This window comes from Enterobacter cancerogenus (assembly GCF_019047785.1).
In the GTDB taxonomy this organism is placed as follows: domain Bacteria; phylum Pseudomonadota; class Gammaproteobacteria; order Enterobacterales; family Enterobacteriaceae; genus Enterobacter; species Enterobacter cancerogenus.
This window is the reverse complement of record NZ_CP077290.1, coordinates 2001701-2117043: the sequence shown is the minus strand read 5'-3', so window position 1 is coordinate 2117043 and position 115343 is coordinate 2001701. Positions and strand designations below refer to the sequence as shown.

General features: G+C 50.9%; 110 protein-coding genes and 1 tRNA gene (2 of these 111 running past the window's edge). 44 read left to right on the top strand and 67 right to left on the bottom strand.

Translation table 11 applies throughout. The annotated features are described in order from the left end of the window. On the bottom strand, positions 1–298 hold the 5' end (the start) of the coding sequence (gene arcC / locus I6L58_RS09930) for a carbamate kinase (protein WP_006174238.1). Its footprint begins 614 nt before the window's first position; 298 of the gene's 912 nt are visible here — the first part of the coding sequence; the start codon lies at positions 296–298; its stop codon lies beyond the left edge, outside the window. Positions 299–308: 10 nt separating this feature from the next. After that, positions 309–1529: an arginine deiminase gene (gene arcA, locus I6L58_RS09925; protein WP_006174237.1), complete on the bottom strand. Its 1221-nt coding sequence runs from the start codon at positions 1527–1529 to the stop codon at positions 309–311. A 676-nt stretch (positions 1530–2205) separates the two neighbouring features. On the opposite strand from arcA, the gene I6L58_RS09920 reads away from it, so the two are divergent. Continuing rightward, positions 2206–2658, top strand: a complete 453-nt coding sequence (locus I6L58_RS09920; RefSeq protein WP_088208908.1) for a YhcH/YjgK/YiaL family protein — start codon at positions 2206–2208, stop codon at positions 2656–2658. A gap of 122 nt (positions 2659–2780) precedes the next feature. Here the strand turns inward: I6L58_RS09920 and argF are convergent, their stop codons facing one another. Together argF and argL are read right to left on the bottom strand one after the other, a co-directional pair. Beyond that, the gene (argF, locus tag I6L58_RS09915) at positions 2781–3785 is read right to left on the bottom strand and encodes an ornithine carbamoyltransferase (protein WP_088208748.1); all 1005 of its coding nucleotides are present in this window, start codon (positions 3783–3785) and stop codon (positions 2781–2783) included. Continuing rightward, complete coding sequence (gene argL, locus I6L58_RS09910; protein ID WP_213826104.1) at positions 3755–3850, bottom strand: putative translational regulatory protein ArgL; 96 nt, start codon at positions 3848–3850, stop codon at positions 3755–3757. The genes argF and argL overlap by 31 nt, the downstream gene beginning before the upstream one ends. Before the next feature lie 99 nt (positions 3851–3949). Here argL and rraB point away from each other — a divergent pair, with 99 nt between their 5' ends. The 6 genes from rraB to I6L58_RS09880 all read left to right on the top strand — a co-directional run bounded on the left by rraB (position 3950) and on the right by I6L58_RS09880 (position 8732). Next, a complete protein-coding gene (rraB, locus tag I6L58_RS09905; protein ID WP_006174224.1) occupies positions 3950–4375 on the top strand; it encodes a ribonuclease E inhibitor RraB in 426 nt (141 codons plus the stop codon). A gap of 47 nt (positions 4376–4422) precedes the next feature. Next, the gene (gene miaE, locus I6L58_RS09900; protein ID WP_088208749.1) at positions 4423–5181 is read left to right on the top strand and encodes a tRNA isopentenyl-2-thiomethyl-A-37 hydroxylase MiaE; all 759 of its coding nucleotides are present in this window, start codon (positions 4423–4425) and stop codon (positions 5179–5181) included. Positions 5182–5211: 30 nt separating this feature from the next. Further along, complete coding sequence (locus I6L58_RS09895) at positions 5212–5934, top strand: topoisomerase II (protein WP_088208750.1); 723 nt, start codon at positions 5212–5214, stop codon at positions 5932–5934. Positions 5935–6040: 106 nt separating this feature from the next. Beyond that, positions 6041–6125: transfer RNA gene (locus I6L58_RS09890), tRNA-Leu, on the top strand. A 186-nt stretch (positions 6126–6311) separates the two neighbouring features. Then, on the top strand, positions 6312–7568 hold the full coding sequence (locus I6L58_RS09885) for a tyrosine-type recombinase/integrase (protein ID WP_088208751.1): 1257 nt from the start codon (positions 6312–6314) through the stop codon (positions 7566–7568). 231 nt (positions 7569–7799) lie between these two features. Continuing rightward, positions 7800–8732, top strand: coding sequence for a COG2958 family protein (locus I6L58_RS09880; RefSeq protein ID WP_088208752.1), 933 nt, complete (start codon positions 7800–7802; stop codon positions 8730–8732). Positions 8733–9604: 872 nt separating this feature from the next. On the opposite strand, the gene I6L58_RS09875 is transcribed toward I6L58_RS09880, so the two are convergent. From I6L58_RS09875 to I6L58_RS09840, 8 genes are all read right to left on the bottom strand, one after another. Continuing rightward, complete coding sequence (locus I6L58_RS09875; RefSeq protein WP_088208753.1) at positions 9605–10507, bottom strand: HNH endonuclease; 903 nt, start codon at positions 10505–10507, stop codon at positions 9605–9607. Between the two features lie 183 nt (positions 10508–10690). Then, positions 10691–13813: an HsdR family type I site-specific deoxyribonuclease gene (locus tag I6L58_RS09870; RefSeq protein ID WP_088208754.1), complete on the bottom strand. Its 3123-nt coding sequence runs from the start codon at positions 13811–13813 to the stop codon at positions 10691–10693. Next, entirely contained in the window at positions 13806–14984 is a 1179-nt protein-coding gene (locus tag I6L58_RS09865) for an ATP-binding protein (RefSeq protein WP_088208755.1), read from the bottom strand. Before I6L58_RS09865 ends, I6L58_RS09870 begins: the two co-directional genes overlap by 8 nt. Before the next feature lies 1 nt (position 14985). Next, a complete protein-coding gene (locus I6L58_RS09860; RefSeq protein ID WP_088208756.1) occupies positions 14986–16155 on the bottom strand; it encodes a restriction endonuclease subunit S in 1170 nt (389 codons plus the stop codon). Then, a complete protein-coding gene (locus I6L58_RS09855; protein ID WP_088208757.1) occupies positions 16152–17708 on the bottom strand; it encodes a type I restriction-modification system subunit M in 1557 nt (518 codons plus the stop codon). The genes I6L58_RS09860 and I6L58_RS09855 overlap by 4 nt, the downstream gene beginning before the upstream one ends. Before the next feature lie 260 nt (positions 17709–17968). Continuing rightward, the gene (locus tag I6L58_RS09850) at positions 17969–18547 is read right to left on the bottom strand and encodes a YagK/YfjJ domain-containing protein (RefSeq protein WP_088208758.1); all 579 of its coding nucleotides are present in this window, start codon (positions 18545–18547) and stop codon (positions 17969–17971) included. A 209-nt stretch (positions 18548–18756) separates the two neighbouring features. Continuing rightward, positions 18757–19353: a hypothetical protein gene (locus I6L58_RS09845; protein ID WP_088208759.1), complete on the bottom strand. Its 597-nt coding sequence runs from the start codon at positions 19351–19353 to the stop codon at positions 18757–18759. 95 nt (positions 19354–19448) lie between these two features. Beyond that, positions 19449–19655: a helix-turn-helix transcriptional regulator gene (locus I6L58_RS09840; protein ID WP_004186771.1), complete on the bottom strand. Its 207-nt coding sequence runs from the start codon at positions 19653–19655 to the stop codon at positions 19449–19451. A 645-nt stretch (positions 19656–20300) separates the two neighbouring features. Between I6L58_RS09840 and I6L58_RS09835 the strand changes: the two genes are divergently transcribed. The 15 genes from I6L58_RS09835 (at position 20301) to dptH (ending at position 40445) form a co-directional block, all read left to right on the top strand. Then, the gene (locus I6L58_RS09835; RefSeq protein ID WP_088208760.1) at positions 20301–21251 is read left to right on the top strand and encodes a hypothetical protein; all 951 of its coding nucleotides are present in this window, start codon (positions 20301–20303) and stop codon (positions 21249–21251) included. 134 nt (positions 21252–21385) lie between these two features. After that, positions 21386–22261 carry a GTPase family protein gene (locus tag I6L58_RS09830; protein ID WP_088208761.1) on the top strand — a complete coding sequence of 292 codons (876 nt, stop codon included), beginning with the start codon at positions 21386–21388 and terminating at the stop codon, positions 22259–22261. A 212-nt stretch (positions 22262–22473) separates the two neighbouring features. Then, positions 22474–23175 carry a WYL domain-containing protein gene (locus I6L58_RS09825; RefSeq protein ID WP_088208762.1) on the top strand — a complete coding sequence of 234 codons (702 nt, stop codon included), beginning with the start codon at positions 22474–22476 and terminating at the stop codon, positions 23173–23175. 5 nt (positions 23176–23180) lie between these two features. Further along, on the top strand, positions 23181–23828 hold the full coding sequence (locus I6L58_RS09820) for a hypothetical protein (protein WP_043018271.1): 648 nt from the start codon (positions 23181–23183) through the stop codon (positions 23826–23828). A 182-nt stretch (positions 23829–24010) separates the two neighbouring features. Then, positions 24011–24421: an IrmA family protein gene (locus I6L58_RS09815; RefSeq protein ID WP_230586359.1), complete on the top strand. Its 411-nt coding sequence runs from the start codon at positions 24011–24013 to the stop codon at positions 24419–24421. 109 nt (positions 24422–24530) lie between these two features. Next, entirely contained in the window at positions 24531–25352 is an 822-nt protein-coding gene (locus tag I6L58_RS09810; RefSeq protein WP_088208763.1) for a DUF932 domain-containing protein, read from the top strand. Positions 25353–25422: 70 nt separating this feature from the next. Beyond that, positions 25423–25893 carry a RadC family protein gene (radC, locus tag I6L58_RS09805; RefSeq protein WP_088208764.1) on the top strand — a complete coding sequence of 157 codons (471 nt, stop codon included), beginning with the start codon at positions 25423–25425 and terminating at the stop codon, positions 25891–25893. 12 nt (positions 25894–25905) lie between these two features. Then, positions 25906–26229 carry a type IV toxin-antitoxin system YeeU family antitoxin gene (locus I6L58_RS09800; RefSeq protein ID WP_088208765.1) on the top strand — a complete coding sequence of 108 codons (324 nt, stop codon included), beginning with the start codon at positions 25906–25908 and terminating at the stop codon, positions 26227–26229. A gap of 36 nt (positions 26230–26265) precedes the next feature. Next, positions 26266–26586 (top strand): TA system toxin CbtA family protein, encoded by a 321-nt coding sequence (locus I6L58_RS09795; protein ID WP_088208766.1) that lies wholly within the window; start codon positions 26266–26268, stop codon positions 26584–26586. Between the two features lie 113 nt (positions 26587–26699). Next, positions 26700–27533, top strand: coding sequence for a DUF4942 domain-containing protein (locus I6L58_RS09790; protein WP_088208767.1), 834 nt, complete (start codon positions 26700–26702; stop codon positions 27531–27533). A gap of 74 nt (positions 27534–27607) precedes the next feature. After that, complete coding sequence (locus tag I6L58_RS09785) at positions 27608–28003, top strand: DUF6088 family protein (RefSeq protein WP_088208768.1); 396 nt, start codon at positions 27608–27610, stop codon at positions 28001–28003. After that, a complete protein-coding gene (locus tag I6L58_RS09780; RefSeq protein WP_088208769.1) occupies positions 27996–28946 on the top strand; it encodes a nucleotidyl transferase AbiEii/AbiGii toxin family protein in 951 nt (316 codons plus the stop codon). The genes I6L58_RS09785 and I6L58_RS09780 overlap by 8 nt, the downstream gene beginning before the upstream one ends. A 1281-nt stretch (positions 28947–30227) precedes the next feature. Further along, positions 30228–31838 (top strand): DNA phosphorothioation-dependent restriction protein DptF, encoded by a 1611-nt coding sequence (gene dptF / locus I6L58_RS09775; protein ID WP_174951949.1) that lies wholly within the window; start codon positions 30228–30230, stop codon positions 31836–31838. Beyond that, entirely contained in the window at positions 31835–33184 is a 1350-nt protein-coding gene (dptG, locus tag I6L58_RS09770; protein ID WP_088208771.1) for a DNA phosphorothioation-dependent restriction protein DptG, read from the top strand. The genes dptF and dptG overlap by 4 nt, the downstream gene beginning before the upstream one ends. Then, complete coding sequence (dptH, locus tag I6L58_RS09765) at positions 33165–40445, top strand: DNA phosphorothioation-dependent restriction protein DptH (RefSeq protein ID WP_088208772.1); 7281 nt, start codon at positions 33165–33167, stop codon at positions 40443–40445. Before dptG ends, dptH begins: the two co-directional genes overlap by 20 nt. 130 nt (positions 40446–40575) lie before the next feature. Here the strand turns inward: dptH and dndE are convergent, their stop codons facing one another. The 5 genes from dndE to I6L58_RS09740 all read right to left on the bottom strand — a co-directional run bounded on the left by dndE (position 40576) and on the right by I6L58_RS09740 (position 46000). Next, positions 40576–40938 carry a DNA sulfur modification protein DndE gene (dndE, locus tag I6L58_RS09760; RefSeq protein WP_088208773.1) on the bottom strand — a complete coding sequence of 121 codons (363 nt, stop codon included), beginning with the start codon at positions 40936–40938 and terminating at the stop codon, positions 40576–40578. Then, on the bottom strand, positions 40938–42938 hold the full coding sequence (gene dndD / locus I6L58_RS09755; RefSeq protein WP_088208774.1) for a DNA sulfur modification protein DndD: 2001 nt from the start codon (positions 42936–42938) through the stop codon (positions 40938–40940). The genes dndE and dndD overlap by 1 nt, the downstream gene beginning before the upstream one ends. Next, complete coding sequence (dndC, locus tag I6L58_RS09750; protein WP_088208775.1) at positions 42928–44562, bottom strand: DNA phosphorothioation system sulfurtransferase DndC; 1635 nt, start codon at positions 44560–44562, stop codon at positions 42928–42930. The genes dndD and dndC overlap by 11 nt, the downstream gene beginning before the upstream one ends. Further along, on the bottom strand, positions 44559–45644 hold the full coding sequence (dndB, locus tag I6L58_RS09745) for a DNA sulfur modification protein DndB (RefSeq protein ID WP_088208776.1): 1086 nt from the start codon (positions 45642–45644) through the stop codon (positions 44559–44561). Before dndB ends, dndC begins: the two co-directional genes overlap by 4 nt. Before the next feature lie 92 nt (positions 45645–45736). Then, positions 45737–46000 carry a helix-turn-helix domain-containing protein gene (locus I6L58_RS09740; protein WP_088208777.1) on the bottom strand — a complete coding sequence of 88 codons (264 nt, stop codon included), beginning with the start codon at positions 45998–46000 and terminating at the stop codon, positions 45737–45739. Positions 46001–46202: 202 nt separating this feature from the next. Between I6L58_RS09740 and I6L58_RS09735 the strand changes: the two genes are divergently transcribed. Further along, positions 46203–46511: a helix-turn-helix domain-containing protein gene (locus I6L58_RS09735; protein WP_088208778.1), complete on the top strand. Its 309-nt coding sequence runs from the start codon at positions 46203–46205 to the stop codon at positions 46509–46511. Between the two features lie 303 nt (positions 46512–46814). After that, positions 46815–47267 (top strand): SymE family type I addiction module toxin, encoded by a 453-nt coding sequence (locus tag I6L58_RS09730; protein WP_088208779.1) that lies wholly within the window; start codon positions 46815–46817, stop codon positions 47265–47267. A 108-nt stretch (positions 47268–47375) separates the two neighbouring features. Here I6L58_RS09730 and I6L58_RS09725 read toward each other — a convergent pair whose 3' ends face one another. The 7 genes from I6L58_RS09725 to I6L58_RS09695 all read right to left on the bottom strand — a co-directional run bounded on the left by I6L58_RS09725 (position 47376) and on the right by I6L58_RS09695 (position 52143). Next, positions 47376–48122 carry an SAM-dependent methyltransferase gene (locus I6L58_RS09725; protein ID WP_088208780.1) on the bottom strand — a complete coding sequence of 249 codons (747 nt, stop codon included), beginning with the start codon at positions 48120–48122 and terminating at the stop codon, positions 47376–47378. Between the two features lie 10 nt (positions 48123–48132). Then, entirely contained in the window at positions 48133–48390 is a 258-nt protein-coding gene (locus tag I6L58_RS09720) for a YjhX family toxin (protein ID WP_006174186.1), read from the bottom strand. A gap of 309 nt (positions 48391–48699) precedes the next feature. Beyond that, a complete protein-coding gene (locus tag I6L58_RS09715; protein ID WP_088208781.1) occupies positions 48700–49179 on the bottom strand; it encodes an Hcp family type VI secretion system effector in 480 nt (159 codons plus the stop codon). A 2-nt stretch (positions 49180–49181) separates the two neighbouring features. Next, on the bottom strand, positions 49182–49529 hold the full coding sequence (locus I6L58_RS09710; RefSeq protein WP_088208782.1) for a hypothetical protein: 348 nt from the start codon (positions 49527–49529) through the stop codon (positions 49182–49184). Then, entirely contained in the window at positions 49522–50205 is a 684-nt protein-coding gene (locus tag I6L58_RS09705; protein WP_088208783.1) for a hypothetical protein, read from the bottom strand. Before I6L58_RS09705 ends, I6L58_RS09710 begins: the two co-directional genes overlap by 8 nt. Positions 50206–50377: 172 nt before the next feature. Continuing rightward, positions 50378–51382, bottom strand: a complete 1005-nt coding sequence (gene trpS, locus I6L58_RS09700) for a tryptophan--tRNA ligase (RefSeq protein WP_088208784.1) — start codon at positions 51380–51382, stop codon at positions 50378–50380. Positions 51383–51591: 209 nt separating this feature from the next. Continuing rightward, positions 51592–52143, bottom strand: coding sequence for a hypothetical protein (locus I6L58_RS09695; RefSeq protein WP_127463533.1), 552 nt, complete (start codon positions 52141–52143; stop codon positions 51592–51594). Positions 52144–52285: 142 nt separating this feature from the next. Here I6L58_RS09695 and fosA point away from each other — a divergent pair, with 142 nt between their 5' ends. Beyond that, positions 52286–52711: a FosA/FosA2 family fosfomycin resistance glutathione transferase gene (gene fosA / locus I6L58_RS09690; protein WP_088208786.1), complete on the top strand. Its 426-nt coding sequence runs from the start codon at positions 52286–52288 to the stop codon at positions 52709–52711. Here fosA and I6L58_RS09685 read toward each other — a convergent pair. Continuing rightward, on the bottom strand, positions 52697–53704 hold the full coding sequence (locus I6L58_RS09685) for a LacI family DNA-binding transcriptional regulator (protein WP_088208787.1): 1008 nt from the start codon (positions 53702–53704) through the stop codon (positions 52697–52699). The genes fosA and I6L58_RS09685 overlap by 15 nt on opposite strands. A gap of 185 nt (positions 53705–53889) precedes the next feature. Between I6L58_RS09685 and I6L58_RS09680 the strand changes: the two genes are divergently transcribed. Further along, positions 53890–54978 carry a cellulase family glycosylhydrolase gene (locus I6L58_RS09680; protein ID WP_088208788.1) on the top strand — a complete coding sequence of 363 codons (1089 nt, stop codon included), beginning with the start codon at positions 53890–53892 and terminating at the stop codon, positions 54976–54978. A gap of 49 nt (positions 54979–55027) precedes the next feature. Continuing rightward, the gene (locus tag I6L58_RS09675) at positions 55028–56428 is read left to right on the top strand and encodes an MFS transporter (RefSeq protein ID WP_088208909.1); all 1401 of its coding nucleotides are present in this window, start codon (positions 55028–55030) and stop codon (positions 56426–56428) included. A gap of 27 nt (positions 56429–56455) precedes the next feature. On the opposite strand, the gene I6L58_RS09670 is transcribed toward I6L58_RS09675, so the two are convergent. Then, positions 56456–56842, bottom strand: coding sequence for a VOC family protein (locus tag I6L58_RS09670; RefSeq protein ID WP_088208789.1), 387 nt, complete (start codon positions 56840–56842; stop codon positions 56456–56458). A gap of 88 nt (positions 56843–56930) precedes the next feature. Between I6L58_RS09670 and I6L58_RS09665 the strand changes: the two genes are divergently transcribed. Next, positions 56931–57533: an ATP-dependent Clp protease proteolytic subunit gene (locus I6L58_RS09665; RefSeq protein WP_024909504.1), complete on the top strand. Its 603-nt coding sequence runs from the start codon at positions 56931–56933 to the stop codon at positions 57531–57533. Positions 57534–57681: 148 nt separating this feature from the next. Then, positions 57682–58803: a ribosomal protein uL16 3-hydroxylase gene (locus tag I6L58_RS09660; RefSeq protein WP_042319342.1), complete on the top strand. Its 1122-nt coding sequence runs from the start codon at positions 57682–57684 to the stop codon at positions 58801–58803. Positions 58804–58841: 38 nt separating this feature from the next. On the opposite strand, the gene I6L58_RS09655 is transcribed toward I6L58_RS09660, so the two are convergent. Then, entirely contained in the window at positions 58842–59027 is a 186-nt protein-coding gene (locus tag I6L58_RS09655; RefSeq protein ID WP_006174165.1) for a hypothetical protein, read from the bottom strand. A 229-nt stretch (positions 59028–59256) separates the two neighbouring features. Here I6L58_RS09655 and I6L58_RS09650 point away from each other — a divergent pair, with 229 nt between their 5' ends. From I6L58_RS09650 to foxA, 3 genes are all read left to right on the top strand, one after another. Then, positions 59257–59490 carry a DUF2171 domain-containing protein gene (locus I6L58_RS09650; RefSeq protein ID WP_006174163.1) on the top strand — a complete coding sequence of 78 codons (234 nt, stop codon included), beginning with the start codon at positions 59257–59259 and terminating at the stop codon, positions 59488–59490. 139 nt (positions 59491–59629) lie between these two features. Beyond that, the gene (locus I6L58_RS09645; RefSeq protein ID WP_088208790.1) at positions 59630–60583 is read left to right on the top strand and encodes a helix-turn-helix transcriptional regulator; all 954 of its coding nucleotides are present in this window, start codon (positions 59630–59632) and stop codon (positions 60581–60583) included. Between the two features lie 121 nt (positions 60584–60704). Next, complete coding sequence (foxA, locus tag I6L58_RS09640) at positions 60705–62813, top strand: ferrioxamine B receptor FoxA (protein WP_140418813.1); 2109 nt, start codon at positions 60705–60707, stop codon at positions 62811–62813. Between the two features lie 93 nt (positions 62814–62906). Here the strand turns inward: foxA and I6L58_RS09635 are convergent, their stop codons facing one another. Further along, complete coding sequence (locus I6L58_RS09635; RefSeq protein ID WP_088208792.1) at positions 62907–64322, bottom strand: aminotransferase-like domain-containing protein; 1416 nt, start codon at positions 64320–64322, stop codon at positions 62907–62909. A gap of 176 nt (positions 64323–64498) precedes the next feature. Here I6L58_RS09635 and I6L58_RS09630 point away from each other — a divergent pair, with 176 nt between their 5' ends. Next, the gene (locus I6L58_RS09630; protein WP_058609595.1) at positions 64499–64660 is read left to right on the top strand and encodes a DUF1127 domain-containing protein; all 162 of its coding nucleotides are present in this window, start codon (positions 64499–64501) and stop codon (positions 64658–64660) included. Between the two features lie 84 nt (positions 64661–64744). Here the strand turns inward: I6L58_RS09630 and pdxR are convergent, their stop codons facing one another. Next, positions 64745–66133, bottom strand: a complete 1389-nt coding sequence (gene pdxR, locus I6L58_RS09625; RefSeq protein ID WP_088208793.1) for a MocR-like pyridoxine biosynthesis transcription factor PdxR — start codon at positions 66131–66133, stop codon at positions 64745–64747. 101 nt (positions 66134–66234) lie between these two features. Between pdxR and I6L58_RS09620 the strand changes: the two genes are divergently transcribed. After that, entirely contained in the window at positions 66235–66714 is a 480-nt protein-coding gene (locus tag I6L58_RS09620; protein ID WP_006174154.1) for a carboxymuconolactone decarboxylase family protein, read from the top strand. Here I6L58_RS09620 and I6L58_RS09615 read toward each other — a convergent pair. Beyond that, positions 66701–67603: a LysR family transcriptional regulator gene (locus I6L58_RS09615; protein ID WP_088208794.1), complete on the bottom strand. Its 903-nt coding sequence runs from the start codon at positions 67601–67603 to the stop codon at positions 66701–66703. The genes I6L58_RS09620 and I6L58_RS09615 overlap by 14 nt on opposite strands. 100 nt (positions 67604–67703) lie before the next feature. Between I6L58_RS09615 and I6L58_RS09610 the strand changes: the two genes are divergently transcribed. Next, on the top strand, positions 67704–69119 hold the full coding sequence (locus I6L58_RS09610) for an aldehyde dehydrogenase family protein (protein WP_088208795.1): 1416 nt from the start codon (positions 67704–67706) through the stop codon (positions 69117–69119). A 52-nt stretch (positions 69120–69171) separates the two neighbouring features. On the opposite strand, the gene I6L58_RS09605 is transcribed toward I6L58_RS09610, so the two are convergent. Further along, entirely contained in the window at positions 69172–69693 is a 522-nt protein-coding gene (locus tag I6L58_RS09605; protein ID WP_006174149.1) for a GNAT family N-acetyltransferase, read from the bottom strand. A 3-nt stretch (positions 69694–69696) separates the two neighbouring features. Continuing rightward, positions 69697–69966: a type II toxin-antitoxin system TacA family antitoxin gene (locus I6L58_RS09600; protein ID WP_006174147.1), complete on the bottom strand. Its 270-nt coding sequence runs from the start codon at positions 69964–69966 to the stop codon at positions 69697–69699. A gap of 341 nt (positions 69967–70307) precedes the next feature. On the opposite strand from I6L58_RS09600, the gene I6L58_RS09595 reads away from it, so the two are divergent. From I6L58_RS09595 to I6L58_RS09585, 3 genes are read left to right on the top strand one after another with little or no spacing between them, the layout of a single operon-like run. Then, complete coding sequence (locus I6L58_RS09595) at positions 70308–70778, top strand: MarR family winged helix-turn-helix transcriptional regulator (protein WP_058609602.1); 471 nt, start codon at positions 70308–70310, stop codon at positions 70776–70778. Then, entirely contained in the window at positions 70775–71842 is a 1068-nt protein-coding gene (locus I6L58_RS09590) for an HlyD family secretion protein (protein WP_088208796.1), read from the top strand. Before I6L58_RS09595 ends, I6L58_RS09590 begins: the two co-directional genes overlap by 4 nt. Continuing rightward, a complete protein-coding gene (locus I6L58_RS09585) occupies positions 71832–72908 on the top strand; it encodes a DUF2955 domain-containing protein (RefSeq protein ID WP_088208797.1) in 1077 nt (358 codons plus the stop codon). The genes I6L58_RS09590 and I6L58_RS09585 overlap by 11 nt, the downstream gene beginning before the upstream one ends. On the opposite strand, the gene I6L58_RS09580 is transcribed toward I6L58_RS09585, so the two are convergent. The 5 genes from I6L58_RS09580 to I6L58_RS09560 form a co-directional block, all read right to left on the bottom strand. Further along, positions 72878–74176, bottom strand: a complete 1299-nt coding sequence (locus I6L58_RS09580) for a DUF445 domain-containing protein (protein WP_088208798.1) — start codon at positions 74174–74176, stop codon at positions 72878–72880. The genes I6L58_RS09585 and I6L58_RS09580 overlap by 31 nt on opposite strands. Positions 74177–74267: 91 nt before the next feature. Continuing rightward, complete coding sequence (locus I6L58_RS09575; protein ID WP_088208799.1) at positions 74268–77522, bottom strand: type I restriction endonuclease subunit R; 3255 nt, start codon at positions 77520–77522, stop codon at positions 74268–74270. A 95-nt stretch (positions 77523–77617) separates the two neighbouring features. After that, positions 77618–79009, bottom strand: a complete 1392-nt coding sequence (locus tag I6L58_RS09570; RefSeq protein WP_088208800.1) for a restriction endonuclease subunit S — start codon at positions 79007–79009, stop codon at positions 77618–77620. Then, entirely contained in the window at positions 78999–80618 is a 1620-nt protein-coding gene (locus I6L58_RS09565) for a type I restriction-modification system subunit M (protein WP_088208801.1), read from the bottom strand. The genes I6L58_RS09570 and I6L58_RS09565 overlap by 11 nt, the downstream gene beginning before the upstream one ends. A 49-nt stretch (positions 80619–80667) precedes the next feature. Then, positions 80668–81849, bottom strand: coding sequence for a restriction endonuclease (locus I6L58_RS09560; RefSeq protein WP_088208802.1), 1182 nt, complete (start codon positions 81847–81849; stop codon positions 80668–80670). Positions 81850–82122: 273 nt separating this feature from the next. Between I6L58_RS09560 and I6L58_RS09555 the strand changes: the two genes are divergently transcribed. Next, complete coding sequence (locus I6L58_RS09555; protein ID WP_088208803.1) at positions 82123–83493, top strand: NAD-dependent succinate-semialdehyde dehydrogenase; 1371 nt, start codon at positions 82123–82125, stop codon at positions 83491–83493. Between the two features lie 48 nt (positions 83494–83541). On the opposite strand, the gene I6L58_RS09550 is transcribed toward I6L58_RS09555, so the two are convergent. The 16 genes from I6L58_RS09550 to hpaG all read right to left on the bottom strand — a co-directional run bounded on the left by I6L58_RS09550 (position 83542) and on the right by hpaG (position 99210). Further along, a complete protein-coding gene (locus tag I6L58_RS09550) occupies positions 83542–83862 on the bottom strand; it encodes a hypothetical protein (RefSeq protein ID WP_006174128.1) in 321 nt (106 codons plus the stop codon). Next, positions 83862–84407: a YfaZ family outer membrane protein gene (locus I6L58_RS09545; RefSeq protein WP_058609606.1), complete on the bottom strand. Its 546-nt coding sequence runs from the start codon at positions 84405–84407 to the stop codon at positions 83862–83864. Before I6L58_RS09545 ends, I6L58_RS09550 begins: the two co-directional genes overlap by 1 nt. A 540-nt stretch (positions 84408–84947) precedes the next feature. Further along, positions 84948–85901, bottom strand: a complete 954-nt coding sequence (yjiA, locus tag I6L58_RS09540; protein WP_088208804.1) for a GTPase — start codon at positions 85899–85901, stop codon at positions 84948–84950. Positions 85902–85911: 10 nt separating this feature from the next. Then, entirely contained in the window at positions 85912–86115 is a 204-nt protein-coding gene (locus I6L58_RS09535) for a YbdD/YjiX family protein (protein ID WP_003856610.1), read from the bottom strand. 96 nt (positions 86116–86211) lie between these two features. Next, positions 86212–88365 (bottom strand): carbon starvation CstA family protein, encoded by a 2154-nt coding sequence (locus I6L58_RS09530; protein WP_006174125.1) that lies wholly within the window; start codon positions 88363–88365, stop codon positions 86212–86214. Positions 88366–88570: 205 nt separating this feature from the next. After that, positions 88571–88801: an HTH domain-containing protein gene (locus I6L58_RS09525; RefSeq protein WP_058609607.1), complete on the bottom strand. Its 231-nt coding sequence runs from the start codon at positions 88799–88801 to the stop codon at positions 88571–88573. A 145-nt stretch (positions 88802–88946) separates the two neighbouring features. Then, positions 88947–89459: a 4-hydroxyphenylacetate 3-monooxygenase reductase subunit gene (locus I6L58_RS09520; protein ID WP_006174120.1), complete on the bottom strand. Its 513-nt coding sequence runs from the start codon at positions 89457–89459 to the stop codon at positions 88947–88949. A gap of 17 nt (positions 89460–89476) precedes the next feature. Continuing rightward, a complete protein-coding gene (gene hpaB, locus I6L58_RS09515) occupies positions 89477–91039 on the bottom strand; it encodes a 4-hydroxyphenylacetate 3-monooxygenase, oxygenase component (RefSeq protein ID WP_088208805.1) in 1563 nt (520 codons plus the stop codon). Between the two features lie 177 nt (positions 91040–91216). Continuing rightward, positions 91217–92149, bottom strand: coding sequence for a 4-hydroxyphenylacetate catabolism regulatory protein HpaA (gene hpaA, locus I6L58_RS09510; protein WP_058609610.1), 933 nt, complete (start codon positions 92147–92149; stop codon positions 91217–91219). Then, on the bottom strand, positions 92121–93467 hold the full coding sequence (hpaX, locus tag I6L58_RS09505; protein ID WP_088208806.1) for a 4-hydroxyphenylacetate permease: 1347 nt from the start codon (positions 93465–93467) through the stop codon (positions 92121–92123). Before hpaX ends, hpaA begins: the two co-directional genes overlap by 29 nt. Positions 93468–93488: 21 nt before the next feature. Next, complete coding sequence (gene hpaI / locus I6L58_RS09500; protein WP_058609612.1) at positions 93489–94286, bottom strand: 4-hydroxy-2-oxoheptanedioate aldolase; 798 nt, start codon at positions 94284–94286, stop codon at positions 93489–93491. 9 nt (positions 94287–94295) lie between these two features. After that, the gene (gene hpaH, locus I6L58_RS09495; RefSeq protein WP_088208807.1) at positions 94296–95099 is read right to left on the bottom strand and encodes a 2-oxo-hept-4-ene-1,7-dioate hydratase; all 804 of its coding nucleotides are present in this window, start codon (positions 95097–95099) and stop codon (positions 94296–94298) included. Between the two features lie 127 nt (positions 95100–95226). Then, complete coding sequence (locus tag I6L58_RS09490) at positions 95227–95607, bottom strand: 5-carboxymethyl-2-hydroxymuconate Delta-isomerase (protein WP_006174110.1); 381 nt, start codon at positions 95605–95607, stop codon at positions 95227–95229. Positions 95608–95616: 9 nt separating this feature from the next. After that, positions 95617–96468: a 3,4-dihydroxyphenylacetate 2,3-dioxygenase gene (gene hpaD / locus I6L58_RS09485; RefSeq protein ID WP_058609614.1), complete on the bottom strand. Its 852-nt coding sequence runs from the start codon at positions 96466–96468 to the stop codon at positions 95617–95619. Position 96469: 1 nt separating this feature from the next. Beyond that, positions 96470–97936, bottom strand: a complete 1467-nt coding sequence (hpaE, locus tag I6L58_RS09480) for a 5-carboxymethyl-2-hydroxymuconate semialdehyde dehydrogenase (RefSeq protein ID WP_088208808.1) — start codon at positions 97934–97936, stop codon at positions 96470–96472. After that, a complete protein-coding gene (hpaG, locus tag I6L58_RS09475; RefSeq protein WP_140418814.1) occupies positions 97933–99210 on the bottom strand; it encodes a 4-hydroxyphenylacetate degradation bifunctional isomerase/decarboxylase in 1278 nt (425 codons plus the stop codon). Before hpaG ends, hpaE begins: the two co-directional genes overlap by 4 nt. Positions 99211–99480: 270 nt before the next feature. Between hpaG and hpaR the strand changes: the two genes are divergently transcribed. Next, positions 99481–99924, top strand: coding sequence for a homoprotocatechuate degradation operon regulator HpaR (hpaR, locus tag I6L58_RS09470; protein WP_088208810.1), 444 nt, complete (start codon positions 99481–99483; stop codon positions 99922–99924). Positions 99925–100006: 82 nt separating this feature from the next. Next, entirely contained in the window at positions 100007–101671 is a 1665-nt protein-coding gene (gene tsr, locus I6L58_RS09465) for a methyl-accepting chemotaxis protein (protein ID WP_088208811.1), read from the top strand. On the opposite strand, the gene I6L58_RS09460 is transcribed toward tsr, so the two are convergent. From I6L58_RS09460 to I6L58_RS09405, 12 genes are all read right to left on the bottom strand, one after another. Beyond that, on the bottom strand, positions 101672–102187 hold the full coding sequence (locus I6L58_RS09460) for a GNAT family N-acetyltransferase (RefSeq protein WP_088208812.1): 516 nt from the start codon (positions 102185–102187) through the stop codon (positions 101672–101674). Further along, a complete protein-coding gene (locus I6L58_RS09455; protein ID WP_058609617.1) occupies positions 102184–102738 on the bottom strand; it encodes a winged helix-turn-helix domain-containing protein in 555 nt (184 codons plus the stop codon). Before I6L58_RS09455 ends, I6L58_RS09460 begins: the two co-directional genes overlap by 4 nt. Before the next feature lie 132 nt (positions 102739–102870). Further along, complete coding sequence (locus tag I6L58_RS09450; protein ID WP_006174097.1) at positions 102871–103413, bottom strand: helix-turn-helix transcriptional regulator; 543 nt, start codon at positions 103411–103413, stop codon at positions 102871–102873. Between the two features lie 210 nt (positions 103414–103623). Beyond that, a complete protein-coding gene (opgB, locus tag I6L58_RS09445; protein ID WP_088208910.1) occupies positions 103624–105915 on the bottom strand; it encodes a phosphatidylglycerol--membrane-oligosaccharide glycerophosphotransferase in 2292 nt (763 codons plus the stop codon). Positions 105916–106185: 270 nt separating this feature from the next. Next, entirely contained in the window at positions 106186–106668 is a 483-nt protein-coding gene (locus I6L58_RS09440; protein WP_006174094.1) for a DUF2501 domain-containing protein, read from the bottom strand. An 82-nt stretch (positions 106669–106750) separates the two neighbouring features. Next, positions 106751–107488: a DNA replication protein DnaC gene (dnaC, locus tag I6L58_RS09435; protein ID WP_006174093.1), complete on the bottom strand. Its 738-nt coding sequence runs from the start codon at positions 107486–107488 to the stop codon at positions 106751–106753. Beyond that, complete coding sequence (gene dnaT / locus I6L58_RS09430) at positions 107485–108030, bottom strand: primosomal protein DnaT (RefSeq protein ID WP_006174092.1); 546 nt, start codon at positions 108028–108030, stop codon at positions 107485–107487. The genes dnaC and dnaT overlap by 4 nt, the downstream gene beginning before the upstream one ends. Positions 108031–108144: 114 nt before the next feature. Beyond that, entirely contained in the window at positions 108145–108573 is a 429-nt protein-coding gene (locus I6L58_RS09425) for an organic hydroperoxide resistance protein (protein ID WP_088208813.1), read from the bottom strand. Between the two features lie 83 nt (positions 108574–108656). Continuing rightward, a complete protein-coding gene (locus I6L58_RS09420) occupies positions 108657–109109 on the bottom strand; it encodes a MarR family winged helix-turn-helix transcriptional regulator (RefSeq protein ID WP_006174090.1) in 453 nt (150 codons plus the stop codon). A 42-nt stretch (positions 109110–109151) separates the two neighbouring features. Next, positions 109152–109793 carry a TetR family transcriptional regulator gene (locus I6L58_RS09415; RefSeq protein WP_006174089.1) on the bottom strand — a complete coding sequence of 214 codons (642 nt, stop codon included), beginning with the start codon at positions 109791–109793 and terminating at the stop codon, positions 109152–109154. A 67-nt stretch (positions 109794–109860) separates the two neighbouring features. Next, complete coding sequence (locus tag I6L58_RS09410; RefSeq protein ID WP_006174088.1) at positions 109861–110334, bottom strand: threonine/serine exporter; 474 nt, start codon at positions 110332–110334, stop codon at positions 109861–109863. Further along, positions 110325–111101, bottom strand: coding sequence for a threonine/serine exporter family protein (locus tag I6L58_RS09405; protein ID WP_088208814.1), 777 nt, complete (start codon positions 111099–111101; stop codon positions 110325–110327). Before I6L58_RS09405 ends, I6L58_RS09410 begins: the two co-directional genes overlap by 10 nt. A 402-nt stretch (positions 111102–111503) precedes the next feature. On the opposite strand from I6L58_RS09405, the gene I6L58_RS09400 reads away from it, so the two are divergent. Continuing rightward, positions 111504–112238 (top strand): helix-turn-helix transcriptional regulator, encoded by a 735-nt coding sequence (locus tag I6L58_RS09400; protein WP_088208815.1) that lies wholly within the window; start codon positions 111504–111506, stop codon positions 112236–112238. After that, entirely contained in the window at positions 112238–112873 is a 636-nt protein-coding gene (bglJ, locus tag I6L58_RS09395) for a DNA-binding transcriptional activator BglJ (protein ID WP_006174082.1), read from the top strand. The genes I6L58_RS09400 and bglJ overlap by 1 nt, the downstream gene beginning before the upstream one ends. A gap of 38 nt (positions 112874–112911) precedes the next feature. Here the strand turns inward: bglJ and I6L58_RS09390 are convergent, their stop codons facing one another. Further along, positions 112912–113370, bottom strand: coding sequence for a YbaK/EbsC family protein (locus tag I6L58_RS09390; RefSeq protein WP_006174080.1), 459 nt, complete (start codon positions 113368–113370; stop codon positions 112912–112914). Positions 113371–113698: 328 nt separating this feature from the next. Here I6L58_RS09390 and I6L58_RS09385 point away from each other — a divergent pair, with 328 nt between their 5' ends. After that, positions 113699–115045 (top strand): PTS cellobiose transporter subunit IIC, encoded by a 1347-nt coding sequence (locus I6L58_RS09385; RefSeq protein WP_006174078.1) that lies wholly within the window; start codon positions 113699–113701, stop codon positions 115043–115045. A gap of 94 nt (positions 115046–115139) precedes the next feature. Here I6L58_RS09385 and fhuF read toward each other — a convergent pair whose 3' ends face one another. Further along, positions 115140–115343: the final stretch of a siderophore-iron reductase FhuF gene (gene fhuF / locus I6L58_RS09380; RefSeq protein WP_006174076.1), read on the bottom strand. The gene runs 585 nt beyond the window's last position; only the last 204 of its 789 coding nucleotides appear in the window; its start codon lies off the right edge, out of view; its stop codon occupies positions 115140–115142.

Sequence of the window (115343 nt, the reverse complement as noted above, 5' to 3'; positions counted from 1 at the left end):
GCAGATTGTTTTTCAGCGCCTGCTGGAGCATGTAGCCGATCATCCCCTGGCTTTCCGCGCCGAGGATGTCGAGCGGGTAGGGGGTAACTTTGTCGTAGGCGCTGTTTTGCAGCGCCAGCAGCCCGACCTGCGGCCCGTTGCCGTGCACCAGCACCACGCGCCACTGTGCCGTCAGCCCGGCGATGGTGCGGGCCGCGAGTTCGATGTTCTGGCGCTGGATCTCCGCTTCCAGCGGCTCGCCGCGCTTGAGCAGCGCGTTGCCGCCGAGGGCCACAACCAGAGTGGGTTTACGTTCCATAGTGGCTCCTTTAAATTCCGTCACGTTCCAGCGGGCAGCTCATGCAGCGTGCGCCGCCGCGTCCGCGTCCCAGTTCGTCGCCCGGGATAGGCAGTACGGTTATCCCGGCTTTGTCGTACTTCTCGTTAGTCCAGATGTTGCGCTCGTAGCCGATCACCACGCCCGGGCGGATGGTCAGGACGTTGTTGGCGTCGTTCCACTGCTCGCGTTCGGCTTCAAAGGCATCGCCGCCTGTGGTGATCAGGCGCACCTGGTTAATGCCGAGGGCTTTTTCGATGGCGTGCAGCAGGTCGGTTTCCTGGGTGCGCAGCAGGCCGCCGCGTCCGTCCGGGGTGAGCGTCCAGCACTGGGCATCTTTGCGCACCACTTCCGGGTAGACGGAGAAGGTGTCCACGTCGATGTGGGTCATGACGGTGTCGAGGTGCATGCATGAGCGGTGTTTCGGCAGTTCAACGGCGATCACCCGCTCGGCCTGACGATGCTGGAATAAACTGTTCGCGAGGAACTCGACCCCCTGCGGCGTGGTGCGTTCAGACAATCCGATTAATACCGCCCCGCGGCCAATCACCAGCACATCACCGCCTTCTAAGGTGGCGTGGTCGTAATTAATATTTTCGTCGCCGAAGTATTTAATAAAATCGCCGTCGGCAAACGCCGGGTGCCAGCGATATATTGCCCGCAGGTTATTGGTTTCACGCTGACGTGCCGGTTTGGCCATTGGGTTAATTGATACGCCGTTATAAATCCAGCAGGAGGTGTCGCGGGTAAATAAATGGTTGGGCAGCGGCTTCATAATAAAATCATTCGCCGTATGGGTATCGACAACCATATTTTTAATCGCGGCAGGAATTTCGCCGTAGGTTAATCCGCCGCTTAAGCGACGCGCCAGCTCGCGGTGCGGCATATCTGCCAGCCAGCCGCGCACGTCGGTGGCAAAGGTGGGCCCAAGGCGATAATCGGAGATTTGCGTCTCCAGCAGCCACGCTTTTGCTTCTGCAATATCAAGCGTTTGAGTAAGAAGGTCGGTCAACAGCAGGACTTCCACACCCTGCTCACGCAGCGTGTTTGCGAAGATGTCATGCTCCTCACCCGCCCGCTCGACCGACAGAACATCGTCGAATAACAGCTCCTGACAGTTCGATGGCGTTAACCGTTTCAGGCTTAAATTTGGGCGGTGCAGCATAACGCTACGCAATTGACCAATTTCAGAACCGACGTAATGCTTTTCCATAATTATTCCTTAAACCGTTTTTTCAGAATAAAAAGGGCATGCGCCATGCGGTGTAATTAACTCCATGGCGGCTAAGCTCAATTGATTTCGAGACTCATACTAGGCGGTTGAATAATCGTTAATGTGATATTGCTCACGCGAAAAGCGATATTACGCGGTTTGTATTCAATTGCATGATTCGAATCAGATAATGATTAATTGGCTATTATTTGCGGATGAATAGCTAAGCATGATCTATTGGCTTTATTCGAGGTTGTTATTAATTTGTAGATGGCAATCTTTTGAAATAATTAGATATCATAATGATTTAAAAGGATTTTAATCAGGAACGAGAATGGCTATGCATTATTCACAATTATCTATTTTTGACTTAAGGAAAATCCATAAATAATTATTGAATTTTTCAGCACATAACCAAAAGAGTAAAGTGTGAGGCGACACGGAGTTTTGTTATTAATCATTTAAATTCAGCCAGTTAAGTTTGTTGTGCGATCGCGCCGGGCAGGGGTTATGCATAACCTCTGCATAATTGCCTGTGGACGACATACAAATATTTAACACAATTCCCGATAAACATGCGTTCGCGCAAATCTCGTTTAAAAAGGGGTGGTATGGCAGTCTGAATTCTCGTATAAAAGATTAAAATGAAACGGTGTTTTATATTGAGGGTTTGAACATGATTATTGGCAACATCCACCATCTACAACCCTGGCTGGCCGAAGAGCTGCGTCAGGCTATCGAACACGTTAAGGCACACGTCACCGACGCAACCCCGACCGGCAAGCACGATATTGACGGCAACAGCCTGTTTTACCTTGTTTCAGAGGACACGACCCAGCCGTACGCCGAACGCCGCGCCGAGTATCACGCGCGCTATCTGGATATTCAGATCGTCCTCAAGGGCCAGGAGGGGATGACCTTTAGCACACTGCCGCACGGTACGCCGGACACCGACTGGCTGGCGGATAAAGACATCGCCTTCCTGCCCGAGGGTGAGCAGGAGAAAACCGTGGTGCTCAGCGAAGGGGATTTTGTGGTGTTCTGGCCGGGCGAAGTGCACAAGCCGCTGTGTGCGGTGGGTGCGCCTGCGCAGGTGCGTAAGGTTGTTGTGAAGATGCTGGTGGAGTGACCTTTACCCCTCACCCTAACCCTCTCCCCACGGGGGAGAGGGGACTGCACCGAGCCGTCTTTACCCCCTCGCCCCTTTGGGGAGAGGGCCGGGATGAGGGCACCAGACCGCAGAAGAGTCCATTACTCCCCAAGCGTCGCCACCATCACCGCCTTAATCGTATGCATCCGGTTTTCCGCCTGGTCAAACACGATGCTCGCCGGTGACTCAAACACCTCGTCCGTCACCTCCATCCCGCCGTGCAGATCGAACTCTTTCGCCATCTGCTTGCCGAGCGTGGTCTGGTCGTCATGGAACGCGGGCAGACAGTGCAGGAACTTCACGTCCGGGTTGCCGGTCAGCGCCATCATCTGTGCATTCACCTGATAGCCGCGCAGCAGCGCAATCCGCTCCGCCCACTTCTCTTTCGGCTCGCCCATCGACACCCACACGTCGGTATAGATAAAGTCCGCGCCCTTCACGCCTGCCGCCACATCTTCCGTCAGGGTGATCTTCCCGCCATGCTTCTCTGCCAGCGCGCTGCACTCCGCCACCAGGCTCGCTTCCGGCCAGCAGGCTTTCGGGGCCACCAGACGCAGATCCAGCCCGGTCAACGCTGCCGCTTCCAGCATCGAGTTGCCCATGTTGTTGCGCGCATCGCCCGCATAGACCAGCGTCATCTCGTTAAATGCCTTGCCCGGCAGGTGCTCCTGCATGGTGAGCAGGTCCGCCAGCAGCTGCGTTGGGTGGAACTCGTTGGTCAGCCCGTTCCACACCGGCACGCCTGCATATTGCGCCAGCGTTTCGACCACGTCCTGGCCGTGACCGCGGTACTGAATGCCGTCGTATATCCGCCCGAGCACGCGTGCGGTATCCTTAATTGACTCTTTATGCCCAATCTGGCTGCCGCTCGGCCCTAAATACGTAACGCGTGCGCCCTGGTCAAATGCGGCAACTTCGAAAGAGCAACGTGTACGGGTCGAGTCTTTTTCGAAGATGAGCGCGATGTTTTTACCGGTAAGCTTTTGTACTTCCTTGCCCTTTTTTTTATCGGCTTTGAGCTGTGCGGCAAGGGTCAGCAGAGAAGTGAACTGTGCAGGGGTAAAATCGAGCAATTTCAGAAAGTGTTTTTTGTACAAATCGGACATTTTATCCTCGCATGGCAAACGCCACTTATTGAATTAAAATTCACTTTATATGTGTAATTATTCATTTGCAACCCTGTTTCACAAATCTTTCTTACAAAGGTGGAGGCAAACACGTCCGTGTGTGAAAATAGAAGTATCTGCCGCACTTTAAAGAGGATTGAGCCATGGCAAACCCGGAACACCTGGAAGAGCAACGCGAAGAGACGCGCCTGATTATTGAAGAACTGCTGGAAGACGGAAGCGATCCGGACGCGCTGTACACCATCGAGCACCATTTCTCTGCTGACGATTTTGACGCGCTGGAAAAAATGGCGGTTGAAGCCTTCAAACTGGGTTACGAAGTGACCGAGCCGGAAGAGCTGGAAGTGGAAGAGGGCGACACCGTCATCTGCTGCGACATCCTGAGCGAAGGCGCGCTGAAGGCAGAGCTGATCGACGCCCAGGTAGAACAGCTAATGAACCTGGCCGAGAAGTTTGACGTGGAATACGACGGCTGGGGAACCTACTTCGAAGATCCGAACGGTGAAGAGGGCGAAGAAGGCGACGACGAAGATTACATCGACGAAGACGACGACGGCGTGCGTCACTAAGCGTTTCAGGCGGTGGCGCGTGCCACCGCTTTTTTCAAGGCAGAACCATGGATTACCCGCAGATACTCGCCCCCGTACTCAACTTCCTCCAGTGCCCGACTCCGCAAGCATGGATTGATAAAGCCCGCGACCCGGCAAACCTGCCGCTGCTCCTCACCGATCACATGGTGTGCGAGCTGAAGGCCGCCCAGACTGCACTGTTGCTGGTGCGCAAATACGTCGCCGACGAAAGCGGTGCCGACGCGTTGCTCGACTGGCTCAAACCCTACGAACTGTTCACCTTCCGCGACGGCCCGGAACCCGATTTCATCGCCCTGCACAAGCAGATTGGCAAAAGCGTGATGCCCAAAACCGACGATCCGTGGGGACAGGCGCTCATCGACAGCATGGTGCTGCTGATTAAAGAGGAGCTGCACCACTTCTGGCAGGTGCGCGAGGCGATGCTGGCCCGCAACATTCCTTACGTCAAAATCACCGCCAGCCGCTACGCCAAAGGGATGCTGAAAGAAGTACGCACCCACGAACCGCTGACGCTGATCGACAAGCTTATCTGCGGGGCGTACATTGAAGCCCGCTCCTGCGAACGCTTCGCCGCGCTGGCCCCGTTCCTCGACGACGATCTGCAGAAGTTCTATCTCTCACTGCTGCGCTCCGAAGCGCGGCATTATCAGGACTATCTGGCACTTGCCCAACAGGTGAGTGATAACGATATCTCACCGCGCATACAGCATTTTGGTGAAATTGAAGCCACACTTATCACGACACCGGACCACGAGTTTCGCTTCCACAGCGGCGTGCCGGTGTAAACCGGCATAACGCAAGTATAAGGATGCGAGATGAATAAAACGTGGACCCGTAGCATAATTGTTGTGGTGGTGGCCGCCGCCGTGGCGTTCTGGGTGTTCTTCGACAGGCAGCGCGCGCCGGAACAGCAGATGGATGCTGCCCTTAACGCGATGCCCGCTTGGCAGGTGATTAAGGAGCAGGAGCCCGCGCTGCATCAGCGCATCCTCGACCAGATGGCCGCCCTGCAAAAAGCGGGCGAGCCGGAGCAGCAGATTATCGACACCATCCAGCCGCAGATCCTGCATCTGCAGATGTCGCGCCTGCAAAACGCCCCGGACGCCAACGTGGTGAACTACATGACCATCAACATGGAGCAGACCGCCGCCATCCAGAAGGTGAGCGACGACGCCTGCTTCCGCTTCCTCTACCCGGCGGTGAAGGGCGGCGTGAACCCGATGCGCATGCTGGATAAAGACCTGATGGCGCGGCGCATGCAGGCCGACGCCGACATGATGCGCGCGGCCTACGGCAAAAACCGCCACACCGTGACACCGGCCGAACGCGAGGCGGCCGTCGAGGATGTGCGACCGATTATGAAGCAACTTGCCGATAAGTACGGCGAGGACATCCAGCTGTTGCAGATGCCGGAGAAGGCGGCGGGCAAAGAGAAGCTCTCCTGCGATATGGTGCAGGAGATGTGGGCGAAGGTGCTGGCGCTGCCGGAGCAGAAGGCGGCAGGCGTGATTCGGCTGGCAGTGTCTGAGCTGGAGTGACGAAGGGCGCTGGTTTTTTGGGCACTTAGCGCGGGTTTAGCGCGTCGCCGCTTGCATGGCGGCGCGCGACAGGTATAATCCACAACGTTTCCGCATCCCCTTCAGTGCCGAAGTGGCGAAATCGGTAGACGCAGTTGATTCAAAATCAACCGTAGAAATACGTGCCGGTTCGAGTCCGGCCTTCGGCACCATCGGAACATCAATAGACGTCAACGGACGTCTTTTTTTGTGCCTGAAATCCAGTATTTACCTATCTTTCCCGCTATAGTAACTCTCTCAAGGTCAACCGACTTCAACGTACATCTACCAACAGATGTTGGTACAGATGATGGTATTTCTGGTTCGATAATGCTTGTACCAACAGGGAGGGGATAAGCATGGCTCTAACAGATATCAAAGTCAGAACAGCCAAGCCAATGGAGAAGCAATACAAGCTTACTGATGGCAACGGTATGCACCTTCTTGTTCATCCAAATGGCTCTAAGTACTGGCGTTTGCAGTACCGATTTGGCGGAAAGCAAAAGATGCTGGCTCTGGGGGTTTACCCTGACGTGTCACTCGCTGATGCAAGGGCTCGCCGTGAAGAAGCTCGTAAGCTTTTGGCAAACAGCATTGATCCGGGAGACAAAAAGAAAAATGATAAGGTTGAGTTGGAAGAGGCGCGTACTTTCGAACAGCTAGCTGTTGAATGGCATGCCACAAATAAAAAGTGGTCGGAAGAACATAGCCGACGAGTGCTGAAAAGCCTGGAGGACAATCTCTTTCCAGCTATTGGCAAACGTAATATAGCCGAACTTAAAACACGGGATTTGTTAGCCCCGATAAAAGCCGTAGAGATGTCTGGACGTCTTGAGGTCGCGTCACGACTGCAACAGCGAACTACGGCAATTATGCGTTATGCCGTACAGAGTGGTTTGCTTGATTATAACCCGGCACAGGAGATGGTCGGTGCTGTTGCTTCAAGTAACCGGCAGCATAGGCCTGCGCTAGAGTTGAGACGTATTCCCGAACTGCTTCAGCGCATTGATAACTATACCGGCAGGCCTTTGACTCGTCTTGCCGTTGAGTTAACCCTCCTTGTCTTCATCCGCTCCAGCGAATTGCGTTTTGCTCGTTGGTCTGAGATCGATTTTGAAACATCAATGTGGACGATACCCGCAGAGCGCGAGGCTATCGAAGGGATAAAGCACTCCCAACGCGGCTCAAAAATGCGTACACCTCATTTGGTGCCGTTATCTCGTCAGGCGTTAGCAATCCTTAAACAGGTGCACAAACTTAGTGGCGATCGCGATTTTGTTTTCATTGGCGATCACGACCATCGTAAACCGATGAGTGAAAATACGGTAAACAAGGCTCTGCGCGTTATGGGTTATGACACTAAGATAGAGGTTTGTGGGCATGGTTTCAGGACGATGGCATGTAGCTCGTTGATAGAATCGGGATTGTGGTCAAGGGATGCGGTTGAACGGCAGATGAGCCATATGGAGCGTAACTCTGTGCGTGCGGCTTATATTCATAAGGCCGAGCATCTGGATGAGCGCAGACTGATGCTGCAGTGGTGGGCTGATTTTCTTGATGCGAATCGTGAGAAGGCGGTGAGTCCGTTTGATTTTGCCAAATTAAGCATGGAATGATTAGATGTATTTAAGGTATGTGTCTGACATACCTTATTTTTTCTTTAACATGGCTTCTGATGCGGTGCTCGTTTTTGTAATGAAATCTGTTGTTCAATGCCAAAAAATCATATTGTAAGCTTGGTTCAAGTGATAGGTAGTTTTACACTGTTTCATCAGAAAAGCAGCATCTGAGATTTAGCCATTCATTCAGATAGAAGCGTTCTTACTGTTACATCAAAGGCAGGAGCCATGACTAGTCGCCCACAGATGATTATTAATGTTCTTCAGGCTAATCCTGATGAGCAATTTACAGCCCGTCAGCTTGCCCAAAAAATCATTGATTACTATGGCGCAGAGCTTGCTGTAAAGCGTCAAAATCCTAGATTCGCCAGTGATGAAGATTTCTTGAGTCAAATAGCTGCTGAAGTCGGTGGGAGCAGAACAGTTCAGGCAAAAGCGATGTGTCCTCAGGTTATGACGCGTGACAAACCTCGGCCCAGACTTTATTACTGGGGTAAGGAAATCGACAATGGCGTGCAACAAGAGTCATCTTTTGATATTGCTCCGACTCCGTCTGCTGAGACGGTAGCTTTTTCTGAGCATGCTCTTTACCCGCTTTTGATTGAGTACCTTTCTGAGGAAGAAGAATTACTTTGCCGTCGTATCGATGAAAAGCGTTCAAGCAATAACAAAGGTCTTGGGGCAAACCATTGGCTTTATCCTGATATTGTTGCATTGCAGCCTCTCGATAAAGGTTGGGATAGCGTCGTGCAAAACTGTGTACGGTATAGCGAAGGGCGTTTAACCCGTCTGTGGTCTTTTGAAGTAAAACGTCAGCTTAACCGTAGCAATGTTCGAGAATGTTTCTTCCAAGCTGTGAGCAATTCAAGCTGGGCCCATTTTGGTTATCTCGTCGCGACCGAAATAAATGAAGATAAGCAGCGTGGCGTAGAAAGAGAACTGCAGATGTTGTGTGCATTGCATGGTATTGGCGTGATCCTTCTTAATCCGCAAGATCCCGGTAATAGCCAAACTCTGATTCCTGCACGAGAGCGAACCAGTATTGATTGGCAATCCGTCAACCGCTTGGTGGTAGAGAACAAGGATTTTAAAGAGTTTATCGATCTGGTTTCCGATTATCACCAGACAGGAAAAATACACAAAGCGCTCTGGAATAGATAATTCGCTCTAATGTTTCAATAAGAAATATAATTGCGAAATAGGCTTAATGTGAATGGATGAACAGCGAGATATTTAGAATTAGTAAGATTTAAAAGTTCTTTCCGCGAATTGATGGGATAGTAAATATGATAAAGGTGAGCGTGTGCGTGCTCACCAAATGCAATAGAATAAATTTATACAAATGGGGGTAGTTTACCAAAACTGTTCTTTTAATGCGTATTCCGACGCAAACCGATCACCCATTCCGATTTGTGGCGATCACTGATTCCGAACTCAGGATCGCCGATTCCGATTTGTTCCGATCATGGATTCCGACGCCAAGATCACCGATTCCAGTCACCAAGATCACATCAGTAAAGTGCCTCAAAATGGGATAAAACAAGCTCCCTGATATCCACTGCCAGCCCTTATCCGCTCTGGTAAAGGGTTGAGAAGAGATTCCATATTTTGGCGCTGTGGAACCCCCTTAACAGATGGGTAAAAATAAGCATCATCCCTTCTCAAAAGCTGGCGCTCGTAGAGGCACAAAAACTTAATTCTCATAACGTCAAAAGCAGTGATCCTGAGCGTCGGAATCAGTGGTCGGATTCATCGGAATCTGCATTTAAAAAACATCACTTATTTTTGCGATTGCTAGTTAATAAATTACACATCTGCAATGTGGCAAAAAAATATTACTAACTGAGATTTATATCGGGTAGTGGGGTGTTCAGAACAACCAGAGGAAAATACCCGTGCAGTGAAAGGTAACGATGGTGATATAAAGCTCAATTGGGCTCTGCGCTCTGTGGACTATGGCTAAGAATATGCTTTATCTACTCCGATATAACGAAAATTAGGCCTTACCCAAAAGATAAGACCTAATTTAAGAATTATATTGGGCCATACAACGTTTCAATAAAGGGGTTAGAAGGTAATCCAACCACCAATGGTGTAATGCTGATACGAGACTGATCAATATGATTAACAATACCTAATCCAGCAAAATTCCCACGCCCACCTGAAGGTCGGAATTGGACAAAAGCAGTTGTAGTAGTAACCCAGCGAGGATCAATAATAAGCGTTGCCTTTATCCCTGAAAAAGAGGTGTAGATTTGCGGATCTTTCGAAGCATCCCCACGAATAGCCTGTGCATATGCGCCTAAAGAACTGGGCATCTCTATATTCTTTGTGCGGAATTGCTGATCGAAGGCAACAATTGCCCCCCTGGCCTGATTTCCAAGCTCTACTAGCTTTTCAGCAGTAATGGCTTTTACCTCTATCTTTTTAAAGAGATTTTCAAATGCCATCATCAGGTAATTTAAATTCCATCCTAACTCGTGTAATGCAATAATTTTACTGTATTCAGACAGATCAACTTTAATGCCTGCGTGAGCGGCTAGGGTCAACAGCCTTGGAATATTTAGATAGTAAAAATTATGTAATCTGGTCTTCCAGGGATTTTCAACTTTAAATTTTTCTTCTAACCAAAGGAGATGCTCTCGTTGGAGTTTATGAAGACGCTCTATAGGGAAATTGTCTACCCCAGAGTCAATTTCTGTGTGATGATTACAACAAAGAAGTAACAAGTTTGATTCATGATTCCTTTGCTTAAGATTCAGTGGTGAATCTCCTCTTGGGCCTTCTGGCTGCTCTGCAACAATATGAGCCACCTCTCCAATAAACTGAGATGATAGTCCATTTTCGTCTTCTACTAGGAGCCTTTCCCTGCAAATTGCGCAGCAGCCACCATCTCTGACCCAAACAATCCGTTTTACTCTTTGGCTAATGGGCATAACACGTTTACCTAACTAATCGAATGGATTACCTTCCATTTTAATCTTGCTAATTAGTTTAGGTCCACTGTAAGTACACCCAATTTAGTTCCCCGCACTTGTGTTCAAGAATCTTTGGTATTTAGGTGAGTTAGATGAAATAACTCCGTAAGGGAGGCCTCGCGATCCCCCTTGCGGCTAAATCTAAAACTGTCCGCCTACACCTTTAAACTTCTCAATAAAGGCACTTATCTTTTGAAAGACTGTTTGTTTTTTTGTTTTGTATTGAGGGTTTAACGGACTGAGTTTAGGCAGCGTATCATTCAGTGCCGTGCCGTTTTCCGTTGCATACTCTCGCTTCAGCGAGTTTCTGATATAACGTCTGGCAGCCTCATCATTCAGGTTTTCCTCCTTGATCAAGGCTTCAGCTTCAAGTTGTTGAGCCTGCTGGGCAAAGGTATAGAAAGCTTCAATAATGCTCTCTTTGCTCGGCATATCATTGAGATTCGTCTGTTCGATAAAATTAACTATCAACCCTTCTTTTGCCCGGTTGCCTACACTTGCGCGGATTAACCGTTTCACTTCATCTTTCATTGTTGCTTTATCGGTATTCTTTTGGTGGTAGTCGTAAATTAGTCCAAGAATATAATCGAGGTTAATCTCCTGCGACTTTAGCAAATCCACCTCAAAGACCACATCATCCCAGTCAACCGTGCTGTTGTCTTTTTCATTAGCCTCACGTTCACGGCGCTGCCACTCGCGGATATCGTTGTAACTTGAACGATAGTCCTGAATTTTACGCTCAGTCGGTAAGCGAATTATCTGTAGCTCAGCGAATTGCTCATCGTCCAGATAATGTTCCGCTTTAAACGCTTCTGTAGCGACTGGATCGCTGAGGTCAACGGTTTGCAAGGCTTTCAGCGTGGTAAATTCATCATAGTTTTGCAGTACGTTCTCTGCTCGCAGGTATTCTCCGAACAATTTGACGAAAGCCTTTTTCTCTTTTTCGGATTCGATACCTGCAGGGTTTGGAAAGCGAGTCTCCAGTTCGGTTACGATATCCATAAAACCGCGTCTCGCCTCGCCGGTTAAACTGTCCGTAAAGCCGTCCATATATTCGGCGTAACTTTTTTCCATCACCACGCTTCGGGTATTGCTTTTTCCGAACAGAGTGATGGCATCGATGGTCGCCTGTTCTAAGTCACGGAAGGTAACAATGTTCCCAAAGGTCTTGGTTGCATTGTAAATCCGGTTAGTGCGGGAAAATGCCTGCATCAGCCCGTGGTAGCGCAGGTTCTTGTCCACAAATAACGTATTGAGCGCTGGGGCATCAAAGCCAGTCAAGAACATACCGACTACTATCAGCAGATCAACTTCTTGCCCCTTAACCCGTTTCGCAAGATCACGGTAGTAGTTTTGAAAACTGATTCCATCGGTACTGAAGTTGGTTTTAAAAGTGGAGTTATAATCTCTAATAGCCGATTCCAGAAACTCCCGAGCACTGCTGTTCATGGCGGTAACATCAAAGCTTTCATCGCTAATATCCCCGACTGCATCCTGCTCTTCATTGGCGGCATAAGAAAAGATAGTGGCAACAGTCAATGGTTTGTAGTGGTTATCCTGCTCGAGGGCTGCCTGCTGGATGTTTTTGAAGGCTTCGTAGTAAGCTTTTGCTGCATCTACACTGCTGACGGCAAACATAGCATTAAAACCTGTTGCACCGGAAAACGCTCGGTGCGTTTTTTGGCGGAAGTTTTTCAGGATATAGTGCGTAACTTCGCGAATTCGCATTGGGTGAAGCAGGGCCTGTCTATTTTCAGCTGCATTGAGTTTTCTCTCATCAGTTTCGGTTTCTAATGCTTTAAACTGCGGTCGGACATCATTGTAATCGACTTTAAATTTCAGTACTTTTTCATCACGAATGGCATCGGTGATGATGTAAGAATGTAGCTCCACGCCGAAGACGCTTTTTGTATCTTCTGCGCCTAAAGCATTTTTACCGGCAAAAATCGGGGTACCGGTAAAACCGAACTGGTAAAAACGTTTGAATTTCTTTTTTAGGTTCTTCTGTGCTTCACCGAACTGGCTGCGGTGGCACTCATCGAAGATGAAGACGACCTGTTGTTGAAAGACCGGTAAGTCGGCTTCCGCTTTCATCAGGTTATTCAGCTTCTGAATCGTTGTGACGATTATTTTATTATCATTTTTATCCAGATTTCGTTTAAGGCCTGCAGTATTGTCAGAACCATTAACGCTGTCCGGCGAGAAGCGTTGATACTCTTTCATTGTCTGGTAATCGAGGTCTTTTCTGTCCACGACAAAGAAGACTTTATCAATAAAGTCCAGTTCGGTTGCCAGACGAGCGGCCTTAAAGCTGGTCAGGGTTTTACCTGATCCGGTGGTGTGCCAGATAAACCCCCCGCTTTCCGGTTTTGACCAGTTCTTTGCTTTAAAGGAACTGTTAATTTTCCATATAATTCGCTCAGTGGCAGCAATCTGATAGGGGCGCATCACCAGCAGCGTCTGGCTACTGTCAAACACACTGTAGTTAAACAGCACCTTGAGCAGGGTATGCTTCTGGAAAAAAGTGGCAGTAAAGTCCTTCAGGTCTTTAATCAGCGCGTTATCAGACTTCGCCCAGTTCATGGTAAAATCGAAACTGTTCTTGTCTCGTTTAGTGGTATTGGCAAAGTAACGGGTATCGGTACCGTTGGAAATGACAAACAGTTGCAGGTATTTAAACAGCGAATTGTCACTGTTAAAGCTTTCCTTGCTGTAACGGTGTATCTGGTTAAAAGCTTCACGAATCGCTACACCGCGTTTTTTCAACTCAATTTGTACCAGCGGCAGGCCATTGACCAGAATGGTGACATCGTAGCGATTGGCGTGCGTGCCTGCTTGTTCAAACTGCTTGATGACCTGCACTTTATTGCGAAGGATGTTTTTTTTATCCAGCAGATAGATATTCTGAATACGGCCATCGTCGAAGACGAAATCATGAACATAATCATCATGAATCTTGCGGGCCTTTTCGACAACGCCATCGCTGGGCTTGTCCATCCAGGTTTCCACAAAGCGACGCCATTCAGCCTCTAGGAACTCTACATTATTAAGGGTTTGCAACTGTTCCCTGACATTAGCGAGCATAGCTTTGGTATTGTTCAGGGTTGGCAGGTATTGATAGCCCTGGTTAACTAAATCCTGAATCAGCTCACGCTCCAGATCACCTTCGCTCTGGTAGCTCTCAGTAATCTTCCAGTCCGGGTTGTATTTGTCCAAAATGATAAAATTATTGGACTCAGCAATTGGCTTGGTGCAATCAACCATTTTTTTGTTCCTGCTGCCAGAAGCCACAGTTGTTCTTCAAGTGATCGAGCAACAGTTTGACAGTCGCTTTCTCAGCTGGCGTTGGCTCTGCAACGGCTTCATTCGATAGCGTGCTGTGGCTAGTGAAATTGATGATTCTGCTCAGATAAAGCTGCTTGTCGTCAGGCAAGAGTTCAGACCATTTAGGGTAGCCCAGAAAGCTGGCCGTTTTCTCATAAAGATTGCGCAGTAACGTGAAGTGATATCTTTCAACTTTGTTGACAGCAATTGCCTGTTCGATTGTTTGCTTTAGGTGGAGATGGTAGGAAAAACTCTTGTTAGAGTCGCCATATTTTTCTGCGAGGGAAAATGTACCATCCTCAAAACTCTCCAACATGTAGCAAGCTTTACCGTTCAACTCATTGAAAAGTACATTATAAAAGATTGGGCTATGTGTCGTGATAATGAACTTCAAATCGGATTCACTGGATTTGATCAGCCCCGCAAGATTAACCGCCAGTTCAATCAAATGGTTATCATCAAGAGAGCTGACGGGATCATCAATGAATATATATTCAATTTGATCAAATTCGTGGGTCTCGCGCGCATCCGGATCGGCGACATTGAGAATTGTGACGACTTGATCCAGTAGAGTGTAAAATACACTCCAGATGAAGTTGCTTTCTTCACCTTTTGATAACTTGATGTGGGCGGAACGTTCATCGTTGCCGCGCTCCATGGAAAAAGTAACTTCAGTAAAATCTGGATTGAAGTGTGGCGATAGCTTGTCGTTTGCATAGCGCTGGAAATAACGGACGATATTGCCATCCTGTCCCAAATCTTTGAGCAATTTCAGCAACCAGTTTGTATAGGAATTCGGCTGCACCTTCAGCTTCGGTTCTGCGTCTTCTTGCAGATCGTTATCCCAATAGAACAAGTCCTCGGTGAAGGCATTGTAATAGAGGATCTTTTTATGCGACAACTCGGACTCTTCACCTTCTCCGTTAATGACTTTGGGCGCAATCAGTTGCTTGAAATCACAGGAAAGACGTGTCTTCCCCGTGCCATTGAAAGCATAGATTAACTGCACCTTTGGCACGGCCCTGGTCGCTTCAACTTCTTTGTGAACAGTCTTCTTGACTTTCTGAGGCGTACTAAGCTGTTGAGCTATTTCCGAGAGTGTTTTGCCCATGTCACGCCTCTGCCACTTCCTGTTTCGGGAAGCTAAATAACATGTCCCGATAATATTCGTACTGCTTCTGGCGTAGCTCGATTTCGCGAGGAAGGCCTTCAGTGATGGAGTTTGTTAATGCATCAAACTTATCGAGGATTGAAACGATCCTCTCTTTTTCTTCTGGCGACGGATTTGGGATACGGATGCTCTCTAAGTTTTTCTTATTCAGCTTAGGTTGTGCAGCACCTGAAATATAGGTTGTTAAGTCAATACTATTCAGATAGTACTCAACGTATCTTCTTTCTGCATAGGTATCGAATTTAAGCACATGAGCATGATTGTTCACCCAAGTCTTACCACTGATACTGAACGCTATCGGAGTATTGCGAGCCAACAGGTTTGCGCCATCTTCAGATACTAATAGAAAGTCGCCTTCGAAAATATAATCTTTTACATAATCGACAATCCCTGATGCACCGTAATAAGGTATGTTCCCTGCTTCCCTCAAACCACTAGTGATTGGCTTTCTTTTGGAGTCAAGATTCTCTGCCAACTCTCCTAATGTTTTCCACTCAGCTCCACCATCATCAAAACTCAGCAACTGGTCACGATAGTAGTTGTACTGCTTTTTACGCATGCTAAGCTCAGCGGTAAGCTCAGCGGTAAGGGCAGTAAATTTATCCAGAATCCTGACAATTGCAGACTGGATGGCGAGGGACTTTTCCGGGTTGGCTGGGCAGGGGATTGGTACTCTAAATTTATCAGTATCTGGAGTTGAAATTTGTGGCATCTGCATCTTGCCCCCAATTTTTTGAAAGTACGCTTCATTCATTTTCAAAAAATAATAGATATATTTGATGTTAATGGTTTCATTTTTGGAGTGGTATGACCACATCTCATTTTTATGTGAGAATGGCTTGTCGTAAAACTCAAATTCAATCACACCACGAGATTTAACAATGATAGATGGCTTTCTATTTATATCTTTTTCCGGTATGTCTTTATAATCAACAAACGCAACAGTTTTGCCTCCTGCGAAAATTTTGAGCGGAGCGTTGTCTTTGTGAAGCACCTTCATCTGTCCAGCTGTTATTTTAGTCCCTTTCGTTCGTACAAGTATTTTCCCTAGCGACAGCCACTCAACATCAGCCCCATCCAACAGCTTTTCCAGATAACTTATCTCGCTCATTCATGCACCTCACACCCTTTAATCTCTGCCACAATCGTATCAATATCTTTGCGTAACTGGTCGATTTTGCTGACGGTAGTTTTCAACTCAGCATTCAGTTCCGTAATATCGACGATTTCACGGGTGTCTTTCGCTTCCACGTAGCTGCTGACAGAAAGGTTGTATTCATTCCCGGCCACGCTTTCAAAGGGCACTGATTTTGCCAGATGGTCAACATCTGATTTGCTGCTGAACACCTGCATGATCTGAGCTATATGGGCATCGGTGAGAATGTTGTTATTGGTTTCTTTCTTAAATAGCCCACTGGCATCAATAAATTGCACGCTGGTATCGGTTTTGTGCTTTGACAGAACAAGAATATTGACGGCAATGGTGGTGCCGAAGAACAAGTTCGGTGCGAGAGAAATCACCGTCTCAACATAGTTGTTATCAACCAGATACTGGCGGATTTTCTGCTCTGCGCCGCCACGGTAGAAGATCCCCGGGAAGCAGACAATCGCCGCCCGGCCTTTGGCGGAAAGATAGTTCAGCGCATGAAGCACAAACGCAAAGTCAGCTTTTGATTTTGGAGCCAGTACACCTGCCGGAGCAAAACGCTCATCGTTAATCAAAGTCGGATCGTCACTGCCAATCCATTTCACCGAATAAGGCGGGTTAGAAACAATCGCATCAAACGGCTTTTCGTCGCCAAAGTGTGGTTCAGTCAGGGTATTGCCCAACCTGATATCAAATTTGTCGTAGTTGATATTGTGCAGAAACATGTTCATACGCGCCAGGTTGAACGTCGTATGGTTGATTTCCTGACCAAAAAAGCCTTCTTCGATGATGTGGTTATCAAAATGTTTCTTCGCCTGCAGCAGCAGTGAGCCCGAGCCTGCTGCCGGGTCGTAGATTTTGTTGACGTGTGTCTGACCGTGCATTGCCAGTTGAGCAATCAGCTTAGAGACATGCTGTGGCGTGAAGAATTCCCCGCCTGACTTACCGGCATTCGCAGCATAGTTAGAAATCAGAAACTCGTACGCATCACCGAACAAGTCAATCTGGTGGTCATTAAAGTTACCCAGTTTTAAACCTTCAACACCTTTCAGAACGGCAGCCAGACGGCCATTTTTGTCTTTTACAGTGTTACCTAGACGGTTACTGGTGGTGTCAAAATCAGCAAACAGGCCTTTGATATCGGCTTCAGATGGATAGCCATAAGCTGAACTTTCAATGGCGACAAAAATGCTGTTTAAATCAGCATTCAGCCTGTCGTTGGTATTGGCTTTAGCTGCAACGTTGCAGAATAGCTGGCTCGGGTAAATGAAATAGCCTTTGGTTTTGATGGCATCATCTTTGATGTCATCGGTAATGATACTGTCATCCAGCGCAGCATAGTGGATGCTGTCATCACCGGCTTCGATGTAACTGGAGAAGTTTTCACTGATAAAGCGGTAGAAAAGTGCACCAAGGACATACTGCTTAAAGTCCCATCCATCTACCGAGCCTCTGACATCGTTGGCGATAGCCCAGATTTGGCGATGTAGTTCTGCACGCTGTTGAAAGCTTGTCATTTTTTTATCCTGTGTTCGATTCTTAGCAACTGCTGTTGACGAGATTTTACCGCAATTTGTTCACAACGACTGCATCTATATCAGATCCAATTATGGCTCTTCCGATAAGTGGTTTCACGATGGCAGAAAGGCTATGCCAGTTACCTCTATCTGTGTGCATTAGTAAAATTTGATTATTTGCTGTGCTGCAGCAATCGTTTTCTGGTCTGCCTCATTGGGCATTAGAGCGTATCCTGCAGCAGATAAACCTACATACCTGTTCAGTTAAGTTGCAGGGGAAGTCGTGGACGACCTGTCAGTGGACGCTCAGGTACTTCATTGCAGCCGTGGAGTAGCAACCCCTCCTTCTGCTGGATTTTTGTCATATAGGCGAGTACCTGCCGTATGTTGGTAATACTTCCAGGATCGTTGTAGTGAACAGGGACATTGATATTTGCTCGATAGTGTTCCTTGTATTCGCAACGGTGATGCCAGCCTTCCCTATCTGTAATGTTGCTCCATAGCTCGCCCGCTTTCGCAGCCCATGGATAGGTTATCTGGGTCCTATTACCATCTAACCAGAAAACTGCGTGGGCGTGGTAGCGGTGATCCTCAGTCCACTCTATGACCCAGAAATAACCTACTACGGCTCGCAGACTCATCATGTTTTTCATTAATAATTGAATATCCAGTTCCAGTTGGTGATGTCCCGGTTGTGCATATCTAGGCGTTCCATTTTTGTAGAACAGGTCTATTCGAATAGCCCGCAGGCAAGCATACCGGTTGATCATACTATCCGTATGCCAGTTCAAGACAGACTCCAGAAACCAGTCTGATGTCCAGGATCGTTCAATATTCATAGGGTTATTTCCTGACCGCTGCTTGGAGCAGCCATGTAGAGGAGGGTAATCCCCCGGCAATAAGCTGAGGGATGGATTATTAATGGGCAGACCTGTAGACAGGCTTAAGAGGAATATAAAAAGGGAGTGCCTATTAATTATATTAATTAACCGATATTAATTTTAACTCTCTGAACATTTCTTAGCCCTTACAGAACAAGGCTTGAGGCTCAAATCAGCGTATCGAGTACAGTGCGGTAGGCAAAGCAGACGTACTCATCCATCCTGCTGGTAAGCATATGGTTCTCAGCCTGCCGGTCATTAATCCAGTTATTTACTTCCTCGCTTGTTTTGAATTTTAAACTTTCAACCCAATCAGCAAGACAATTCCCCAACATCAAATCGTACCAGCATAGCCATACAAGCTTGAGACGGAGCTCAGTCCCTCTAAACTGCTGAAACAGACTGGTGAGCTTATTTGCCAGTGAACGCTGTTTTAAACGGACACATTCGGAAAGCAGAACGCCTTCAAGCATGGGATGGTGGGCCAACAGGTGTTCCTGCGTTAATAAGCTTACGCACAGGTCATCATCTATCGATAATGATGCCGCCGCTGCTTTTCCGTAAATAATCCGGTGTAACCAGTGAGGCACAATAGCAATAACAGCTTCTTCTCCAGGGAATTTAAGACAGCCAACCGTCAGGCTATGGTAGTGATATATATTCTGATGGCACATTCCCTGCCTGACTGTCAGCTTCGTAAAATCTGTCAACCAAGTCTGGTAGCATTTTTGAAGTTCTTCGTAACGCGGTTTATAGTCTTTCATCGTTCATATTCCTTCTGGCTTAAATTACAGGCAGCAGAAAATCTCCGGGGAGCCGGATAATTATCTTCGTACTGCAGCTTTAGTTCGGATTGAGGTTATTTACGGGATTGGTTAATACGTTCTTGGAGCCAGGCTTCAACTTCGCTTTTTAGCCAGCGGGAGCTACGACCCATTTTTATTGGTTTTGGGAAAACATCATCTTTAATTAGCTTATAGAACCACTTGTCTGTTAAACCAGTCAGACTGGTGATATATGCCATATTGACAAACTGGTCTTCTAAAAGAGAAAGATGGGTGTTCATTATTCGATTCTCCGGTTAAGAAAGGTAAGCCGGACTCGTGATGTTTGATAACGACCACGTGCTTCGGCATACCAACCCGGTAATCTGTAAAAAAGTTGAAGGCCATTGACCTCTATGTCACTACCGGCCTAGAGGAAAACTGAGTCCCTAAGTGCTGTATCATAACGAACCGCCAGTTATCAGCTACTGAGTTCTCTGAATGCTACTCCATACCAATTTCTTGGCTGCCATTGAGCACTGCACTAAGGGAAATTTTTTCATTGCATGTCAAAGGTCGTTTACTGCGGGAGTGAATAAAGCATCCACTTCTTTCCTTGGCAGTTTCTGAGCAGTCAATCGAGTTAATGGTAGAAGGACGTGCCTGCTGAATTTGGCTACGATTTTTGTGCAGAACACCATGGGGTAGGTTTCTTCGTGGGTTGTAAGTAGAATACTGTATTCTTGATGCGGAAAAGGCTAGGTGTCATGCCTAACTTATTGATATTTTTATCTCAACCGAAATTGAGCACTACACTTTTACTACGTTATTGCACGGTTTTTATATCATTCTTCCCTTCAGAAAAAGTATGGTTTACATCTGAATTGTCTTCTTTTACTCTTGAGTGAAATGATGGAAAACAACCATTCTAGGGTAGGAGAGGTATCGTGGAGGGGTATGAATTCGATGAACGGGAAATGCGAAAAAAGAGACTGCGACAGGCAAGTCGCCTAAAGTGGTTGAGGAAAAACCCAAGGGCGATGCATTTCTTTCTCTTTCGTTTACTAGCGAACAAAACCGTAGCACTCGCCAGTATGAACATCCGAACAAAGCTCGATATGCCACAGTTTCATGTCCATGCCCCCGATGTGGTCATATCCCCTCAAAATACGGGAAAAATAAATAATAAAGGCGAGATAAACTTCCAGGATTTAGACATAAATCTGCAGGACTTGGATCTGAATTTTCCCCCACCAAAATGTGAACAAGCTAATGGATTAGACTTCTCTAGGGTAACGAATACGGATGTTATCCCAGATGTAATGGAAAAAATAATCGATGTCATTTTGAGTATGCACCAATCGACGAGGGAAGCAGACCAGGCTATCACGGAAGTCATGAGGGCTTGGGCTAATGCCAGCAATCAGTTCCCTAGAGCATTTTCATGGCTGGATAAGAATAATGAAGAGCAATGTTTATGGGTTTGGGAGCAAATGAGAAAGAAATATATTTCTATTGATACCAAACCTATTTCCTGTGAGCAACGCTACCATTTTATTATTGCTATCTTTGATAACTGGAAAGGGTGGAGTGACGAGCAACTAGGTTATCTGAAAGAAAATAAAAGAAGAAAGGATGGGAAATTCATTTCTTATGGATTGGGTGGTGCAAGTACTTTAAGCCACAAAGAAATATTGCTCGAAGAACTGAGTAAAGCTTGGGAACAAAAATCCCGTAGGAAAAAGATAAAAGATACGCATCCCTCTTTGAAATTGAACAAATTATACCAAAAAAGGCTGGGCCAGATTGCTGAAAGTAAAAGCATGACGCTAGATGAGACACTCAAATTTCTTATCGACAATGAGTTATCACGCTTGAGCATGTTGAAACCTGTATAGTGTAAAATCAGATGTGATGTAGGACACTTGTTTGCACATCATTCCAAATAATTTCAGACAGATATTATCGCAGTGAATCACCTCCGACGCCTTCCTGGCTCGGGGGTTTTGTTTTTTCTGTCTGAGGTAGTTTAATGAAAAAATCAGAAGTGCTAATGGCCATTGAAAAGCCACTAGCGTCACTCCCCCATGCCATTGGCAGACATATTCTTGACCATGTTCAAAAACTCACTCACTACGAACCAGTCATCGGGATCATGGGCAAAACAGGCGCGGGAAAATCATCTCTCTGTAATGCGCTTTTCCAGGGTGAGGTTACGCCCATCAGTGATGTCCACGCCTGCACCCGTGACGTACTGCGATTGCGTCTGAGCAGTGGTGACCATAGCCTGATACTAATAGACCTACCCGGAGTAGGCGAGAGCGAGCAACGGGATAAAGAATATGAATCTCTATATCGCAATATTCTCCCTGAGTTGGATCTCATCCTGTGGGTTATCAAAGCCGATGATCGAGCCTTCTCTGTGGATGAACGCTTCTACCGGCGAGTGATGACTGGCTACCAGCAACTGTTTCTGTTTGTCGTTAACCAGGCTGACAAAATCGAGCCATGCAATGAATGGTTTGTCACCAGCAATGCACCATCCCCGCATCAGTTGGTGAATATCGAGGCCAGACTGGCGTCTATTCGCCAGTTATTCTCACCACACCATCCGGTGTGCGCTGTCTCAGCGAGAACAGAATGGAATCTCCCATCAATGATAGAAACGATGATGTGCTGCCTGCCAGACCGAGCCACCAGCCCATTGGCGACACAACTGCATGGGAGGTTATGCAGTGAGCCGGTAAAAAAGCAGGCTCGTGAGGGCTTTGGTAATGCGGTCGGGGAGGTATTTGATTCTGCGGAAGCGGCATCATTTATTCCCGCGCCACTGAAAGCAGTTATTCGCACTGTCCGCGATGCCGTAGTATCCGCTGCTCGCGCCGTTTGGGACTGGATTTTCTTCTGACTTGGCTTACCTGCCATTATCTTCGGGACATACCCTGTCCGTTCTGATGTTTTATAATCTGCTGAATTTCGACAGTTTTCCCTTTACGCCCCGTCACGGTTGATTTTGGCAACTGTAAAAAATACGTCTTCTGGTGTCCATTCCCTGTCCCTCCCCCTCGTTAGAATAATCGTTTTATTTTCAGCTAATTATATCACTGGAGAACCTGCCTCATGGTTCAGGTTGAACGTCGTCATGACCGGCTTGCCGTCCGACTATCGTTAATTATCAGCCGCCTGGTAGCTGGAGAAACACTGGATTTACGAGCGCTGGCAACTGAATTTGGTGTGTCGGTTCGAACTCTACGCCGGGACTTTCGGGAACGTCTGATGTACCTGGATCTGGAGTATCGCAAAGGCCGATGCCGCTTGCTATCCGGTAGCCGCCAGAGAGAGTTAGCGGTGATGAAATTTGCCCGTCAGTCAGGCGTTGAAGCTCTGTTTCCTGATATGGATAACCATCTGGTCAGTTCACTGTTGAGCGGATCAGGAGAGTCTCCTTGCCTTATCTGGCAGGGAACAGCCCAGGTTTCATCCCCAGAATCAGGCGTATTCACTCGGTTGGTGAGCGCGGTATCAGAACATCGAAAGGTGACGCTGCTCGGTAACGGTTACCGCTGTGCAGGCCTCGCTCCCTATCGGCTGGTTCTGCGTGACGGCGAGTGGTATCTGACAGGCGAGCATCAGACCCGGATAGCAGTATTTCCCTTGACGGATATTCGTGCAGTCACGCTCCACAACGGCAGCTTCGCTCCTGATATAGCGATGCGCGATATCCTCTCTCACCCGGATCTTCTTCAGGCTTTACCCCACTTTCGCTTTTTCCATTCATTGCTTGTCGCAACTGACGGCGGGCTTATACCTCAGAAGGAATAACCACGATGAAATTACTTACCACTACATTGCTGGCTACCAGCATTTGTCTAAGTGCAGTTTTTCCGGCTGACGCTGGCAATATCGTCGGTTCTGTCAAAGCCTGGGAGTACATGCAGGCTGACGGCTGGAAATCAGCTGATGGCATGGATGACAATACGCTGCACAATATGCTCTACCAGGCCAATGTTATTGATAACTACCCGTGGACGAAGCAGTTTTTGCTACGTACCCGTGGTGGTGGTGCAATTTTCCTGGCCGATAAGAAAACCCACACTATTCGTCAACTAAAACTGAATCCTGTCGGTGAAACCTACAACGATATTGAAACGGTTTATCAGGGAGATGATAAAGGAGAAGGCTGCTACTTTGCCGTTATTGATAACCAAGCTTCGGTACGTGATAAGGCTATCGATGCTCTTATATACCCCGATTGGTCTGCACCCCAAGATACGGATGCTGTTCTTAAGGCTAAGATTGCAAAAGTCAGACAACAGATAGCCCCAAAAGTCATTATGGTGATGCCAGATAATTGTGTTAATAAACAACAGCAAGCCACATTGGCGGCTAAGCGCTCGGACGAGGATCGGAAACTACAGCAATGGGTCGCACAGCAAAGCTTAGCGGAATTGTGTCGTCGCACAGGCAACTGCTGAACACTTCCCAAAAGCCACGTCCCAAATGCCACTAAAGGAAAAGAACGATGGAAAAGGATTGTCAGAAAGATATAGATATACCTTCTTTCACGATAGTAAGGGTATGGGCAAAACCTACTTACAGCAAAATCATGCCACTCGTCAGCCGATTTGCTAAAACCTTACCTGCCATTGTCGTTTTAATGCTGTGCCATCCGTCATCCGCTTACGCAGATGAACAACGCTATATCAGTATCCGCAACACCGATACCGTGTGGACTCCCGGTAATATCTGTGTGTATCAGTTCCGTCTGGATAATGGTGGAAGCGGTGTGGGGTTTGGCCAGCTGTCTGTTTCGCTGGGGCTGAAAGACAAGGCGGGCAACACGCTGGCGACGGGAACAATGGACGTTGCCCCCTTTGGCGACAGTGATGCTACTCGTTCTCAGGAAGCTTTTCTTGAACATGAATGTGTCGAAAACGTCAGCGCTGTTGAAATCATGAAGGCGACCGAAGAGCGCAACGGCCATCAGGCTAGGCTGCCACTGTCCGTTTTCGATCCACAGTATTATCAGCCACTGTCAGTATCGGTTGCTATGAATAAGGCATCATAACTGGCTTAGACTTAAATCTGCCAGACCTCAGACTCACAACAACATCAGGCCATGCCTCCTTCGGGAAGCATGGCCTTTTCGTTTTTCATCTCCCAAAAAGGAATTAATCATGATCCGATTAGCCAGCCGCTTTGGTGCGGTTAATGTTGTACGCCGCGACCGCCCATTAACTCACGACGAACTGGCACATTACGTGCCCAGCGTCTTTGGTGAAGAAAAGCATGAGTCCCGCAGCGACCGATACACTTATATCCCGACAATAACCCTGCTCGATAATCTGCAACGTGAAGGTTTCCAGCCTTTCTTTGCCTGCCAGACCCGAGTGCGCGACCAAAGCAAGCGCGAACACACCAAACACATGCTGCGTCTTCGTCGTGAGGGCCAAATCACTGGCAAGCAAGTTCCGGAAATTATTCTGCTCAACAGCCACGATGGTTCGAGCAGTTATCAGATGCTGCCGGGATTATTTCGTTCAGTCTGCCAGAATGGACTAATTTGCGGTGAGAGTTTTGGTGAGGTTCGTGTACCTCATAAAGGCAACGTGGTGGAGAAAGTCATTGAAGGGGCTTACGAAGTGCTGGGAATATTTGACCGTGTAGAAGAGAAACGCGATGCCATGCAGTCGCTAATGTTAACTCCGCCAGCACAGCAGGCGATGGCGAAAGCGGCATTAACCTATCGCTTTGGTGAAGAGCATCAGCCGGTGACGGATTCGCAAATCCTATCCCCGCGCCGCTGGCAGGATGAAAGTAACGACCTGTGGACCACTTATCAGCGCATTCAGGAAAATCTGATTAAAGGCGGTCTGTCTGGACGAACCACCAAAGGCAAACGTGCCCATACTCGTGCTGTAAAAGGCATCGACGGCGATGTGAAGCTTAACCGCGCCCTTTGGGTTATGGCCGAGAATATGCTGCAGCTTGCCTCATGAGCCTTTTTATTATCCCTTCCTTCAGGCCTTGCCAATAAACCGGCGAGGTTTTTTGTTCTAAGGAGCAATTATGCCTGTATTCAATTTGTCCCCTGTATTTCCTGCAAACGAGCAACGCGTCATTCGTCGGGCATTACGCCTGCTGGAGAAATATCAGCGTCAACCGAGTGAGTCATTTACCTCCACCAGCTTCACTAAGACCTGGCTGCAATTACAGATGGCTCATCAGGAGCGTGAAGTTTTTATCGTGATGTATCTCGACAATCAGCACAGCCTGCTGGGATGCGAAACACTGTTTACCGGCACACTTAGCCATACCGAAGTGCATCCCCGCGAAGTGGTTAAATTGGCTCTGAAACACAATGCCGCTGCGGTAATTCTGGCGCATAACCATCCGTCAGGTACGACAGAAGTCAGTCAGCAGGACAAACACATCACTCAGCGGATAGTGAAAGCGTTAGCACTGGTAGAAGTGCGAGTGCTGGATCATTTGGTTGTTGGGAATGAAGTCGTTTCTTTTGCTGAGCAGGGTTTGCTTTAAACGGAGGTTTTCATGTCAATCACACCACCTCATGAATGGGGTCTACAAAGCGATATCACCCCACGATTTGGCGCGAGATTAGTTCAGGAAGGCAACCGGCTGTATTACCTGGCTGACAGGGCTGGATTGACGGGGAGTTTTAGCCCCATGCACCTGCAGAAATTAGATCTGGCTTTCCCGCTGTTTGTAGAACAACTGGAAGATATGCTGCGTGCTGGCGAACTAAATCCTCATCAGCAACGTCAGGTGAAAATTCAACTTGCGAGTTTAACCTGTATAGCTGATCCCCGTGGTAGCTGCGGTTACGTTTACATCTCTATTTATCCCACACCGTAACACCTTCTCTCTTCTTCTTTTCTCAGGATTCTACCCATGCACATTTCAACTGTACCGGCCAAGGTGCCGGTTTCGTCACGTCCGTCGCCCGTGCAGGTCTGGCAGCAACTTTTAACGTATCTGCTGGATCACCATTACGGCCTGACGCTTAACGACACACCATTCCATGACGACGCGGCCATCGAGGAGCATATCGATGCAGGAATCACGCTCGCCGATGCTGTTAATTTTCTGGTAGAACGTTATGAACTGGTACGCATCGACCGCCAAGGGTTTAGCTGGCAGGAACAGACTCCGTTCCTGACCGCGACTGATATTCTCCGAGCCAGGCGAGCTACCGGATTAATAAATACTTAAATTCTTCGAGCCTCATTCCTGATTTTGGCTTCTGAACTTCCCACCTTTTTTATTCATCGCATAATGCGCCTGCCATTCCCGGCAGGCGTGTTTGCTTTTATGGACGATTAACGATGCAAACAGAACCCGACGTGTTGACGGAACACAATGAACTCATTCTTTCGACCAGTATCGAGCGTGTTGTCACGGGCCGCGATACCGCACTAAAACGGATCGAACAACTCATTCAGCAGCTTGATGCCATTTCACGGCTGACCTCAGAAATTGGCGGTGGTACAGCGCAAGACTGGGCGATGAAGTCCGGGCACCGCTACGATAGCTGGCTGACTGAAAAGGCTGATAAAGCAATGCCTGCCGTCACCCGCAATATAGATCGCAGTATCTGGCGCGATTTGATGCTGAAGTCTGGCATGATGGCCTTGATGGATGCTCAGGCTCGCGACCAGTGGCATAAGAATCTGGAGGAGGGCGATCTTCCTGCGATCAGTGAGGCGAATATCCTCAGTACTTTTGAGCAGTTACATTTGAACAAAATGGATGTCTTTGAGCGCGGGATCATCAACGTGTTCAAAGGTCTGTCATGGGATTACAAAACCAATAGTCCCTGCTGCTTCGGTAAGAAGATCATCATTAACAATCTGGTGACGCATAACCGCTGGGGCTTTAGCCTTAACTGGGGTTGGCGACGGGATCAACTGGCGGATCTGGAGAGAATGCTGTTTCTGCTGGATGGCAAACCCATCCCTGACAACCGGGGTGATATCTCTACCCGATTGATGGAGCATATTCGTGATAATCCGGCTAAGAATGTTTACGAAGATGAGTTATTCAGCATTCGTTACTATCAAAAAGGTACGGCGCACTTGACCTTCAAGCGTCTGGAGTTGATTAAACGTATGAACGATATCATAGCTAAACACTATCCGGGAATGCTGGCTGCGAGGTAAGTTAGTTGTCGTATGTTTGCTGTTAAAAGTGTCGTATGTTTGCTATGATGAAGAAACGAACAAAGGAGGATGACATGACCATAAAAGCTCGAATTCAGTCACGGCTGAAGCGCTCAAAGCGTTATGTTTTCACTCGTGACGATTTCAAAGATCTTGCTGGCTACGATCAAATAGGCAGAGCACTGCGTGAGCTGATGAAGGAAGGGCAGCTACTGAAAGTAGGCTATGGCGTCTACACCAAAGCGCGGCAAAATGCGATTACCGGTAAGCTGATGCCTGCTGCTCCCGGAGGTTCTGCTGCGGTAATGATTGAGGCGTTGGAACGTCTGAAAGTGGATTACCGTCTGGCAGGCGCAACAAGCGCCTATAATAGCGGTAAATCCACCCAGATCCCTGCGTTAGTGGAAATCAAAACCTCACCACGTTTTAAGAGAACATTGTCAGTAGGGAACAGCAAATTAAATGGCTGATTTAATAAAGTTATTCCCTGATGTTGCCGATGCCCTGGGCATTGAATCAGTTGCAATTGTAGAGAAAGATTATTACATCGTTGAGTTATTGCGATTGCTCCAGCCTCTGGCGTTTGACACGCATCAACTGGTTTTTGCCGGTGGAACGGCATTGTCAAAAGCGGGGATATCTTTGAACAGGATGTCGGAGGACGTGGACATTAAGCTTGTTCCTGTCGCCGGTATTTCCCAGCAATATTCCAGAGGTAAGCGTAAAAGCATTCGTAAGGGTATTATTCAGACCATTATCGAAACGATTGCAGCCTCAGATACGTTTCGCATGGATGAAGAGTATCCAAAGGTTACTCGTGATGAATATCGCTATAATGAAATTCCGGTACGCTACCCGCAGGAATATGCACAAATTCCCTGTTTAAGGCCATTTATCAAACTGGAACTGATGGAAACGGATTTGCTTGAGGCTGCGGAAAATCGTGCTATTAGCTCACTGGTAATGGATCTAACAAAGAAGGGCGAAGTAGTGAGGGCTTTTCCCTGCGCAACTATCGGTAGCACGCAGGCTGAAAAACTGATCTCGATGATGCGCAGAACGGCTGCAAGCGTGCGTAATGTGGAGCGTGCAGTGGATGAGTCACTGGTGCGTCATATCTACGACAACTTTTGTATTGTCAGAGAAAAAGGTGCTGACGTTCCTGTTTTGAAGCGCTTTGTGCAGGAATGTATTGAGCAGGATATCCAACGTTACGGTGCTCAGTATCCTGAATTCTGCGAGTCGCCTGTTGAAGAACTAAAAATGGGGTTGGAAGAACTGGCGAGCAACCCTGTTTATAAGGAACGCTATCTGCAGTTTGTTACACCAATGGTGTTCGGTGAAAGCCACGTTTCCTGGGAAGAGGCCTATGCCTGTTTTCGCATAACGGCATTGGATGTGATTGATGCATAGCGTCAGAGATACGCTCGATGGTGAGCATCTTCCAGGTAACCCTTGCCCCGATTCGAGTCCCAAAATCAACGATCTAATGTGTTGGTATCGATGTTGGTACATTATCTAAATATTATTTTTTATTGTATTTAAATCAAAGGATTAATCGTTATGTGCGAGTCCGGCCTTCGCACCAAAAGATGCAAATCAAAGTCGCTTAAGGGCGGCTTTTTTTGTGTCTGAAGTCTGAATGAATAGCATTGTCTATACATTTCTTGTACAAAAATCAAACTGTTCAAACTATAATGCGGATGCTTACGATTGAAAGAGTAAGTAATTTATAATTTGATAATGCGCAAACATTCTATATCGTACAGTGATTGTGAGGGGTATGGCTTGTAAAGATACAAGTGTGTAATCACAGGAACATTAGTTTATCTATCATTGAAACGGTGAGTATGTAAGCTAATCATAATCGATCTACGTAGCAAGAAGATAAATTTACCAATTTTAGTCGTTCTTAAATTTAAGTGAGATATTAACTTAATAGATTCTGTGAGCTCGTGAATAGATCTCCACAGCAAATTGTACGTTTTTTAAAGAATTAATGATAAAATTGCGTTACTAATTGGTTGAATCATACTATGGTCAGTAGACTTTTAGTAGTTTATGCCTTATGAGCAAAATGGTAATGTTGCAATCTAAAGTTGAGTAATCGAAACTAGCGATCTACAGGTATCATTGTGAGACGTAGAGTAGATACGCAGCTTAAAGCCCACTACCCTTTAGCGACAGCACAAAATGTTATCGAGCGCTAAAAAAGGTAGGTGGCTTTCACGATACAGCCATGCGGAAGTGATGGTTGGGGCGGTAGCGTTATCTCACCGGGCCTACTCTTTAGGTGGGCACCAAAATCTACTTCGATTTTATCTTATCACCTTTTTTTGCACAAATATTGTTAATGATTCTCACCCTAATGCAGATTGTAAAATAATAATGAATATCGCGCATTATATTTACTTTATTTGTCAGGGCTGAACGCTGTTCAAGTAATGAAGTAATTGCGATGAGTTGAAGGATTATCAGCCTTTATTTTAATTAGTGTGGGGCTTGAGTTTAAATTTTTGTTATATCAAAAGTATTTTTTAAGATAATGGGAAGTATACATATTTTAAATTTACTATGTTGAGCTTGAGATATGTAATTTTGATAAATCTCAGTGATTTAATTTCATGTTTAATGAAAAGTTAGCTAATGCAATGCTTGGTAAATCGATGCCTAATAGTCGACAAAGGAGAGACCTTGATTCTTTTTGACGCATTACAAGTATTATCAAAATCATCAAAATATTCTGTTTCAACACTAAGAACTGAATGTATCGTGGGAGAATTTGAAACTTTAAAAGATTATTTATATATTCCAACTGAAATTCATGATGATTTACAAAAAAGTTTGGATCTAGCTTTATTAAAGTCGAATCCTAAAAGTATTATTTGCTTGTGCGGTAGTTCTGGTGATGGAAAATCTGAAATTCTAACAAAATTATATGGTGATTATAGCGATCGAGTTGATTTTCATTTAGACGCTACTCATAGCGATAGTCAGCATAAATCAGCAATAGAATGTCTAAATGAGAAGTTTGATAACTTTAAGGAAAGTAGCAAACCTTTTGTTATTGGTATAAATATAGGAATGTTACAAAAGTTTATAAAACAAGGAGATAACAGGCACTCTGATATAAAAAATTCTTTCAGCACTTATTTCGATAATAGACATAGCAAAGGTTATGTTAATGGGGCTGTTACGTTCTTTGATTTTGAATGTTATCCAAGATTGTCATTTTCAAAAGGTAAAATAACGTCAGGCTTCATATCAGATTTTTTAAAGAAATTAACAGACAAATCTCCTAGAAATCCATTTTACGGAAGTTATCTTTTGGATTCCAAACTTGGTGGGTATGTTTCCAAGAATTTCGACGTCTTGTCTTTACAATCATTTCAAAATAAGTTAATCGAGTTATTTGGTCTTGCTAGGTTAATTGATGAGCAATTTTTAATTCCTAGAATATTTGTTGATTTTATATTCCAGATACTAACACGTGAAAATAAGGATGGTATCGTTGGGAATGTTTTCTCAGAAATAGATAATGAATTCAGTAGTTGTTTTAGAAAATTAGATCCAATAAATATAAGGAATAACGAGCTAGACAATTTCTATCTTGAGTATACGTCGAATACATTATCAAAAGACATTATCCAAGATATTGATAATTTTAACCAACTCACAGGAAGAGAGCTCACTCCAGAAGGATTGATTCGGTGTTCATTTTTGTTGCGGGAATTAGGTCTATCGTTTCCATCCCCAAATTGCTTTGAGAGCGAAATAATAACGAAATCACTAAATTATTACTTGAAATTAATCAATGTATATGAAAAGCCTGAAATTAACTCAGCGGATGAAGATGATTGTTTGAATATTATTGAAGGGGTAATAATTAAGGCTGCAATAGCGTATGCAAATAGAATGCTGTCAATAAATGTTGATGGTCACATAGTCAGTCGTAAACTGAAAGATAAATTCGTTTGCAATAAACTTAATGTTCAAGCGGATCTAGATTGGATTGAGATGCATGAATTAAAATCTACCGATACTCTCCCCATACCGTTAATAATTAACAATCAGCCCTTGTTAATTATTAATATTGATCTAAATACGTTAATTCAAGCTGTGAAAATATCTGATGGCTACAGACCTAATCGACAGAATATTGAAAATACTGCTAAGTTTGATGAAATAATCAGAATTCTTGTGGAAAGTACCCTTGAAACTGAATCAATGAAGGTAGTAAATAAAGACAAAGTGTTGCATATAAATAAAAATCGAAATAGATATACATTAGAGATATTAAAATGAGAGATTTTACTTCCTTAGATACTTCTATCTCACTTGTCCGCCGATGCATAGAGAACGAAAATGATTCAAATTATGCAAATATTGCAGATACATACTTACCGATTGGTCCAAATAATAGGGATAATAATATAGAATGGACGCATGTATATCAGAAGCTTTTTGAAAAACTATATGGTCTATCATTAAATGGATATTGTAAAGAAACTTTAAGAGTTGAGGTTCTGGATAGTATTCGTAGTGTTAGAGATACTCGTGAATTAGTTGATGTACTTGATGAGCTTTATTTTACTTCGAATGAATTAGATAATATTACCCCTTTAGCATACTTGGTAAGCAATCAAGAGAAATTATCTGCAAGAACTAAGACAATGATAAATATTATCTCTGGTCTAATAAATGGTCAAGTGGGAGGTGATTTTATCATTAAGGGTAATAATCCTTTAGAAAACATACTTATAAGTAATATCCGTAGGCTTTGTACAGAGCATTCCTTAAAAGATGACACTATTTGTTATTTGCCTTTTTTGCAAAAAGTATTTACTCAAGATCTAAATACACTAGCAGCTAATCCAGAACATTTATTAAGTGAAGTTGAACGATTTATACATTTATATGTGTTTATCTACTTGTCACAACTTACAATTCAAGTATGCATCCCCAATAATGTCTACCAACCACCTAGTGCAAAACCACTCTACTTTATATTAGAAACTGAAACTGCAAGTAAAGAAAGGCATGAGTGCAATCAGTACGGGTACGATTATATTTTTAGCAATAAAAAAGGTATAGCATATTATCTTTTCCCAGTTTTAGGTTACTTCAATAGAATTGATAAAAAACCAGCTTGGCAATATGATCTTGATGAGTCAGAAGAACATTTGGGGAAAATAAATGAGTTCAATAAGCTATTGGCTCTATTATTTGGAGAGGATTATCAAAATGAATACTCACTTCAGAGAGCGCTTAACAAAGGTGTTTCGTTTCACAAGCAAATATTTGAAGAAACACTAAGTCGCTCAAAAAAGAACTCGCGGAAGGGTAGGAATAGTACAGTTGTTAATACCTTTGAGGATGTTTTTTCTTCTGGATTTATTACCAATAGAAAAGCGGCAGGTAAATACTTTGTGCTCAATTCAAATATAATCATGCTTCTCACTAATTTAATAATTAAAGGGAAAGATACCGATAAGATACTTATTGATGATTTGATTGAAGGTTTTAAAAATAGAGGTATATGGCTTGATTTAAAGTCAAAACGTGCACTTTTAAAATTTTATGAGAGTGTTGGTAATATTGAAAAATTAAGCGATAGCGGAGACGCAGTATATGTTAAATCAACCATTTGAGGGTTTTCTGGCTAATTTATTTTGTCAGTCAATAGAGTTATCTAACTCTCTAAATACAAAATATCATTTTGTGAGTTCTAACCCGACGCAATCTATAAAATTATACAATGGTTTTAAAAGCTTGGGATTTAAAGAACTATTTATTAATAATGCACCGCTAAAGTATGTAGAAACATCAAGCGGAAAAAAAATAATTGTTATGTTGCATCATCTTGGTGTTCAGGACAGAAACTCAAGTCACGAGGATTATATAGCAAGTGTTAGAGATGCACTCAATGACATTGATAATGCAATTTTATTTTTGATTAACAATAGTTCGCTCGAAACCTTGACGTCTACTTTCGCTGATGTAAGTGCAGACAACGGAATTTTTACCCCTAAGAGCATAAATCAGGCTCTTTTGGAACTAGGTACTGGTCATAAGAATGAGCTAATTTTTAACTATTTGGTGTCGAATAAACAACGGCAAATAGATGAGGAAAATCTTAGCATTTTTGGATATGAGCCACTATATAAATCAATTCATAAAGACCATATTGATATACAAGAGTATGGTTTTTTCCCTGAGCCAAGAATTTATGATATTGACAATGAGAAACATTTAGCTCGAGAGTTAGATAGGAATATCCGACTAGCAAGAACTGTCCACTCATTAGTCAATGACTTTGGAGATGAGCTAAATGAATTACAAAGACAATTACAAGATTTAGGATTTAGTGAACGTTATATCGAAGATAAGTTTATACAAAATAAAAATCTTTATAAAACAGAAACATTTTCCAATATAGAAGCTGAAATTGAAAAAAATAAACTTAGGAAATTAAATGTAAAAAGTATTGATATTAATGGAAGTACTTTAGAGGAGTGGAAGCATTCATCAGGAAGTGCTTCTGCAAATAGATGTATTTCATTAATAGGTGAAGTAGAAGTTGGGCTGGTTGAAATCAAATTCAAACTAGAAAGAGGAGAGCCTGTACTAAAAACCGAACAAATTCTTGTTAATGGTGATTTTAAACAAAGTCAAATATTGATTACAACATCTAATAATGAAAATCATTCTATATTGACTGTAAGAATACCTTTTGATGGAAAACCTTCTTTTATACAAATAAAAATAAAAAGAGAATCACAACGAGAATGTTTTCAATTTAATTGTTGCTTAGTTAGTAAATGCGTTTTTTTCTTAAGTAATTACTTTGAAAAATTAGAAGTGGAATTCAAAAGAAACAAAGGTAGTTTAGTCATTGAAAACATCCAAGGAAAATTACTTGTAAACTCGAATAATAATCTTACACATATTTTCTCAAATGAAAACAACAAGATAAATTGTGATGACTTAAAGTATATTGATTTTAGTACTGTAAGTGAAAATGAAATACTTGGAGAGATGATATTATTTTCTGGTGAATACTATTTGCCCGTAACTATTATTGGTCCAAAAATAGTTGAAACTATTATACTGCCAAGTTTATTTGATACTCAACGCAGCATAGATATTTTCGAAAATGATAGGATACCGAAGTATAAATCAGAAACATCAAGAGTAATTATTGGTGGGCGAGAGAAGGATCTTACAGTTCAAGCTAAGGAATTGTGCGTAGCTGAATTTAAAATGATCAGCGAAGGTTTGTTATATTTCGATGATAGTAATGGCGAAGAAATTCAACTCAATGGATTTGAGATTGAATTTCCTGAAGTGTCTCGAGCTTATAAGAAATTGTTTACTTGGCTCTTGGAACATGAAACGATCCTATCGATAACAAATTGGCCAGAAAGCTTGATTAGGATTGTTGAACAAATAATATCGACTGTTCATAATGAATTGGTAAACATTCCGCAAGGCGCATTGAATTATAAGAGCAGGCAGTTACTAACACTGGGTATTATTAGGAGATCTAATAGAGAATTCTTTTCACCATTCCACCCATTATGCTTGTCATATGCTTTAGAGTTCGCTAAGTCGAGAATAGCTGATTTAACAAATTCATTTAGCCAAATCCCCTCTTCAACTGTGAAAAAATTTAATGCGAGTGGTTTGCTGCCTATATTATTTGATAATGAATCGATTTTCGTTAGAACAAAATCATTAAGCCATAATAAGTTTTGGCTTGAACTTGGTCCTAGCTCTGAGGGTGATACAAGCTATGTATCGTCATTAGTCTATGAGAAAATTCAAGATTTTATATCATGCTTCGATGTTTTGTTTAAAGATAATAAACAAAACCCACTCATTATTAACTCTATAAACAATCAAAACAATGCAGATATCTTTAACGGGATACTTAATTATTATAAGAAAAATAAAAAAGGCAATATCAAAATACAAGTTAATATTTACAATGACGATCATTCTCTAACTCTATTTGATGATTTTTCAGAAGGTAGGAGTGTATTAAAGTTACGAGAGTTAGCTCGTCTTAACAGCTCCGATAAAGAATCTGAAATAGATGATTTGATATTAAGGATCAGGCGTAATGTAACATTCTATAAAATAGATAACTATGAAGAATTCAATTATGCGCATTTAAGTTTCTTTAAAAACAATGAAGAAGTTGTTATGCGTACTAACAGTGTTGGTGAAGGAAAATCAGGGATTGTATGTAATGGTATTTTATCTGGTGAGGCATCATATTTAGAAAATGAAGTATTTTATACTGGCTTTGGATTAAAAAACTTAATAACTAAAAATAGTTCTGTGTGTTTAGCTTCTCTTTACAACCAATTGATGCTTCCGTATAGAGATAGCTCAGCAAAATATGTTAAAGGGAGTGTGCCTGTATTAGCTGTAAAAGATAGCTTTAAACATAAATTAAATAAGTCTTACAACTCCAGTATATGGACATGTATCATCGAGCCAAAAGTGACGCTTGAGTTCTTTGATACGAAAGAGACAATTCTAATACATTATGCCGATCAATATACTAACTCAGTAGCTTATGATGCTATAACAGTATCTTCACGGGTTGGGTTATATAAAGACCTGTTAAGAAGTCATTCTGATGAGTTAATTAATTCCTTTAATGCATTAAATGGACAATGGCTGTTAGACGTTGTGAAAGAGTCTGGTAAGCAAAAGTCTGATAATACCAAAAAGAAAATTAAAGAGAAAAAAGGAATTGTCGCTGCTTATAAATTTATTTCAGGTTTACTCTTATCAAGTGATATTGTATGGATACCACTATCAGTTGGTGAAATGCTTAGAGTTACTGGAAATTTAGGGTTGCAAATAAAAGATAACGATTTTTCTGCTCGACTTCATAATAAATCAAAAGGCGCGCTTTCAGATGATATATTATTTGTAGGTATTAAAGGAGGACGCCTTGTATTGCTCCCTCTGGAAGTAAAAACAAGAGCATCTGGAACGGATTTCACTAAGGCCGTAAAACAAAGCAAGTCATTAGCCGAGCATATGAAGCGGTTACTGGCACCGAAGACTTTCAAAGGACAGGTATATCGTTCTCTCTTTATCCAACAATTATTAACTCAAGTCGATAAATTTGAGCTTTACGGCGTGTTCCCGGTTAGGTATTTTAAAAACTTGTATAAAATAAGTGATTCCTTATTACAGGGGGAATATAATATTTGTGAGTTGCCTAACTACCCTGAGGGAATAGCATTATCTATAACTGAAGAGATGGAACGATCTCGTATTGAAAGTGTGTTTGACGTAGAGCTTAATATTTTGAAATTGCGTATTCCTCATGGTTTTGTAAAAATGCTTCATGAAGAGTCTATAGAAAAGTTATCATCTAAATTTCAAGACGAATCAGCTTATCCAGAAATTTCACATTTGAATTTTCTAAATGCTGAGCTAACATCATTCAATGTTTTCGAACTGCCTGATGATATTTCCAGTCGTAATGAAATTGTAGATGATGATATAATTTTCGAAGAGGAACGAAATACTTCAAATGTAGAGGAGGAACTAAATACTTCAGAAGTAAATAATGAAGGACAGTTTAAAGCAATTTTTGGTTATGATGATTCTTATTCTGATATTGTGGATAAAATACTAGGTTTCTACCAGCGAGATATTCAAATTGAAGACATCCTGTCCTTAACCGAGATGGAACTCAAGAATAGTGGCGGATTTAATTCTTACGATATATTAAGTTTTTACAAACTTAAATATGAATTGTCACATGATTCATTAATAGAGAAACAAAATGAGCTAGTTAATATAGAAGATGAGTCAACATGTTTAAATATGGTAAATATAACTAATGATTATAAAGCATTAGTTAGCACAATTTTGAGGGAGTTTGGTGAAAATATTACAATTAAAGAGACAATAGCTATTGCAACTTCGTCCTTAGAGAGCATTCCTGGTTTTGGAAAGAAAAAAATTCATAATTTCTTAAATTTGGTTGAGCATTTAAAAAATGGTTCATTCTCTATTAATTCTGATATAAATAAAAAACAGATCGAAGATTTTGACCTACCAATTGAGGAGCTGGAGCCATTTATTATTAATGATCTTAATAATAACATCCTGAATGTAAGGTCAAGAGAGAATGACATTCTGATTCGTAGATATGGAATCAATTGTGATGGCGAAACTCTAGAGGATATTGGGAAAAGTTACGATATTACAAGGGAAAGGGTTCGCCAAATTGAGTCGAAAGCTAAAAATAATTTCATTGCAAAATTAAGTATTTCACCTAAGGTAATATGGGCTATTACAAAAAGTAATTTAAGTGAATTAAGGACGCCTTTATTCACCACGTTGAGAGGAAGTTTTAGCTCGGATAAGGGCTTTTATTCTTTTTTAGAGGCATGTTGTGGGCTAAAGGAAAATGAAATTAAGTTAATTACTTCCCCTAGTCTGAATAAATCATTTTTTGAAGAGTTTTGGTTATGGAATAAATCTCCTGCCGATCTTGACGATTTATCATGGTATCTGCATGAACGCCTAAATGTTGAACTTACCGTAGCAGAGAATCAAATAGCCATATGGGAAAAGGAGAATATTCTTCAAATAAATGGGGAGAAGATAAAGCCATTGGCACTATCTAAAGTGCCTGGGATTACTAATGCTTTGCTAGATTTCCCCGATGGTGATGTATGGGCAAATATTCAATCTCATGCTAATAAAAAATCTATTTGTTCAGGGATTTTCTCAGAAGATCGTCTTGAGCCGAATTTGATGAGAGCTGTCGATAGAGAGTATGTATATCAAAGTGGTAGAGGAACATATCGTCATATTGACTATTTGAAGATAAGTGAAGACGATAAGAAAAGAGTGTTATGCATTATAGCTTCTAAACTTAATGAATATAAATACTGTGGAAGAGACGCAGTAAATTTATCTGTTGATATTTATCAACAAGTTGATCTGGCTGATGACTACTACTTCGTTAGACACATTGTCCGTGCATATGGCGAGTCTTATGGTATTTATTTTAATGGAAAGTCTGGTGCAGACACAGTAAGTTTAGCATCTGATTTTAACCTAGCCTCGCAGAAATCAGTTCTAATCGACTTATTCAAGCAATCATTAAGTCCGTTATCGAAACTCGATGTAGCATCTAAAATTAGAAGCCAATCTATTGGGCATGCTTCATTCTACATTGATAAATTATTAACAGATGGCATTGTAGTTAGGATTGATGAAACAACTTATGCGCATGTAGACAACGCTTTCATAGGTGTCGATATAGAAAATATCATGAAAATGGCTATTGATTTTATCGATAATGAACCTAGGATCATCGAGGCTTCAAAATTGCAATCGAGTATTAATAGACGGCTTGATATTAATTATAATAAGTATTTATATATGTCACTGCTTAAAGCTTATGCTACAGATTATGGTAAGAATTATTTCTTTGTTCAGAATCTTATCTCGTCTTCAAATATTAATTATACTGGCCTTACTGATCTTTGCCGAACAGCTTTAGATTTAAATACTTCTCGTGTTAGCGCATTAGAATATCTTAATGAAAAACTATGTATACATGAACATATTTTAAAGAGATGTCTTGAGCAGGTTTATATGGCTTCATCAGATAAATCTAATCATTCAGGTTTAAATATTTTTAATGATAATAAAATTATAAGTGATGAGGTGAAAGAGGAAAAGTTTGCTCAAAACTTACCAAGTAAAGAAAAGGAAGTTGAAAGATTTTTAAAAAAAGATATAGACAAATGTCGAGTATTAATTGGTTTGGCTATTGATAATCTAAAGCCTGTCTATTGGGAATATGGTAATAAAAGCTTAGCTAATCGTCACCTAATTATATTTGGACGTTCGGGGCAAGGTAAATCATATTGCATACAAGGGCTGCTGATGGAATTGGCCAAAAATAAAATAAATTCTATGGTTATAGACTACACAAATGGATTTTTGCCTGAACATCTTGAAGAAGAATTCATGGAAAATGTCAAGCCTATAACTGATTTGGTTGTACAGACCCCCCTAAAATTAAACCCCTTTAATAAACAAACACAAAAAGTAGCCGGGATTACTATTGCTGATAAAGCTCATGATGTTGCATCTAGAGTTGCATCAGTATTCAATGCTGTTTATTCAGATATAGGTAGCCAACAACTACAAACACTTATTAAAATTCTTGAGGATGGAATTGAATTATATGGTGCTGAATATAATTTCAATAGAATGCTAAGCGACCTTGAAGATGCTGGAAAACATGGTGAAGCACTTGCAAATAAACTTCACTCAATAGTCAGAGCTAATCTATTTTCCTTTGCCTCTGAGATGGATGGTTGGAAAGATATTTTTGAATCGACATCTTCTACTATTAGGTTAATTCAGTTAGCTAGGCTTTCCAGAGATGTTTGGCTTTTAGCTACAGAGTTTATTCTTTGGGATTTATATTCTTATGTTTGTGCTAATGGTGATAAAAACACTCCGATACCTGTGGTATTAGATGAAGTCCAAAACTTGGACCAAAAATTAGACAGCCCATTAGGTAAAATGTTAACTGAAGGTAGAAAGTATGGATTGTCACTAATTTTGGCTACTCAAACTTTAAGTAACTTGAAAAGAGATGAACAAGACCGATTGTTTCAAGCTGCACATAAATTGTTCTTTGCACCAGCCGAAACTGAAATTCAGAGTTATGCTAAACTGCTTGAACAGGCGGTACCAGGAAGTAATAAAAAAAATTGGCTTACTGAACTGGCAAAACTGAAGAAAGGCGAATGCATCTCCGTTGGTTTACATATCAATGAAAATGGTCATCTTGAGCAAAGTGCGAAAGTCTTAAAGGTTTCGTCACTCGGTAATCGGAAAATGTAATGTTTAATTGGTCATGCCCCATAAGGTAATGGGGCGTTTTGAGTCCTGATGTTTCAAACTTATAATGAAAGAACACTTAGGAAGTAGTAATACAATTTTTGCTACTTCTTAATCTTTAGTTAATAGCTTTTCAACTAATTGCAATTGCCTGAGTAAACTCCTTTAGATTTTTATGATTCCGTAGTGACGAAATTCCGTCTTCAACATGTGCAGCCCAGACTCTGATGGACATTTTAGGCTCTAGTTGCGGATAGAGCATTTTCAATACCATTTCTGTTGCTTGTAATGTTTCCCCAAGCCACGTAATTTTATCGAGCACCAAAGAACCATCTAGCCTTTTAGTATCAAATTCCGAAGAATAGCGAAATCCACTCTCAACTGAACAAAAGAATGCTAACCGCGCTGAAACGTTGGGAGTAATTCCCGTATACCCTTTCAATCTCTTCAGTTGCTCTTCAGTCTGACGACTGAGCTGCATACGATTCGGGAGCACTAGATTATCTCCTTAGTTAATTCCCAGAAATATCCTGGTTTAAGTGCAGATGACTTTGTTCGGGCATTAAACACGATCTCATATGCATGAGAAATATCATCTCTAAGCTGATCAACAAAATACCGCTCATCAACTTCAGTATCCGTAGACAGCAATACAACTTGATGACTTGCATATGGGAAATAATGATTAATCAATTTATCTCGATGCTGAGAGTCTAAACGCCCAAGTGGCGTATCAATAATCACAGGTAGTTCACGACCAGAAGTTTTAGCCAAAGCCTCAAGAATAGCTATTGCATAAATTTGCTTCTCACCAGCAGAGAGTAACTTACGATTAATAACCGTATTATTTTCATCTACCAGTTCGACATCAAATGTCGCAGGATTAATATGGGCATTAAGCTGCAAGTCTTCTTTACGAGCTAACTTACGGTAAGCTACTTCAAAGTTAGCTGAAAGTGTTTTTACCCTTGCCTCAGTTAACAGCTCACTATAACGGTCAAGTAGATTAATTGTCTCTTGCGCGTTAATGAATGCGCTATTAAAGCTATGCTGGCTGCGAGCTGTGTCGTGAGCCTTTTGAATCTGGCGAGCGCAATCAAGTTGCTGTTGTTTGTAATTTTTTGCTTCTTCAAGCAATGAGCGATACTCCTGCCGCTTAGCTTCACGTTGACGATCTAGCTCTCGGAGTTTATCAAAAATATCCATCAGCTGATCATCTTCCGGCGCTCGGGCGATGTTTGCTGCGGCTTGCTCTAATTGTTCTTCTACTTCTGCCAGCTGGTTACGATAAAGATCGAAGCGTTGCCAGGCTTTCTTACTATCTTGTTCGATGGCCTGCTGAATCATCCCTGCTTCACGTTCAGATATGTCAAATAACAATTCACCTTTTGGTTTATCAGCAAGATATGTTTTAAGGTTATCTTCTATAGCCTCAGCTGCAATTTTACCTGTGCTTCCTGAACGGAAGGAAATGTCGCTTTTGAGTTGCGTAAGGAATTGATTCAATTCCTTCTCGAAGCTATTTGCCTGTTTTATTTGCGTCTCTGCACTAATCTGTTCTAGCAAACGACCCAGAGTCTTTGGAGCTAAAGCATACGGTAATGAGCTATCACACTCATGACGAAGCGCTTTTTCCAGGCGATCTTTTTCTTTTAAAAGCGTCTCGACCTTCTGTTTCTCTTGGGTTTTTGTTTGAGCAAAAGCCCCGCCTTGTGCGTTGAGAAGGGTCTCATTCTGCACAATTTCCTTGGAGATTAGGTCAATACGCAATTTAGCGAAATCAGCCTTTTCAAGGATTTGCTCGGTTTTAAAGGCAAATTCTTTAATCTTTTTCTCAAGTTCAAGCAGCTTATGCTGTTGAGATTCAGCTAGTTGACCAGATTGTTGGCGCTTCACGAAAATTGTTAAATCATTCCGGAGCTTCTCGATCAGATCCAGGCCCAACAGGCGACGCACAGCCGTACGGAGGATGTTTCCCGATTCGTCCTCAGCAAGCTCAGCAATTTTTTCACCATCAAAGAAGAACAGGTCGGCTATGCCGTGGGGTATTAACTCATTTAAAAAACCCTGGCACTGATCATAGCCAAGCCCTTCAATGAGTTTGCCATCCTGCTGTAAGGACAGTTTGTCTCGCTTACCTTTTTGCCAGGTGCGGGTAACGGTAAATTCAGCCTCCTGACCACCTTTATTGTAGGTGAAAATAAGCTCGACTGAGGCCTCCTCGGGTTGCTCACCCAAAGTTGAGCCGTTGTGCACCAGAGCGCTAAGCTCTTCAACATACTCTTGCTGCTGAGTTGTTGCACCAAATGCAAGCCTTCCGTAAAGGGCCAGGCGAATAGCGGAAAGTATTGATGTCTTACCTGCACCGTTTAACCCGCCGAACAAAACGATAGGGCGCGGATTATCGTCGTTCTGTCGTTTTTTAGGGGCCAGATCGATAACATGGGTTCCATTAAAAACCCGATAATTACGCAGTACCAGCTGTTTAATTAACATGTTCTTTTTCCTCACTGGTAAGCAGAATTGGTTCGCTGACTTCGGCAATTCTCCGCTGTAGCATCTGCAGTTCAGCTTCTATGCTTGCCACTTCTTCCTGATGAACATCACGCTCATTACGTTTCTGCAAAGCTTCCTGCTGTTGTTTGATCTCTTCAAGACTTCCCCAGTCTTGCTTGAGGATCGCCCCTAGCTTGTCGAAGATCCCCTGGCGGCGGCTAAGGCCTTCCATCGAAACTTCTAGCTCGATCAATTTCATCACCATTTCAGGTACAACATCAAACCCTTGTGCAATTTGCTCGAGAAGTTCGGCATCGCTGGCGTCGAAACGTGATTGATCGTCTATAACCCAGTCCAGATCCTTGCCATAAACCTCGCGATAGATACCAGGTAAAGTATCGTACCAGTCAGGTTCATTAGGATCCTTCAGCCATTGCTGACGTATGGCATGCAGCTCAGGTTCTGTGATTAATGTAATGGTATGACCTTGTGCGTTCATATCACGCTCAATCGTCAGCAAATCCTTCAACCATTCCTGCCGATACTTAAGCCAGTAAGGGCCTGGAACATGTTTACGCTCAGCTGTAAGTTCTTCGCCATCCTTCGCATACTGATAGCTCACTTTACCTGTGCGTCGTTTATAGTTGCGGTAGGTATCTTTGTTTACTGGATCGGTTGTGAAAGCTAGCAGGTCGCGGTATTTCAGAAGGGGCGACATCCACTCTTCACCATTCTGGATTAAGCTTTCCATCGCTTTATCTTTTGTGACGACAGTACATGTCCAGCAACCAAAGCGTGAGTTACCGCAGGAAGGCGTGCTGTCATCAATAACTAGCGGGCATTCACCCTGAGCTGAGGAATCCATATAAAGAGTCCACAGCGGGCGGTTATTACCCCCCCAAGGGCTTTCCCACTCGTCTATATCATCAGGCGCATATCTGAATGCACCACGCAGTAATTTCCATACGTCTTCAACATCCCAGGTATCAATCGGGGTGTAAATGAAGGCATTTGAAAGGGTGGTATGGCGTGCAAGGCGCGAGCCGTCAATCTTATGCTTTGCAATAACCTGAGCACGTGATGCACTTTCACTGCTGCGCGATCCAAGAACGACAATAACTTCCTCAAACTGGCTGACCTTATTTTTGATAAAGTCGCTTACCGGGTTGATTTTCATGCGTTCTGTACACCAACGGAAACTACGAGTAGGCGCTGGATAGCCTTTACCAAGCAGGTTTACCCAGAATGTCTCGTTGGTTTTTGGGGTTACAGCATGTTGTGTGATCGGTAAGCCGTCGCGTTTAGCGCCAGCTTCAATCTGGAGCATCGTTTTTTTGATGAGATCTACTACAACCGGCGTCTCTACGAGCGTGTCCGAGGAAACAACAAACACATCCTTCGTACGCATCTCTGGCGGAAGGCCCATCAGCGCCAGGTAAACAAGGGTAATAACTGCCGACGAGTCTTTACCGCCACTGTAGCCAATCACCCAGGGGCGTTTATCTGCGCAGTAGACACGCTGAACTTCGGAGACAAAATCAGCGAGAGTACGCCCAGCAAATTGCTCTTCGTTTATGAAATCTTCATAGTCGGCCAGATCATAGGCCTGAGTTAATGTACTCATGATACAACCATCTGAGCTTCAAGCTCTTGTTCTTCAGGAGAAAGGGGGAGAGACAGCGCTATTTTTAAAGCGTTGCACGTTAGCTGAATGGCGATGCCGGTTTTGCTCAATTTGCCATGCTGCATTGCGCGCTTAATCATCTCTGGATTACTTTTACGCCAGTCAAAGGTTTTTAGCTTCGTAAGTTTTTCCTGCCAGTGCTCAGGTTCTTCAGCTAGTAGTGAACGGCCCAGAAGGCCCAAAGCCTGCAAACCGATACCATGGGCATGCACATAATCCTGGCGGAGCTGCGCCGGAGATACTTCTTTGCGTGCAGCAAGCTGCCAGTCTGGCATGACTTTGAAAATAGCCTGCCAGTATAGCGTAGCGATATGCGTATTGTCCTCAATGCTGCCTACTTTAGGGTCTTTACCAAGCAGGGCGCGTGTTGCCTGTTTAATGCTACTTAGTGTAAACAGTTTATTGGAAAGCAAACTGATACTCGATTTCTCAAGTTCAGTAAGACCAATAAAGGGCTCGATAGACATAGCAAGATAGCGAGCAAGGTTCGAGCTTACGTCGCGATGATCGTACAGCGCGGATAATGATGGGCTTGGGCGTATTGCGTATTTATTCAGGTCGGCAAACATCTGCTGACTTCGCCTTAAACCTTCATCAACAAAGAACAATACGGGGATGTTGTCCTGCCCTAATTCAGGACGCTCCGAAAGGGCATCCTCAATAGCCTTACGGCGATGTTGACCATCATTGATAAGAATTTGCGCATCCATTGGTACGCGAAGCGTTCCAAGATTGTTGGAGTTTTCGAACTCGTCAAACAGTACATCGACCGCAATGGATGCAGTTAATGCAGAGAATACGTAATCTTTAGGGTTTTCAAGTAAGTAACGCACCATCTCTGGGATGCGTGATTTATTCAAGATACGCTGAGCGCGCAGCTCCGGCGGCACGTCTGTCTCATCGAAACTGAAGATCTTCGGAATGATGCGCATAGGGCAAGTGGCGATATAGAATGGTCGTCCAGCCTGGACGCCCCTCACTGCGGGGAAAGAGTAGCAATAATCTGCATCAAAGTTAGCCATGTTCTAGTCCCTGTTTTAAAGGCGCAATTACGTTATATTTTACGTAAAAAATTTCTTAGAACGAAATTTTTATGATGATAAAACACGAATTGTTAAAGATTTACGTATGATTTGACGTAACTCTTTGCTGTGCTTGATTCTTCTTGAATGTAAACCCCTTGAGCCAAAGATTTGGAGTAACAACGTGGCCGTATGAGCTCTGGATTGATACCAATTGCTCTGGCATGGAAGAAGTTTACTTTGTGCCAAGGTCTCACAAGAGCGTTAATCGTTGTGTAGGAGCTGACACCTAAGGTGGCGAGCGAAACCTCTTTCCTTTTGAGAACCGCTAAAACACATGCTTTGTACCAAACCATTCTTCATATCCCCCTTGAGAAAAGATGACTGTACCAGACACTACGTTATTCGTAGCTTCTTTGGAATCCATAAAACTACGTTTTACGTAGTTTTGCGAGGGTGCTCGAGGATTTGTGAAATCCTTACGTGAAAATCAATCTAGTGTTTGCACTACGTAAAACGTAGTATCTTCCTTAGGCATTAACTACGATTATCGTAGTTATGAAAACATCCAATTTCCACAATCAGCTCTTCAGTCGACGCCTCAAAGAGGTGCGCTTGGACATGGCGTTATCGCAAAAAAACCTGGGTATTTTGGCTGGCATAGATGAGTTTGCAGCAAGCGCGCGTATCAACCGCTACGAGAAAGGGGTTCACCAGGCAAGCATTGAAGTCGTTCGGCATCTCGCTAAAGTTCTCGAAGTGCCTGTAGCATACTTCTACACAGAAGATGATGAACTGGCCTCTTTAGTCCGTCTTTGGCCGAAATTGGACTCGGAGAAGAAAAAAAACATCCTTCAGCAGCTCTAAACAAATAAGAGTGCTTCGCTGTGCTTTTTCTTCTCGAAAGGCTTTCCAGTGATTTAGAACCAAAACCTTGCGTTAGAATCTTGCTTCAGTTCGTCTGATTTCATTTCCTGAATCCCCCTCGCAAATTCCAAATTTCCCCTACACCAAACTGCTGTGTTTATATTCAGCCCTGTATAATGGTCACCAGAAATTACGCCGAACGGCAAAGGAAGTCTCGAAGAATATTTAACGAAGAATTCGCGATATGAAGGTGCTGCAACACCCTCATACCGCTAACCACAAACAACTAAGATGGAGTTGAAAATGGCTGCGACGAATTTTAAGCCAGAGTTTACTGTTTGCAAAACAGAATCAGACGCTTTCACCGGCATGATTGAAAACCGCGAGCGGGTACGCAAAAACAGCCCCCGCCGTTTACACGGCAACCGACCGGAAAGCGCGCCCGCGCATCCACGGGCAGCAACGCCGGAGGAGAGCGCTGCCTGCTGCGAACTGTATGCACGCGTGGAGAATAAATATCTTCCTCTCGGCGGCGGTTGGTTAACCCGGGCGGGCTTTATCGACGGCATGCCCGTGAAAATCAGAGTGATGAAAGACTGTATTGTGATTACGCCACAACATACAAGAGAATTATGGGGATGCCTGGAAGGCATGAGTATGACGAATATAAATAAGCAGAAAGTCGCGCAGTGGTTAATCACATTTCCCGGGGCACTGAATGATACGGGTGATATCCCGGTAATTAAACGCAGATAAACCTTCCTGTATCCGCGTTTATATTTACTCTGCACCGCCTGATACCCTGTGATACAACCTTAAGAGAAAAGGGCGGTATAGTCTTAAGGCTATACCGCCTGTTTCAGGCTATCGGGCCATCAGCGCAAATACGCCCCAGCCGAAGTATTCCCGTACGTACGTGACGTGGCGCTTGGGCGCAGCCGTCAGCTCCGCCCGGACCTCCTGCGCAAATTCATCGTCTGGGTTTGCTTCCAGCCAGCGATGCATGGTCATCCATTTTGCGGCTTCGTATCTGTCCCAGCCTTCCTGGTCTGCCAGTACCATTTCGACCAGGTCATAGCCCTGTTCATCGAAAGAGTCGACAAGGTCGGGCAGAGTGAGGAAATCGGCCACCGACGAGACGCCACAGGCCTGGGCGATATCTTCATTTGCCGGAACCTGACGCCAGTAAGGTTCGCCGATGAGCATCATCCCGCCAGGCCGGAGGCTTTTTGCCAGTAGGGCCATCGTCCCGGTAACGCCGCCTGCAATCCAGGCCGCGCCCACGCAGGCCGCAACATCACATTTTTCATCTGCGACGTATCCGGCCGCGTCGTGATGAATAAAACGCACGCGTTCGCTCACGCCGAGTTCGTCAGCCCGGCGCTTTGCCTGTTTGGTGAAGAGAGGGCTCAGGTCGATGCCGGTGCCAGTAATGCCATGATCGCGCGCCCAGGTGCACAACATCTCCCCCGAACCACTGCCGAGATCGAGAATACGCGTGCCTGGCTTCATGCGTAATACGCGGCCCAGCGTGGCATATTTTTCCGGTGTGAACGGGTTATGAATGCGATGTTCGCTTTCGCTGATGGTAAAAATACGTGGGATATCCATCATCCTCTCCTTAACGATTATCAGGCTGGGCACGAACGTTGTTCAGCCCCGTGGTGTTAATGCGGTAGGGCTGACCGTTAACGGATTTGATCAGCTTTTTGGTTTTGAGTTTTTTGAAGACGGCGAGCGTACAGTCGGCAAGCAGCAGCCCTTCGCGGCTGTAGCATTCAACGGCGGTGACGCGGCCGGAGGTATCGCGAACGTGCGCAATACGTCCACCTTTGGCGAGAACGTGTAAGGTACGTTGTTCCTGACGGGATAAATTCATACTGGAAAACCTGTGTAATCATCATGTGCAAAATGTGCAAACACACTGCGGTGTCCGCATTCGATTTCGGCCCATTGATAATCAGTCCGGCCTGAAAGGTCGGGGAGCTGATTATCGGATGATTACATTCTCCAGCATCAAAGCCTCGGGTTGAGTTGAGAGGTATTTACAGGGTGAATGATAACACCTGTTTTTTATAAGGGAATGATCGGGTGGGAAAAGTGTGATCCAGGTCGAAGCCAGGCGATGCCCAACTGACCTGGCCCGACAGGGACAAAGTTTCCTCGGGCCGCGTTTTTTCAAGTCGATTCAGGCTATCGCCAAATGATTCCAGGCATCTTTGTAAACTATATTCCCGTCACAGTGTTTCCAGGTGATTGCCTCATATCTTAGCTCGATCGTCTCTGTATGCGTTCCTGTTCCAGAACCCGGGAACAGATTTGGCGTAATACCCATAATTTTTACATTCTCCAGGATAATGTTGAAATATTCTCTTTCGATTCCTGCATCATCTATTTGATACATTTTTATCGTAGCCGATTTTAGTGTTTGGTTTTCACACAGCGCCCTGAAGAGAACGGGTGTTGTTTTATCAAACTCTTTTTGAACCGCAATCGGTGTATGTACACGAGTACCTGTTAATCGGCCTGTATTTCCACTCACAGGAATGCTGAGGTGATGAGCAACTGCTTTTAATTCAATAGCGCCTAACCGACCGTACACCATGGAACCTCCTATGACTGGTGAGCCATTAGCATCAGTTAACCAAAGATATGCTGGATTTGGCATGATTATTCCTCATCTATATTTACAAAAGAAGGTAGACGCAACATCACTACGACCCATATGAATAAGCCAATAAGTTTCATAGGCCATGGTTCAAGAAGAGCTATACAGGCAAATGCACCGATGATCATTAAGGGACCTGATAACACATCCAGGATTCCACCAAAAATAGATATCTTTCCTGGCAGTAATTTATTCATTACTAATGAAATAATGTAAGCGCTTATGGTGATGATGCAAAAGGCGATTGTTTTATCATGCCAGGTTTCGAATTCAACCCAGCAAACGATATAGGCTAAGATTAAATACGAGCAAAGAAGCAGGTTTATAATTGGGATAATAAACTTACTCATACGTTCCTGCTGTAGTGTGTAAAATTAATGTTTCATTAACTTTCTTCATGATCTGATTAAATACAGGCATACCTTCTGAATAACCTGCATGGATAGCGTCTACGAAAGGTTGGACGGCATCAGCGAACAAAAAATAAAGTAAATCGTAGTCTCTGGGTCTCAGAAGTTGATATACCTCTGGGGTTTCGGCTTTGAGTCCGTCAGATGTTCTGATTGAGCGTTCAGCCATTCCCCCAAACAAAAGAAGTGTACTTAGTGCCGTGATGGGATTACCTTTCCCTTTAAAAACAACTAATGTGAAGGACGTTCTTTCAATAACATGCTTCGCAATAGTTGATGCAATAATATTTGTTGATATTCTACCCGCAATTGAAGTCATTACAGATCTGTATATTTTATCCTGTTCCGCTTCAGTTAAATATCTGTTGAACGCTTTGAATATAACTTTGACTGCGTTGACAATGTTTTCGTAATTCAAAATATCGTTTTTTATGGCGGTGACTATTCGTATGCGTTGAGTTTCACGAGCAAACCTGGTATCTGTGTCAAAGATACCATAAACCAGATACCCATAATCTAGCGGTACAGATAGCCCTCCATTTATAAGCCCAGTAACTGTATCAGGAGAAACTATTATGCTGCATAATCTCCGGGCTATACCTTCTACATCAGCCATAAAAATCCTTTAAATACGCAATAAAGGATTTATCAATCTAATATTAATGTGATTGAAGCAATTTATATTATCTAAATAAGAAATTAAGAATTGTTAGAGGTATCAATTATATCTTTAATGAGATAATCAGCGGCTTTGTGTCAATCCCACGCACTCCACCGCTAAATCTACTTTAACTAAACACCGGCACCCCCAGCCCAACCTTCACCTCCCTCAACGTCCCTTGCGTCACTCCCTGCGCCCGTTCGGTCCCGCGCTTAAGCATCGCCATCAGTTCCCCTTTATCCTGCATGTACATCGCCCTCCGCTCCCGCATCGGCGTAATCAATTCCTGCAGGCACGCCTCCAGTTCGTTCTTACACATACTGTCCCCAAGCCCGCCCGCCTGATAATGTGCCTTCATCGCCGCCACTTTGGCTTTATCCGGATGAAACGCGTCGAGGTAAGTAAACACCACGTTTCCTTCAATTTGCCCCGGATCGCTCACCTTGAGGTGGTTCGGGTCGGTGTACATCGCGCTGACCGCACGGTGGATAGTCTCTTCGCTGGCCGAAAGGTGCAGCGTGTTGCCGAGCGATTTCGACATTTTGGCGCTGCCGTCGATGCCGGGCAGGCGGCTGGTGTCGCTTAGCATCGCCTTACAGTGGCGCAGCACTGGCGTCGGCAGCAGGCTGTTCATCTTGTGCACAATCTCGTTGGTCTGCTCAATCATCGGCAGCTGGTCGTCGCCGACGGGCACGCACTCGGCCTTAAACGCGGTGATGTCCGCCGCCTGGCTGATGGGGTAGGCCATAAACCCAACAGGCAGCGAGCGGGCAAAACCCTTCTGCGCAATCTCGTTTTTCACCGTCGGATTACGCTCCACGCGGGCGACGGTGACGATGTTCATATACAGCATCGTCAGCTCGGCGAGGGCGGGCAGGGCGGATTGCAGGCAGATCGTGGTCAGGTTCGGGTCGATGCCCGCCGCAAGATAGTCGGCCAGCACTTCAGGGATGTTATCGCGGATCTTCTGCGGGTTGCTGCCGTTGTCGGTCAGGCCCTGCAGGTCGGCAATGAGTACAAACTGGTTATGCGTCTGCTGGAGCGCCACGCGCTGGCGCAGCGATCCGACGAAATGGCCGAGATGCAGCGGGCCGGTTGGACGGTCGCCGGTGAGGATGGTTTGCGCGTTCATAAAGACTCCTTAATGTGCAATTGCCGAAAGGGGTCTTAAATGTGTGAAAGCCGCCTTTCGGCGGCTATCTGAAAATGGGAAAACAACTCCGGGCCGCCTTTAAGAAGGCTGCCACCAGCGGTTTACGGTATGTAAGGAAGAAAGAGTGTTCATCTTGCTAACCTATCACGGTTATGCAGAAGGTTGAACCGCCTTTATGTTTTTTATAACTATTTCAAAATTAGCACTACCAAAACTCCTGCTAACATAAACGTAATTAAACCCAGGAAAAAACGGATTTCATTCAGCCTGTTACGTTGTTTTGTTACATCAGTCTTTAACCCTAAAATGTGCTTAAGCACTAAGGCGCTGTGCTCATCCTTGTCCCTGGGTAAAACATCTACTGCCGGGATATTTTCTGCATGGTTGGCCAGTATTCCTCCGCCAGCGCCAGCACAAGCGAGGATTGCCAAATTTTTGAAAATTTCCATGCTGTTTCTGAAATCGTCGGTCATGATGTCTGCATAGCTATGATTGAATAAATCAGGAATGCCGATACTTAAAAATATTCCTACGAAAATAAGCGATATACCTTTCATTCTGCGATCGAGGCGGGTACTTTCCAGTATCGATAAAAAGCCAATAGACAGTCCAGCCAGCAAAAATAGCCACGCGGTATTCAGACTGGTGTAACGAACGATGCCGCACCCTGTTATACAGAGAAGGATGGCTAAAATTAGAAAGAAAAGATTGTTGGTCCAAAAGGATGATTTTGTTTTCATTTTGTGTTGGTAATGTGGAGTAAAGACGAACCACTATATGAGAACGCCTCTTTTTTTGCTGCTGTCATTTTTGGGGGGATATCTATAGTTGGATAGATATTAACTTTGCCTCAAGGCCTACCCATCAATAAGAAGGTTTTCAGTGCTGCAATCACTCAACCACCTGACCCTCGCGGTCAGCGACCTGAATAAAAGCGTCACCTTCTGGCACGAACTGCTGAGGCTGACGCTGCACACTCGCTGGAATACCGGGGCCTATCTCACCTGCGGCGATCTGTGGGTCTGCCTGTCATACGACGAGGCGCGCCGGTATGTGCCACCGCAGGAGAGCGACTATACCCACTACGCGTTTACCGTGGCGGAGGCGGATTTTGAACCGCTCTCACGCAGGCTGGAACAGGCAGGCGTCACCGTCTGGAAGCAGAACAAAAGCGAGGGGGCGTCGTTCTATTTTCTCGACCCGGATGGGCACAAGCTGGAGTTACATGTGGGCAACCTCGCCGCGCGGCTGGCGGCGTGTCGCGAGAAGCCCTATGCGGGCATGGTCTTTACCTCAGACGAGGCTTGATGCCCGCACCTTCAATCGGCCCGCCAGCGTCACGTGCGTGGCGGCATCTTCCTGATTACACAGGTACTCCACCGCCAGCCGGCCCAGTTCGCTGTAGGGCAGTTGAATACTGGTCAGCGGCGGGGTGAGCTGCTCGGAGATCTTCTGGTCGTCGTAACCCGCCAGCAGCATATCCTGCGGGAGACGAACGCCGTTCACCGCCAGCGCCTGATAGCAGCCGATCGCCAGCCAGTCGCTGGCGCAGAAGATGGCGTCCGGGCGTTCGGCCATCTCAAGCAGGGAGGCGGTAGCGGTAAAAGACTCGCTGAACTGCCAGTTGGTCTGGCGCACCAGGCTCTCGTCACATGTTAAACCGGCCTGCTGTAAGGCGGCCTGGTAGCCTGCCAGACGCTGGCGTGAGGCCTCCATCCAGCTCTCGCCGGTGATGTGGGCGATGCGCGTCGCGCCGCAGACGATGAGGTGTTTCGTCACCTGGAAAGCGTTGGCGAAGTCGTCCGGAACAAAGGAGGGCAGTAGCGGCGAGCCGGGGTCGCGCTGGTTGAGCAGCACCAGCGGAATGCGGGTGCAGTCCTGAAACGCGGTCATGTCCACCAGCGTGGTGACGGGGGAGGCGAGGATAATCCCGATGCAGTTGCGTTTCTCCAGCTGGCGGATGATGTTCAGGGCCAGCTCAATGTCATCCCCGTAATCGTACACCGTGAGCAGCGCTTCGTTGCGCCACGCGGCTTCCCGCGCCTGGCTGATGGCGTCGATAAAGGGATCGTAGCTTTGTAGCGAGCTCACCAGCAGGGCGATCTCTTCCTGGTTGCGCGGGGCGTGGACGGCGGGAAGACGGTCGTAGCCCAGGTCGGTGGCAATGCCGATCACCCGCTGGCGGGTTTCGTCGCTGAGCTTGATGTTGCGCGACTGGCTAAGCACCAGCGATACCGTCGCCTGCGACACCCCCGCCGCCCGCGCAATGTCGTTCATCGTCACTTTTGTCTTTCGCTTCATTCGTCCTCTCCCTCTCGCGAATTCGCATCATACCTTAACCGTCCGCTTCCGCGCCGCCGATCACGTTTCTTCTTCAACGAAGCGTGAACTTTGTGAGAAGCATCGCTTTTCTCATCACCGTGATTTGCTCATTTATCCCACAGCTAATATTTATTAGCTAAACATTATCAGTGTGAGGATACGCAATGAAAGAGCAATGGAGCAAGGACCAGGCGCAGGCGTGGTATCAGCAGCAAGGCTGGCTGTGCGGGTTTAACTACCTGCCCTCCACGGCGGTGAACTGGACCGATATCTGGCAGCAAGAGACCTTCGATGCAGACACGATCGATCGCGAACTGGGCTGGGCGGCCGACGCGGGGTACAACACCCTGCGCATCAATCTGCCGTTTATTGTCTGGGAGCACGATCGCGACGGCCTGATGGCACGCATCGACCGTTTTCTGACGATTGTCGATAACCGTGGGTTCAGCACCATGCTGACCCTGATGGACGACTGCGGATTCTCCGGCGATGAACCGTACCTTGGCCCGCAGAAGCCGCCCGTGCCAGGCAAGCATAACAGCCAGGCGGCGGCGAGCCCGGGGCGCGATAAAGTGTGCGATCGCGACTGCTGGCCGCAGATTGAGCGCTATATCCGCGACGTTGTTCGCCAGTTCCGCGACGACAAGCGCGTGCTGCTGTGGGATCTGTATAACGAGCCGGGCAACCGCGGCATTTTCGCGACGGGCACGGAAGAGGTGCTGTACGACGAGAAGCTGGAAACCTGCGCGCACGAGCTGATGAAGCTGGCGTTCCGGTGGGTACGTGAAGAAGACCCGACCCAGCCGCTCACCGTCTGCGCGTGGCGACTGCCGGCGGAAGAGGAGGGCGAGACGTTCTACCAGCATCCGCTGGACCAGACCGCGCTGGAACTGTCGGACGTGGTGAGCTACCACGCCTACACCAATACCGGGCGCATGACGGCGATTATCCAGCAGCTGCAGGCGCTGGGCCGCCCGATCTTCTGCACCGAATGGCTGGCGCGCCACGTCGGCGGCACCATTGAAGAGCAGCTGCCGCTGATGTACATGGCGAAGGTCGCGCCGTACCAGTGGGGCCTGGTGCGCGGAAAAACCCAGACCTGGCTGCCGTGGCCGGTGGTGATGAAAGAGTCCACGGACTACTGCCGCCTGTGGTTCCACGATGTGTTCGAGGAGAACGGCATCCCGTTCTCGCGCGCGGAAATCGCGCTGATGCAGAAGCTGCGTAAAATCGCCCCGAACGTGCAGGGCTAATAATAACGACCCGGCGGTCCACCGCCGGGCAACAGGCAGGCATATGACGATGGCAATGACAATGAAAATACCGTCTCGCGAGTTATGGTCTTACTTTGGTTATGGTTTAGGTCAGTGTTTTAGCTTTGGACTAGTGGGTTCGTTTATTAACTATTTTTACACCGACGTGCTGGGGATCTCGGCGCTGGCGGCGAGCACCATCTTCCTGATTGCCCGGGCGTGGGATGCGGTCCACGACCCGCTGTTTGCCAGCATTATGGACACCATTAACACCCGGTTCGGCAAATTTCGCCACTTTTTGTTGCTGGCACCGCTGCTGATCACCGCGGTTACCCTGCTGGCGTTCTATAAAATCGAAGCGGATATGACCACCAAAATCCTCTACGCCGGGGTGACGTACATCCTGTGGGGGACGCTATATGCCATCTCCGATATCCCGTTCTGGTCCATGTCCTCGGTGATGACCAACGACTCCGGCCAGCGCACCCGTGCGGTGACGGCGGCAATGCTGGGAGTCAACGCCGGGATTGCCTGCGCCAACATCTTCTTCCCGAAGCTGGCGGCGTTCTTCGCCCAGTACAGCAACGATAAAGGCTACTTTATGGCGGCGCTGGTCATGATGCTGGTGGGCCTGCCGCTGATGCTTAACGGCTTTATGCAGATCAAAGAGCGCGTGCCGCCCAGCCCGGAAAAGGTGACGATGCGCGATACGTTCCACAACCTGCGCCTGAATAAGCCGCTGTTTATCGTCCTGCTGTCGTTCTTTTTCTGCGTGTTCCATAACGTGGCCAACGGGATTTACATCTACTTCTTTATCTACAATCTGGGCGACGGCAGCCTGCAGATGGCGATTGGCATCATGGGGATAGTGGCGGCGGTGGTGTGCCTGGTCGCCCCGATGCTGACGCGCAGGATGCAGAAGCGAAAGCTGTTTATGATCCTCTGCGGGCTGGACGTGGCGGTACGCGTGGTAATGTGGTTTGCGGGCTATCAGCACACGGCGCTGCTGTTCATCCTGCTCGGCCTGAGCACGCTGTTCGTGATGATGACCAACATCCTCACCTCGTCGATGATTGCCGATACCATCGAGTACGCCGAGTACCACACCCACAAGCGTTGCGCGGCGATCACCTTCTCCGGGCAGACCTTTACCGGCAAGATGTCCGTCGCGGTGGGCGGCGGGTTAATCGGCGTATTCCTGACGATGATTGGCTATGTGCCGCAGGCGCAAACCCAGAGCGACGGCGTGCTCACGGGGCTGTTCTTCGGCATCTGCCTGCTACCGGCCATCGGCTCGCTGATCCGGCTGGGTTGCATGTCGCGCTTCACCTTTACCGAGGAGAAGCATGCGGAGATTTGCCGCCTGCTGGCGGAGCGGAACGCGTCTGCGAAAGCGCCGGGAGGCGGCTGCGCCTTACCCGGCCTGCAAAATCAAACCTCACAGGGCTGATAAGCGAAGCGCCAACAGGCTGCGCGTTTATGCCCCGACAAGTTCTATGCGGTTGCCGTCGGGGTCGGCAATCACCGCTTCGTAAAAACCGTCCCCGGTCAGGCGCGGCGCACCGAGCAGGGTGCCGCTTGCCCGCGCCACCGCCGCCATGCTGTCGACGTTCGCTTTGCTGCCAACGTCGATAGCAATATGCGCCCAGCCGATAAACTCCGGGTACGCGGGCGCGTCGGGCAGGTCCGGCAGCGTCATCAGCTCAATCGTGGGGCCGTTATCGAGCGTAATAAAATGTGATTCAAACCCCGGACGGTTTTGACTGACATAGCGTTCGTTGCTGCGCCCGCCAAAAACCGTTTCCCAGAACTGAACCTGTGCATCAAGATGACGGGTCCAGAGTGCGACATGCGCAATATGCATAAACTCCCTCCGTGTTTGTGACTGCGGACTTTAACAGGTAAAACAGGCTACACTCTGGTTTTGAGCGCGACATGCTGAGGAAACAACAATGCACTACACACTGAAAGAAAGCGACAAGGAAAAAGCGGAAGGGTCAAACGGCGCGGGCGCTCTGCAGCAAAAACTGCTGGAGTCCCGCTCCATTGTGATCTCCGGTGAGATCAATCAGGAGCTGGCGCAGAAAGTCATCACCCAGATGATCCTGCTGCAAAGCGTGAGCAACGATCCGATCAAGCTGTATATCAACAGCCAGGGCGGCCACGTCGAAGCGGGTGATACCATCCATGACTTCATCAAGTTCATTCGCCCGGAAGTCCACGTCATCGGTACCGGTTGGGTGGCAAGCGCGGGGATCACCATCTTCCTGGCGGCGAAAAAAGAGCACCGCTACTCGCTGCCGAATACCCGCTTTATGATCCACCAGCCGCTGGGCGGCGTGCGCGGCCAGGCGACGGATATCGAGATTGAAGCGCGTGAGATCATCCGCATGCTGGATCGCGTGAACAAGCTGATCGCCGACGCCACCGGCCAGCCGCTGGAAAAAGTGAAAAAAGATACCGACCGCAACTTCTGGATGTCTCCGGCAGAAGCGCTGGACTACGGCATTGTGGGCAAATTGATTACCCATTACGACGAGCTGAAGCTCGATTAAGCACTCACGCCGTGTATGTGTCGGGTGGCGGCTTCGCCTTGCCCGACCTACATTCCCAGGCATTTTATCCTCGCTTGACCCACGACAAAGCAGCCCGTCTCGCTCTCTTCCATAATCGCGCCTGTCTACCCTCTCAATGGTGCTACCCATGGCGTATCAACTGAACCTGAACTGGCCGGAATTTCTCGAAAAATACTGGCAGAAACAACCCGTTGTGCTGAAAAATGCCTTCCCGAATTTTGTCGATCCGATTACGCCGGACGAGCTGGCCGGTCTGGCCATGGAGCCGGAGGTGGATAGCCGTCTGGTGAGCCATGCCAACGGTAAATGGCAGGCCAGCAATGGCCCGTTTGAGCATTTCGACGATCTTGGCGAAACCGGCTGGTCCCTGCTGGCGCAGGCGGTAAACCACTGGCATATGCCTGCGGCCGAGTTGGTGCGTCCGTTCCGCGTGCTGCCGGACTGGCGTCTTGATGACCTGATGATCTCCTTCTCTGTGCCGGGCGGCGGCGTGGGTCCGCACATTGACCAGTACGACGTGTTTATCATTCAGGGGATGGGCAGCCGTCGCTGGCGCGTGGGGGACAAGCTGCCGATGCGCCAGTTCTGCCCGCATCCTGCCCTGCTGCACGTCGATCCGTTTGAGCCCATCATTGATGAAGATCTGGCGCCGGGCGATATCCTCTACATTCCGCCTGGATTCCCGCATGACGGTTTCACCCACGAAACCGCGCTGAACTACTCCGTCGGTTTCCGCGGGCCAAACGGTCGCGATCTGATCAGCAGCTTTGCCGATTACGCCCTGGAAAACGATCTTGGCGGCGAGCACTACAGCGATCCGGATCTGACCTGCCGTGAGCATCCGGGCCGCGTTGAGCAGTACGAACTCGATCGCATTCGTCAGATGATGATCGACATGATCGCCAAACCCGATGATTTCACAAAGTGGTTCGGCAGCTTTGTCTCTACGCCGCGTCACGAGCTGGATATCGCTGCGGCGGAGCCACCGTACGCGCCGGAAGAGGTGCTTGATGCCCTGCAGGGCGGAGAAACGCTGTCCCGTCTGAGCGGTCTGCGCGTGCTGAACATCGGCGGACGTTTCTTTATCAACAGCGAGTTGCTGGAAACGGTGGATGCGAAAGGGGCAGATGCGCTGTGCCGCTACACCGAGCTGGGTCAGGCCGAGCTTGGCGAGGCGCTGAATAACCCGGCGTTTGTAGAAGAACTGACCGACCTGATTAACCAGGGCTACTGGTTCTTCGACGAGTAAAGCAAAGCGGCGTTTAGCCAGGCTAAACGCCGCGTCAGTTAGACCAGCATATTACAGGCTTTCCAGTAGTTCAGGAGCCGTTCATCATCACGCTCTCTTTCCGCTTTGATTTTCATAGCCTGTGCCAGATTTTCTCGTGAAACTTCATGGCCTTTTTGCACGATGTCTAATACCGCTTCACCAAGAGCCAGCGAAATTTCTGCCCGATTATTGTCAATCGTCATTAATACCTCCTCATGGGTTGCGAAAGAGTAATTATAAAAGATGGGTCAATGCGCAGGAATAATTCACATAATTCTTATTCCCCCGCTATTAAGAGTTGCGCGCTTAAGTAGCCCTGAATTTATATCCTGTCAATGTTGTTTCAAAATGCTAATAAACGCCTGGAAACCCAATTTATGGACTACAGTTAATTCCGTGCAACAGCCAAATAACCGAAACAGGAGAAACAACATGATTAATAAAAGCGAAATTAAGGATCATACTCAGGTTGTAGCCAGCTGCGGAACGCACGTCGGCGTAGTTGACCATCTGGACGGTGAGCGCATCAAGCTCTCGAAAAGCGACCCTGAATCAGGCGGCAAGCACCACTTTATTCCTCTCGGCTGGGTCGACAAGGTTGAGGATAATAAAGTCGTGCTGACCAAAAACCATAAAGAGGTTTTTGCTGAGTGGCAAGAAGCATAAAAACGCTTTGTCGCAGAGAAATATCTATTTTCGCTCCGGCTTCGTCCGGAGCGTAATAGTGTCTGCGGCCCGTGATTGCTGCCATTGCAAATGAATGGTACTGTTTTGCCTGTCTTTTCCCCGATGCAGGCACATAATTATGCTCCAGAGTGAAAATAGATCAGCGAAGCGCATTTTTTTTGTTGAGGATTTTCAGCTATTCGGCGAGCGCTACGGCATCGATTATCGTTTCCCGCAGTTAAATAATGCGCATGACCGCGGCAGCCCCGTGTTGCAGGGGAATGTGGAAGAGATGACGCTTTCGTCCGGCATTTCTCTCACCCATTCCGATGTGCGTGTATTACAGCCCTATGAAACCACCTCTCGCCACAGCAGCCCGCTCTATATGCTGGTAGTGCTGGAAGGGTGCGTAACGCTCACGATCAATGGCATCGACTACACCGTTCGCCCCGGCATGGCATTCAGCTCAAGGCTGAGTGAAGAGCAGGTGATGTGCGCGCGTCACGAAGCCGACAGCTCGTTGAAAACGCTTTCGTTTGGCGTGTACCCGCACGATGCGGGACGTGACGCCCTGCTTGAGTCGCTGCTTGTGGAATGGCACAGCCTGAATGCACCTACCTTTGTCTGGCATGTTCCTGAGTACGTTATGTCAGGCATTCAACATGCGCAGCAGCATGGAGGAAGCGCGCTCTCACGCAAGCTGTTACTGGAAGGGCTGATGTATCAGTTGCTGGGTCATGGCCTGAGCCACCGCCAGAAGCCTGGCCCGAGCCGGCCTGAGCATGCGCGCCTGGAACGCGTGCGGAGTCTGCTGGAACAGTTCCCTGAACGCGATCATACGCTGGCGCAGCTGGCAGCCCTTGCCGCCATGAGCCCAAGCAGCCTGCGCAGCAAGTTCCGTCAGCGCTACGGCTGCACGCTCTTCGACTACCTGCGCGACTGCCGCCTTGCGCTGGCGCGTCGCTATCTGCTGGAAGGCCACAGCGTGCAACAGGCGGCGTGGATGTGCGGGTATCAACATGCCACCAACTTCGCCACTGCCTTTCGCCGTCATTACGGAATTTCACCGGGTGACGTGCGTAAACTCCGCTAACGTAATTTCGCTTATCGCGCGAACGTATTCCGTGCGCTTTAGCATCGCGCATACATAACCTGGCGGCACGCATAGCCGTTTGCACTCTCAAAAAGGTAATAATTCTTATTAACAATAAGAAATATCTCTGGAGAGAGTTATGTTTGCTAAATCGCGTCTGGCACTGCTGGTGGGATGGGTTACCGGTAGCGTCGCTTTTCCGTTACTGGCGCAGGATGCGCAAAAAACAGATACCGTGGTGGTCACGTCGCAGATGCAGTCTGCGGCCACCAAGCTTGAAACGCCGGATATTGAAACCCCGCAGTCGGTCTCTATCGTCACCCGCGAGCAGTTCGAAGAGCAGGGCGCGACCAGCGTGCGTCAGGCCGTGAGCTACACGCCGGGGGTGTACAGCAACCAGATAGGTGCGTCAAACCGCTTCGACTACATCGTACTGCGCGGCTTCTCGGACGGCAGCCTGGATAACGTCTATCTCGACGGCCTGAAGATGATGGGAGACACCAACTCCCACAGCTCGCTGGTGGTTGACCCGTGGTTCCTGGACAATATCGAAGTCGTTCGCGGCCCGGCCTCCGTGCTGTATGGCCGTTCATCGCCGGGCGGAATCGTTGCGCTCACCTCCCGTAAGCCGTCGTTCGATCCGGGCGGGGAGATCAAGCTCTTCGCCGGGAACAACAATCAGCGTGGGGCGATGTTCGACGTCACCGGCCCGGTTGATGATAACGATCGCGTGGCGGTGCGTCTCAGCGGGATGACCCGCTACGCCGATTCCCAGTTCGATCCCCTGAAGGAAGAGCGTTATGCGCTGATGCCGAGCCTGACCTGGCGCATCACCGACAACACCCGTCTGGAGCTGATGGCCTACCTGCACCGGGATCCTGAAGGCGGTAGCCACTCCGGCCTGCCGTATGACGGCACCGTTGTACCGCACAGCGGTAAGAAAATATCTAATACCTTCTATGAAGGTGAAGACGATTACGACAAGTACGATCGTCGGGAAAATATGGTCGGCTATAACGTTGAGCACATGTTTGAGAGCGGTTGGTCCGTGCGCCAGAAGCTGCGCTACCTGCACACCAACGTGGAGCTGAACCAGGTGTATGCCGCAGGCTGGCTGAACGACACCGAGTTGAACCGCGGCTATTCCGGCTCCGACGAGAAGATGAACGCCATCACTCTGGATAACCAGGTTGACGGCAGCTTCGATACCAGGGCGGTGAACCACCGCGTGCTGCTCGGCATGGACTATCAGGACCGCACCAACAACGTGACCGGATATTACGGCGGCTTCCCGCCGATTGACGCCTTCCACCCGGTCTACGGCGCGAAGCCGGACTACATCACCCAGTACAGCAGGGAAAAGCACAAGCTGCGCCAGACCGGCTATTACCTGCAGGATCAGATGTCCGTTGACCGCTGGCGCCTGACGCTGGGCGGGCGTTATGACCAGGTGAGCGTGTCGAACGTCGACAACTTCAACCACACCCGCAGCGACCTGGATAAGAACAATTTCAGCAGCCGCGCGGCGCTACTGTATCTGTTTGATAACGGCGTCGCGCCGTACGTGAGCTACTCCACCGCCTTTACGCCGACCAGCTTTGCCGACGAGCAGGGCAATATTCTTGATCCCATGAAGGGCAAGCAGTGGGAAGCGGGGGTGAAGTATGAGCCGGAGGGGATGAACAGCCAGTTCAGCGCCTCGGTGTTCCGTATTAACCAGAAGAACATTGCCACCAAAGAGGAGCCGACCGATCCGTACCGTTCCATCGGTGAAATCGAGTCCGAAGGCGTTGAGCTGGAGGCGATCGGTCAGCTAACCGACAGCCTGCGCATGCAGGCGGCCTATACCTATACCGATATCCGCTACAAGAAGAGTAGCCCGGAAGAGGAGGGCAAGCGCGCCGTCTATGCCCCGCGTAACATGGCCAGCGCCTGGCTGAGCTACGACGTGAAAACCGGTCCGCTCGATGGCCTGACCGTCGGCTCCGGCGTGCGCTATGTCAACGGAATCGCCAGCGATCGCCAGAATACCCATACGCTGCCGTCGTACACGCTGGTGGATATGGTGGTGGGGTATGATCTGTCGAAAGTCGGGCTCACGGGCGTAAGCGCGCAGCTCAACGTCAATAACCTGACGGACAAGAGCTACGTGGCGGCGTGTAATTCTCTCTCTTACTGCTACTTCGGGGCAGAACGCAGCATTGTGGGCAGCGTTTCATGGACGTTCTGAGCCGCTGATTTTGCCCGGTGGCGGCTTCGCCTTACCCGGCCTACGGATTCGAGTAGGCCCGGTAAGCGCAGCGCCACCGGGCATCAGGCCGCACTACTCCTCCATGGCGATCACAATTGCCTCGCCCATTTTCTTCAGCGCATCGCGATTTTTCTCGGTCGCAGGCAACGCCACGTTGATCCGCAGGCAGTTGCGATACTTTCCGGAGGCCGAAAACAACGACCCGGCCGCCGCCTGAATTTTTAGCCTGCACAGCTGCTTACTCACACACACCATGTCCACTTTCTCCGGCAGCTCCACCCACAGCAGGAAACTTCCCTGGGGGCGCGTCACGCAAATCTCCGCCGGAAAATACTGGCGCACCCAGCAGGTGTAGGTTTCCATATTTTGCTGGTAAATCTGGCGCATACGCCGCACGTGGCGATGATAATGCCCCTCGCGGATAAACGCCGCCACTGCCATCTGGGTACCCGGCACGTTAAAACCGCCCGCGGCATATTTCATGTGCATGACCCGGTCGTAATAGCGCCCCGGCACAATCCAGCCGACGCGCAGCCCGGGCGCGACGGTTTTGGTAAAGGAACTGCACAAGATCACACGCCCATCAATGTCTATGGAGTGGATGGTACGTGGCCGCGGGTATTCCGCCGCCAGCTCGCCGTAGATGTCGTCCTCGACGATGACGATATCGTGCCGCTGAGCCAGCGTCAGCACCTGTTTCTTACGCGCCTCCGGCATGATAAATCCAAGTGGGTTATTGCAGTTCGGCACGAGGATCACTGCTTTAATCGGCCACTGCTCCAGCGCCAGCTCTAACGCCTCAACGCTGATGCCCGTCTCGGGATCGGTCGGAATTTCAATCGCCTTGATATCAAACCCGCGCAGCATCTGCATGGTGCCGTGAAACGACGGTGACTCCACCGCCACGATATCGCCCGGCTTGCACACCGACAGCAGGGCGATGGATAGCGCCCCGTGGCAGCCGTTGGTGATCACAATTTCGTTCGCCGCCACGGTCGAACCGCCGTCCAGCATCAGGCGCGCTATCTGCTCGCGCAGCTCCAGTCGCCCGTCGAGCACGTCATAGCTCAGCATCTCCCCCGGATTATGCTGCGCAATGCGGCTCATCTCGCGCCACAGCGGTTTCAGGCTCGGCTGGGTGATGTCCGGCGAACCGCCGCCAAAGGAGATCATCTCTTTGTCGGCGCGGGCATCCAGCAGCATCATCACCTCATCCCACTGGGTGACGTCAACCGGGCGCTGCACCGGGCGCGTCATCGCTGGAACCGGCGGCTGGGCTTTGCGCGGCGAGACAAAATAGCCGGAGCGCGGTTGAGGGGTGATGAGCTGGAGGTTTTCAAGGATTTGGTAGGCCTGCTGTATGGTACTGATGCTCACGCCGTGCTCCTGGCTCAGCGCACGTACCGAGGGCAGACGTTCACCGCTACGATACAGCCCTTGTTGAATGCGTTCTGCCAGGAGATTGGCGAGATGTTGGTAACGGGTCATGCTGTATCCTCAGTGTTCACCATACAGATAATAAAACCAGTACAGATTGCAGCAAAAAACGCCATGCAGATACCGTTCTAACGGATCTGTATGTTAAAGAAAAGGTATTTTTGAGTCTGTATTGTTAATGGTGATCTCCGCGATGATATCTCCACTGGCACAGCGAGGAGAGCATCATGGAATTCTTTGAGAATCGTTCGAAACGTCCGTTTATCCTGTTTATCTGGATCGGTAAAACGCTTTGCAACTGGTATCGCATCAACCGTACCCGCCGCATTCTCAGTCAGATGAGTGACGAGCAGCTCAAAGACGTTGGGCTGTCACGGCATGACGTGTGAGGCATCTCTCACCCGGTGGCGCTACGCTTACCGGGCCTGCTCGAACATGTAGGCCGGGTCAGGCGCAGCCGCCACCCGGCGATTTCAGCTCAACAGCGCAAGCGTCTGCCGTTTCGGCCTTTCCAGTAAATCCAGCGCCTCCTGATACGTCCGCACGTTGTTATAGCCCATCACCAGCCCGTAACGTTTGCCCGACCCGCGATACCACTCGGAGAGCGCATTGACCTGCAGCTGCTGTTCCTGCCAGCAGCGCGCGATCTCCCGGTCGCAGCTTCCCTTCGTCAGAAACGCCACGATATGCATTCCGCCGTCGTTTTGCTCGGTGAAAAACCGGTCGCCATACACCTCTCGCAGGGCGGCAATCATCCACTCCCGGCGGGTCTGGTACAGCGTACGCATTTTCTTGAGATGCCGGAAAAAATGCCCCTCGTTCAGAAACGCGGTGAGGATCTTTTGCGTCAGCACGGGCTGGCCGCTGGTGACGATGTCTGCGCAGTCGGTAAAGGCGTCGACGGTGCTGGCGGGCATCACCAGGTAGCCCAGGCGCAGGGAGGGCATAATGGTCTTGCTGAAGGTTCCCATAAAGATCACCCGGTCGTGATGGTCGAGGCTTTTCAGCGAGGGCAGTACCTTGCGGGTGTAGTGAAATTCGCCGTCGTAATCGTCCTCAATAATCCAGGCTTCGTTCTGGCTCGCCCAGTCCAGCAGCTGCTGTTTGCGCGGCAAAGAGAGAGTTACCGCCAGCGGGCTTTGATGCGAGGGCGTAACGAGGGCAAAGCGCGCATCGCGATGGTTACGCAGCAGGTAATCGATATCCATGCCCGCGCGGTCGACCGGCACGGTGTGCAGGCGCGGCACAATGCGCTTGAGCAGCTGCTGTCCCATAAAATAGCCGGGATCTTCAAACACCACTTTGTCGCTGCGGCTGGCGAGGGTATCGAGGATCAAGCGCAGGCTGCCGCTGTAGCCGCTGGTGATCAGCACCTGCTCCGGCGTGCAGGCCAGCCCGCGTGAGATATTCAGATAGCGGGCAATGGCCTCACGCAGCGGATACCAGCCCAGCACGGGCGGGCTGAGCATCTCCTCCTGACGCATTGAGCGCGTCGCCTGGCCCGAGAGCAGCAGCCATTTTTTATAGGGGAAGCTGTCAAGAGAGGGGATGCCGGGGCGCAGAAAACCGGCGCGCTCGCGCTGGGTAATCAGCGATTCCGGCAGCGTGCCGGTGGTCTTTTCGGCAGGCGCATTTTTAGCGGGCAGCAGAAGATCCGGATTCACTTTCGTGCCGCGCGCGCCCTGGCTCACCAGATAGCCTTCGCCGATGAGAATGGCGTAGGCCGTTTCGACGGTTTTGCGTGCCACCTTCATCTCTTCGGCCAGCACGCGGATGGCGGGGACCTTATCGCCGGGTTTAAGTACGCCGCGCGTGATGTTGTCGCGATAGCGGGTATAGATATCGTGATAGCCCGGTTTCATGTCCTACCTCGTTTTGCAGGTTTTGTACCTTTTTACTATGTCATGTTGCGGATACATTTACCTCACCGCATGACCTGTGCCGCACAAAATGAGGAAAGACAATGAGCACCCGCGTAAACCACCACAAAGCAACACCTGCCCTCGCCAACGCCCTGTCCGCCCTGAGCATGGAAGTGGCGAAAACCTCCATCGACCCGGCGCTCAAGCACCTGATCGACATTCGCGTGTCGCAGCTTAACGGCTGTACTTTCTGCCTGGATATGCACTCGAAAGAGGCCAAAATCGCCGGCGAGCGCGAGCTGCGCCTGTACCATCTGGCGGCGTGGCGTGAGTCTCCATTGTTCAGCGCCCGCGAGAAAGCGGCGCTGGCCTTCACCGAAGCGTTAACGCAGCCTGGCGTGCATGGCGTGAGCGACGCGCTGTACCGCAGCGTGGCCGAGCATTTCTCAGACGTGGAGATTTCAGAGCTGAACTTCGCCATCGTGGCGATCAACGCCTGGAACCGTCTGGGTATCACCTCCCGCATGGAGCCAGGCTCGCTGGATGTGGCCTACGGGCTGAATAAAGCTAACCTGGAATAACCCCGCGCTCGCGGATCATCGCCACCAGCGCCCGTAACCCTGGCGGGACGTGGCGATGACCAGGATAGTAAAGGCGCAGCCCGGCAAACGGCTGCGTCCAGTCATTTAAAACGCTCACCAGTTCCCCGCTTTTTAGCTCATCCTGAATATAAAGTTCCGGTAAAAAGCCGACGCCAAGCCCGGCTTTTACCGCCGCGATCGACGCAAAAAGATCCGACGTCGCAAAGCGCGGCGGCACCGCCAGAGTGCAGGTCTCACCGCGACGTGCCAGCTCCCAGCGGTAGATCCCCCCGTGGGACATACGCATGCCAATCCCCTGATGTTGCAGAAGATCGTCCGGCGTTTGGGGGATCTCGTGCTGCGCGAAATAGCCCGGCGTGGCGGTAACGAGCTGGCGGATATCGGCCGTCAGCGGCACGGCGATCATGTCCTGCGGCACGGACTCCTGGAGGCGGATCCCGGCGTCATAGCCTTCGGCGACGATGTCGATCATTCGCGCTTCGCTCACCGTCTCCACCCGCATCTTCGGGTAGCGGATCATAAAGTCGATCAGCAACCGATCCAGAAACAGCGTGCCGATATGGTTCGGTACGTTCAGGCGCAGCGTGCCGGCAGGTTCTCCGGTATCGCTGTGGATCTCCTCGCTGGCCTGGCGAATTTCCTGCAATGCCGGGCCAATGCGCGCCACATAGCGCTGCCCGACGTCGGTAAGCGCCACGCTGCGGGTGGTGCGGTTAAAGAGGCGGGTATCAAGACGGCTCTCCAGCCCGGCGACGGCGTTACTCACCGCCGTGGCGGACATCCCCAACTCCTGCGCCGCGCCGCGAAAGCTGCCGCGGCGCACGACGGCCATAACCACTTCCAGTTCGGTCAAACCTGAACGATGCATAGATTATCCTGAAAATCGAAACAACCCTTGCAGCATAGCGTGGATTATCGCAACGGCGTAGTCGTGCCAGACTGTGTTTATCCAGCCTGAGGAGGTTTATATGCACAACATCGAACAGATTTTTATCAACGGTGAGTTTGTTATCCCGCACGGTACCGAGCGTTTTGATTTGTACAATCCCGCCACGGCGCGGGTTATCGGCCAGGTGCGTCTGGCGGATGAGGTCGATGGCGAACGCGCCATTGCAGCTGCCAAAGCTGCTTTTCCGGCGTGGTCGCAAACGTCCAAAGCGGAACGCATCGCGGCGCTAAAACGGATGCATGCCGCCGTAGTGGCCCGTCATGACGAACTGCTTGAGGCCGTTATTGAGGAGTATGGCGCACCCGCGTCGCGCTCGGCGTGGATGGCCAGCTATCCGGCGGAGGTCATCGCCCAGGCCATTGCGGCGCTGGAGGCGTTCGAATTTACCTCTGCCGCGGGCGCCGCGACGGTACAGATGGTGCCGCTTGGCGTGGCGGGGCTTATCACGCCGTGGAACAGCGACGCTGGCTTTATCTGCGGCAAGCTGGCCGTTGCGCTGGCGGCAGGCTGTACGGCGGTGATCAAGCCGAGCGAAATGAGCGCGCTGCAAACCCGGGTCATCACCGAGGCGCTGGCTGATGCCGCCCTGCCGCCGGGGGTGTTTAACATCGTCACCGGGCGCGGCGACAGGGTCGGTGAAACCCTCAGCCGCCATCCCGATGTGGCAAAAATCTCGTTTACCGGTTCGACGGCGACAGGTAAGGCGATCCTGCGTAACGCCGCAGAAAGCTTTAAGCGCGTCACCCTGGAGTTAGGCGGCAAATCCCCGACGATCCTGCTGGAGGATGTCGATCTTACCAACGCGATCCCGCTGGTGGTGCAGGCCGGGTTTATGAACAGCGGACAGGCCTGCGTGGCGGGCACGCGCATTCTGGTGCCCCAGTCGCGCAAAGCGGAAATCGAAACCGCGCTGGCCGACGCGGTGGCGGCGGTGAAATCCGGCGATCCGCGCGATAACGCCACGGAAATCGGCCCGATGGTCAGCGAAAAGCAGTGGCAGCGGGTGCAGAGCTATATTCGTAAAGGCATCGACGAGGGGGCACGCCTGCTGGCGGGCGGTGAAGGTCGCCCGGAAGATACGCAGGACGGCTGGTTTGTGCGCCCGACGCTGTTTGCGGACGTGAATAATCAGATGGCGATTGCCCGTGACGAGATTTTCGGCCCGGTGCTGTGCGTCATCCCTTATCGCGATGAGGCAGAGGCCGTCGCCATTGCTAACGATACCGACTATGGCCTGAGCGCGATGGTGCTGGGCGGCGATGTGGCGCGTGCGCACCGCGTGGCACAGCAGATCGTTTCCGGTCGGGTGCTGGTAAACACCCTTGCCCATGAACCGAAAGCACCGTTCGGCGGGTTCAAACACTCAGGTGTTGGGCGCGAGATGGGCGACTGGGGAATTCGCGCGTTTATGGAACCCAGGTCGGTTGTGGGCTAAACCCTGCCCGGTGGCGCAGCCGCCCCGCTTGCCGGGGCGTTACGTGCCGGGTTCACTCTTCAAACATGCTTTCAAAGGTTTTCGTCGGTAAGAAGAGCGTGAATTCATTCTCGGCCAGAAGCGGTATGAACCCCAGTTTGAGGTAAAAATTTCTGGCTGTATCGTTCAGCGCTTCAACAAACAGACCATGAATGCCGACGGCAAAGGAGGCCAAATAGACGGTCTTCATAGCATGGGTGACAAGTAACTCACCAAAACCTTGCCCCTGAATGCGTTTATCAATAGCCAGACGCCCTAAGGTTACGCTCGGCACATTTTTATAAGGAATGCGCTTCTGCTGAGTTTTAGAGGGCAGGTAAGCTTTTTCAAAGCAACTCCCGGAGAGCGTGTAATAACCCAGAACTCGCGGGTTTTCCTCGCGGGTCGTGAGCACGTAGGCACGCAAAAACTTCCCGCGATGCTGGCGTTTAAGGTGTTCTGCAAGGAAGGTGTTAAGGCTTACTTCTCCGCAATCGAACTGGCTCAGGTCGTACTCAACGTCTTCTGAAAAAATCCCTATCTTCACATCGTTCACGTATTACTCCATATCCTGGAGACGCTTCGCCGCGCGTTTCAGGCGGTCATTTGGTGCCGGCGGGTTGCTGATGGCCTCCATTACCGTATTCCAGGAGGCTTCATTAAGGATCATGCGACGGTGTCGATCGATAACTTCCGCAGCGCGTTCAGAAGCCGTGCTGACCATGAACTGCGAAATTGACTGGTTGGTCATTGCTGCAGCTTCTTCGATCAGGCTTTTATCGTCTTCGCTTAACCTCAGATCGATGCGCTGTTTCTTCAGTGCTGTCATGATGTGCTTCTCAATTGTTTTTCAGCTTCATTTGAATTGTACGGTATTAATCCGTACATTTATGATAGGTGTGCCTTCAACATAATTCAATGAGAAATTCAGCGTAGCGCCCTCCGGCACAACACTTCGCTCTTTACCGAGTGGTGGTAACGGCTTCGGGAAACGTTGCCATTAAGAGACTGTTTAGCCGTTAATAAAAGCCCGGTGGCGCTGCGCTTACCGGGCCTGTGGGTATGTCACCTCTGGCAGTGCCTTTCGCAATTCCTGCTCTTTTGTCCATCGTTTCTTGATACTTACCCTGATAACCATTATCCTGAGTGCGTACTATGAGAGGACTCCCCATGAGTGAAGACGAACTGTTTAGCCGCCGGCCAATGGGCATGCGGATGGCGATGGTCGTGCGCCAGTGGCGTGCGGTGATCGACGATGCCATTCTCGATACCGGGTTAACCCAGTCGAGCTGGACGGTGATGATGCAGCTGCAACAGCTTGGGGATAACGTCTCGGTAAGCGAGCTGGCGGAGGTGCAGGGTATCGAACTGCCGCCGCTGATGCGCACCCTGACACAGCTTGAAAAGCAGGGCTACCTGCTGCGCACCGTATCGCCTTACGACAAGCGTATCCGGCTGCTAACGCTGACGCCCGAAGGGAAGAGCGTTCTTGAAACGCTGACTCAGGTTATTGAGAACTTTCAGGCTCGCGTCTCGCACAATATCGCGCCGGAACATATCGCCATTTTCAGCGCCACGTTGAATCAAATCGCCTGCAATTTGCGGACTATCCGCGAAGAAGATAACAAGACCGAAAAATAATGACTCCTGAACAAAAGTTTGCCCGCTGGGTAAGGGTAAGTATTGCCTCTTTCCTGCTGATGTTTGTCTACTTTATCGTGGCGGATATCTGGATCCCGCTGACGCCGGACTCCACCGTGATGCGCGTGGTGACGCCGGTCTCTGCGCGCGTCTCCGGCTACGTCGCGGCGGTACACGTGCACAACAACAGCCAGGTTAAAAAAGGCGACCTGCTGTTTGAGCTGGACGACACGCCGTTTCGTAACAAAGTGGAAGCGGCGCAAATCGCGCTGGAGCAGGCCCGCCTGTCCAACGAACAGCTGGATGCGCAGATCGCTGCCGCCCAGGCCAGCCTGAAAACTGCGGTGCTGACCGCGCGTAACGACAAAGTGACGTTTGACCGCTATCAGAAGCTGAGCGCGCTGCAGAACGTCTCGCAGTCTGACCTCGACAAGGTGCGCACTGCCTGGCAGAGCAGCGAGCAGTCCGTCAGTTCGCTTCAGGCCAACATCCGTAACCTGCGCATTCAGCGCGGCGAGCGCGATGAACACCGTAACGTGACGCTGCAAAAATACCGCAACGCGCTGGACGATGCCGAGCTGAACCTCGGCTGGACGAAGGTCTATGCTGAAGCGGACGGCACGGTGAGTAACCTGCAGCTCAGCCCCGGATTTTATGCCTCCTCCGGCTCTGCCGCGCTGGCGCTGGTGAACAACCAGACCGATATCGTGGCCGATTTCCGCGAGAAGAGCCTGCGTCATACCCATCAGGGAACCGACGCCGCCGTGGTGTTCGACGCCTTTCCGGGGCAGGTTTTCCGCGCCCACGTGACCAGCAGCGATGCCGGGATCCTCGCCGGGCAGGAAGCGGTAAACGGCGAGCTGTCCCAGCCGGAGACCTCTAACCGCTGGGTACGTGACGCGCAGCGTATGCGCATCCACGTGGCGCTGGATGAAGCGCTGCCGAAGCACCTGCCGACCGGCGCTCGTGCCACGGTGCAGTTGTACAACAGCGAAGGGCCGTTCGCGCGCTTCTTCTCCGGGATGCAGATCCACCTGGTGAGCCTGCTGCACTATGTCTATTAACACCCTGGCGAGGGTCTTTACCCCGCACGGCAATATCGTTTACACGGCCAACGACTTTCGCCAGACCCTGCGCATCGTCTTTGCCGGGATGATTGCCCTCAGCGTGTCGAGCTTCTACAACACCAGCTACGGCGTGTTCTTCGTGGTCTACCCGATTATGCTGCTGTCGCTGGTACCGGTGTTCAACCGCCACGTGGCAAAGCAGTTTGTCTTTAGCGCCGCGCTGAACTGCGTTGAAATGGTGATTATCATCGGCTTTTTGTCGCAGTGGCCGGTGATCATGACGCTGGTGGTCTTTGCCCTGTACGTGATGCGCTTTCGCTTTATGAGCAAGGGGCCGCTGTTTCTGTTCGGCTCCATGGGCGTGGTGTGCCAGAGCGTGATGCTCAACTTTATGAGCTTCCCGACGACCAACTGGCACACGCTGTTATTCTCCAACATCGAAGCGAGCGTGATGGCGGTGTGCCTGAGTGCGCTGATGAACTACCTGCTGCCGGACGTCGAACCCCGCAAGCCGCCGCCGCTGATTGAGAAAGACGATGCCCGGGTGCGGCACGAGTCGTTGCTTTCCGGGACGGTCGCCACGCTGATCTTTGTGGTGTTCCAGATAAGCGACCTGAGTGATTCGCTCTCGGCGCTGATGGCGGGTGTGCTGATCCTGTTCCCGATGCACTATCGCGGCGCGGTGATGAGCTCGGTCTGGCGCGTGGTCGGCGTGGTGCTGGGCTGCCTGTATATCCTGGTGGTGCAGCTTATCCTCTACGATCACAGCAGCCACATGCTGCTGATGATGCCGTTGATTGGCCTCGGGCTGGCGTTTGGCGCGCGGCTGCACGTCATGGAGAAGGTCGGGGCGGGCGTCGGCTTTGCCAGCATCACCACCATCGGCATTATGTTCGGGCAGAACATGCACCCGGACAGCGACCTGGTGTTCAGCGATTTATACCGCATCACGTCGGTCACCTTCGCGCTGGTGACCACGCTGACGCTGGTCTTTCTGGTGCACCGGGTCCTGAACTGTTTTGCTCCGACGCGCTACGTTATCGCGCCGCCGAAAGCAGAGTAGTGCGCAAGCAGGCTGGGCAACTGCGAGAGTAAAAACAGGATCAGCCCAATCGTCCCGCCTACCAGCGTGCCGTTGACGCGGATAAACTGCAGGTCTTTGCCGATGTTCAGTTCAATCTGGCGCGACATATCTTTGGCGTCCCAGCTTTTCACCGTGTCGCTGATATGGCGCGTGAGGAACGCGGCGAAGTCCGGCGCGACGCGGTGCGCGGCCTGCTCCAGATGCTCGTTCAGCGACGCGCGCAGGCTGGCATCGGCGTTCAGCGTTTCGCCAAACCACAGCCCGGCGTTGGCGATGCGCTGCTTCACGCGGGAGTCTTCACTGTGCATATCCGCTTTCAGCCATTCGCGCAGGTCGGCCCACATCTCGCCCAGATAGCGGTTAAACGCCTCGTCATTCTTCAGGTAATGCTTGATGTTGTCGGCTTTCGCCGCCATGTCCGGATCGTTTTTCAGGTTGTCGATAAACTTGAGCGTGGCGCGGTCAAACGCCTGACGGATCTGGTGCGTGCGGTCGTGGCTGATGTCATCCAGCAGGGTATTCACCGCGTTCGATACCATCTCCGCGCTCTGGTCGCCCAGCCACTCCGTCGGTAGCACCATCGCTTTGCGCGGATGTTCGGTTTTGAGCCAGTGGACAATCTGACTGGCGATGAAGTCCCGCGTGCTTTCCCGCTGAATCAAGGTAATCAGACGGTTGATGATCGCATCCAACAGCACCTGATGGCGGTTGTTTTTGGTCATGCTTTCCAGCATGACGGCGCTGGTTTCGGTGAAATCGACCTTGTCGAGCGCCTTATGCACGGCGCGTTTCAGCAGCCGCTGAATACGCCCGTCATCGGTAAGTTCCAGAAAACCGCTCATGACCTGAATCAGGTGCTGCCCGACGCGCTGGGCGTTGTCCGGTTGACTGAACCAGGTGCCAATCATCTGAGCCGGTTCATAGCGGCGGATTAAGTCCACCAGGGATTGCGTATCGAGGAATTTTTCCTGAACAAACTGACCCAGATTTTCGCCGATCCGATCTTTATTGCGCGGAATGATCGCCGTATGGCGCGCGATAAACGGAATGGGCACCCGGCGGAACAGGGCAACCACGGCAAACCAGTCTGCCAGCGCGCCCACCATTGCGGCCTCGGCGATGGCCTTGATGCCGCGCACCCAGAAGGTCTGCGGTAGAAACAGCGTGGTAATAAACGCCGCGGCAGCAATCAGCAGCAGCGACAGCGCCAGCAGCTTGGCGCGTTTGAGTTCGGCTAATTTTTCCATGGCTTAAGGATAGAGGGAAGCGGGGGGAAAGTGCAAAAAACGGCAACCGTAAGGTTACCGTCGATCAGACATGGCTTAAAGCACGATATCTTTATTGCGCCATTTGATGCTGCTTAAAATGTTCAGCCTGCGCCAGTACGCCCATATAGACATCATCATTCGCTACCGGCGGGAACTTATGCTTGTGCAGCAGCAGAATCAGTTCAACCTTCAGCTTCGCTTTAATATCATCACGCTTGCTCCAGTCCGGGTACTTCGAGGTGTTATCGACCACCGCCTTCATCTCTTTCGCCAGCGCCAGCATTTTATCGTCTTCATAAGTGAACTGATATTTATCACGCATATGCGCCAGAATGTCGTAGAAGGCTTTCTCTTCCATATCGATCCCGAGATCGGCATAGGTGCCCATCTCGGTCTTTATGTCGTAGATGATATCCGTCATTTCCTGGCTGAACTCATCAAACTCTTCGCCATTAAGAATGTCATCTTCCCTGCGCTCATTATATTTATCCATAATGGACTGGAAGCGACGGGTGAAGTTGATCCCCTGCAGCTGGTTAATCTTTTTAAAGTCGCCGATCGCTTTTTCCAGCAGCTTTTGCAGCAGCTGGATTTTAGTGGCTGGCAGTTTGATCTTATTGATGCGATCCAGATAATCATTGTCAAAGATATCGATTGATTCAGCTTTCTTATCGCCGAGGAAAAACAATTCTTCTACGCCGTCGGCCTTGAGCGCTTCGGCGATCATCTCGCGCACGCGGGCGTTCATCTGCGTGACGTCCGGCGCATCGCCTTTGGTCAGCTTGAAGACAATGGAACGCACGGCAAGATAAAAGTGGATATGATCGCGTTCGGCCTGTGAAAGTGCTTCGCTACCGCAGCAAACGTCATAGGCGGCTTTCAGGCGTTTTACCAGGCCCATAAAGCGTCGTTCTACCTTTTGCGTTCGCATCACAAATTCTGCCGCGTTGTTCAGGCAGGCCAGTTGCGCCTGCGGCTCGCCGCTGAAGTAAGCTTCGCTGTCAAAATCATGGAAGGCCTGCGCCAGCAAATCGAGGTGGTTTTTTACCTCAATCACCGACTGCTGAATATCTTCAAAATTATTGGCATCAATGCGCGAATACATTGCCAGCGCCTGGTTCATCTGACGCTTAATGCCGATATAGTCGACGACAAGTCCTTTGCTTTTGCCTTCCAGCTTGCGGTTAACGCGGGAAATGGTCTGGATCAAGTTGTGCTTTTGCAGCGGTTTATCGATATAGATGGTGTCCAGTTCCGGCACGTCGAACCCGGTCAGCCACATATCCACCACGATGGCGATCTTGAAATTTGACTTCGCGTTTTTGAACTGTTTATCAAGCTCCTTGCGGTACTCTTTGCTGCCGAGCAGTTCATACAGCGTGGCGTTATCATCTTTACCGCGCGTCATCACCATCTTCACCATTTCAGATGGCGGTAACTCTTTTTGCTCCTGTTCCGTCAGCGCGATACCGTCTGGCACCTGTTTGATCTCAAACCACGCCGGACGGAAAGTTTTAAGCTGGCGATAGAAATCCCAGGCAATTTCGCGACTGGCGCAAACGAACATCGCTTTGCCTTTTACCGTTGATCCTTCTGCAACCCGTTTTTCATAGTGTTTGGCAAAGTCCTCGGCAAGCGCCTTTAGTCGGTCTTCATCGCCCAGAATGGCGTTCATGGTAGCGCTGGCCTTTTTGCTCTCGTCGATTTGCCATTCGTTGGTTCCGGCGCTGGCGCACTCGTCGTAATATTTTTCGACCTCTTCCAGCTTGCTGCTGTCGAGGATCACTTTCGCCGCGCGGCCTTCGTAGACGATACGCACCGTGATCTCATCCAGGACGGATTCGGTCATGGTATAGCTGTCGACCACCTCCCCGAAGACGTCGAGCGTGGCGTCGATCGGTGTCCCCGTAAAGCCGACGTAGGTGGCGCAGGGCAGCGAGTCGTGGAGATACTTGGCGAACCCAAAGGTTTTGCGTACCTTGCCGCTCTCTTTATCGACCAGCACTTTCTGATCCAGATTGACCTGGCTGCGGTGCGCCTCGTCAGAGATACAGATGACGTTGCTGCGTTCGGTAAGCAGTTCGGTATCTTCGGTAAACTTATGGATGGTGGTCAGGAAGACGCCGCCGCTGTTGCGACCGGCCAGCTTTTCCCGCAGATCGTCACGGCTGGTGACGGGGGCCACGGTCTCGTCGCCAATATAGTTTTTGGCATTGCACATCTGTGTTGAGAGCTGATCGTCCAGATCGGTGCGGTCGGTGATCAGCACGATCGTCGGGCTGGCGAATTCGACGCTTTTCATCAGCAGGCGGGTTAAGAACTGCATGGTGTAGCTCTTGCCGCAGCCCGTGGCGCCAAAGTAGGTGCCGCCTTTACCGTTACCGTAAGGTTTACGCGCCCGTTCGATGCTATAGTAGAGCTTGCGCGCCGCATAGTACTGCGGGTAGCGGCAGCAGATTTTCACTTCATGTTTGGCTTTATCCGGGAAGCAGATAAAGTTTTTGATCACGTCCAGCAGGCGTACCGGGTGGAATAAACCCTGAATCATCGAGTGCAGAGAGGGGATGCCGTCCTGCTCGCGGTTCTCATTGCCGCTGACCTTGCGCCATGAGTAGAAATACTCGTATGGCGCAAACAGGTTGCCCATGCGGTTATTGACGCCGTCGCTGATAATGCACAGCGCGTTAAAGACAAACAGCTGCGGAATATCGCGACGATAGCGGGTGCAGAGCTGTTTATAGGCGTCGCCAATATTGGCTTCCTGCTCGCGCACCGCGCTTTTAAATTCGAATACTACTAGCGGCAGGCCGTTGATATACAGGATTGCATCCGGAATGCGCGGCTGGTTTTCTTTGCCGGTGATGGTCAACTGATTGACGATTTTCACGCGGTTTAGCGGCTGGATAAGATAGCTTGCCGGCGTTTCCGCGGCCTGTTGCAGCGGCACGTCAGCTTCAAACAGTTTACGCAGCGCAGCGGGCAGGTGCCGGGTGTCGAGCAGTTCGATATAAAGATCTTTCTGCTGGCGATCGTCGCGTTTAAACAAGAAACCGTTGGCCAGCCAGGTGCAGAAGGTTTTATTGCTTTCGTAGAGATCGGAAGCGGGCAGGGTGGTGAATTGCTTGATCAGCCGCTGGATTTCGTCTTCCGTAATACCGTCGGCCTGATAGCGTGCCGCGAGGTAGTGGCGAAGATCGTCTTCAATAATCACCTGATCGAGGCTTGAACGCGGCACATTATCGCCTGTCAGGTGCTGGTAGCCCTGCTCCTGTAACAGTTCAATTATTGCCTGTTCTAACTTCGCTTCACTGAATGAGAGATGCATATCCCGCTCCGGCCCTGGCTGGTTTTCTGGTAAGGGTTCCTGTAAGAGAAGAAAACCTTACCAGAAAGCCCCTGATATTTCAGGGGCAAAAAACGTTATGCGGGTTCGGTTTGTTTGACTAAATCTGGTAGATCTTCCAGGGACAGCTCGCCGGAGATGAGTTTGGGGAGTAGGGTGTCGCGGAGGGCGGTTAGCTGATTGTTTAATAATCGTTGATTTTTAATTTTGGCAAAATACTTCCCAACGATATTATCATATTTATTGACTAACAATGATGGAGGAACTAAACATAAAGAGTTACTTAAATCACCTTTTTTTATGTGGCCCATTGTTACAGCTTTTGCTTCTGCAATATGTTGAAATCTTGAAAGATGCTGCTTTGTCCACATCATATAAAAAGATTGAGGGTATTTTTGTGATGTTACTTTGTATAAATGCTGATTCAATGCTGCATTACCGCCAGTCCAAATATCGATCATCAAAGTCCCTGACCATGAGAAAATCATATCGCCGTCATAGACCTTGCAGCTATCAACAATATCAAACGTCGCGCGTTCGTCATTGTTTATATAACCAGCACGTAAATCTGCTATTTTTAAAACAGGAAGATAGTTTTCTTCATTATTTTCTGGCCTAAATTTTTGTAATGCTAGACCATTTTGAAAATTAGCAATATTATCTAATGCTTCAATATTCCAGGTTTTTGGTGCCCAGCCTAACTCTGTTTCTTCAAATTCCGCCGGGAATAGAGCACGAATATCCGCCGGAAGTGGTTTGAAATCTACACTATTGCGTATTTTTTGACGCAATTCGGCGCGAGATTGCAGCGTTTCCGGGATTGGACTTCCCGCATCCAGCGCGTTATCAATCACCGGGTCGAAGTCCACAAACCAGGATTTGAACAGGGTTTGGGACATTTTTTCCAGGGTTTGGTTGATTTCTAAATTCAGATTAATTTTATTCTCTAAATCAAAATAGATTTTTTCAAGGTTTATTCTCTCTTCAATAGGAGGTATCGGTAATGGGATTTCCTTTACATCTTTTAAATTAAGGGTTTTTTGAACAGTTGTATTAGCTCTTGAATCTAAGAAATATTTTGTATAAGGAGATTGAAGACAAATATGTATCCACTCGGCGCTTATTTCATCGGATGGTCTAATCACTGCGATAGCACGAGCAACATTCCACCCATGTAAGTCTTTAGACGTAATAGCACTTAAGCCTGTCGAACCAACTAATGTTAAAAGTACTTCCCCACCTTCTAATCGCGTCTTCGAAAATTTACTTTCAATATCGTGAGAAACTTTTAATACATCGACAACGGAAATTTTCCCATTTTCTATGTTATTTACACGAATTATTCCAATGCCATCGTCCTGATGTTGGCCAGGCTGAACAATACCATAAGAAATATTTCCACCTTTTGTGCAATCAACAAGGCTTTTACAATACCATCCTGGTGGTAGTTTGAAGTTTTCATTCAACATAACCCAGCGCCTCCAGGTTCTGACGAATCGCCTTATCCAGTTCTTCCGCCTGTTTCATCTGCTCAAACAACGTCTTCGACAATTCACGCATTTTGTTCTCAAACGCCACGCCGTCGTCTTCCTGCTCGGCTGCGCCGACATAGCGGCCCGGCGTTAGCACGTAGTCGTTAGCCTTCATCTCTGCAATAGTCGCGACCTTGCAGAACCCAGCCTGGTCTTCATATTGCGCCAGCTTGCTGTCACCGCGCTTAACGCGCTCGGCCAGCTCTTCCGGCGTGCTGCGCCATGCATGGTAGGTGTCGGCGATGGTGGCGATATCGTCCGACGTCAGTTCTTTGGTGGTGCGGTTCATCATGGTGCCGAGGTTACGCGCATCGATAAACAGCGTTTCGCCCTGACGGTTGCGGTAGCCTTTGGCCGGATCGGCCGCCTTCGACTTGGTCATAAACCACAGGCACACCGGGATCTGGGTGGTGTAGAACAACTGGCCGGGCAGGGCAATCATGCAGTCGATCAGATCGTTTTCGATCATTCGCGCGCGGATCTCGCCTTCGCCGCTGGTGTTGGAACTCATCGAGCCGTTTGCCAATACAAAACCGGCGGTGCCGTTGGCCGACAGCTTGGAGAGCATATGCAAAATCCAGCCGTAGTTGGCGTTGCCGGTCGGCGGTGTGCGGTAGCCGGCAAAGCGCGGGTCTTTGGTCAGCTCGGCGTCGTTACGCCAGTCTTTCAGGTTAAACGGCGGGTTCGCCAGAATGTAGTCGGCCTTCAGGTCCGGGTGCTGGTCGCTGAAGAAGGTGTCCGCCGGGCGCTCGCCCAGGTTGGCGGAAAGACCGCGAATGGCGAGGTTCATCTTCGCCAGCTTGTAGGTGGTGGCCGTCAGCTCCTGGCCGTACAGGGCGATATCGCGGCTTTTCCCCTGATGGCTTTCAACAAACTTCACCGACTGGACGAACATCCCCGCCGAGCCGCAGCAGGGGTCATAAATTTTGCCCTGAAACGGTTCGAGCATTTCGGTCAGCAGCGTCACCACGCATTTTGGCGTATAGAACTCACCGCCGCCTTTGCCCTCGGTGGCGGCAAACTTGCCGAGGAAGTATTCGTACACGCGGCCGACCAGGTCCTCTTTCGACAGCGCTTCCACGTCGGTTTCATGCGCCAGCGTTTCGATGTTATCGATGGTATCGATCAGGGACGCCAGCTTCTTGGTTTCCAGGTTCTGGCGGCTAAAGTAGTTGTCCGGCAGCGCGCCTTTCAGCGTCGGGTTACGCTTCTCAATGGTGGAGAGGGCGGTATCGATTAGCACGGCAAGGTTATCCTGCTTGGCGTTCTGCTTAATGAACGACCAGCGCGCCGCTTCCGGCAGGTAGAAGATGTTGTCCTGTTGATAGAAGACTTCCATTTCGAGGAAATCGCCCTGGCCTTCGTCCTTCATTTTTTGACGGCGGGCCTCGAACTTATCGCTGATAAATTTCAGGAACACGAGGCTCAGCACCACGTGTTTGTACTCGGAGGATTCAACGCTACCGCGAAGCTGATTCGCGGTATCCCATAACGTCTCTTCAAAGCCTTTCTTTGCTTTGGTTTTTTTTGCTGGTGCTTTGGCCATGATGAACTCAAACAGGAAAAATTTGGCGCCTATTGTAGCGATTTAGGCGTTACATTTCGCCTTTTAATCCTTCTTCCAGCTCATCAAAAAGCTGCAAATCCACGTCCAAAAGTTCTACCGCACTGCTGCGGCGAATCCCCACGTTATTCTCAATTAACAGTTCCAGCAGGCGATCGCCATCTATCAGGGTAATAGGGGCCGCGCCAGGGTGCAGAGCCGCTTTTTCGCAGTTACCGGCAAAACGACCTGTCGTGATCAGCGTACCTCGTATCGCGCTGTGGTAAGGCAGTGCACCGCGAAGCTGGTCGATGATAGGGCGAGTGATGTTGCTTTGCATACGCTTAACCTGAACCACTTCGGTAATCGTGGTGATACCGACCTGCACTCTGCCCACGACATCCACGCCTTTATCGCCCGAGGCTTTGGTCACCTCAACCTGCTCATAGCCCATTGCTTCCAGTAGCTGACCAATCAGGTGCTCAAACTTGTAGGGATTCATGGTGCTGATTTGCTCACGCAGCAGCTCTTTTTGCTGGTGGTTGTAGCGCTTAACAGCGTCCAGAAGCTCTTTACGCGGATCGCTTTTGCGGGCGGGAAGCGCTTTCCCAAGCCAGGCGCGGCCAGTATCGGTGATGTGATAGCTCATGCCTTCGCGAGCTACCATCTCGCGCTCAACAAGGTTATACAGCCGAGAATAGAGCGTGCTTTTTATCGAACTCGTTGAGGCAAACTTAGAGTGCTGATGCAGAAAAGCCTGCCATTCGGGCAGTAAATCGGCCCGGCGAGACATTTCACGTCCGGCAAGGAGCTCTAAAAGATGTAGCAACCCCTCCCTGTCATCCAGCATTCGCAGGACCGTTTCATCATTAGCAAGAAATTGTTCGCCACGTGTGGTCGGAGTCCAGCTCTCGTTTGGATCCGTAGTCATCAGATCAAAAAGTGGATAGTTCAGGAACAGGTAACAGCCGTAGCTGTGGCGAGGGTTTAATATGTGATCGTCCTGATTCCAGATGCAGCGCGCAATTTCAGCATCTTCACCTTTCAAACGTTCACTTATCCACATATCGGGTTCGGACCAGTCGACAGGGTTTTGCGGCGTGCCGGTCTGCTCATGAATGGCATTAATCATATTACGCACGGACTTAACGGAATAGCCTGATACAGCTTTCATCATTGCTTTCACTTGCGCATAGGTGGGAAACAGCGGGGTGATGACTTTGTAATTTTTCACGTTGGTCCTTTAACGATTTGTAGCAGCGTAGCTGGTGACTTCAGATTGGAAATTCTAACGAGTATGTCGGTAATCTTATAACGCAAACGTGTCATTACAGGATTGATATCTCATTCGTTCTTCGTTGGCGCTGTTACCTCTATCCTTCTGATGCAATGCAATTGAGGCATCAAAGCTTGGCTAAGAACCTTCCGTATATACCCAACTTTACGTCCACCGCCAGTCATATTGACTACCCTTAATACCCTAAGCGGTAATTAAAGGAGATTCGATATGGCTTACCAGACAGTAAATCCTGCCACTAACCAGCTGGTGAAAGAATACCCCTCCCACACCGATGCGGACGTCGAAGCGGCGCTGAAGGCGGCGGACGCGCTCTATCACTCCGACTGGGCGAAAGGCGATATTGAACAGCGCCTGCCGGTGCTGCACAAGCTGGCCGATCTGATTGATGCGCGCGTGGAGGAACTGGCTAAAATCGCCAGTCAGGAGATGGGTAAGCTCATCGAACAGAGCCGCGGAGAAGTGAAGCTCTGCGCGCAGATTGCCCGCTATTACGCCGATAACGCGAAGCAGTTTTTAGCACCTGTAAAATACAAATCGGAACTGGGTGAAGCCTGGGTAGAGCATCACCCCATCGGCGTACTGATGGCCGTTGAACCCTGGAACTTCCCTTACTACCAACTGATGCGTGTGCTGGCTCCTAACCTGGCGGCGGGTAACCCGGTGATTGCCAAACACGCGAGTATTGTCCCGCACTGCGCCGAGACCTTTGCGCATCTGGTGCGCGAAGCGGGTGCGCCGGAAGGGGCATGGACAAACCTGTTTATCTCCTCTGATCAGGTGGCTAAGATTATCGCCGACGAACGCGTGCAGGGCGCAGCGCTGACCGGCTCTGAAAAAGCGGGTAGCGTGGTAGCGGCCCAGGCGGCGAAGCACATCAAAAAATCGACCCTGGAACTGGGCGGTAACGACGTGTTCGTGGTACTCGACGACGCGGATATCGACAAGGCCGTGAAGATTGGCGTCAACGCCCGTCTGAATAATGCGGGCCAGGTCTGTACCGCGGCGAAGCGCTTTATCCTGCATGAAAAAATCGCCGACGCGTTCCTGAGCAAGTTCACCGAGGCGTTTAAGCAGGTGAAGATTGGCGATCCGCTGGATGAAAGCACCACGCTGGGGCCGCTGTCATCCAAAGACGCGCTGGAGACGCTGACCAAACAGGTCGACGAGGCGGTGAAGCATGGCGCGAAGCTGCACTACGGCGGCAAGCCGGTCCAGCGTGAGGGCAGTTTCTTTGAGCCGACCATCCTGACGCATATCTCACGCGAGAACCCGGCATACTTCGAAGAGTTCTTCGGCCCGGTCGCGCAGGTTTATGTGGTGAAAAGCGACGATGAAGCCGTCGCGCTGGCCAACGACTCGCACTACGGACTCGGTGGCGCGGTGTTCAGTCAGGATATCGAGCGTGCGAAGAAAATGGCGTCGCGCATCGAAACCGGGATGGTGTATATCAACTGGCTGACCGACACGGCGGCAGAGTTGCCGTTTGGCGGCGTGAAGCGTTCCGGTTACGGGCGTGAACTGTCGGATCTGGGGATCAAAGAGTTTGTAAACCAGAAGCTAGTGGTGGTACATCAGTAATCGCACCCATAAAAAACCTGCCATGCGGCAGGTTTTTTTTGTTCGCGCTTATTGCACTTCGATCTTATCCCAGCCGCTTTTATACATGCAGCTGTCTACCAGGGTATCTCTGCGATACTCATTGGCGTCTTCAACCGTATAGCTGGTGGAAACATCCTTTTTCTTGTGTTTCTTGTCCTGCTTTTCCGAGTTTGAACCCGTCACAACGTTATCCGGGGGCAGATCGATAAGTGCCTGAGCTTCGCATTCCGTTAGCTTTTTATTCATTTCCCTGTCACTGACGCCAGGCTTGACCCATTTATACTGGACGCAGCCTGACAGCAGTAACGTAATACTCAGAACACTAAGCGCGGCGATGCGGGTTTTCATCAGAAGCTTACTCCGCCGCCTACGTATGCGCCGTCAATCAGGGTATGGTTTGGACGACCGTCTTTGCCATCAACGCTCACGTGGCGGTAACCCACTTTCAGCGTCACAGGTTTAATTGGGGTCCAGCTTACGCCGCCGTTTGCTTCAACGTAGTTTTTTACGCTGTTGTTCAGGCCGTCTGGCGCAACATAACCTTCACCGAACACGTGGATGCTGTCGGTCAGCGCAACGTTCACACCCCCGCCGATTGGGAAGGCCACGCCGTTATCGCCTTTTTTCGGGCCGATGTAGATCGCTTTAGCGCCCGCATTCAGCATCACCGGGCCAACTTCCAGGTTGTAACCTGCGCCAACGCCGCCGGTCTGCGTACCGTCATCGGTGTTCTTCAGCCAGTTGCTCTCCGCATACAGGCCAGATGAGGATTTACCCATTTCCAGATTAAGGTTGGTAAAGTTTTTACCCTGCTCAATGCTGCCGCCCATAGCCAGTGCGGAACCTGATACAGCGGTCAGAGCAGAAAGGAGAAGAACATTCAGCTTTTTCATGTTTTATGCCTCGTCATTAAATTAATCTGGGCACACCTTAACAAGCGAGGTTTATGACTGCAAATGTGAGGCGGTTCGCAGTTTTATGCTGATTTTGTTAATAATTTTCCGCATTGTTGTTGCGTGTTGGTTTGTATTTGCTTTCGTCAACGCGAATGTTTTTTACGTTTAGAAACGGTTTAGAATTTTGTCTAAATATCATCTGAACGAGGCGGGGATATTGATTGGAAATGCATTAATTGAGTTTCTAATAATTTCCTGAAATGTTTCCGCTGTAACGGATAACAACGTAAATTTACATTTTTATGGTTAAGTTATACTCATCCCTCTATCAACTATACCTGTTAATGGCATGAATGCTTGCCATAAAAATCATTAGTGCAAAAAATACATGTAAGAAGTATGTCATTGTCATGTATTTGGATGACGATATGCCGATATCATCACAAGGATGATTAAATAATCATGATGAACAGAGTAAAAGGATTTTTCCCGAAAATTGCGATCCCTCTTCCCACCGGGAGAGGGAACAAGCAGGCGTTATTTACGTAGCCCCGCAAAGGCCGACCGAATCTCATCTTCCGGCAGCTCAAGCCCGATAAAGACCATCACGCTGTGCGGCGCCTCGTCGCCCCACGGGCGATCCCAGTCGGCGCTGTACAGGCGCTGCACGCCCTGGAACAGCAGGCGGTTAGGTTCACCGTCAATCCACAACATTCCTTTGTAGCGCAGCAGCTTGTCGGCGAACGACAGCAGCAGGTTCTCCATTACGCGGGAAACGTCGCTGATATCTACCGGGTAGTCCAGCTCAACCACAATGGACGAGACGTCATTTTGCTTATCGGCCATAAAGTGGAAGCGCGGTCCGGAGGTGACGTTCTCTTCGAGCATAAAGCCGTTGGTGTTGAACAGCTGAGACAGGTCAATATCGCCGTGCGTCACGGTATAAATCGGGGCGCGTGAGTTAATGCGCGTCAGCCGCTCGCGCAGTTTCTCGCTGTCGCCTGCCACGTCGGTTTTGGTCAGCAGGATGCGATCCGCGTAGCCGACCTGAGACTGGGCAATGGTGAACTGGTTCATCTGCTCGTCGGCGTGAACCGCATCGACCAGCGCAACAACGCCGTCCAGCAGGTAGCGCTGGCAGAGAATGTCATGGGAGAAAAAGGTCTGGATAATCGGGCCGGGGTCGGCCATGCCGGTGCATTCAATCACCAGGCGGTCAAAGCTGATGTCTCCGCGGTCGCGGCTGTCGAGCAGATCCAGCAGGGCGTCTTCTAATTCGTTTGAGCGGGTGCAGCAGATGCAGCCGTTGGTCAGGGTTTTGATCTGCGTGGCGCGATCGCCAATCAGCTGGTCGTCGACGGAGACTTCGCCGAACTCGTTTTCAATCACGGCGATGTTGAAGCCGTGCTGTTCATTGAGGATGTGGCGCAGCAGGGTGGTTTTACCTGCGCCGAGGAAACCGGTCAGCAGGGTGACGGCAATCGGGGTCATGGTCTCTCCTTTAGCAGCAGCGTACGCCGCCTTCTCCACTTCCGCCGTAGCGCGCTTCCTGACGCTCGCGGAAGAACTCGGTGTAGGTCATGTACGGCTTATCCGGATGGTTGGTCTTCATATGCTCAACGTAGTTGTCATAGTCCGGAATGCCAATCAGCATTTTCGCCGCCTGACCGAGGTATTTTTTTGCTTCGCCTAAGTTACCAAACATAATGCATCCTGATAAGACAAAGCCCGGCAGGGGGCGCCGGGCATTGTTACCCCTCACCCCAACCCTCTCCCAAAGGGAGAGGGGGAGGCGTGTGGATTAATGGTGTGAAGAGGTCTTCACGCCGCCTTCCGGTACGGGTACGTACGGGGTTTCTTTGTCCGTACGACCGTCGGCGTTACGCACGTTCATCCAGGTTTTGATGCCGTAGAAGATGATGCTGTACACCACCACCAGGAACAGAATGCTCAGACCCGCGTTGGTGTAGTTGTTCACCACGATATGGTTCATGTTGGCAATCTGCTGCGCGGTGAGGTCTGCGCCGCCTGCGGCAATCTTCTCTTTGTACTGGTTAGCCATGAAGAAGAAGCCTTCCAGCTGCGGGTTGGCGCTGAACAGTTTCAGGCCAAGCGCCCAGGTGGTGCAAAGCAGCAGCCACAGCGCAGGCACCACGGTCACCCAGATGTATTTGGTGCGTTTCATCTTCACCAGCACGACGGTGCCGAGCACCAGCGCCACGGCGGCCAGCATCTGGTTAGAGATACCGAACAGCGGCCACAGGCTCTTCACACCGCCCAGCGGGTCGACAACGCCCTGATACAGCAGGTAACCCCACAGGCCTACGCAGCCCGCCGTACCCAGAATGCCCGCGACCAGAGAGTCGGTTTTCTTCAGGAACGGCACGAAGTTGCCCAGCAGATCCTGCAGCATGAAGCGGCCCGCACGGGTACCGGCATCCAGCGCGGTCAGGATGAACAGCGCTTCAAACAGAATACCGAAGTGGTACCAGAAGCCCATGTCCGCCCACGGCAGCACCTTGTGGAACACGTGTGCGATACCGACAGCCAGCGTAGGCGCGCCACCTGCGCGGTTCAGTACGGACGGTTCGCCGATGTCTTTCGCGGTCTGCATGATCTGCTCAGGCGAAATCACAAAGCCCCAGGAGCTAACGGTAGCAGCTGCGTGCGCGCTCGCATCTTTCAGCTGCGCCATGATCAGTGCAGCGTTGTCACCGCCCATCTCATGCAGGTTTGGCATGGTAATGCCCAGGCCCGCCGGTGGGGTGTTCATCGCGAAATAGAGACCCGGTTCGATAATGGACGCGGCAACCAGCGCCATGATCGCCACGAAGGACTCCATCAGCATGGCACCGTAACCGATTAGACGGGCGTCTTTTTCGTTCGCCAGCAGCTTCGGTGTTGTACCGGAAGCAATCAACGCGTGGAAGCCAGACACGGCGCCACAGGCGATGGTGATGAACAGGAACGGGAACAGCGCACCTTTCCACAGCGGACCGGTACCGTCGATGTACTGGGTCACTGCCGGCATTTTCAGATCCGGGTTAATCACCAGGATGCCGATCGCCAGACCGACGATAACGCCGATTTTCAGGAAGGTTGCCAGATAGTCACGCGGAGCCAGAATCAGCCAGACCGGCAACAGGGCAGAGACAAACGCATAGCCGATCAGCGCGAAGGTGATGGTGGTGTCTTTAAAGGTCAGCGCCGGGCCCCAGTACGGATCGTGCGCAATCACGCCGCCAAAGTAGATGGAAGCCACCAGCAGAACGATACCAATGACCGACACTTCGCCCACGCGACCCGGGCGAATAAAGCGCATGTAGATACCCATGAACAGCGCAATCGGCACGGTGGAGCAGACGGTGAAGACCCCCCACGGGCTTTCGGCCAGCGCTTTCACCACGATTAACGCCAGCACCGCGAGGATGATGATCATAATCAGGAAGCAGCCGAACAGGGCGATCGTTCCCGGCACGCGGCCCATCTCTTCTTTGACCATCTCACCGAGAGACGCGCCGTTACGGCGAGAAGAGATAAACAGCACCATGAAGTCCTGCACCGCACCGGCCAGCACGACGCCCGCCAGCAGCCACAGGGTTCCCGGCAGGTAGCCCATCTGCGCCGCAAGAACCGGACCAACCAGCGGACCCGCGCCTGCGATAGCGGCAAAGTGGTGGCCAAACAGCACGTAGCGGTTGGTTGGCACATAGTTCAGGCCGTCATTGTTAATGACCGCCGGGGTGGCACGCGTGGGGTCGAGCTTCATGACCTTCTGCGCGATGTACAAGCTGTAGTAGCGATAAGCCACAAGGTAGACGGAAACCGACGCGACCACGATCCACAGGGCGCTGACGTGTTCGCCCCGGCGTAATGCGACAACCGCCAGACAGAAAGCGCCGAGGATCCCGAGTAATGCCCAGGGCACGTGCTTAAGTAGTTTTTTCGTATCCATAGTAAGACCTGGTTTTTTATGTAAAGAAAAAAGGGTCAGGGTTCGTTGTGAGGAGGTATTGATTAATGCTGGAGGGATCGTGCCAGATCGTCGCGCGTGTAAAGGAAGGTAAATGGGTGAGTGGTTGAAAGCGGTGGGTGAGCGGTCAAAGGCGGGGGCGAGTGGTTCAGGCTCGCCGCGAGGGGTAAAAATTATGTGATTGCGATCACTCAGAATCGTCTAAAGCAGCCTTCTGATACGCAGGGATCAGCCGGTATCGCCCGTCGCCCACGTGCTCAATAATCGGAGAGAGCGCCTGCAGATCGCGGTACACGGTGCGCTCGGTAATACCAAACTTGTTCATCAGATCGCTGCGATGTACCACCCCGTGAAGATGCAGCGCAATAAAAATATCCACAAGACGTTCAGCCGAGCGGCTCCGCGTCGAATTAGCCATAAAGGATGTCCTGGAGAGCAAAGAGGTATGTCCGTCGACAGACACAAAATTTATCTTATGGATAGTTAACGGCGTGACTTAGGGGAAACATTAGGGGAATTTGCGCAAAAACGCGCTGGCCGGGGAAGGCCAGCGCGAGGGGAGGTTATACGGCGGCGGCAAGCTCCATCATCACCGGATGGAAACGGCGTTTGAAGTAGATCAGCCCGTGGCCCGCGTCGCTGAGCAGGATAGTCTTAATTTCAACCAGATAGACCAGATGCGTGCCGATGGTCTGCACCTGAGTTATCTCCCCTTCGAGGCTTGCCAGCGCGCCTTTCAGCACCGGCTGCGCCAGCGGCCCTTTTTGCCAGCAGGAGAGGGTAAAGCGCTCCTCCATCGCCATGCCGGTCATCCCGGCGAAGTGGCGGGCCATGATCTCCTGCTCGTGGTTCAGCACGTTCACGCACAGCCGGCCATTGCCCTGAAAGACCGGGTTCATGGCGCTGTTGGCGTTGATGCAAACCATCAGCGAGGGCGGCGTGTCCGTGACCGAACAAACGGCGGTGGCCGTGATGCCGCAGCGTCCCGCATCGCCTTCGGTGGTCACGACGTTCACCGCCGCCGACAGGCTGGCCATGGCATCGCGAAAGCGCAGGCGTTGTTCATCTAATTGCATTGAAGCCTCCCGCTGCGTTATTTCAGCAGCTTATCCAGCATGTTGATATCGGTGTTGTTGTGCAGGTGCGGCACGGTCCAGCCGCGCTGGTCGTACTCGGACATGCAGCGGTCGACCATCGCCATCATTTTGTCCATGTTGCCGGAGCTTTGCGCCTGGCGCAGGCACTGCAGGCGGATCTCGTCCTGGCTGCCGGAGTAGTTGATCTCATACAGCTCGTGGCGGCCACCGAACTCGCTGCCGATGGCATCCCACATCAGTTTCAGGATCTTAATGCGCTCGACGTGATCCATGCCGTTCGAGCCGCGCACGTACTTCGCCAGATACTGGTCGATCTGCGGGTTGTTCAGATCCCGGGCGCTGGACGGCAGGTAGATCAGGCCGCTGGTCACGTTGCGCTCAATGATGTTTTTGATTTTGGCGTAGGCCATCGGGGCCATCACGCGGTAGGTCTGCAGCGCCGCGTGGTCCGGCAGGTACGCACCGTTGACCCACGGGGTTGCCTCTGAGCACATGGAGTCGCTCAATGCCCAGAACATGTTGCGCCAGGCCACCACTTCGCCAAGATCTGCCTGCACGCCGCGAAACTCCAGGGTACCGGTACACTCCAGCGATTTTTTCAGCAGGGCGGTGATGAAGTCGAGCTTTACCGCCAGACGTACGCAGGCCTGCAACGGGTACATGCGGGCGAAGCCGCCCTCCATTGTCCAGCGACGACAGCGGTCAAAATCACGGTAGATCAGCACGTTTTCCCACGGGATCAGCACATGATCCATCACCAGGATCGCATCGTTCTCGTCGAAGCGGCTGGAGAGTGGATAGTCATACGGCGAGCCGGTGGCACCGGCCACCATCTCGTAGGAGGCACGGGAGATCAGCTTCACGCCCTCGGCATCCATCGGCGCGACGAACATCAGCGCGAAGTCCGGGTTTTCGCCCATCACCTGCGCGGAGCCAAAGCCGATCATGTTGTAGTGGGTCAGCGCCGAGTTGGTTGCCACCACTTTCGCGCCGCTGACGATGATCCCCGCGTCGGTCTCTTTCTCCAGCTTGATGTAGACGTCTTTAACCTCGTCCGCCGGTTTGTGGCGGTCGATCGGTGGGTTGACGATGGCATGGTTGAAGTACAGACCGGTCTCCTGAATGCGGGTGTACCAGTTACGGGCGTTCTGCTCGAACTGGCCGTAGAACGCCGGGTTAGCCCCCAGCGCGCAGCCGAAAGCTGCTTTGTAGTCAGGCGTGCGGCCCATCCAGCCGTAGCTCAGGCGGGACCACTCGGCGATGGCATCACGCTGCTGGCGCAGGTCATCGGCGCTTTTCGCCACCCGGAAAAATTTGTGGGTGTAACCGCCGCTGCCGGTGTCGGTGCCCCAGCAGAGGGTGTCCTGCATGTCCGGCTTGTGCAGCGCGTCGTACATCTGCGCGATGGACGCCGCCGCGTTACGAAATGCCGGATGGGTAGTGACGTCTTTAACGCGTTCGCCGTAGATATAAATCTCGCGGCCATCCTGCAGGCTTTTTAAATACTCTTCGCCGGTGAGCGGGCGTTTGGCATCGGCGCGGAAATCTTCAGGCTTCATAGGGACCTCGTATCGGAAGATGTTTGTTAAATTTATGTTTTGTTTTTGTTGTTTAATTGAAGCGCGAGAGAGGCGGAACGTGAAGGGACGTTTGGGACAACGGCGGGTACTTTTCGGGTGAGATCGGAGAGTGTGATGTCCCTCACCCTAACCCTCTCCCAAAGGGAGAGGGGACGTTTACTCCCTCTCCCTTTGGGAGAGGGCGGGGGTGAGGGGAACAGGCGACACCGGTACTTTCTGCGCCCGATACGCGCTCGGCGAACACCCCACTAACCGGTTAAAAAAGCGGGCGAAATAGGCCGGGTCTTTAAACCCAAGCTGCCAGGCGATGTCGCTGACGGCGCTGTCGGAAAAAAGCAGCAGCCGTCTGGCCTCGCGTAGCTGACGGTCGAAGATCAGCCGTTTTGGCGGTCGGTTGGCGAAGCGGCGGCAGATATCCGTCAGGCGCGATTCGGTGAGATGCAGCTCGCTGGCATATTCCGGCACCGTCCAGTGCTGGTGGTAATGCGCATCAATCAGCAGGGTAAAACGCTGGAACAGCTTTAGCTCGCCGCGCATGCCGCAGGCTTCGTGGTCGTCGAGCTTTGCGTTGCGCAGCAGCAGCGTAAAGACCGCCTGGGCTAAAAGTACCAGCGTATGCTCGCGGCCAGGCAGCTGCGCGGTGGATTCGCGCTTTATCAGCTGCCAGTAGTGTTTTAGCGCCGAAATCTCGTCCGGTTTATCCGCCAGCGAGAGGCAGATCCCCGGCAGGCCGAATGCCTCCCGGGTGCCGGGATAGAGCACCTCCAGCAGCGGCCAGATCAGATCCTCTCGCACCGTCAGCACGTGGCCGTCGCTGTCCGATTCGGTGATAAACGCATGCGGCACCGACGGCGGCGTGAGGACAAACAGCGGGGCCTGCACCGAGTAGCGGTGATCGTCGAGCTGCAGCTCAATCTGTCCGGTATCGAGAAAGTGCATCTGAAAATACTGGTCGTGCCGGTGCGCCTGCATGTCGCGGCCAAAGAAGGCCGCCATGCGGGAAAAGGACTGATAGTGCACATCGTCGGTGCCCAGGCTTTCGTCATACTCTTTGCTGATATCAATGTTGGCGATAGGGCTCTGGCACATGGTCGTTCCTCTGTTGATCCTGCTTCGCCATCGGGATGCGGGTCAGCACCAGCGCGCCAACCACCAGCAGCCCGGCGACAAACCACAAGCCCGAGCTGAAGCTGCCGGTCGCGTCACGCAGAATACCAATCAGCAACGGGCTGACGGCCGAGCCGACGTTGCCGATGGCGTTGATCACCGCCAGCGCCACCGCGCGGGACTGCAGGCTAATGACCCGATCCGGCGTGGTCCAGAAGATCGCCATGGCGGTAAACGATCCGGTTGAGGCCATGATGATGCCAAGCAGCTGGATCAGGCTGCTCCCCGTCGCGGAGGCCAGCATCCATCCCGCCGCGGCGAACAGGTACGGCAGGATGGTGTGCTTTTTTCGCTCTTTCAGCCTGTCGGAGCGGCGGCTCCACCAGATCATCCCGAGGATGGTACAGAACTGCGGGATCGCCGCCAGCAGGCCGATGGTGATGTTGCTGCTGCCGGCGTTGAAGCTTTGGAGGATCTGCGGCGTCCAGATGTTGATAGCGCTCAGGGTGTTGGTCAGGCAGAAGTAGGCCAGCGTGTAGAGCAGAACCGCCGGGGTCATGACCTCGCGCAGCGTCGAGCGGGGCGTGGATGCCTGCGCAATGGCCACCTCCTGCTCGCGGGCGATCATCGTTTTCAGCGCCTGCTTTTCGTCGTCGTCCAGCCAGGTCGCCTGGTCCGGCGTGTCGTTAAGATAAAACCAGGTCACCACGCCGAGCACCACGGAGGGCAGCCCTTCCAGCAGGAACAGCCACTGCCAGCCCTTCAGGTTCCACAAGCCGTCCATCGCCAGAATATAGCCGGAGAGGATCGAGCCGAGCATCATGGTGACCGGCATGGCGATCATAAACAGCGCGTTGGCGCGGGCGCGATGGTATGCCGGGAACCACCAGGTGAGATACACCAGGATCCCCGGCAGGAATCCGGCTTCGGCAATCCCCACCAGCATGCGCAGGACGTAGAGCGTTTCCGGGCTGGTGGCGAACATCGTACAGGTGGAGGCGATACTCCATACCACCATGATCCCGGCAATCCAGCGGCGTGCGCCCACCTTCGCCAGCATGATGTTGCTGGGGATCCCGCATATAACATAGGTGACGTAAAACAGCGTGGCGGCCAGGCCGAACATGGTGGAGGTCAGGCCCAGATCCTTGCCCATCGTCAGCCCGGCAAAGCCGATGTTGATGCGGTCAAGGAACGAAAAGACAAACAGAATAAAGAGAAACACGATCAAACGACGAAACAGCTTGTTAATAACGCGATGTTCAACAGCTTGCTTATCTTGCAGGGATGAGGTCGTCATGGTGCGCTCCAGATCTTACCTTTAGTAGACGGATTTATTGTTATTCACTGACGTAACCGGGTGATGGATAAAGCGGGCGGCCAGCGCCTCGGCGCTGCGGGCGAGCAGGGTGGTGTCTACCCCGACGGCGACGAACAGTGCCCCGAGCTCGAGATAGCGTTTCGCCAGCGCTTCGTTCGCCATCAGGATGCCGGGGGCTTTCCCCGCCTCGCGGATCTGCGCGATGGCCCGTTCGATGACGGCCTGCACCTCGGGATGCTGCGGGTTACCGGCAAAACCCATGTCGGCGCTGAGATCTGCCGGGCCGATAAACACGCCGTCGACGCCTTCCACGTCGAGGATTTGCGGCAGGTTTTTCAGCGCCTCACGGGTTTCGATTTGCACCAGTACGCACATGGCGTCGTTGGCCTGTTGCAGGTAATCCGGGATGCGGTTCCAGCGTGATGCCCGCGCCAGCGCGCTGCCGACCCCACGGATACCCGCAGGCGGATAGCGGGTGGCGCTCACCGCCAGACGCGCTTCGTCGGCGTTCTGCACCATCGGCACCAGCAGCGTTTGCGCGCCCACGTCCAGCAGCTGTTTGATCTGCACTGGATCGTTCCATGACGGGCGTACCACCGGCTGGCTGGTATAGGGGGCGATGGCCTGCAGCTGGGTTAAAACCGTCTGCACGTTGTTCGGGGCGTGCTCTCCGTCGATCAGCAGCCAGTCGAAGCCTGCGCCCGCCAGCAGTTCCGCGCTGTAGCTGCTGGTCAGCCCCAGCCATAAACCGATTTGCGGTGTTCCGGCTTTCAGCGCCGTTTTGAATGCGTTTTGCATGGTCGTCTCCTAGACAAAGCGGCAGCTGATGGACCCCATGTCGCCGTAGTCCACGTGGAAGGTGTCGCCCCGGCTGGCGGCTACCGGGCGGGTAAAGGAGCCACCGAGGATGATCTGGCCGGGGTCAAGCTGAACGTCATACGGCGCGAGCTTGTTCGCCAGCCACGCCACGCCGTTCGCCGGGTGGTTAAGCACACCTGCGGCGACGCCGGTCTCTTCGATGACGCCGTTGCGATAGAGCAGAGCGGAGATCCAGCGCAGATCCAGTTCGTCGGGCTTAATCGGACGACCACCGAGGATCACCCCCGCGTTGGCGGCGTTATCGGAGATGGTGTCGAACACCTTGCGCGGGCGCTGGGTTTCAGGGTCGACGTTGTGACAGCGGGCGTCGATCAATTCCAGGGCGGGGATCACATAGTCCGTGGCGTTGTAGACGTCGAAGATCGTGCAGTTCGGGCCGCGCAGGGGTTTTGCCAGCACGAAGGCCAGCTCCACTTCGATGCGCGGGACGATAAAGCGATCGACGGGGATGTCGCTGCCGTCGTGGAAGAACATATCGTCCAGCAGCGCGCCGTAGTCCGGCTCGCTAATCTGCGAGCTGGCCTGCATCGCTTTGGAGGTCAGGCCGATCTTATGGCCCTTCAGCACGCGGCCTTCGGCAATTTTCAGGCTCACCCATTCGCGCTGGATGGCGTAGGCATCTTCAATGGTGATCTCCGGGTGCTCCAGCGAGATCGCACGGATCTGCTCCCGGGTTTGTTCGGCCTGGTGCAGGCGGTGAGCGATCAATGTGTGGGTATGTTTGTCGAGCATGGCGATATCCTGTTGTATTGTTTTCTCCCTCTCCCTGTGGGAGAGGGCCGGGGTGAGGGCATCAGGCCGCAGAGATTTCCCTCACCCTAACCCTCTCCCAAAGGGAGAGGGGACAGATCGAGAGGTACTACTTAAACAACGCATGCACGTTGTTTTGCTTGTAATTGAGCGTCGGATGCAGCTCCTCTATCTCAAACGACAGCGCCAGATAACGGTCCGCCATCAGCGTCGCGAAGTGCGTTTTAATCAGCCCAAACAGCATCTCCCCCACGGCTTCGCGGCTTTCCAGGCTGCGCCCCGCGCCAATCTTCAGCGTCATGTGCACGAAGGCATAATCGTGTTTCCCGTCGGCCATCTGCCAGGTGTCCAGCCAGTGGGCGCGGCTGCGGATACCGCCAATGGGAAAGATACCCGTGGCGGCCAGCGCCGCGTTCACCCTGGCAAACAGCCCCGGCAGGTCGGCCTGCTCGCGGATGTTGTGGGTGCATTCAGCAATAAAGTGCGGCATGGTGGCTCCTTACGCGGGCAGCGGGAAAACGGCGTTAACCTGACCGGTACCGGAGCTGGCGAACAGCTCGGTGAGGAACTCCACTTTGCCGTCGTATTTGTCCCAGCCGAGCATCCCCAGCAGCATCACCGTGTCGTGCATGTTGCCTTCGCCGTAGCAGTAGTCGGCGTACTCCGGCAGCATGCTGCAAAATTCTTTGAACTGGCCCTCGCGCCACAGCTTGACCACGCGCTCGTCCATCTGACGGTCAAACTCGCGGGTGTAGCTGTTCATCCCTTCTTCCGCGCGCTGGTCGTCAATAAAGCGGTGCGAGAGCGAACCGCTGGCGAGCACCGCCACGGTGCCGTCGTATTTTTCGATGGCGCTGACGATGGCCTCGCCGAGCCTGCGGCTGTCGGCAAAATCGTGAACGGTGCAGAATGCCGAAATGGCGATCACTTTGAAGTGTTTATCCGCGTTCATGTAGCGCATTGGCACCAGGGTGCCGTACTCCAGCTTCAGGCTCGGGATGTTGTGCGCTTTGGCGCGCACACCGAGCTTCACCGCCTCGTCGGCGATCAACTGCCCGAGTTCCGGGTTGCCGTCGTAGTCGTAGGTCATATCGCGGATAAAGTGCGGCAGTTCGTTGCTGGTGTAGACGCCGGAAAAATGGTCCGCACAGTTAATGTGATAGGCGCTGTTCACCAGCCAGTGGGTGTCGAACACGATAATGGTATCGACCCCCCGCTCGCGGCAGCGCTTGCTGATCTCTTTGTGCCCGTCGATGGCCGACTGGCGGCAGCCGTGGTTTTTGCCCGGCAGCTCGGAAAGGTACATCGACGGCACGTGAGTGATTTTTGCCGCTAACGCTAAGGTGCCCATATCAGATACCCCACTTTGGAATCGGATGGTTGCCCATCGAGATGCAGACGTTTTTCATCTCGGCGAACACCTCAAAGCTGTACTCGCCGCCCTCGCGCCCGGTGCCGGAGGCCTTCACGCCGCCAAACGGCTGGCGCAGGTCGCGCACGTTCTGAGTGTTGACAAACACCATGCCCGCTTCGATGTTGCGCGCCAGGCGCAGCACTTTGCTGACGTCCTGGGTCCAGATATATGACGCCAGACCGTACTCCACATCGTTCGCCAGGCGCAGGCCTTCCGCTTCGTCCTTAAAGGGCAGCAGGCAGGCCACCGGCCCGAAGATCTCCTCCTGCGCCACGCGCATCCGGTTATCAACATCCGCCAGCACCGTCGGGCGCAGGAAGTTGCCGCCCTTCAGGTGCGCTGGCAGATCGGTGGGTTTATCCGGCCCGCCCGCCAGCAGGGTCGCCCCTTCCTCAATACCGAGGCGGATATAGCCGGAGACTTTTTCCCAGTGCTGGGCGCTTATCAGCGCGCCAACCTGGATGTTCGGATCGGTCGGGTCGCCCACGCGCAGGCGGCTGGCGCGTTCGGCGAAGCGTTTGACGAATTCCGGGTAGATGCTCTGCTGAATGAAAATGCGCGAGCCTGCGGTGCAGCGCTCGCCGTTGATCGAGAAGATGGTGAACAGGGCAGCGTCCAGGGCGCGCTCGATGTCGGCATCGTCAAAAATCAGCACCGGCGATTTGCCGCCCAGCTCCATAGAGTATTTTTTCAGCCCGGCGTTTTTCATGATGTTGCGCCCGGTGGCGGTGCCGCCAGTGAACGAGACGGCACGCACGTCGTGATGGCGCACCAGCGCATCGCCGGCCGTCGCGCCATAGCCCTGCACCACGTTCAGCACCCCCGCCGGGATACCCGCCTCCAGCGCCAGCTCGCCTAAGCGGTCGGCGGTCAGCGGTGAGAGTTCAGACATCTTCAGTACCGCAGTGTTGCCCAGCGCCAGGCACGGCGCGACCTTCCAGGTGGCGGTCATAAACGGCACGTTCCACGGCGAGACCAGCGCGCACACGCCCACCGGCTGCACCAGGGTGTAGTTGAGCATGGTGTCGTCGACCGGGTAGGTTTTGCCGTTCATCTGCTGGCACACCTCGGCGAAGAACGCGAAGTTGTGCGAGGCGCGCGGGATCAGCACGTTTTTGGTCTGGTGGATCGGCAGGCCGGTGTCGGCGGTCTCCAAGGCGGCGATCGCCGGGACGTTCTCGTCGATCAGATCCCCCAGGCGGCGCATCAGGCGCGCGCGCTCTTTCATCGGCAGGTTGGCCCATTTCGGGAAGGCTTCTTTCGCGGCGGCGACCGCCTGATGGATTTCCGCTTCACCGCCGGCGGCGACTTCCGCTAATACCTCCCCGGAGGCCGGGTTAGTGGTGTGGAAGTAGTCGCTACCCGCCACGTTTTTGCCGTTGATCCAATGGTTTATCTTTTTCATTTTGTCGTCTCCTCGCTGACAATCCGGTTGACCAGGCGACCTACGCCTTCCACTTCCACCACCACTTCATCGCCCGGGACCACGTCGGAGAGCCCCTTCGGCGTGCCGGTGGCGATCATGTCGCCCGGCTGCAGGGTCATAAAATCGCTCAGGTACGCAATCAGGAACGGGATGCTGAAGATCAGATCTGCCGTCGTGCCAAGCTGTCGCAGTTCGCCGTTGACGAAGGTGCGCAGCGTGAGATTGTGCGGATCGGGAATGGCGGCTTTCGGCACGATGTTCGGGCCGATCGGCGTTAGCCCGTCGCGGCTTTTCACCCGCAGGTTGGGGCGGTAGTAGTTTTCGAGATAGTCGCGGATGGCGTAATCATTGCAGACGGTGTAGCCCGCAACAAAGTCCATCGCGTCGGCCTCACTGACCTTGCGCGCGGTTTTGCCGATGACCACTACCAGCTCCGCCTCATAGTGCATGTACTCGACGTTGTTCGGACGCACCGACGTCTTGTTATCACCGTTAAGGGTGTTCGGCGCTTTAATAAATACCAGCGGCTCGGTGGGGGGAGTGAAGGCCAGTTCGCTGGCGTGATCGGCGTAGTTCAGCCCGAGGGCAAACAGCGTGGCGTGCGGGGGCGTGGCCGGTGTAATGGCGACGTCGCGCTCATCCACTACCGGGTTTTCCAGCGGCGGGAAGCCTTCTGCCAGCACGCGCACCCGATCGCCGGGGCGCAGCGCCACGCGGTGATGCGGGGTGCCGAGCAGAATGGCATCGCCGGGGTTAAGGGTGGCGAATTCGCTCAGCGCGCTCAGCAGCTCGGCTGCGTTTCGCTGGAGATCGGCGGTATTCCAGCGATCCGCTTCGCGGCCATTGATGTCGGTGATGATGGTCAGGTTATCTACACTGTCGACGGCGACCAACTCGCCAAGCGGGCAAAATCCGTCCCGGCATTTCGCCTTGATTGCCGGGCGGTAAAAGCTCTCTTCCGGCAGGCTCACTTCGTTAGCCAGCGCGTAGCCGGCGATGTACTGCCCGGCTTCCTCAACGCGAACGCGGCGGGCCGTTTTGCCCACTACCAGCGCGACCGTTGCGCCGCTGAGCACCGTTTCACCTGCCGGGAACGGGATCGGCTCGCCTGTTGAGATCACCGTGTTATGCGGTTTGATAAACCACACCGCGGTTTTCGGCGGCGTGGTGTAGGGCGCTTTTTCAAACGCCTCGCGCCAGGCATCACGCTGGCTCTGGTGGTTTAACGCGACGGCAAAAACAGTACCTTTCATTGACATACTCCTCGGGCCGGAGGACCGGGCCGTGATTTCATTAATATGTTAATGATCTGGTTTTATGCTTTTGCTGGTCGTTTCGCAATCACAAGTGAAAAATTTGTGATATGAATAACAATAAATTTACAATCTGGATTTGAAAATCTTTTTTAATCATGTGTTTACTAAAAATGAGCGCTTTCTGTTAGACTTTTTACGGAAAAATGTGTTGTTTATAAAAACATCTTATTCTAATTGTTTACGTGTTAATGATTATCGGGGAGCGCTATGCATGACTCATTAACCATCGCCCTGCTTCAGGCGAGGGAAGCGGCGATGTCGTACTTCCGGCCCATCGTGAAGCGGCATAACCTGACCGAGCAGCAGTGGCGCATCGTGCGCGTGCTGGCCGAACATCCGTCGATGGACTTTCACGACCTGGCGTTTCGGACCTGTATTTTGCGCCCGAGCCTGACGGGCATCCTCACGCGTATGGAGCGCGACGGTCTGGTGCTGCGCCTGAAGCCGGTTAACGACCAGCGTAAGCTGTACGTGTCGCTGACCAAAGAGGGCAACGCCCTGTATCAACATGCCCAGGCGGAGGTTGAAGAGGCCTATCAGCGGATCGAGGCGGAATATACGCCGGAAAAGATGAAACAGCTCACGGCACTGCTGGAAGAATTTATCGCACTGGGAGACCGGAACGATGAAGAGCGTGATGCGTTGGAATAAACACCACATTTAGTACGATTTTCGTAAAGTTTTCTCCTCGCAGGCCGAAAATTCTGTTATCTGTCTGATGGAAAGAGAAAACATGTTAAATCGTATCAAGATTGTTACCAGCTTGCTGCTGGTTTTAGCCATTTTTGGCTTACTACAGCTGACATCCGGTGGTCTTTTCTTTAACGCGCTGAAGCACGACAAAGAGAATTTCACCGTTCTGCAAACCATTCGCCAACAGCAATCCACGCTGAACGGCAGCTGGGTGGCACTGCTGCAAACCCGTAATACCCTCAACCGTGCGGGCATCCGCTACATGATGGATCAGAGCAATATCGGCAGCGGCGCGACCGTTAACGATCTGATGCAGATTGCCGCCGCATCCCTGAAGCAGGCGGAAAAAAACTGGGCCGATTATGAAGCCCTGCCGCGCGACCCGCGTCAGAGCGAGGCCGCCGCGATGGAGATCAAGCGTAACTATGATATCTATCACGGCGCGCTGGCTGAGCTGATCCAGCTGTTGGGCGCAGGCAAAATCAACGCCTTCTTCGACCAGCCTACCCAGAGCTATCAGGATGGCTTCGAGAAGCAGTACGTGAGCTACCTGCAGCAGAACGACAAGCTGTATCAAACCGCGGTAGAAGACAGCAATAGCTCTTACAGCCAGGCCATCTGGGTACTGATAATCGTGCTGATTGCGGTGCTGGTGGTGATTGTGGCCGTCTGGCTGGGCATTAAGCAGGCGCTGATCTCTCCGCTTAATCGCCTCGTTGACAGTATTCGCCATATCGCCAGCGGCGACCTGGTGAAGCGCATCGACGTAGACGGCAGCAACGAAATGGGCCTGCTGGCCGACTCCCTGCGCCATATGCAGGGCGAGCTGGTGCGTACCGTCGGCGACGTGCGTAACGGCGCGAACGCCATTTACAGCGGCGCGAGCGAAATCTCTATGGGTAACAACGATCTCTCCTCCCGTACCGAGCAGCAGGCCGCGTCTCTTGAAGAGACCGCAGCCAGCATGGAACAGCTGACGGCAACCGTGAAGCAGAACGCCGAGAACGCCCGCCAGGCCAGCAACCTGGCCCTGAGCGCCTCCGAAACCGCGCAGAAAGGCGGCAAAGTGGTGGATAACGTGGTGCAAACCATGCGCGATATCGCGGGCAGTTCGCAGAAAATTGCCGACATTATCAGCGTAATCGACGGTATTGCTTTCCAGACCAACATCCTGGCACTGAACGCGGCGGTGGAAGCGGCGCGTGCGGGCGAGCAGGGTCGCGGCTTTGCGGTGGTGGCCGGTGAAGTACGTAACCTGGCCCAGCGCAGCGCCCAGGCGGCACGCGAAATCAAGAGCCTGATTGAAGACTCCGTGGGCCGTGTAGAGATTGGATCTACGCTGGTTGAAAGCGCCGGTGAAACCATGGGTGAGATCGTCAATGCGGTCACCCGCGTGACCGACATCATGGGCGAAATCGCCTCTGCGTCTGACGAGCAGAGCCGCGGTATCGACCAGGTGGGACTGGCGGTGGCCGAGATGGATCGCGTCACGCAGCAGAACGCCTCGCTGGTGGAAGAGTCCGCTGCGGCGGCCGCGGCGCTGGAAGAGCAGGCCAGCCGCCTGACGCAGGCGGTTGCCGTGTTCCGCATTCAGCAGGAGCAGATGAAAGCGCGTGAAATCGCCTCAGCGAAAACCGTTGCCGCACCGATGATGGCGCGTAAAGCCGCAACGGCAGACGCCGGTGATAACTGGGAAACGTTCTAATTAGCCAGGAGGCAGGCGCATGGTACAGCGAGAGCCATACGCGAAACCGTGCGCTGCCTCTTCCTCTCTTTTCTGCCGCAGTTCGGGCGTCAGCGCCTCATCTGCCACTTCCGCAAACCCCAGCTTCGCATAGAAAGGGGCGTTCCAGGGGACGTCACGGAACGTCGTGAGCGTCAGCGATGTCAGCCCCCGCACTTTCGCCGCTTCAGCCACGCAGTGGATCAGCCGCCGACCTATCCCTTTTTGCTGCCAGCCCGGATCGACCGACACTTCTACGATAAACAGCGACGCCGGATGCGCCTCTGCGAGGATAAAGCCGACGGGACGATCGTTCGCCAGCGCCAGCCAGCTCAGGTCTTGATCTACGTAGCCGAGGTGCTGCTCTGCGCTGATGACGGCACTCTCTGCAAGCCAGGCGAGGGCCGGCACGTCACGAAAACGCTGGGCCGCTGCGCGCTCAATGGAGGGCAGGTGAGTCACATCTTCTCGGGTTGTCGTACGAAAGGTGATCTTCATGGCGGGAAGTATAGCGCGTCCGTCCGCAGGGGTGCGGCGATAAAAGGGCACTCCCCGACGAGAAAACGTGCGGACATTTCGGCGTGCGCCGGGGTCTGCGTTTCCCCGGTGTTCCAGAGACAGAGCGCGATCGCAACGAGGTTAATAAACGTACATAACACCAGCGCTGGCGGAAAGCACCGCGGTGCGTCGCTGTGCTTATCGGCGGGGTCGGGCAGCGGCTGTACCCTGATGTCGGCGCTCAGCATGAACCCCTTTTTGGGCACGGTGACGATTGCCGGCTTTTCTGGCACGAAGCCTGCCAGCAGTTTTCGCAGGATGCTGATGTACTGGTTTAACGAATTATTGGAACCCTGCACGCCGCGCGCGTCCCACACCTCGCTGAAAAACAGCTCGCGTTCAACGACGTTGCCATGGTGGCGGACCAGCAGTTTCATCACGGCATTTGCGGTGCCGGTAAGGATCTGATGCGCGTCGTCTGGTGCATCGATATGTGAAAAAGTCCCCTCTTCATCGTTATAGACGAGGACATCTGCGAGCAGGTATTTCATAGCGTGTTGTAAAAAACAGTGAGATCGAAGAGTAAACGTCCATGAGACCAGACGGCTATTTTAACGCAAATGTTACCGATAACATTGATCCTGATTGGGATAACGCCGATCGGTTCGGGGACGTTATCAGCGCTAGCGCGACGGCCGATTCAGCAGGCTAATTTTTTGGTGAAATTCCGCCAGATTCTGGCAGCGGAACTTGGTCATCGCGTTTCGCTTGTGGGTATAGATGGTTTTGGGCGATTTGTGCAGCATTTGCGCGATGCGCACCAGGCTGATCCCTTTGCTGATCAGCGAGCAGACCTGTAACTCCTGACGGGTGAGGGTAGGTTCGGGCTCGCTTTCAGCCGTGAAGTCGGCATTGTTGAGCTGCTGGCTCAGTTCCTTGAGTGAGAGTTTACCGCTCAGCACCTTGACGCGCGCATTCGGCAGATACACGTTGATCGCGTTGACGCGGTGTTCATCGGTAAAGAGTAGCCAGCCGCTGTCGCCTGCCGTGTTCATCACCTGCTCGCGCATGCGCAGGATATTTTTTGGGGTCACCTCGTTAATCCAGAAGATATCCGGGCGGGGGGTTATCATCGTTGGGATGAGGGTCGTCAGGCCCAGCCACAGAAAATAGTTGTCGCTCAGAATGACAATCTGAAAGGGGGGAAGCGTGTTTTGAGGGGTCATCACCGTGTAATCTAAGAGTAGCCCGCCATACTGGCGATCGCGGAATTATTCGCATGAAGAATGACAAGGTGACATTTTAAAGTAAGTGAAATTAACAGAATAATTATAAATAGATTAATCTAAAATTTAGTGAATAAGGCTGATTTATAATATTTATAAAGATTTTCATTCTGGGTTTATTAAGCCCGGCAGAACGCCGGGCTGCGGGGATTAACTCTCGCGGTTGACGATTTTGATTTCAACCATGCCTATCCCCAGCTTACGGGGCGAGTGGCCGAGAATATTGCCTTCATTGGTAGACTGCGGATCGGGCGGCACAATCACCAGCGTGTTGCTTCGGGACGGGTTCTCGAAGTGCAGCGTGGTGGTGCTCACGTCATTACCCAGCGTCAGCGTCTGTTCGCTATCGCCTACCCTCACCGGTATCGGACGGTTGGCGTTGGGGCCATACGCCCTGGCGGTGATCACCACATCGAATTTCTGCGGCAGCGGATGGGTGTATTCTATCTTCACCTCATCGCCCAGCTGCGCGTTAGACCAGCGGCCCCAGGATTCCGGGCGTGAAATTCCGCTGAACTGTTTAACCTCTTCCGGCGCGCCTGCCACGTTAAAGATGAAGCTGTCCGCTTTGTAGCGAATGTCGTTATCAACAATTTTGAGCATATCAACGTTTCGCTGATAGCGCGCGGTATCGATAACCGTCTCTTTAAACGCGGTTTTGCCTTTCCATTGCGCGCTGTCCACATGCTGAACGGTCTGCTCTCCGCCCAGTTGCCCCTGCGAGACACACCAGTCGGTCGAGAGGGACAGCGGCTGTGACCAGAGCTGGCCCATCTTGTAGCAGCGGTCAACCCAGACAAAGTTGTCGCGCGGGGCGAAGTCGGCCAGCTGGAAGCGCAGCGGTGCGGAGTATTCGCTTTCCGGCAGCGGCTCAACGCGGTTGTTCGACACGCGCAACAGCAGCGGCAGGCGGAAATGGCTCCCGGAGAACGCGATCATCTTTTTATCGCGATCGATGGTGAAATCTTTCATCTCTTTCGGGAAGTTCCACAGGCGGATAATGTCCGGCTTCCAGGCGAGGATTTTCTCCTTCATGTTGAGGAACACTTCCGACAGCGACTGGCCCGACAGCGTACTGCGCCCAAGGCCAATGAAGTTATCGCCCCCCAGGATATCCAGCACGGTGGCACCGTTATCCATCGAGTTACGTTTGGTGGCAATCACATCCTGCTGCGGCTGGTCGCCGCGCAGAACAAAGAACAGGTTGCTGCGGTCGTGCTTGTTGAGCTGATCCCACGCGCCGTTTTTCATCGCCAGGTGGTCTGAAGAAACCACGATCACCGTGTTTTTAAAATACGGAGAGGCTTTGATTTTTTCGATTAACGCGGCGATGTGCTCCTGGCTACAGGTCACGGCGCTGAACGAAGTGTTGTTTTTACCGTCGATCTCATAGCTTTTACGCTTGCAGGTACGCGAGACAAAGCCGTCAGGGTGGTGCGTATCCACCGTCAGGGCAAAAAGGGAGAAGCGTTTGCCAGCGCGGGAAAGCTCTTCGAATTTTTTCCAGGTTTCATCCAGAACGGTGTCGTCGTAGAAGCCCCAGTCGTTACGGTAGGTGGGATCGGCCACGGTGGTTTTCAGCTCTTCTGAGCCATACAGATGGTCAAAACCGTGGGATTTCAGGAACACATCTTTACCGGCAAATCGCAGGTTTGCGCCCTGCATGAAATAGTTTTCATAGCCGGAGTTTTTCAGGATGTCGCCGAGGCAAATATTCTGCGGGAAGAAACTCGACATCGATGCCGATGCGTTACCTTCAAAGGGGGCGAAGAGCGGGATACCGCACTGCGAGGCAACCATCCCCGCAATGGTGTAATCGGTACCCGGTAACTGCATGGTGTGGCTGAAATCCAGCCCTTGATCTTTCAGCGCGCCAAGTTCGGGCGTCAGGTTCGGGAAGGCGGTGTTATCGAAGTAGGTGCGCTCCAGACTTTCGCCGTAGATATAGACCAGGTTGAGCGTTGGGCTGGCGATTTTTTTCGACGGCTCTTTGTACCAGGCCATGAAATCCGGGTCGCCATCGCGCGACTGGGATTTGACCAGCTCGGTAATCTGGTGGAAGGCCGGGCTGGCATCAACGGAGGCCAGCGCCAGACACAGCGCCAGCAGGCTGTAGCCGACATGATGAGGATGATGCCGACGACGGCGCAGCACCCAGGCCAGGGTGCCGAAGATTACTACCAGCGCCAGAACTAGGCCGATACCCGGAAGTATGTACTTACTAACTCCTGCGCCGGTCAGGCTGTTGGTCAGGGTATAAAGCACCGCGTCGTTAATACCGTCGCCGGTAAAGTAATCGCTGGCATAGAGGGTAATATTCAAAATAACAAAAATGCCGAGTACCACCAGGGTAGCGATAAACCACCAGGTGTTACGGCCAGCTTTCCAGGCATAAATGCCAACGGAAGCCAGAAAAAGGGCAAGGGACATTAACTCTGACAACAGCATATCCTCATGATGCCAGTTACTTAGCTGGCTAACTGATTCTTTTTTGGGTAATACAATGTAATTGCGAAGTCGTTAAGCTGCAATTTTAGTGTCACGAAAGTGTGCTGTTGTTAGGATTTGGTTTATAAAATCACTTTTTTGAAGGCGGTCGCATCATGACGTGTGGGCGCTAAGACGGGGGCAGGAAGGTAAAACACCCATTTAAGGCCGCGACGCAAGGTTAACGCAATAAACGCGGCCTGTTGTGGCAGAAAATGGGGTCGATCAGGAGAGGAAATTAACGCCTTGTTTTAGTACCAGATCGCAGGCTTTGGTTTTCACCTTTTTCGCCAGCGCCGAGTCGCCCAGCGTGCTCAGGTTAAGCTGCTGACCGTTTTGTGCGTTGAGCAGGCCCTCGATACCCTCCATATAGTTGGTATCTTGCTTCTGCTCCTGGGTGTCCAGGCCCAGCTTGCCCAGTACCTGGTTTTTAATGTTTTCGGTGTCGGTTACGGACGCCAGTTTCTGCTTCGCGCAATACCCCAAAATACCCGCCGCGTTGTTCATGGTTCCGGCGCTGAGGCTCTGGGCGCTGTTACCCAGCAGACTGGTGAGGGACGAGGCCGACAGCCCGCCCTGTGAACTGGCGCTCTCTTTGGAAAGCTCATTGGCTGCGCTGGAGAGGGATTCCTGCCATGACGCCGCCTGTGCCGCGCCGGTGACGAGAAGTGCGCCTAAAAACGTGCTGATAAGAAACTGTTTTTTCATAATGGTCTACTCATGAGATCCGTCTGGTGCAAAAGTGGCCCCAGTATATACCCCTGGGTCCCCCGCATTTCCTGGAAATATCCTAATACTCTTTGCCGGTGACGCGGCTGCGGAAGCTTTCCCAGTCGAAGATGACATACAGGCTGTTGCCGAGCTTCATGCGGTCCATCACCCGTTCCCCGAGCAGGCGAGTCATCTCATCGATGTTGTGGTTGGTCAACATGCCCGTAGGACGTTTTGAGGAGGAGCGGCGGTCGACGATCTGGTTGATGATCACTTTTTCATAGCGTGACTCGGTCTGAACGCCAATCTCGTCAATTACCAGCAAATCGACGTTACTCAGGTCATTCAGCAGCTGTTCTTCGCTGGTCTCGCGGTTGCTGAAGGTGTCTTTCATGGCAGACATAATGTCGGCCACGGTGATGATCAACACCGATTTTCCGCGCAGCAGGAGTTCATTGCAGATGGCCGCCGCGAGGTGGTTCTTGCCGGTGCCGGGCTTGCCGCTAAAGATAAAGCTGGCGATGTTGCCGTCGAATTCGTTGACGTACTGGCGTGCGGCGGCAAGCGCGTTCATCTGCCCGGTCGTTTCAACCTTATAGTTGTCGAAAGAGCAGTTCTGATGCAGCGGGCGAATCCCGGAGCGGTTAAACGTGCGCTGCATTTTCATGGCACGGTTTTCACGCGCGAGGGCGGCCGCGCGGATTTCGCCTTGCTCTTTTTGCCATGCGAGCAGCTCTTCACCCGTGGTAAACGCGGGTTTGACGTTGGCAGGCATCATTTTCTGCAGACGTTTCATCAGGTCGCCGACGTTTTTCATTTCGCACCTCGGAATCCATTAGGGATCTGTTTATCCGGTTCACAAAACGCGTTGATATCGCGTTTGGGCTGCCCGTTATTGCTGGCGCGGTTGATCTGCACGCTGCGGGCGAGCTTTTGCTGCCACTGAACATGATGGAATACTTTGCCTTCGGCCTGCCAGTAGGCGGTGAACGCGGCCAGCTCTTCCGGCGTGACGGGCTGGGAAAGTGCAATGCCCCACAGCGCCGCCTGACGCTGAAAATCGGCATCCGGCTGCCAGCCAGAATACATAGGGAATTTCCCCATCGGCACGGCCACGGGGGTGTTATCCGGCTCGTCAAAGAACTGGTTGTCCAGCGCGACGTCGCTCGCCGGGCGCGACAGGCGCGCTTCGATGTCCAAAAGCTGTGCCAGACGTTCAGGCGTTATCGCATAAAACGCCGGCGCGTTGTCGGCAAATACCGCAAGCGTGCCGCCTTCGGCGTGGGTTAACACACCGCGGGGATCGCGCATAAAGGCATCAATGCCAGCAATGCTGGTGGTCAGAATTCTGGAGGACATAACACTTTCTCTACTGATTACTACGGGCGTGATTGGAGCTTATGGTAGCACAGAGAGAAGGGGGGAAGGAGGGGGAAGCTAACCCTCTCCGACAGGAGAGGGTTAGGGCAGACATTACGCGATGATATTCAGCGTCACGTCGATATTTCCGCGAGTCGCGTTAGAGTACGGGCAGACGATATGGGCGGCGTCCACCAGCTTTTTGGCTTCTGTAGGATCCATGCCTTCAACGTGGATGTTCAGTTTTGCTTCGATACCAAAGCCGGTTGGCAGTGGACCGATACCCACTTCACCCTCAATAAAGGCCTCTTTTGGCAGGGTAAATTTGTCGCGCGCAGCAACAAATTTCATTGCCCCCAGGAAACAGGCGGAGTAGCCCGCCGCGAAAAGCTGTTCAGGGTTGGTGACGTCACCGCCCATGCCGCCCATCTCTTTTGGTACGCCGAGCTTAACGTCGAGGACGCCGTCGGAAGAGGTTGCGCGGCCATCGCGGCCTCCGGTGGCTTTGGCTTTGGCAGTGTAGACAACTTTTTCTAAAGACATGGCAGGTTCCTCATCTTGTGCTTAAGTGTGCTATTAAATAGCGTACGATTTATATGGGTAATAAAAACGCGTAACGTATAGCGCTACGCGCGGTGTAACTGGTGACGCAAAAGTTCCAGCTGGTGCTTAAGCGCCAGCATCGTGTCGGTGTCGCACTGGGCGGCACAGCCCACGGCCTGGGGGATCCCCGTGGCCTGCTGTTGCAGGCTACGTCCGGCGTCCGTCAGCGTGACGGCGACCTGACGTTCGTCCTGGCGTGAGCGCTGACGTGTCAACAGACCGGCTCCCTCCAGACGCTTCAGCAGGGGCGTGAGCGTTGCGGAATCCAGAAACAACCGTTCACCGATGTCCGACACGGTAATGTCATCCTGCTCCCACAGCACCAGCATAACGAGATACTGAGGATAGGTCAGGTTAAGCGGTGCCAGCAACTGCCGGTACAGCTTATTCAGCGCCAGATTTGCCGAGTAAAGGGCAAAACAGAGCTGGTTATCCAGCAGCAGCGCAGCGGTGGTGTCGTTCGTTTTTGCGTTCATGAAATAAAGATAGATTGTGCGCGATATAATTGCAAGCGATTTTTATGGGCAGGTATAACGCAGCGCAACCTGTACCGCCATTTTCCGGTAGTGTTCGCGCTGGGCCGCTTCGTCCGCCCCCTCTTCAAACAGCAGGGTGAAGGTGTAGCTATTGGCAACATAGTGGAAGCTAAAGCTGCTGATTAAACGGTGCAGGTCGCGGGCATCGACCGTCTGGTTAAAGAGCTGCTTCGCCTTGCCGCGCCGCAGAATCGCCTCCAGCAACTCCAGCGCGCTGCGGTTAACCTGGCGCAAATAGCTGGACTGTTGCATAAAGCGCCCGCGCTGCATGTTCTCCATGCAGATAATACGGATGTAGTCCGGGTGGTCGGCGTGGTAGTCAAAGGTGGCTTCCACCAGATGCACCAGCGCTTCAACCGGCGGTAAATCGGTAAGGCTGAGCGCTTTCTCGCTGGCCCGGATTTGGGTGTAGACATACTCCAGCGCCAGCAGATAGAGGTTTTCTTTATTTTTGAAGTGGTACACCACCATGCGTTTGGTGGTGCCTGCTTTCTCGGCAATCTGCTCCATGCGGGCACCGTTCAGGCCATATTCGGCAAACAGGGCGATAGCGCTTTGGAAAATCGTTTCCTTCAGGCTCGCACCTTCAGGGTGATCGGGGAGTTCGCTGCCAGCGTTAGCCACATCCTTTCCTTATCATCACAAAACAGAATGCAGCGATTATTACCCTGCCTGCGTGAGAACTCAAACGTCAAACGCGGGGACGCTTGCGATAGAGCCACAGCCCGGGGATCGACAGGCCGATAGAGAGCGCACCGACGATGGAGGAGGCCTTGAGGAAATTGCTCAGCAGCAGGATCATTTGCGGTTCGCTGTAGCCGAAGTGGCTGATTTTTACCGCCGAAATCATGGCCGTGTAGGCCGAGATGCCGGGAAACATGGGGATCACCGCCGCAACGGTAAAGACCTTGGGATGGGCCAGATACCAGCGCGACCATTGGATGCCAATGCTGCCCACCAGCATGGAGGCCATAAAGGTTGACCATTCGATATTAAACCCCGCCGTCATCATGACCATGCGGGAGCCGTGCCCGATGGCACCCAGCAGTGCACACCAGGGCAGGGCGCGTTGCGGCACGTTGAAGACCATCGCAAAGCCGATGGCGGGAATGGCGGCCAGCAGCATGTCCTGAACCAGGGCCAGCAGAAATTCGATTATGCCCATCCGCGTAACCCCCATAACGTCATGGCCATCACCACGCCAATGCACGTCGCCAGCGTCAGCAGGCTGGCAATTGCCCAGCGCGCCAGGCCGGTATTGATGTGCCCTTTGAACATATCGGCGACGGCGTTAATTAACGGAAAACCCGGAACCAGCAGCAGCACGCTGGCGGCCATGGCGACGGTTGAGGTATTCGTGAAGGCCGGCAGGCGCAGCAGCAGGCCCGACACCGTCGTCGCCACGAAGGCGGTGATGCAGAAGTTAATCTGCGGGTGTAACTGCCTGTGGGTCAGCAGTTGTCGGACATACATGGCGATGCTGCTGGCGAAGAAGGTAATGGCTGCGCCGTCCCAGCCGCCGCTGTTCAGCTTGCAGAAACAGGCGCACGACAGCCCCACCATCAGCACAACCAGCCAGCGCGGGTAGCGCAACGGCTTGATCTGGTTGAAACGTTTTTCGCACTCTTTCAGGTCGAGAAGCTTGTGCTCCGCCAGAATGACGATGTGCTGCACCTCTGTCACCACGTGCATGTTGATGCCGCGATCGTGGTTTTTACGGGTGGATGTCAGGCACTGCCCGTCCTTGATGGTGGTCAGCACGATAGCGTTGGACGAGATGGAGCTTTCCACCGAGTCCATGCCCAGCGCCAGCCCGAGGCGGGTCGACAGCTCCTCAACCAGGGCGCTCTCCGCCCCGTGCTGTAAAAGAAAAAGCCCGCACTGAATACAGAGTCGCGTGGTGGCACGTTGCGTTGACCGGTCTGCCTGCATGTGATGCCCTGTAGAGAAAATGGATAGCCTGCCTGATGGCCCTGAATGTCTACTTTTAACACAAAGTGCGCCCTGCCTTGCTCTGGGTCAGATCAAGATTTGTGCAAACTGCGGCCAGGAAAAGTCGAGAAATGCGCTGTATTATTTATATTGTGAATGTATTTCGTATATACAGTGAGAATATATATTAATTATTTCTAATTTTATATTTTCATTATTTTAATGCCGATATAATTAATTTTAATTGTTATCTGTGCGATATTAGTCCTGTATTGGGCGTTTCTTAAATTATATCTGTCTCGCATTCTTCTCGTCGTAATCCATTTCGCCCACAAGGATGAAAACAGGTTGAGCCTCAGGGCTTTTAATATTCATGTCAATCAATAAGGACACGGAGGGTCTATGTTGCCATTGAAGAGTAAGCACGGCGTTGTTATTAGTAAGGTGCCCGTGATGCAGTGCGGGTTGAGCGGGCTCATGGAGCGTCATTTTCCCGACTACGAACTGACCTGCTGTCGTTCATTACAGGAATTAACCCTGCTTCAGCTTCGCCGTGCTGACGTTATTATTGCCGATATTTCAGGTGATTATCGGAACCCTCGCGGTACGCTAGAACAGTATTACGGCTTACTGAATCAGTACAGAGAAATTCACTGGATATTTTTGGTATCCCGCCCCCTCTACCCTCTGGCGGTCGAACTGCTCATGCGCCCTGAAAGCACACTGCTTTCAGATATGGAACCCACTGAAGGGGTGATAAGCGCAATTCGTGCCGGCAGCGAACGTGCCGAGCGGATAAGCCAAACCCTATTAATGCCAGAAACCCCTGACCTGGACGAAGAGAGCGAGCAGTTTGTTGCGCTTACGCACTCTGAACGCAAGGTGCTACGCCTGCTGGGTAAGGGCTGGGGAATTAACCAGATTGCAACGCTGCTTAAGAAAAGCAACAAAACGGTCAGCGCACAGAAGAACAGTGCGATGCGTCGCTTGTCTTTGCGCAGCAACGCCGATATGTACGCCTGGATTAGCAGTACTCAGGGAATGCGAGAGCTGAGCTTAATGTCGGCCTATGGAGAGTTTGAGGAATGGAAAAGACCACAGCAACAAGACATATCGCCGTCATCGAAAATTGCGTAATGAGCGCCGTTGGGCTGGAGCATCTCTTCACCCTGCCTCAGTTCAGCCAGTATCAGATGCATATGTTTAGTCGGTTCGACAGCTTTAAGGCGGCGCTCCCCCACATACCATTTTTCTCAGTGATCTACTCACTGTCAGATGAACGTGAAGAGCGTCGTAACTGCCTGGCCTGTTTACGGGATCTGACGTTTACGCACGGGAATATCCAGCGCATTGTGCTGGCCTCTGATGACGTCGAAGCGAGGCTGATTAGCCATCTTTCTCCTTCGCGGCTTCATGGCATCATCAGTAAAGCCGTGCCCCTGAGTCAGCTGCTGGAAGAGCTGGTCGCGCTGTTAAACGAAACGCATCGGGTCAATGAAAACATGCTGAACCACTGGCATGTCAGCCAGAACAGAATGTTAAGCCCAACGGAGCGGGCTATCCTGCGCTACATGTCCAACGGCTATTCTATCCCGGAAATTGCCGCGCAGCTTGAGCGCAATATTAAGACCATCCGGGCGCATAAATTCAACGCGATGGTCAAACTGGGCGTCAATTCTGACGTCGGGTTGCTGGATGCGGCAGATATTATTACGCATCTTCCTGCCCGCGAAATACGCGGTGCGGTGTTGACGTCGCCAGCCTTCCTGTAACTTATCACGCCTGCGCCAGAGCTCTTCTGGCGCTGCGATTACACGCACACATCGACCCACTTTGCTGACGTCAATTCGGCCATTCTGTCCGGTGAAATCCGAACGGCGCTGTGGATAGCACCGGCTGCAGGTAAGACTTCACTGTACTGTTTTAAGGTGATGTCGCAGTAGACCGAAAGGGGATTCTCCAGTCCGAATGGGCAGACGCCGCCGACGGGATGCCCGGTGATATTCACCACCTCATCACTGCTGAGCATGCGGGCTTTTGCGCCGAACGTCTCCTTCAGCTTTTTGTTATCCAGCCGCGCATCGCCTTTTGCGACTACCAGGATTACCTCATTTTTGACCTTCAGCGACAGGGTTTTGGCGATTTGTCCTGGCTCCACGCGGTGGGCTGCAGCGGCAAGCGCAACGGTTGCAGTACTTTGGCTAAGCTCGATCACTTCTATATCCGGTGCGTTGTCGGCAAAAAACTGCTGTACAGACTGCAAACTCATTGTTTCCTCCTGACAAATATCCTGCGTAATCTGTCATAAGAAATTATCCTCTGTAAATATCTCTTAAGTAACAAATACCCCATTGGGCCGATTTCTGGATCGCCTTCACAATCACAGAAACCGGTTACAGTAACCGGTTGCAGAGCGTGATGCGGAGATTAATACTGAGTACGTAACGTCCCCTGTATCTAATAATAAGAGCAAATTATGAAATCAATTCATCTTAGCAGTACCGCGGGTATAAAAGCCGGCAAGGTTGTGAAGCTGATGTATGGAACAACGTGTGGTGCCCCCGCGCCCGTAATGAACGTCTGACAGGAGATCCTTTATGTCTGCCAACCATGCTGCTTTTAATCTGATATTCCGTTTCGTCGAGAATTACGTCAGCCCGATAGCCGGGCGGATCTCCTCCCAGCGTCATGTTATGGCTATCCGTGACGGATTTATTTCCGCGATGCCGTTCATGATCGTTGGCTCATTTTTGCTGGTGTTCGCTTATCCACCGTTTTCGCCTGATACCACATGGGGTTTTGCCCGTGCCTGGCTGGATATGGCGAAGCAATTTGAAGGGCAAATCCTGACGCCGTTTGATATGACCATGGGCATTATGTCCATCTATATCTGTGCCGCCATCGCCTACAACCTGGGCAAGCATTACGTTAAGTCGCACCAGCTCGATCCTTTCATGTGCGCGATGCTGTCGCTGATGGCGTTTTTGCTGGTGGCCGCGCCTAAAACCAAAGGCACGCTGCCGGTTGATAGCCTGGGCGGCACCGGGATCTTCACCGCGATTCTGGTGGCGGTCTACTGCGTTGAGCTGATGCGTTTCCTGAAAACCTATAACATTGGTATTCGCCTGCCCGATCAGGTGCCACCGATGATCAAGAACTCGTTTGACCTGCTGATCCCGGTGCTGGTGGTGGTACTGACGCTCTATCCGCTGAGCCTGCTGATCCAGTCTGAGTTTGGCATGCTGATCCCGCAGGCCATCATGTCTATCTTCAAACCGCTGGTTTCTGCCGCCGACTCCCTGCCGGCGATCCTGCTGGCGGTGCTGATTGGTCATTTACTGTGGTTTGCCGGTATTCACGGCGCGGCAATTGTCTCCGGTATGCTGCAGATGTTCTGGCTGACCAACCTTGGCGCAAACCAGACTGCGCTGGCGTCCAGCCTGCCTCTGCCGCACATATTTATGGAAGCCTTCTGGACGTTCTTTATCGTTATCGGCGGCTCGGGCGCAACGATGGGGCTGGTGATTTGCTATCTGCGCAGCCGCTCGGCGCATTTACGCTCGATTGGCCGTCTGAGCGTGGTGCCAAGCTTCTTTAACATCAATGAACCGGTCATATTCGGTACGCCGATTGTGATGAACCCGGTGTTCTTTATTCCGTTCCTGCTGGCGCCGATGGTGAATGCCGTGCTGGCATGGTCGGCGATGAAGTTCGATCTCATTGGCCGCGTGATTTCTGTTGTGCCCTGGACTGCACCTGCGCCAATCGGTGCTGCATGGGCGCTGGGCTGGGATTTCCGGGCAGCCATTCTGGTGATTGTGCTGGCGTGCGTGTCGGCGATTATCTACTTCCCGTTCTTTAAGGTGTACGAGAAGCAGCTGCTGGAGCAGGAAGCCGAAGAAGCGCAGCGTAATAGTGAAGAGGAAAACCAGCAGGTCGCCTAGGTAAACGCAAAACGGCAACGCGTGGTTGCCGTTTTTGGTATTTTCAGAGGAGCAAGGCCGGGTAAGCGTTAGCGCCATCCGGCCAATCACACGCTTATTTCAGCGTACAATCCCCGCACTGCTGGACATCCGGCAGACGATAGCGCTGGCAGCAGGTACGACGAACCAGCAGCCCGTCACGCGGCACGACGGTACGGAAGAGGGGATTATCGCGACCATCCGAAAGCTGTTTGGCAAAGAAACAGGCGTGGCGAAGGGCATCAACCTGTTCGTCACCCAGCAGCGGTTTCATCTCTGT

What these genes read in the sequence shown, in the direction of transcription:
- rraB (WP_006174224.1), top strand. Translation starts at nt 3,950, where the DNA reads ATGGCAAACCCGGAACACCTGGAAGAGCAACGCGAAGAGACGCGCCTG.
- I6L58_RS09565 (WP_088208801.1), bottom strand. Translation starts at nt 80,618, where the DNA reads ATGGCCAAAGCACCAGCAAAAAAAACCAAAGCAAAGAAAGGCTTTGAA.
- hpaE (WP_088208808.1), bottom strand. Translation starts at nt 97,936, where the DNA reads ATGAAAAAGATAAACCATTGGATCAACGGCAAAAACGTGGCGGGTAGC.
- radC (WP_088208764.1), top strand. Translation starts at nt 25,423, where the DNA reads ATGCCTGTATTCAATTTGTCCCCTGTATTTCCTGCAAACGAGCAACGC.
- I6L58_RS09405 (WP_088208814.1), bottom strand. Translation starts at nt 111,101, where the DNA reads ATGCAGGCAGACCGGTCAACGCAACGTGCCACCACGCGACTCTGTATT.
- hpaA (WP_058609610.1), bottom strand. Translation starts at nt 92,149, where the DNA reads ATGTGCCAGAGCCCTATCGCCAACATTGATATCAGCAAAGAGTATGAC.
- argF (WP_088208748.1), bottom strand. Translation starts at nt 3,785, where the DNA reads ATGTCCGATTTGTACAAAAAACACTTTCTGAAATTGCTCGATTTTACC.
- I6L58_RS09795 (WP_088208766.1), top strand. Translation starts at nt 26,266, where the DNA reads ATGCACATTTCAACTGTACCGGCCAAGGTGCCGGTTTCGTCACGTCCG.
- I6L58_RS09810 (WP_088208763.1), top strand. Translation starts at nt 24,531, where the DNA reads ATGATCCGATTAGCCAGCCGCTTTGGTGCGGTTAATGTTGTACGCCGC.
- I6L58_RS09630 (WP_058609595.1), top strand. Translation starts at nt 64,499, where the DNA reads ATGGAATTCTTTGAGAATCGTTCGAAACGTCCGTTTATCCTGTTTATC.
- I6L58_RS09885 (WP_088208751.1), top strand. Translation starts at nt 6,312, where the DNA reads ATGGCTCTAACAGATATCAAAGTCAGAACAGCCAAGCCAATGGAGAAG.
- I6L58_RS09725 (WP_088208780.1), bottom strand. Translation starts at nt 48,122, where the DNA reads ATGGATATCCCACGTATTTTTACCATCAGCGAAAGCGAACATCGCATT.
- I6L58_RS09595 (WP_058609602.1), top strand. Translation starts at nt 70,308, where the DNA reads ATGAGTGAAGACGAACTGTTTAGCCGCCGGCCAATGGGCATGCGGATG.
- hpaR (WP_088208810.1), top strand. Translation starts at nt 99,481, where the DNA reads ATGCATGACTCATTAACCATCGCCCTGCTTCAGGCGAGGGAAGCGGCG.
- I6L58_RS09685 (WP_088208787.1), bottom strand. Translation starts at nt 53,704, where the DNA reads ATGAAGCGAAAGACAAAAGTGACGATGAACGACATTGCGCGGGCGGCG.
- I6L58_RS09400 (WP_088208815.1), top strand. Translation starts at nt 111,504, where the DNA reads ATGTTGCCATTGAAGAGTAAGCACGGCGTTGTTATTAGTAAGGTGCCC.
- I6L58_RS09815 (WP_230586359.1), top strand. Translation starts at nt 24,011, where the DNA reads ATGCTGTGCCATCCGTCATCCGCTTACGCAGATGAACAACGCTATATC.
- I6L58_RS09385 (WP_006174078.1), top strand. Translation starts at nt 113,699, where the DNA reads ATGTCTGCCAACCATGCTGCTTTTAATCTGATATTCCGTTTCGTCGAG.
- hpaH (WP_088208807.1), bottom strand. Translation starts at nt 95,099, where the DNA reads ATGCTCGACAAACATACCCACACATTGATCGCTCACCGCCTGCACCAG.
- I6L58_RS09570 (WP_088208800.1), bottom strand. Translation starts at nt 79,009, where the DNA reads ATGTTGAATGAAAACTTCAAACTACCACCAGGATGGTATTGTAAAAGC.
- I6L58_RS09555 (WP_088208803.1), top strand. Translation starts at nt 82,123, where the DNA reads ATGGCTTACCAGACAGTAAATCCTGCCACTAACCAGCTGGTGAAAGAA.
- hpaX (WP_088208806.1), bottom strand. Translation starts at nt 93,467, where the DNA reads ATGACGACCTCATCCCTGCAAGATAAGCAAGCTGTTGAACATCGCGTT.
- dndD (WP_088208774.1), bottom strand. Translation starts at nt 42,938, where the DNA reads ATGTTAATTAAACAGCTGGTACTGCGTAATTATCGGGTTTTTAATGGA.
- hpaB (WP_088208805.1), bottom strand. Translation starts at nt 91,039, where the DNA reads ATGAAGCCTGAAGATTTCCGCGCCGATGCCAAACGCCCGCTCACCGGC.
- I6L58_RS09585 (WP_088208797.1), top strand. Translation starts at nt 71,832, where the DNA reads ATGTCTATTAACACCCTGGCGAGGGTCTTTACCCCGCACGGCAATATC.
- I6L58_RS09705 (WP_088208783.1), bottom strand. Translation starts at nt 50,205, where the DNA reads ATGGCTGATGTAGAAGGTATAGCCCGGAGATTATGCAGCATAATAGTT.
- I6L58_RS09920 (WP_088208908.1), top strand. Translation starts at nt 2,206, where the DNA reads ATGATTATTGGCAACATCCACCATCTACAACCCTGGCTGGCCGAAGAG.
- I6L58_RS09865 (WP_088208755.1), bottom strand. Translation starts at nt 14,984, where the DNA reads ATGGGCAAAACACTCTCGGAAATAGCTCAACAGCTTAGTACGCCTCAG.
- I6L58_RS09720 (WP_006174186.1), bottom strand. Translation starts at nt 48,390, where the DNA reads ATGAATTTATCCCGTCAGGAACAACGTACCTTACACGTTCTCGCCAAA.
- I6L58_RS09550 (WP_006174128.1), bottom strand. Translation starts at nt 83,862, where the DNA reads ATGAAAACCCGCATCGCCGCGCTTAGTGTTCTGAGTATTACGTTACTG.
- I6L58_RS09730 (WP_088208779.1), top strand. Translation starts at nt 46,815, where the DNA reads ATGGCTGCGACGAATTTTAAGCCAGAGTTTACTGTTTGCAAAACAGAA.
- I6L58_RS09520 (WP_006174120.1), bottom strand. Translation starts at nt 89,459, where the DNA reads ATGCAATTAGATGAACAACGCCTGCGCTTTCGCGATGCCATGGCCAGC.
- I6L58_RS09895 (WP_088208750.1), top strand. Translation starts at nt 5,212, where the DNA reads ATGAATAAAACGTGGACCCGTAGCATAATTGTTGTGGTGGTGGCCGCC.
- argL (WP_213826104.1), bottom strand. Translation starts at nt 3,850, where the DNA reads ATGAATAATTACACATATAAAGTGAATTTTAATTCAATAAGTGGCGTT.
- I6L58_RS09715 (WP_088208781.1), bottom strand. Translation starts at nt 49,179, where the DNA reads ATGCCAAATCCAGCATATCTTTGGTTAACTGATGCTAATGGCTCACCA.
- I6L58_RS09530 (WP_006174125.1), bottom strand. Translation starts at nt 88,365, where the DNA reads ATGGATACGAAAAAACTACTTAAGCACGTGCCCTGGGCATTACTCGGG.
- miaE (WP_088208749.1), top strand. Translation starts at nt 4,423, where the DNA reads ATGGATTACCCGCAGATACTCGCCCCCGTACTCAACTTCCTCCAGTGC.
- I6L58_RS09420 (WP_006174090.1), bottom strand. Translation starts at nt 109,109, where the DNA reads ATGAACGCAAAAACGAACGACACCACCGCTGCGCTGCTGCTGGATAAC.
- dptH (WP_088208772.1), top strand. Translation starts at nt 33,165, where the DNA reads ATGTTAAATCAACCATTTGAGGGTTTTCTGGCTAATTTATTTTGTCAG.
- I6L58_RS09670 (WP_088208789.1), bottom strand. Translation starts at nt 56,842, where the DNA reads ATGCATATTGCGCATGTCGCACTCTGGACCCGTCATCTTGATGCACAG.
- dnaT (WP_006174092.1), bottom strand. Translation starts at nt 108,030, where the DNA reads ATGTCCTCCAGAATTCTGACCACCAGCATTGCTGGCATTGATGCCTTT.
- hpaI (WP_058609612.1), bottom strand. Translation starts at nt 94,286, where the DNA reads ATGCAAAACGCATTCAAAACGGCGCTGAAAGCCGGAACACCGCAAATC.
- I6L58_RS09845 (WP_088208759.1), bottom strand. Translation starts at nt 19,353, where the DNA reads ATGAAAGACTATAAACCGCGTTACGAAGAACTTCAAAAATGCTACCAG.
- I6L58_RS09650 (WP_006174163.1), top strand. Translation starts at nt 59,257, where the DNA reads ATGATTAATAAAAGCGAAATTAAGGATCATACTCAGGTTGTAGCCAGC.
- I6L58_RS09390 (WP_006174080.1), bottom strand. Translation starts at nt 113,370, where the DNA reads ATGAGTTTGCAGTCTGTACAGCAGTTTTTTGCCGACAACGCACCGGAT.
- I6L58_RS09615 (WP_088208794.1), bottom strand. Translation starts at nt 67,603, where the DNA reads ATGCATCGTTCAGGTTTGACCGAACTGGAAGTGGTTATGGCCGTCGTG.
- I6L58_RS09735 (WP_088208778.1), top strand. Translation starts at nt 46,203, where the DNA reads ATGAAAACATCCAATTTCCACAATCAGCTCTTCAGTCGACGCCTCAAA.
- I6L58_RS09460 (WP_088208812.1), bottom strand. Translation starts at nt 102,187, where the DNA reads ATGAAGATCACCTTTCGTACGACAACCCGAGAAGATGTGACTCACCTG.
- I6L58_RS09610 (WP_088208795.1), top strand. Translation starts at nt 67,704, where the DNA reads ATGCACAACATCGAACAGATTTTTATCAACGGTGAGTTTGTTATCCCG.
- I6L58_RS09655 (WP_006174165.1), bottom strand. Translation starts at nt 59,027, where the DNA reads ATGACGATTGACAATAATCGGGCAGAAATTTCGCTGGCTCTTGGTGAA.
- I6L58_RS09785 (WP_088208768.1), top strand. Translation starts at nt 27,608, where the DNA reads ATGACCATAAAAGCTCGAATTCAGTCACGGCTGAAGCGCTCAAAGCGT.
- I6L58_RS09880 (WP_088208752.1), top strand. Translation starts at nt 7,800, where the DNA reads ATGACTAGTCGCCCACAGATGATTATTAATGTTCTTCAGGCTAATCCT.
- dndC (WP_088208775.1), bottom strand. Translation starts at nt 44,562, where the DNA reads ATGAGTACATTAACTCAGGCCTATGATCTGGCCGACTATGAAGATTTC.
- trpS (WP_088208784.1), bottom strand. Translation starts at nt 51,382, where the DNA reads ATGAACGCGCAAACCATCCTCACCGGCGACCGTCCAACCGGCCCGCTG.
- yjiA (WP_088208804.1), bottom strand. Translation starts at nt 85,901, where the DNA reads ATGACCCCGATTGCCGTCACCCTGCTGACCGGTTTCCTCGGCGCAGGT.
- I6L58_RS09575 (WP_088208799.1), bottom strand. Translation starts at nt 77,522, where the DNA reads ATGCATCTCTCATTCAGTGAAGCGAAGTTAGAACAGGCAATAATTGAA.
- I6L58_RS09600 (WP_006174147.1), bottom strand. Translation starts at nt 69,966, where the DNA reads ATGACAGCACTGAAGAAACAGCGCATCGATCTGAGGTTAAGCGAAGAC.
- I6L58_RS09830 (WP_088208761.1), top strand. Translation starts at nt 21,386, where the DNA reads ATGAAAAAATCAGAAGTGCTAATGGCCATTGAAAAGCCACTAGCGTCA.
- I6L58_RS09620 (WP_006174154.1), top strand. Translation starts at nt 66,235, where the DNA reads ATGAGCACCCGCGTAAACCACCACAAAGCAACACCTGCCCTCGCCAAC.
- I6L58_RS09490 (WP_006174110.1), bottom strand. Translation starts at nt 95,607, where the DNA reads ATGCCGCACTTTATTGCTGAATGCACCCACAACATCCGCGAGCAGGCC.
- dnaC (WP_006174093.1), bottom strand. Translation starts at nt 107,488, where the DNA reads ATGAAAAACGTCGGCGACCTGATGAAACGTCTGCAGAAAATGATGCCT.
- I6L58_RS09545 (WP_058609606.1), bottom strand. Translation starts at nt 84,407, where the DNA reads ATGAAAAAGCTGAATGTTCTTCTCCTTTCTGCTCTGACCGCTGTATCA.
- I6L58_RS09680 (WP_088208788.1), top strand. Translation starts at nt 53,890, where the DNA reads ATGAAAGAGCAATGGAGCAAGGACCAGGCGCAGGCGTGGTATCAGCAG.
- I6L58_RS09850 (WP_088208758.1), bottom strand. Translation starts at nt 18,547, where the DNA reads ATGAATATTGAACGATCCTGGACATCAGACTGGTTTCTGGAGTCTGTC.
- I6L58_RS09580 (WP_088208798.1), bottom strand. Translation starts at nt 74,176, where the DNA reads ATGGAAAAATTAGCCGAACTCAAACGCGCCAAGCTGCTGGCGCTGTCG.
- I6L58_RS09455 (WP_058609617.1), bottom strand. Translation starts at nt 102,738, where the DNA reads ATGAAATACCTGCTCGCAGATGTCCTCGTCTATAACGATGAAGAGGGG.
- I6L58_RS09825 (WP_088208762.1), top strand. Translation starts at nt 22,474, where the DNA reads ATGGTTCAGGTTGAACGTCGTCATGACCGGCTTGCCGTCCGACTATCG.
- pdxR (WP_088208793.1), bottom strand. Translation starts at nt 66,133, where the DNA reads ATGAAACCGGGCTATCACGATATCTATACCCGCTATCGCGACAACATC.
- dndB (WP_088208776.1), bottom strand. Translation starts at nt 45,644, where the DNA reads ATGGCTAACTTTGATGCAGATTATTGCTACTCTTTCCCCGCAGTGAGG.
- I6L58_RS09870 (WP_088208754.1), bottom strand. Translation starts at nt 13,813, where the DNA reads ATGGTTGATTGCACCAAGCCAATTGCTGAGTCCAATAATTTTATCATT.
- bglJ (WP_006174082.1), top strand. Translation starts at nt 112,238, where the DNA reads ATGAGCGCCGTTGGGCTGGAGCATCTCTTCACCCTGCCTCAGTTCAGC.
- I6L58_RS09675 (WP_088208909.1), top strand. Translation starts at nt 55,028, where the DNA reads ATGGCAATGACAATGAAAATACCGTCTCGCGAGTTATGGTCTTACTTT.
- I6L58_RS09860 (WP_088208756.1), bottom strand. Translation starts at nt 16,155, where the DNA reads ATGAGCGAGATAAGTTATCTGGAAAAGCTGTTGGATGGGGCTGATGTT.
- I6L58_RS09410 (WP_006174088.1), bottom strand. Translation starts at nt 110,334, where the DNA reads ATGGGCATAATCGAATTTCTGCTGGCCCTGGTTCAGGACATGCTGCTG.
- I6L58_RS09695 (WP_127463533.1), bottom strand. Translation starts at nt 52,143, where the DNA reads ATGAAAACAAAATCATCCTTTTGGACCAACAATCTTTTCTTTCTAATT.
- I6L58_RS09800 (WP_088208765.1), top strand. Translation starts at nt 25,906, where the DNA reads ATGTCAATCACACCACCTCATGAATGGGGTCTACAAAGCGATATCACC.
- I6L58_RS09875 (WP_088208753.1), bottom strand. Translation starts at nt 10,507, where the DNA reads ATGCCCATTAGCCAAAGAGTAAAACGGATTGTTTGGGTCAGAGATGGT.
- hpaD (WP_058609614.1), bottom strand. Translation starts at nt 96,468, where the DNA reads ATGGGCACCTTAGCGTTAGCGGCAAAAATCACTCACGTGCCGTCGATG.
- I6L58_RS09525 (WP_058609607.1), bottom strand. Translation starts at nt 88,801, where the DNA reads ATGGCTAATTCGACGCGGAGCCGCTCGGCTGAACGTCTTGTGGATATT.
- I6L58_RS09425 (WP_088208813.1), bottom strand. Translation starts at nt 108,573, where the DNA reads ATGTCTTTAGAAAAAGTTGTCTACACTGCCAAAGCCAAAGCCACCGGA.
- I6L58_RS09665 (WP_024909504.1), top strand. Translation starts at nt 56,931, where the DNA reads ATGCACTACACACTGAAAGAAAGCGACAAGGAAAAAGCGGAAGGGTCA.
- I6L58_RS09855 (WP_088208757.1), bottom strand. Translation starts at nt 17,708, where the DNA reads ATGACAAGCTTTCAACAGCGTGCAGAACTACATCGCCAAATCTGGGCT.
- arcA (WP_006174237.1), bottom strand. Translation starts at nt 1,529, where the DNA reads ATGGAAAAGCATTACGTCGGTTCTGAAATTGGTCAATTGCGTAGCGTT.
- I6L58_RS09660 (WP_042319342.1), top strand. Translation starts at nt 57,682, where the DNA reads ATGGCGTATCAACTGAACCTGAACTGGCCGGAATTTCTCGAAAAATAC.
- dptG (WP_088208771.1), top strand. Translation starts at nt 31,835, where the DNA reads ATGAGAGATTTTACTTCCTTAGATACTTCTATCTCACTTGTCCGCCGA.
- I6L58_RS09840 (WP_004186771.1), bottom strand. Translation starts at nt 19,655, where the DNA reads ATGAACACCCATCTTTCTCTTTTAGAAGACCAGTTTGTCAATATGGCA.
- I6L58_RS09780 (WP_088208769.1), top strand. Translation starts at nt 27,996, where the DNA reads ATGGCTGATTTAATAAAGTTATTCCCTGATGTTGCCGATGCCCTGGGC.
- hpaG (WP_140418814.1), bottom strand. Translation starts at nt 99,210, where the DNA reads ATGAAAGGTACTGTTTTTGCCGTCGCGTTAAACCACCAGAGCCAGCGT.
- I6L58_RS09710 (WP_088208782.1), bottom strand. Translation starts at nt 49,529, where the DNA reads ATGAGTAAGTTTATTATCCCAATTATAAACCTGCTTCTTTGCTCGTAT.
- tsr (WP_088208811.1), top strand. Translation starts at nt 100,007, where the DNA reads ATGTTAAATCGTATCAAGATTGTTACCAGCTTGCTGCTGGTTTTAGCC.
- I6L58_RS09645 (WP_088208790.1), top strand. Translation starts at nt 59,630, where the DNA reads ATGCTCCAGAGTGAAAATAGATCAGCGAAGCGCATTTTTTTTGTTGAG.
- I6L58_RS09440 (WP_006174094.1), bottom strand. Translation starts at nt 106,668, where the DNA reads ATGAAAAAACAGTTTCTTATCAGCACGTTTTTAGGCGCACTTCTCGTC.
- I6L58_RS09535 (WP_003856610.1), bottom strand. Translation starts at nt 86,115, where the DNA reads ATGTTTGGTAACTTAGGCGAAGCAAAAAAATACCTCGGTCAGGCGGCG.
- I6L58_RS09740 (WP_088208777.1), bottom strand. Translation starts at nt 46,000, where the DNA reads ATGGTTTGGTACAAAGCATGTGTTTTAGCGGTTCTCAAAAGGAAAGAG.
- I6L58_RS09790 (WP_088208767.1), top strand. Translation starts at nt 26,700, where the DNA reads ATGCAAACAGAACCCGACGTGTTGACGGAACACAATGAACTCATTCTT.
- I6L58_RS09820 (WP_043018271.1), top strand. Translation starts at nt 23,181, where the DNA reads ATGAAATTACTTACCACTACATTGCTGGCTACCAGCATTTGTCTAAGT.
- I6L58_RS09635 (WP_088208792.1), bottom strand. Translation starts at nt 64,322, where the DNA reads ATGACCCGTTACCAACATCTCGCCAATCTCCTGGCAGAACGCATTCAA.
- I6L58_RS09450 (WP_006174097.1), bottom strand. Translation starts at nt 103,413, where the DNA reads ATGACCCCTCAAAACACGCTTCCCCCCTTTCAGATTGTCATTCTGAGC.